Source organism: Paenibacillus sp. HB172176, from assembly GCF_011947265.1.
In the GTDB taxonomy this organism is placed as follows: Bacteria; Bacillota; Bacilli; order Paenibacillales; family Paenibacillaceae; genus Pristimantibacillus.
On record NZ_JAATHD010000001.1, the window covers coordinates 433384 to 548726 of the forward strand.

General features: G+C 52.1%; 76 protein-coding genes and 2 pseudogenes (2 of these 78 only partly in view). 60 read left to right on the top strand and 18 right to left on the bottom strand.

Annotated features, from left to right (window positions below):
- The 5 genes in view from HFP08_RS01680 to HFP08_RS01700 are tightly spaced (at most 41 nt apart) and all read left to right on the top strand, a layout consistent with a single transcriptional unit that may run on beyond the window.
- On the top strand, positions 1–319 hold the end of the coding sequence (locus HFP08_RS01680; RefSeq protein WP_168118767.1) for a class I adenylate-forming enzyme family protein. Its footprint begins 1289 nt before the window's first position; only the last 319 of its 1608 coding nucleotides appear in the window; its start codon lies beyond the left edge, outside the window; its stop codon occupies positions 317–319.
- A complete protein-coding gene (locus HFP08_RS01685) occupies positions 273–536 on the top strand; it encodes an acyl carrier protein (protein WP_168118768.1) in 264 nt (87 codons plus the stop codon). Before HFP08_RS01680 ends, HFP08_RS01685 begins: the two co-directional genes overlap by 47 nt.
- Positions 533–1672 carry a phenylacetate--CoA ligase family protein gene (locus tag HFP08_RS01690; protein ID WP_168118769.1) on the top strand — a complete coding sequence of 380 codons (1140 nt, stop codon included), beginning with the start codon at positions 533–535 and terminating at the stop codon, positions 1670–1672. Before HFP08_RS01685 ends, HFP08_RS01690 begins: the two co-directional genes overlap by 4 nt.
- Before the next feature lie 41 nt (positions 1673–1713).
- Positions 1714–2661 (top strand): hypothetical protein, encoded by a 948-nt coding sequence (locus tag HFP08_RS01695; RefSeq protein WP_168118770.1) that lies wholly within the window; start codon positions 1714–1716, stop codon positions 2659–2661.
- Positions 2658–3524 carry a sugar phosphate isomerase/epimerase family protein gene (locus HFP08_RS01700; protein WP_168118771.1) on the top strand — a complete coding sequence of 289 codons (867 nt, stop codon included), beginning with the start codon at positions 2658–2660 and terminating at the stop codon, positions 3522–3524. Before HFP08_RS01695 ends, HFP08_RS01700 begins: the two co-directional genes overlap by 4 nt.
- A gap of 29 nt (positions 3525–3553) precedes the next feature.
- Here HFP08_RS01700 and HFP08_RS01705 read toward each other — a convergent pair whose 3' ends face one another.
- Complete coding sequence (locus HFP08_RS01705; protein ID WP_168118772.1) at positions 3554–4384, bottom strand: helix-turn-helix domain-containing protein; 831 nt, start codon at positions 4382–4384, stop codon at positions 3554–3556.
- A gap of 87 nt (positions 4385–4471) precedes the next feature.
- Here HFP08_RS01705 and HFP08_RS01710 point away from each other — a divergent pair, with 87 nt between their 5' ends.
- The 10 genes from HFP08_RS01710 to HFP08_RS01750 all read left to right on the top strand — a co-directional run bounded on the left by HFP08_RS01710 (position 4472) and on the right by HFP08_RS01750 (position 25271).
- Positions 4472–4744: an acyl carrier protein gene (locus HFP08_RS01710; RefSeq protein ID WP_168118773.1), complete on the top strand. Its 273-nt coding sequence runs from the start codon at positions 4472–4474 to the stop codon at positions 4742–4744.
- A 45-nt stretch (positions 4745–4789) separates the two neighbouring features.
- Complete coding sequence (locus HFP08_RS01715; RefSeq protein ID WP_168118774.1) at positions 4790–5860, top strand: hypothetical protein; 1071 nt, start codon at positions 4790–4792, stop codon at positions 5858–5860.
- Positions 5835–7007, top strand: a complete 1173-nt coding sequence (locus HFP08_RS01720) for an aminoacyl--tRNA ligase-related protein (protein WP_168118775.1) — start codon at positions 5835–5837, stop codon at positions 7005–7007. The genes HFP08_RS01715 and HFP08_RS01720 overlap by 26 nt, the downstream gene beginning before the upstream one ends.
- 84 nt (positions 7008–7091) lie before the next feature.
- Complete coding sequence (locus HFP08_RS29645; protein WP_481856528.1) at positions 7092–7208, top strand: SH3 domain-containing protein; 117 nt, start codon at positions 7092–7094, stop codon at positions 7206–7208.
- On the top strand, positions 7196–10321 hold the full coding sequence (locus HFP08_RS01725; protein ID WP_168118776.1) for a hybrid sensor histidine kinase/response regulator: 3126 nt from the start codon (positions 7196–7198) through the stop codon (positions 10319–10321). Before HFP08_RS29645 ends, HFP08_RS01725 begins: the two co-directional genes overlap by 13 nt.
- A gap of 7 nt (positions 10322–10328) precedes the next feature.
- On the top strand, positions 10329–11504 hold the full coding sequence (locus HFP08_RS01730; RefSeq protein WP_168118777.1) for a response regulator: 1176 nt from the start codon (positions 10329–10331) through the stop codon (positions 11502–11504).
- 178 nt (positions 11505–11682) lie between these two features.
- Positions 11683–12546 carry a septum site-determining protein MinD gene (gene minD, locus HFP08_RS01735; RefSeq protein WP_168118778.1) on the top strand — a complete coding sequence of 288 codons (864 nt, stop codon included), beginning with the start codon at positions 11683–11685 and terminating at the stop codon, positions 12544–12546.
- A 175-nt stretch (positions 12547–12721) separates the two neighbouring features.
- Entirely contained in the window at positions 12722–16741 is a 4020-nt protein-coding gene (locus HFP08_RS01740; RefSeq protein ID WP_168118779.1) for an S-layer homology domain-containing protein, read from the top strand.
- A gap of 264 nt (positions 16742–17005) precedes the next feature.
- Positions 17006–24139, top strand: a complete 7134-nt coding sequence (locus HFP08_RS01745) for an immunoglobulin-like domain-containing protein (RefSeq protein WP_168118780.1) — start codon at positions 17006–17008, stop codon at positions 24137–24139.
- A 121-nt stretch (positions 24140–24260) separates the two neighbouring features.
- Positions 24261–25271, top strand: coding sequence for a response regulator (locus HFP08_RS01750; protein ID WP_168118781.1), 1011 nt, complete (start codon positions 24261–24263; stop codon positions 25269–25271).
- A gap of 18 nt (positions 25272–25289) precedes the next feature.
- Here HFP08_RS01750 and HFP08_RS01755 read toward each other — a convergent pair whose 3' ends face one another.
- Positions 25290–26237: a helix-turn-helix domain-containing protein gene (locus tag HFP08_RS01755; protein WP_168118782.1), complete on the bottom strand. Its 948-nt coding sequence runs from the start codon at positions 26235–26237 to the stop codon at positions 25290–25292.
- A 179-nt stretch (positions 26238–26416) separates the two neighbouring features.
- Here HFP08_RS01755 and HFP08_RS01760 point away from each other — a divergent pair, with 179 nt between their 5' ends.
- From HFP08_RS01760 to HFP08_RS01770, 3 genes are all read left to right on the top strand, one after another.
- Positions 26417–27145 (top strand): ThuA domain-containing protein, encoded by a 729-nt coding sequence (locus HFP08_RS01760; RefSeq protein WP_168118783.1) that lies wholly within the window; start codon positions 26417–26419, stop codon positions 27143–27145.
- Between the two features lie 5 nt (positions 27146–27150).
- The gene (locus HFP08_RS01765; protein ID WP_168118784.1) at positions 27151–28194 is read left to right on the top strand and encodes a Gfo/Idh/MocA family protein; all 1044 of its coding nucleotides are present in this window, start codon (positions 27151–27153) and stop codon (positions 28192–28194) included.
- A 200-nt stretch (positions 28195–28394) separates the two neighbouring features.
- Positions 28395–29282, top strand: a complete 888-nt coding sequence (locus tag HFP08_RS01770; protein WP_168118785.1) for an Rpn family recombination-promoting nuclease/putative transposase — start codon at positions 28395–28397, stop codon at positions 29280–29282.
- A 134-nt stretch (positions 29283–29416) separates the two neighbouring features.
- Here the strand turns inward: HFP08_RS01770 and HFP08_RS01775 are convergent, their stop codons facing one another.
- Together HFP08_RS01775 and HFP08_RS01780 are read right to left on the bottom strand one after the other, a co-directional pair.
- A complete protein-coding gene (locus tag HFP08_RS01775) occupies positions 29417–31186 on the bottom strand; it encodes a sensor histidine kinase (protein WP_168118786.1) in 1770 nt (589 codons plus the stop codon).
- On the bottom strand, positions 31183–31920 hold the full coding sequence (locus HFP08_RS01780; RefSeq protein ID WP_168118787.1) for a response regulator transcription factor: 738 nt from the start codon (positions 31918–31920) through the stop codon (positions 31183–31185). The genes HFP08_RS01775 and HFP08_RS01780 overlap by 4 nt, the downstream gene beginning before the upstream one ends.
- A gap of 207 nt (positions 31921–32127) precedes the next feature.
- Here HFP08_RS01780 and HFP08_RS01785 point away from each other — a divergent pair, with 207 nt between their 5' ends.
- Genes HFP08_RS01785 through HFP08_RS01800 form a run of 4 tightly spaced genes read left to right on the top strand, consistent with a single transcriptional unit; the run spans position 32128 to position 36872 of the window.
- On the top strand, positions 32128–33477 hold the full coding sequence (locus tag HFP08_RS01785) for an ABC transporter substrate-binding protein (protein WP_168118788.1): 1350 nt from the start codon (positions 32128–32130) through the stop codon (positions 33475–33477).
- A 13-nt stretch (positions 33478–33490) separates the two neighbouring features.
- A complete protein-coding gene (locus tag HFP08_RS01790) occupies positions 33491–34366 on the top strand; it encodes a carbohydrate ABC transporter permease (protein ID WP_168118789.1) in 876 nt (291 codons plus the stop codon).
- Position 34367: 1 nt separating this feature from the next.
- Positions 34368–35210 (top strand): carbohydrate ABC transporter permease, encoded by an 843-nt coding sequence (locus tag HFP08_RS01795; protein ID WP_168118790.1) that lies wholly within the window; start codon positions 34368–34370, stop codon positions 35208–35210.
- Positions 35211–35255: 45 nt separating this feature from the next.
- Positions 35256–36872 (top strand): sulfatase family protein, encoded by a 1617-nt coding sequence (locus HFP08_RS01800; protein ID WP_168118791.1) that lies wholly within the window; start codon positions 35256–35258, stop codon positions 36870–36872.
- A 474-nt stretch (positions 36873–37346) separates the two neighbouring features.
- Here the strand turns inward: HFP08_RS01800 and HFP08_RS01805 are convergent, their stop codons facing one another.
- A complete protein-coding gene (locus tag HFP08_RS01805; RefSeq protein WP_168118792.1) occupies positions 37347–39650 on the bottom strand; it encodes a helix-turn-helix domain-containing protein in 2304 nt (767 codons plus the stop codon).
- Between the two features lie 223 nt (positions 39651–39873).
- On the opposite strand from HFP08_RS01805, the gene HFP08_RS01810 reads away from it, so the two are divergent.
- From HFP08_RS01810 to HFP08_RS01825, 4 genes are read left to right on the top strand one after another with little or no spacing between them, the layout of a single operon-like run.
- Positions 39874–40836: an ABC transporter permease gene (locus tag HFP08_RS01810; RefSeq protein ID WP_240941001.1), complete on the top strand. Its 963-nt coding sequence runs from the start codon at positions 39874–39876 to the stop codon at positions 40834–40836.
- Between the two features lie 25 nt (positions 40837–40861).
- On the top strand, positions 40862–41728 hold the full coding sequence (locus HFP08_RS01815; protein ID WP_168118793.1) for a carbohydrate ABC transporter permease: 867 nt from the start codon (positions 40862–40864) through the stop codon (positions 41726–41728).
- 45 nt (positions 41729–41773) lie between these two features.
- Positions 41774–43312, top strand: coding sequence for an extracellular solute-binding protein (locus tag HFP08_RS01820; protein WP_168118794.1), 1539 nt, complete (start codon positions 41774–41776; stop codon positions 43310–43312).
- A gap of 5 nt (positions 43313–43317) precedes the next feature.
- Positions 43318–45561: an exo-rhamnogalacturonan lyase family protein gene (locus HFP08_RS01825; RefSeq protein ID WP_277345814.1), complete on the top strand. Its 2244-nt coding sequence runs from the start codon at positions 43318–43320 to the stop codon at positions 45559–45561.
- Between the two features lie 26 nt (positions 45562–45587).
- On the opposite strand, the gene HFP08_RS01830 is transcribed toward HFP08_RS01825, so the two are convergent.
- On the bottom strand, positions 45588–47369 hold the full coding sequence (locus HFP08_RS01830) for a sensor histidine kinase (protein ID WP_168118796.1): 1782 nt from the start codon (positions 47367–47369) through the stop codon (positions 45588–45590).
- 6 nt (positions 47370–47375) lie between these two features.
- Complete coding sequence (locus HFP08_RS01835; protein WP_168118797.1) at positions 47376–48995, bottom strand: response regulator transcription factor; 1620 nt, start codon at positions 48993–48995, stop codon at positions 47376–47378.
- A 294-nt stretch (positions 48996–49289) separates the two neighbouring features.
- Between HFP08_RS01835 and HFP08_RS01840 the strand changes: the two genes are divergently transcribed.
- The 6 genes from HFP08_RS01840 to HFP08_RS01865 all read left to right on the top strand — a co-directional run bounded on the left by HFP08_RS01840 (position 49290) and on the right by HFP08_RS01865 (position 58183).
- Positions 49290–50267 (top strand): ABC transporter permease, encoded by a 978-nt coding sequence (locus tag HFP08_RS01840; protein ID WP_240941002.1) that lies wholly within the window; start codon positions 49290–49292, stop codon positions 50265–50267.
- Positions 50267–51142, top strand: coding sequence for a carbohydrate ABC transporter permease (locus HFP08_RS01845; protein WP_168118798.1), 876 nt, complete (start codon positions 50267–50269; stop codon positions 51140–51142). The genes HFP08_RS01840 and HFP08_RS01845 overlap by 1 nt, the downstream gene beginning before the upstream one ends.
- Before the next feature lie 85 nt (positions 51143–51227).
- On the top strand, positions 51228–52829 hold the full coding sequence (locus tag HFP08_RS01850; protein ID WP_168118799.1) for an extracellular solute-binding protein: 1602 nt from the start codon (positions 51228–51230) through the stop codon (positions 52827–52829).
- Between the two features lie 39 nt (positions 52830–52868).
- Complete coding sequence (locus tag HFP08_RS01855; protein WP_168118800.1) at positions 52869–54965, top strand: golvesin C-terminal-like domain-containing protein; 2097 nt, start codon at positions 52869–52871, stop codon at positions 54963–54965.
- A 57-nt stretch (positions 54966–55022) separates the two neighbouring features.
- Positions 55023–55925 carry a dihydrodipicolinate synthase family protein gene (locus HFP08_RS01860; RefSeq protein ID WP_168118801.1) on the top strand — a complete coding sequence of 301 codons (903 nt, stop codon included), beginning with the start codon at positions 55023–55025 and terminating at the stop codon, positions 55923–55925.
- The gene (locus HFP08_RS01865) at positions 55922–58183 is read left to right on the top strand and encodes an FAD-dependent oxidoreductase (RefSeq protein ID WP_168118802.1); all 2262 of its coding nucleotides are present in this window, start codon (positions 55922–55924) and stop codon (positions 58181–58183) included. The genes HFP08_RS01860 and HFP08_RS01865 overlap by 4 nt, the downstream gene beginning before the upstream one ends.
- A gap of 386 nt (positions 58184–58569) precedes the next feature.
- Here HFP08_RS01865 and HFP08_RS01870 read toward each other — a convergent pair whose 3' ends face one another.
- Positions 58570–59622, bottom strand: coding sequence for a hypothetical protein (locus tag HFP08_RS01870; protein WP_168118803.1), 1053 nt, complete (start codon positions 59620–59622; stop codon positions 58570–58572).
- A gap of 526 nt (positions 59623–60148) precedes the next feature.
- Here HFP08_RS01870 and HFP08_RS29650 point away from each other — a divergent pair.
- Both HFP08_RS29650 and HFP08_RS01880 read left to right on the top strand, forming a co-directional pair.
- A complete protein-coding gene (locus HFP08_RS29650) occupies positions 60149–64048 on the top strand; it encodes a pectate lyase family protein (protein ID WP_481856529.1) in 3900 nt (1299 codons plus the stop codon).
- Between the two features lie 229 nt (positions 64049–64277).
- Positions 64278–65159 carry an AraC family transcriptional regulator gene (locus HFP08_RS01880; RefSeq protein WP_168118804.1) on the top strand — a complete coding sequence of 294 codons (882 nt, stop codon included), beginning with the start codon at positions 64278–64280 and terminating at the stop codon, positions 65157–65159.
- A 70-nt stretch (positions 65160–65229) separates the two neighbouring features.
- Here the strand turns inward: HFP08_RS01880 and HFP08_RS01885 are convergent, their stop codons facing one another.
- Complete coding sequence (locus HFP08_RS01885; protein ID WP_168118805.1) at positions 65230–66009, bottom strand: ABC transporter ATP-binding protein; 780 nt, start codon at positions 66007–66009, stop codon at positions 65230–65232.
- Between the two features lies 1 nt (position 66010).
- On the bottom strand, positions 66011–67123 hold the full coding sequence (locus HFP08_RS01890; RefSeq protein WP_168118806.1) for a FecCD family ABC transporter permease: 1113 nt from the start codon (positions 67121–67123) through the stop codon (positions 66011–66013).
- Positions 67124–67304: 181 nt separating this feature from the next.
- Here HFP08_RS01890 and HFP08_RS01895 point away from each other — a divergent pair, with 181 nt between their 5' ends.
- Positions 67305–68396 (top strand): ABC transporter substrate-binding protein, encoded by a 1092-nt coding sequence (locus HFP08_RS01895; RefSeq protein WP_168118807.1) that lies wholly within the window; start codon positions 67305–67307, stop codon positions 68394–68396.
- 70 nt (positions 68397–68466) lie between these two features.
- Here the strand turns inward: HFP08_RS01895 and HFP08_RS01900 are convergent, their stop codons facing one another.
- Positions 68467–69357 carry an AraC family transcriptional regulator gene (locus HFP08_RS01900; RefSeq protein WP_168118808.1) on the bottom strand — a complete coding sequence of 297 codons (891 nt, stop codon included), beginning with the start codon at positions 69355–69357 and terminating at the stop codon, positions 68467–68469.
- A 137-nt stretch (positions 69358–69494) separates the two neighbouring features.
- Here HFP08_RS01900 and HFP08_RS01905 point away from each other — a divergent pair, with 137 nt between their 5' ends.
- Positions 69495–71381, top strand: coding sequence for an ADP-ribosylglycohydrolase family protein (locus HFP08_RS01905; protein WP_168118809.1), 1887 nt, complete (start codon positions 69495–69497; stop codon positions 71379–71381).
- Positions 71382–71535: 154 nt separating this feature from the next.
- On the opposite strand, the gene HFP08_RS01910 is transcribed toward HFP08_RS01905, so the two are convergent.
- Positions 71536–72414, bottom strand: a complete 879-nt coding sequence (locus HFP08_RS01910) for a carbohydrate ABC transporter permease (protein ID WP_168118810.1) — start codon at positions 72412–72414, stop codon at positions 71536–71538.
- A gap of 30 nt (positions 72415–72444) precedes the next feature.
- Complete coding sequence (locus tag HFP08_RS01915) at positions 72445–73392, bottom strand: ABC transporter permease subunit (RefSeq protein ID WP_168118811.1); 948 nt, start codon at positions 73390–73392, stop codon at positions 72445–72447.
- A 173-nt stretch (positions 73393–73565) separates the two neighbouring features.
- On the opposite strand from HFP08_RS01915, the gene HFP08_RS01920 reads away from it, so the two are divergent.
- From HFP08_RS01920 to HFP08_RS01965, 12 genes and pseudogenes are all read left to right on the top strand, one after another.
- Entirely contained in the window at positions 73566–75317 is a 1752-nt protein-coding gene (locus HFP08_RS01920; RefSeq protein WP_168118812.1) for a sensor histidine kinase, read from the top strand.
- Positions 75295–77007: a response regulator transcription factor gene (locus tag HFP08_RS01925; protein WP_168118813.1), complete on the top strand. Its 1713-nt coding sequence runs from the start codon at positions 75295–75297 to the stop codon at positions 77005–77007. The genes HFP08_RS01920 and HFP08_RS01925 overlap by 23 nt, the downstream gene beginning before the upstream one ends.
- A gap of 646 nt (positions 77008–77653) precedes the next feature.
- On the top strand, positions 77654–79393 hold the full coding sequence (locus HFP08_RS01930; RefSeq protein WP_168118814.1) for a type 2 periplasmic-binding domain-containing protein: 1740 nt from the start codon (positions 77654–77656) through the stop codon (positions 79391–79393).
- 60 nt (positions 79394–79453) lie between these two features.
- A complete protein-coding gene (locus HFP08_RS01935; protein WP_168118815.1) occupies positions 79454–80581 on the top strand; it encodes a SurA N-terminal domain-containing protein in 1128 nt (375 codons plus the stop codon).
- A 75-nt stretch (positions 80582–80656) separates the two neighbouring features.
- Entirely contained in the window at positions 80657–85030 is a 4374-nt protein-coding gene (locus HFP08_RS01940) for a beta-xylosidase family glycoside hydrolase (RefSeq protein ID WP_240941027.1), read from the top strand.
- Between the two features lie 161 nt (positions 85031–85191).
- The gene (locus HFP08_RS01945) at positions 85192–85479 is read left to right on the top strand and encodes a hypothetical protein (RefSeq protein ID WP_168118817.1); all 288 of its coding nucleotides are present in this window, start codon (positions 85192–85194) and stop codon (positions 85477–85479) included.
- Positions 85480–86061: 582 nt separating this feature from the next.
- Positions 86062–86592, top strand: a complete 531-nt coding sequence (locus HFP08_RS01950; protein ID WP_168118818.1) for a hypothetical protein — start codon at positions 86062–86064, stop codon at positions 86590–86592.
- Positions 86593–87122: 530 nt separating this feature from the next.
- Positions 87123–89048 (top strand): annotated as a pseudogene (locus tag HFP08_RS29655) (rhamnogalacturonan lyase); the annotation flags it as partial.
- Positions 89049–89096: 48 nt separating this feature from the next.
- Positions 89097–90089 (top strand): annotated as a pseudogene (locus HFP08_RS29660) (rhamnogalacturonan acetylesterase); the annotation flags it as partial.
- A gap of 726 nt (positions 90090–90815) precedes the next feature.
- The gene (locus HFP08_RS29665) at positions 90816–93083 is read left to right on the top strand and encodes a cohesin domain-containing protein (protein ID WP_481856531.1); all 2268 of its coding nucleotides are present in this window, start codon (positions 90816–90818) and stop codon (positions 93081–93083) included.
- Positions 93084–93165: 82 nt separating this feature from the next.
- Entirely contained in the window at positions 93166–94170 is a 1005-nt protein-coding gene (locus HFP08_RS01960) for an S-layer homology domain-containing protein (protein WP_206109156.1), read from the top strand.
- Between the two features lie 125 nt (positions 94171–94295).
- Complete coding sequence (locus HFP08_RS01965) at positions 94296–95654, top strand: FAD-binding oxidoreductase (protein WP_168118821.1); 1359 nt, start codon at positions 94296–94298, stop codon at positions 95652–95654.
- A 112-nt stretch (positions 95655–95766) separates the two neighbouring features.
- Here the strand turns inward: HFP08_RS01965 and HFP08_RS01970 are convergent, their stop codons facing one another.
- Both HFP08_RS01970 and HFP08_RS01975 read right to left on the bottom strand, forming a co-directional pair.
- Entirely contained in the window at positions 95767–96528 is a 762-nt protein-coding gene (locus HFP08_RS01970) for a LamG domain-containing protein (protein WP_168118822.1), read from the bottom strand.
- 75 nt (positions 96529–96603) lie between these two features.
- Positions 96604–97449: a lipoate--protein ligase family protein gene (locus HFP08_RS01975; protein ID WP_346768707.1), complete on the bottom strand. Its 846-nt coding sequence runs from the start codon at positions 97447–97449 to the stop codon at positions 96604–96606.
- Positions 97450–97568: 119 nt separating this feature from the next.
- On the opposite strand from HFP08_RS01975, the gene HFP08_RS01980 reads away from it, so the two are divergent.
- Together HFP08_RS01980 and HFP08_RS01985 are read left to right on the top strand one after the other, a co-directional pair.
- Positions 97569–98471, top strand: a complete 903-nt coding sequence (locus tag HFP08_RS01980) for an aldo/keto reductase (protein WP_168118824.1) — start codon at positions 97569–97571, stop codon at positions 98469–98471.
- A gap of 53 nt (positions 98472–98524) precedes the next feature.
- On the top strand, positions 98525–98884 hold the full coding sequence (locus HFP08_RS01985) for a Lin0512 family protein (RefSeq protein ID WP_168118825.1): 360 nt from the start codon (positions 98525–98527) through the stop codon (positions 98882–98884).
- 30 nt (positions 98885–98914) lie between these two features.
- On the opposite strand, the gene HFP08_RS01990 is transcribed toward HFP08_RS01985, so the two are convergent.
- Positions 98915–99811, bottom strand: a complete 897-nt coding sequence (locus tag HFP08_RS01990; RefSeq protein WP_168118826.1) for an AraC family transcriptional regulator — start codon at positions 99809–99811, stop codon at positions 98915–98917.
- Between the two features lie 173 nt (positions 99812–99984).
- Between HFP08_RS01990 and HFP08_RS01995 the strand changes: the two genes are divergently transcribed.
- Complete coding sequence (locus HFP08_RS01995) at positions 99985–101352, top strand: sulfatase family protein (protein ID WP_168118827.1); 1368 nt, start codon at positions 99985–99987, stop codon at positions 101350–101352.
- A gap of 86 nt (positions 101353–101438) precedes the next feature.
- Positions 101439–102062, top strand: coding sequence for a histidine phosphatase family protein (locus HFP08_RS02000; protein ID WP_168118828.1), 624 nt, complete (start codon positions 101439–101441; stop codon positions 102060–102062).
- Here the strand turns inward: HFP08_RS02000 and HFP08_RS02005 are convergent.
- Positions 102050–104176: a DUF4838 domain-containing protein gene (locus HFP08_RS02005; RefSeq protein WP_168118829.1), complete on the bottom strand. Its 2127-nt coding sequence runs from the start codon at positions 104174–104176 to the stop codon at positions 102050–102052. The genes HFP08_RS02000 and HFP08_RS02005 overlap by 13 nt on opposite strands.
- Positions 104177–104190: 14 nt before the next feature.
- On the bottom strand, positions 104191–106395 hold the full coding sequence (locus HFP08_RS02010) for a helix-turn-helix domain-containing protein (protein WP_168118830.1): 2205 nt from the start codon (positions 106393–106395) through the stop codon (positions 104191–104193).
- 298 nt (positions 106396–106693) lie between these two features.
- On the opposite strand from HFP08_RS02010, the gene HFP08_RS02015 reads away from it, so the two are divergent.
- The 8 genes from HFP08_RS02015 to HFP08_RS02050 all read left to right on the top strand — a co-directional run.
- Positions 106694–107641 (top strand): ABC transporter permease, encoded by a 948-nt coding sequence (locus tag HFP08_RS02015; protein WP_168118831.1) that lies wholly within the window; start codon positions 106694–106696, stop codon positions 107639–107641.
- A gap of 15 nt (positions 107642–107656) precedes the next feature.
- The gene (locus HFP08_RS02020; protein WP_168118832.1) at positions 107657–108526 is read left to right on the top strand and encodes a carbohydrate ABC transporter permease; all 870 of its coding nucleotides are present in this window, start codon (positions 107657–107659) and stop codon (positions 108524–108526) included.
- A gap of 97 nt (positions 108527–108623) precedes the next feature.
- On the top strand, positions 108624–110183 hold the full coding sequence (locus HFP08_RS02025; RefSeq protein WP_168118833.1) for an extracellular solute-binding protein: 1560 nt from the start codon (positions 108624–108626) through the stop codon (positions 110181–110183).
- A gap of 22 nt (positions 110184–110205) precedes the next feature.
- Complete coding sequence (locus HFP08_RS02030) at positions 110206–111210, top strand: Gfo/Idh/MocA family protein (protein ID WP_168118834.1); 1005 nt, start codon at positions 110206–110208, stop codon at positions 111208–111210.
- Between the two features lie 146 nt (positions 111211–111356).
- Entirely contained in the window at positions 111357–112193 is an 837-nt protein-coding gene (locus tag HFP08_RS02035) for a LamG domain-containing protein (protein ID WP_168118835.1), read from the top strand.
- 151 nt (positions 112194–112344) lie between these two features.
- Complete coding sequence (locus HFP08_RS02040; protein ID WP_168118836.1) at positions 112345–113091, top strand: hypothetical protein; 747 nt, start codon at positions 112345–112347, stop codon at positions 113089–113091.
- Positions 113088–114791 (top strand): VWA domain-containing protein, encoded by a 1704-nt coding sequence (locus tag HFP08_RS02045; RefSeq protein ID WP_168118837.1) that lies wholly within the window; start codon positions 113088–113090, stop codon positions 114789–114791. The genes HFP08_RS02040 and HFP08_RS02045 overlap by 4 nt, the downstream gene beginning before the upstream one ends.
- Positions 114792–114805: 14 nt before the next feature.
- Positions 114806–115343 carry the start of a toxic anion resistance protein gene (locus HFP08_RS02050; protein WP_168118838.1) on the top strand. 602 nt of this gene lie beyond the right edge of the window, so only the first 538 of its 1140 coding nucleotides appear in the window; it begins with the start codon at positions 114806–114808; the stop codon falls past the right edge of the window.

A 115343-nucleotide genomic window follows, 5' to 3' on the forward strand; every position in this document is an offset into this window, starting at 1 on the left:
TGTGCTGTTATCGCATCCCGCCATACGGGAAGCGGCGGCGGCAGGCGTGCCGGATGACGCAACGGGTTATCGGCCCATCGCTTTTATCGTGCCGGAGGAGGGAGGTCTTGGAGTTGAAACGACCTTGTTAAGGGAACTGCGCGATTATTGTCATCAGAGGCTCGCGGCGGCGGGGAGGCCGAAAGAAATAACGGTCATTGCGCGGCTGCCCCGGACGAAGACGGGAAAGCTGGATCGAATGGAAATTCAAAGAATGGTAGAGGAGGAATATGATGTTAACCGAACAAGATCAATCCCCATTGGAGAGAACGGTCATTGAGCTATTGGCGAATTTGCTCAAACGGCCGCCCGAAGAGATCGAGCCGGACCATTCGCTGCTAAACGATCTGTATCTGGATTCGCTGCATGTGCTGGAGCTGCTAACGTTGCTGGAGCAACGATTCGGCTTCGAGACCGATGCCGAGGATTTGCAGCCGCATGTGTTCAGAACGGTTAATTCCGTTATCGCATTTGTACGCGAGAGGGCACAGCTTTGATAGCTAATCCGGTGCTGAAGCGTTTGGACGAGGTTGCTGAAGCGGCGGCGCGACGATATCCCTATTATCGGCAGTTGGAAGAAGGCAAATTGACCTTTCAGCATCTTCCCATTATGGACAAAGGCATTATTAACGCCAATCGGGAGCTTTTGGAGTTTCCCTCCGATGGGGAGGTCATTGTTTCTCATACCTCGGGCAGCACGGGGACACCGTTCCGTTGCATGAAGACAAGGGAGGAACAGCTTACGCTGGCGATGGCGATCCAGCGAAGCAGACGGAGGGCGGGAATGCCGCTGAATGGCCGTACGCAGTTGCTTGGCAATTCCTTGTTCGCGGATCCTCGGATGGTGTCTTTCTACGCGAATCAAATTTGTCGTCAGATGCCGCATTTAATCCAGGGACGATGCTCCGGATTATACGAGCTGGCGATATATTTCGAACAGAAAAAACTGCAGGTTCCGGACACGCTTCTTTGCGTGCAAAATTGGGGGGAATATGTACAGCCTGGCCAGCGCAAGGAGATAGAACGCATATTCGGCGTTCCGCTGCTCGACTATTACGGTATGGAAGAGTTGTGGATGATTGCCTATTCCGGTCCGAGCGGGAATCTGCAAATCGACGAGTCGCTCGTCTATGTAGAAGCGCTTGATCCGCATACGCTGCAGCCGGTTCCCGAAGGGGAGATGGGTGAGCTTGTCGTGACTTCCTTTGTGATGATCAGCCTGCCCTTTCTGCGCTATAGAACGGGGGATATGGGGAGGATACTGCGCAATGGAGGGACGGATGGACCGAGTCTGGAGCTGATGCCGTTTCGGCAATCGCAGATCAAGTTGCCAGACAGAGATATCTATGCATCCGTTCTGCGATATCTCGATCGATTCTATCAATGGCTGGCGACATCGTTAGGAGTCAAGCAGTTTCAGCTTGTACAGGAAGCGTATTATACATTCCGACTGGTCATCGCGGGCGGTTCGCAGCGCGAGGAGGAACTGGAGGAAGCAGCAAGCAAGCTGAGGCAATTGCTGAAGAAGATATTGCTCGTTGACGAATTGTCGATTTCAGTGGAGTGGACGGAGCAGATTCAACCACATGCCATTAGCGGGAAATGTCAGCCTTTCGTCAGCCTTGTGCCTTAACGCCATTTTTCGGTTTCACATCTCTTTCGAGGAGGTTGGATATGGTTCGAAGCGCTCTTCGCACGAATAACCCAATTGGGCTTGCCGCGCTTGAATGCACCGCATCATGTATTGTTTCGGCACTTGGCATTCGCGGTTTGGATCCCCGCTATTTTCTGCTGGGTTATTGGCATATCACCTATTATGACGGCATGCTCATGTCTGTCCGCAATATGAAATGGATCGATCTATTATACGAATACGGAATACGATTTCACTTGACCTCAGGGTCTGTCTATGAACTTGGCTCGCTGCTGGATAAAGGGAATATGGCGATTATGCTTTCCCGAGCCTCCAAGCTTCGTTTCTTTCCGAAGTCGATGTTGGGATTCGAGTCGGCGGGCTTCTACCACAGCATTCTGCTGTATGAGCGCAGTATGCGAGACGGATGCTATCAAGCTGTGGATCCTGTGGCTGGTTATGCCGGCGAAATATTGGAAGAGGAGCTGACGGAGGCCAGCGTGCGTCCAGGACAGTTTGTATTCTGCAAGCTGGACTTTGATCCTTCCTTCATCCGTCCCGTCGCGGCACAATCCTTCCGCAGGGAATCAGCCGCTATATTAGCCGCCTATCGGAAGACAGCGGGAAAAGCCTTTGCGCTTTTCTGCGACGATGTCGAAGCTAGTGTCGGTTGGGACGAAATGAAACGCAAAAGGTGGGCGGAACGAAATATGATAGCTTTGTCAGCCCTCGTCCGAATGAGGAGCCTCGTATGGCAAAGTTATCTAGAGCTTGACTTGATGACGGAACAGGAGGCGGAGGAGGGAGCTCGCAATACGGATGAAATCAAACGGGGTTGGCTGAATATTAATCTTCTGCTTGCGAAATATGGGAAACGCGGTCCAACCGCTGAGCTTCGGGACAACTTGCTGCGCAAGCTAGCAAATATGCGGCAAACGGAGCTGCGGCTGCTGGAATTTCTGGCGGAGAGGGGAAAGATTGCGGTATGAACATCCATTTATGCTCGATTTCGTTTCGGCATGAGCTTGTTTCATTTCCAGAGCTGCTGGAATTCGCAGCGCGTAACGGCTTTGCAGGCATCGAGCTCTGGAGCGTGCATGCTGCTGCCATCGCCCGCCGCATGCCGATGCAAGCGGCCAGAGCCGTACTCGGAATGCGGCGCAAGGGGCTGGAAATAACAATGATTAGCGGATATGTGCCTCTGCTAGCTCCAACTGAGGAAGCCTATGCGCTAGCTCAGCAGCATTGGAAGCAACTGATTGCATTGGCTCGAATGTTCGAAAGCGACAAGATACGTATATTTGCAGGACATAAGTCAAGCGGAGATTCGCAGGAAGAGGACTGGAGACTTGCATCCCGCAGATTGCTTGAAATGGTTGGGTTAGCGTCGGAACATGGCATTCGTACCGTCATCGAGATTCATCCGGGAACGCTGGCCGATCATATGGATTCCGCCATGCGAATCATTCGTGAAGTGAATCATCCGTTTATTGGCATTAATATGGATTTTCTGCATGTGTGGGAGTCGGGCAACGTTGTTGCCAATGCGTATCGCAGGCTGTCGCCTTGGACCTTGCATTATCATTGCAAGAATGTCCGCAGCCGCAGCGAGCTTTCCATATTTGCGCCGGACAATGTTTATGCTCCCGGCGGCGAGAGAGAAGGTATGGTAACGCTTAGAGAAGGCGCTCTCGATTATCGGGAGATTTTCACGATGCTTAGAAGCGATCAGCCCGATGCTTCTCTCTCGCTGGAATGGTTCGGGAGCGATCCCTTCCGCTATTTGTCGGAAGAGATCGGATGGATTCGGGCGCTTAGCGGCGATCCCGCACATCATCGGATAGTGCTGTAGCGGATTGCCAGAATTACTCGGCTATGCGTTTACACATTCATGGTCCTTGTTCTATGCCTTCTGCGGTATTCCACAGGAGTCATTCCAAGCTTGCTCTTGACCATTCCGGTGAAATTGCCGGGGTTGCGGATGCCGATGAGCTCACAGATTTGTTTGACGGGATAATCCGTATTCTCCAAATAATCGAGCGCTTTGCTTACCCGAAGCTCATTCAGATGACGGATCGGCGAAATGCCGAAGATATGGCTGAATTCCTGACAAAAGTAATTGGGATGATAGCCAACCGCTCCCGCTATTTCCTGAAGCGACAGATCGGGATTGGCCAGGTGCTTGCGCATATAGCGCACGGCATATACGATAGGCAGGCTGCTTTTTTTCCTCTTAATCGATTTGGCTTGGGAGACAGGCCTCTGCTTTGAAGGGGGAGGATTGAACTCCCGTTGAGCAAAGCATTCCATAAGCAGTGAGAACACCAAGCTGGACAAATGAATGCGCGCCTCGGCTTCATCCGAAGTTGATCTGTAGGCTTGAATGTGCATAAGCAGTTGCTTGCAGAGAGGATTTAAGCTTCCCTTAAGCGACAAGGGCAAAGCGGGCAAGGACAACAGGGAGGGGAAATGGAAGGCGACAATGTGGAGTGTGTTCGGATTTCCTGAAGTGAGCTTAACGAGTTGCAGCGGTTTGACCAGGAGCAACTGCCCGATTGCAACAGCTTGAATGAAATCGCCGATGCTGCATGCAAAGCTTTGCTGCTGCGACCAAATCAATTGAAAGGAAGAGCTTGTCCATGCTTCTTCTGATGTCGGTTGAAACTTTTCGAAGCTAAGCGGGATTAACTGGGAAATTTGCCATTCAATCATGAATCATCCCCCTTTCCAGATAGTACAATTATAGCTTAAAACAAAGGCGTGACCGCGTTAAGAAATATGATACAGGGAGTGTGTCCTATGTCTAACCATGCCGTGAGGAGTGAAACGATTTATTATTTGAAGAAAAAAATTGCCGAGATGACCGATAACCCGTCTTTGGAGCGCGACGCTGACATCTATGCCCAGATTCGCGAGATGGGGATGGATTCGCTCAGAATGGTCCAGCTGCTTGTCCACATCGAGCAGCATTTCGACATTGCATTTGACGATGATGAATTGATCATTGATTTTTTTGCTACTATCGATCAGTTTGCCTCCAGCATCGTCAGGAAGATGGCCCACCCGGTCTGATTATAATGTCTTCGACCGACCCATTCACGTTAGGAGGATAACGCGATGACAACAAAACGGCTGCCCATGCATGACCACGATTACAAGACGTATCCCAATGTCGCTCATCTATTTAGCATCATCGGCAATCGAGAAGAAACATTGCCTTGGATCTACAGCCATTTTATTCAACTGGTTTATTTCGAATCGATGCGAAAAATCGATTATACCAACAAAAAGGATAGTTTCTTTGATCCGCTGTTGTTCGATTGCCCATGGCTCCATTTTCAGTTCACGCACCGGGACACGATTACGAAAGTATGGAAGGGGAGTATTGTTCAATTCGCAGTAGACGCCATTGATATGGGCAATTATGTCTATTTTCTGGCCGATCAGTTTCATATCCGTGAAGCCGACGCTTACGGCAAACATTCGCATAACCATGATATGTTCATTTATGGTTATGATGCGGAAGCGGGAACGCTGAATATTGCCGACAATTTGCGCGGAGGCAAATATACGGAAACGGTATGCAGCTTTGAAGAGATGGAGCTGGCTTATGCCCATGCGGATGCCGAGAGGGATTGGTTCGATCAACGGGTTATGTCGGTTTCCTTTAAGCCCAAAACCTATTTTCAATATGAAAGAAATGTGGTTTTTGACTCGCTTGCCGTAGTGGATGCTTTGGAACGTTATGTTAGCGGATGGAAGCCGACCTCCTATTTATGTGCGGAAAATACGTACGGCATAGAGATTTATGATCGGATGCAGGAATATCTGAACGCGCTCATGCAGGAGCAGGAGATTGTGGATATTCGGCTGCTGCACATTCTCTATGAGCATAAGAAAATAATGAGAAGGAGGCTCCGATACATGCTGGAACATGGCTTTCTGACGAATGCGGCGCTGGAACCGGCTTATGCGGAGGTGGAGAGAGGGCATCAGATTGCTGTCGGTATGCTGCTAAAATATTCGGTGAGCGGGGAGAAGAAATTAATTGATAGAATGGCTGCTACGCTGTTAGAGGGGGCGACTCTGGAGAAGGAGCTGCTTGGCCGCGTGATAGTGGAAACGCGTCATCGTCAAATGACTTTTATTGGAGGTGTTCCCAGTGGGGAAGCTTCGGTTGTCCTGTGAGGGCATCTTGACACTGAACCAAGCACAATCGCTAATGTCCAAGCTGGCATATAGCATTGAGGGTATTCACGAATGCGAATGGGATCAGGAATGTATGGAGATTGTAATCGAGCCGGATGACATAAACAATTGTGATGGCATCTTAGAAACGGTGCAAGCGATGATTGGCGAAGAAAGGGGAATCCGTTCGCTTGGAAGCAGAACAGTCAACCGGATTTCCCGGAGAACGGGGCTTCCGGAGCTCGGACGCAGATCCGACTTTGAGAGGAAATTGCATCATGTCTTCGCTGCGGATGGAAGTGTCAAGCGGGACTTTGCAGTGAGACTGGTGGAAATGCTGGATCATCAGTTTCAAGATATGGCTTTACGAAGAGGGGCTGCACTGCGTAAATACCCTTCGATGATTGCGCTCGATACGCTGGAGAAATGCGGTTATATGAGGTCTTTTCCGCAAAATTTGTTTTTGGTGGGCGAATTCCCGCACCGGTATGATGTATTAAGGCAGATTAAAGCGGCCCCCGATCCGGCAGCGCTTGCCCGGCAAAGCCGTTATGCGCTTGCCCCGGCGGTTTGTTTCCATTGTTATGAGGAAATGTCCGGCACGACGCTGAACGAACCTGTGCTGCTCACCGCTATGGGAAGCTGCTTCCGTCATGAAGCCGAATGGAGAGTGGGCAACCATCGGTTATCCGAATTCGGCATGCGGGAAATTGTATTTATCGGGGATTCGGAATTTGTGGAGGAAGAACGAAGCTGGTGGATGAAGGAAATCTGGTCGTGGTTCAGCGAGCTTGGGCTTGCCGGCAGTATAACTACGGCGAATGATCCCTTCTACTTCTCTGAGGATGCGCTCAAAATCCAGCATCAGAAAATGGCCTCCATGAAATATGAGCTGCTTGTGGAAGTCCCGCAAGGGAGCACATTTTCAATCGCCTCTTTTAATCATATGGGAGACTCGCTTTGCAAGCCGTTTGATGTTAAGGGTCCTTCCGGTTCGCCGTGGTCTTCGGGCTGTGTGGCTTTTGGCATTGACAGGTGGGTCTTTGCGCTATTGTCTGAATATGGCCCTTTCGAGGAGTGGCCGCTTGCGGTCAGGGAGAGGTTGGAAGGAGAACGCATGATTCCTGTGTTGAAGAGATCTGAATGAAAATGAAGTTTGTTGCCGGAGAGCCGGACTAGGTCTACAATGAAGACAGTTTGATAGACCTAATCGCGTTTGGGAGGGAATAGTATGAGGCATCGGCCGCTGTCAGGTAATTATCCGGTGATTGCCAAGAAGTACATGAGATTAATTTCGGAAGGAGATTTAATCGAAATCTTGCAGAAGCAAGTGGAATGGTGGAATTGATGACCCAAGATAAGAAACGCAATATAAGAATAATCGGAATGATTATATTCATTGTCTTGGTGGTATGCAGTGTTGTGCTGCTGCCGGGATTCACTACGAAGCAGCCTGCTCGGGCGGTCCCGCCAATCGTGCATGGCATGTTGGATTTGACACAATGGGACTTTCAAAGAGAAGGGGAAATAAAGCTTGCCGGAGAATGGGCGTTTTATTGGGAACGCCTTCTCGCATTTGATGATTTTAAACGGTTGGACTCGGGGCTGCCTGACGATTATGTTGAAGTGCCAAGCGTTTGGAATAGCTATCAATTGGAAGGAAAGCATTTGCCCGGACAGGGGTATGCGACATACCGACTGCAAGTGAAGACCGATGGCAGGCTTGATTCCCTGTCCCTGAACATTCCGACGATGTCTACCGCCTATAAGGTTATGATTGATGGAAGGACTGTAGCCGAGGGCGGAAAGGTGTCGGAATCAAAGGCTCGGGTCGTCGCCGCCTATTCGCCGCGGATCATTGTGTTTCAGCCTGCATCCGGGGAATTCGATATTGTCGTGCAAGTATCCAATTACCTCTACGCCCGCGGAGGGATATGGAATGTTATGAAGCTGGGTACGGTAGAACAAATCGCCGATTCGGCTCAAGAGGAATTTGCAATTCACATGATCATTCTGGGAAGTACGCTGATTATGGGGTTATATCATATCGTTATTTTCATTCAGCGCAGAACGAATCGATCTTCTCTTTATTTCGGCTTTATTTGTTTGCTTGTCGTGATTCGAATATTGTCCATGAAAGAGATTCTCATTCAACATTTATTTCCGGGTATCGACATACGCGTGCTCATTTTTAATGAATACATTACCTACTACGGAGGCATGACGCTTACCGCGATGTTTCTTCGGGAGCTCTATCCGGATGAATTCTCCAAGAAGATCATAAGACCGATTGTATGGATTGGATGCGGGTTCATACTGACGGTCATCTTCCTTCCTGCTGAACTTTATACGAAATGGACGAACAATTTTCATCTTTTTGTCCTGATATGCTGTCCCTATTACCTATACGGATTTGTTCGGGCTATTCAGAGAAAACGAAGCGGCGCCGTTTTGCAGATTACCGGAGCGGTTATCCTGATGTTGACGATGGTTCACGACATTGTGCTTTTGCAAGGACCGTTGGATTCGTTTAGTTATGACTGGATGGGTACGCAGTTGTTTCCTTTTGGGATGTTTGCTTTGATTTTTATCGAAGCGACAGAACTGGCAAGGCGGTTCTCAAAAGCATTCCGAACGATTGAGTCGATGTCGGACAGACTGCTTTCCCTTGATCGATTGAAGGATGAATTTCTCGCCAATACGTCACACGAGCTGAAAACTCCGGTTCACGGTATCTTGAATCTCTCCCAGTCTGTACTGGAAGGCGCATCTGCCCGGCTCAGCGAAAATGAAAAGGGGAATATGAATGCAATCGTGTCTATCTCCCGGAGATTAGCGAATCTGATCAACGACATTCTCGATTTATCCAAATTGAAAAATGACGAGCTTGTTTTGAGACGGAGCGCGGTGGATGCTCGATCTATCATCCATGTCGTACTGGACATGTTCCGGCATTTGGCGGGAGACAAGCCTGTTGCGTTTGTTAACGGACTGCCCGCCGACTTGCCAAGCGTGGACGCCGATGAAGACAGGCTTGTGCAAGTGATGTACAACCTGGTCGGCAATGCGCTCAAGTTCACAGATGAGGGGGAAATACGCGTCACAGCCCGGGAAAGAGGCAAGTGGCTGGAAATAGCTGTTCATGATACGGGGATCGGTATTCCCCCGAATGCTTTGGAAACGATCTTCGAGTCTTATGAACAGGCGGATCGAACGATTGCGCTAGAATATGGCGGTACGGGATTAGGCCTGAACATCACCAAGCGATTAGTGGAGCTTCATGGCGGGACGATTGCCGTGTCGTCTGAAGTGGGGCAGGGCTCTAACTTTACATTCACTCTCCCTCTGGCACAAGGAGCAAGCAGCCAGGCAGCGGAGCAGGGCATGCTTGCTGGACTGCAGCACGGGATGGCGGAGCTAGCGGCAGGAGCGGACGATTCATTGGAGGAAGCGGCAAGATCGAGCAAGGGGAGTGAAGCTACGATCCTCATTGCGGATGATGATCCTATGAATCGGCAGGTGCTGACGACGCTCTTGTCTGCTGACAACTACTCGGTTATTGTAGTCTCTAACGGCACCAAAGCATTGGAGGAGTTGGAACGTCATCGTTCTATTGACCTGGCTGTGCTCGATCTGATGATGCCCGGACTGTCAGGTTACGAAGTGTGTCGCAGCATCCGTGAGCGGTATTCGCTATCCGAGCTTCCTGTGCTGTTGTTGACCTCGAGAAACCGCTCCCAGGACATCTTAGCGGCTTTTGAAGCCGGGGTTAACGATTTTGTGAGCAAACCGGTTGAAGCGGGAGAACTCAGGGCGCGTATCCGTACGCTGCTGAATATGAAAGCCTCCGTTAGCGAGGTAGTTAACTCCGAGATGGCTTTCCTTCAAGCGCAGATCAAGCCTCATTTTCTGTTTAATGCGATGACAACGATTATCTCGGTCAGCTATACCGACGTCGGCAAGGCGCAGATGCTACTTGAGGATCTGAGCGATTATTTGCGAGGAAGCTTTGACTTTCAGAATCGGGAGCAGTTCGTAACCATCAGGAAAGAATTGGAGCTGGTGAGTGCTTACTTGAAGATCGAGATGGCGCGGTTTGGCGAACGATTGCAAATCAGGCTCGATGTGGATCATCTTATCCAACGTGAAATTCCGCCGCTTATCATTCAACCGATTGTAGAAAATGCGGTAAGGCACGGAGCGATGAGCCAGACGGATGCGGGGAACATCCATATTTCAATTCAGGCAGAAGAAGAGGACGTAGTCATTCGTGTAACGGATGACGGACCCGGAATGCCGGAAGCCGTGCTGACGATGTTGAAAGAGCAAAAGCACAGTGTCAAAGGGGTGGGTCTAATCAATATTGAACGCCGTTTGCAGCATTCGTTCGGTTCGGGATTGGAAATCGAAAGCGCGCAAGGGCAAGGGACGAAGGTAACGATACGAATTCCTGCGAGGTGATGGGGATATGCTGCGAGTGATTTTGGTTGATGACGAAGAGCCGGTGTTGAATTTAATGGAACGGCGGCTCGCGCTTATGGGGAACATTGAGATTGCGGGAAGATTTACTCAGCCCCGGGAGGCAGTCGAGAGCATGAAGCAGGAACAGGTTGACGTCGTGTTTCTCGATATTCAAATGCCGGGGATGAATGGACTTGAGGTTGCCGAATACTTGGTGGAGGTTAATCCGAATGTGGATGTTGTATTTGTTACAGCCTACAATGAATATGCGATAGAGGCATTTGAATTGAACGCCGTCGATTATCTGTTGAAACCCCCAACGGCCAGCAGGCTGAGCAAGACGATCGAACGATTGTTATGGCGACGGGATGCGCGGAATGGAGAGGAGCGGAAGGACGAGAGGCGAGCAGAGAAGGACGACGAGAGGGTTGGTCCCGGATTCCGCTGCTTCGGTCAATTCGAATGGATCGTGGATGCGCAGACCGGAGAATCGGTGAATTGGAAGCGGTATAAAGATCGCGAGCTGATGGCGTACCTGGTGCATAGACGCAATCAGGTGGTGTCAAAGGCTAGCATTCTCGAGCATCTTTGGCCGGATGCAGCCCCGGAGCAAGCAAGCGCTTTTTTGCATACCTGTGTGTATAACATCAGAAAAATGATGAACAGTCTGGGCTGCGAGGAGAAGCTGGTTTACAAGGATAACGGTTATCGGCTGGAGCTGCTGAAGATGTGGTGCGATGCGGACGAATTCGAGCGGATAGCCGTCGGTACGGAGGTGCAGGCGGGCAACATCGCCGCGTGTGAAGCGGCTGCTGCATTATACACGGGCAATTATATGGAGCAAGAGGGGTTCATTTGGTCGTATGAAGCGATGGAAACGTTGAAGGACGCCTATATCTCTCTCATGAATCGGATGGCGGAATACTATCGATCCGTACGAAACGAGGCATCGGCCCTGCGCTGCTTGCTTCATGCCCATACGCGGCATCCCTTTCACGAAGACATCAACGCTTCGATTCTGCTAAGCTATGCGAGACTGGGCGATCGGCCCTCCATAATTCGTCATTATGAGCGATTTACAAGGTTGATGAAAGAAGAATTGGACATCGAACCGATGGAGAGCACGGTTCAATTATACCAACGACTATGCAGCGGCAGCGCCAAGGATATTCCGATGGCGTGAGCCGTTTTTTTTTGAGACGAGAAGGAGTTAGAATTTGGTTAGAATGGTTTGTTAGCATGAATAGTGTCGGAATATCAACTATTTTGTCGAAAAAAAGGTATCGTTTCCTGAATAGCGTTGTAAGGCTTTAATGGTATATAGGTATTTGTTACAACAGAATTTTGAAGGAGGATTATGGATGACCCGAATCATAACGGTCACTTCAGGGAAGGGAGGAGTTGGAAAAACTACGATAACTGCAAATATAGGCAGTGCGTTAGCATTAATGGGTAAAAAGGTTTGTTTAATTGATGCTGACTTTGGATTGAATAATCTGGATATTCCTCTTGGGCTCAGCAACAGGATTGTTTTTGATATTTTGCAGGTTTGCACCGGTTATTGCAGTGTAGAACAGGCTATGGTCAAGGACAAACATTTTTCTTCCCTTTATTTTATACCAGGGAGCAGGAACCGTTTGGAACAAATATGCGACGAGCAAATATTTCAACAAGTCGTATCCCGTATAGCGGCTAATCATAACTTTGATTATATTTTGATCGACTCCCCGGCAGGTATTGAAAGTGGATTTAAAGAGGCGGTTTCAGCGGCAAAGGAAGCTGTGGTGGTTGTCACACCGGATCGCACGTCTGTTCAGGATGCCGATAGAGTTATTGGCTTGATCGAGCGCCAGTTAGAAGTAGAACCGTATATTGTCATCAATCGTTATCGAGAAGCCTGTGAGTCTGAATACAGGGTAGATATCGACTATATATTAAGCATCTTGACTTCTAATTTGTTGGGTATCGTTTTAGAAGATGAAGAAGTCATCAAATCCGTTCAATTCGGTAAAGTGATGGCCATAAACCCTAATTTGGAAAATGGTTTGCGTCTTCGACAGATAACCAGAAATCTACTAAACCATACTTTTGATGATTTTGTTCGAGACAATTCCGCGGTACAACAGTCCAAACTTAACCAGCGTTTGAATCCACTGATGAAGAGTCGTCGCGCCAACAGGAAAATGGACCAAGGTAAAAAAAGAACATCTTTTCTTTTGCGTTGAAGCAGCGCCACGGATATTCCGATGGCGTAAGCTGTTATGAATGGAGAAGGAATTAGAATTTAGTCAGAATGGTTTGTTAGGGTAAGTGGTGTCGGAATATCAACTATTTAGTCGAAATGTTGGCTATCGCTGCCTGAATAGTATTGTAAGGCTTGTATATGAGGAGGAATTATCGATGTATTCAGCTAGAATGAGGAAAAGAGTGACGATTAGCTTACTCGTTGCGTTGTTCGTGATGAGTTCCTTCGCATTGTTCCCTGTTAAGCCGGTTATGGCATCGCCAAGCGGGTTTAGCGGAACCGGATCCGGAACAGAAAGCAATCCATACATCATCATGACCGCTGCGCAACTGGATGAAGTGCGCAATGACTTAGGCGCGCATTATAAATTGGGAGCGAATATTGATTTGGCACCTTATTTAAGCGACGGCGGGGCAGGCTATACGAAGTGGGGCGCAGCAGGCTGGGATCCGATAGGATATGAAGAATTCAGTTGTTTCAATGACTTTGACCCAGAGTCATGTTTTCCTAAATATTACTATTTCACAGGTTCATTTGATGGAAACGGCTATACGATCTCTCATTTAACGATTAATAGAAGCGAGGAATATATAGGCCTATTCGGGGATTCGTCCGGGGCTCAATTCACTAATGTAAAGTTGGAAGATATAGACGTAACAGGATACTCCTTTTCAGGTGGACTTGTCGGGAAGCTGACCGATTCGGACACAATTGATCGCAGTTATGCGAGCGGAAAAGTGCAAGGGATGAATCTCGTAGGCGGGTTGGTTGGCGGTTCTTACGGTAATTCCACGGTTAGCGAAAGCTACACGGCTGTGGATGTGAAAGGAACGGGTGCATACATTGGCGGCTTGATTGGACTAAATTATGCCAATATTAATAATAGCTATGCAACCGGAAGCGTAGAGGGTCATGATCAAGCAGGCGGTTTAGTTGGGCTGTTTGCGATCGGTACGATCAACACTAGCTATGCGATCGGAGCGGTGACAGGGGGCGACCCTTCGGGCGGTTTGGTAGGAAAAGTGATGAGCAACGGCGTCGTTGCAAACAGTTATTATGATGCCAGTACAACCGGGCAATCGGATACGGACAAAGGCACAGGAAGAACGACAGCCGAGATGTGGCAGCAGTCTACGTATTCGGGATGGGATTTTACAAATGTATGGACAATCGAAGAAGGAACGGATTATCCTGCCCTTATACACAATAATCAAACATCTCCCGCCGTGAACAGCGTGAGCGTAACGCCTGAAACGACCAATGTCGTGCAAGGCGGAACGCGGCAGTTAACGGCAAGCGTCGATGCGGTCGGAGGAGCGGCGACGACGGTAACATGGTCAAGCAGCGACACAAACGATAAAGTGACTGTGGACGAAAGCGGACTGGTCACCGTAGCGGCAGATGCCGCAGCTGGCGACTACACGATCACCGCGACGTCAATCTTTGATGGAACGAAGAGCGATGCAGCGACGCTTACGGTGACGCTGGCTCCCGCCGTGAACAGCGTGAGCGTCACGCCTGAAACAGCCAATATCGTGCAAGGCGGAACGCGGCAGTTATCGGCAAGCGTCGATGCGGTCGGAGGCGCGGCAAAGACGGTAACATGGTCAAGCAGCGACGCAAACGATAAAGTGACTGTGGACGAAAGCGGGCTGGTCACCGTAGCGGCAGATGCCGCAGCTGGCGACTACACGATCACCGCGACGTCAACCTTTGATGGAACGAAGAGCGATGCAGCGACGCTTACGGTGACGCTGGCTCCCGCCGTGAACAGCGTGAGCGTCACGCCTGAAACGGCAAATGTGGTGCAAGGCGGAACGCGGCAGTTATCGGCAAGCGTCGATGCGGTCGGAGGCGCGGCGACGACGGTAACATGGTCAAGCAGCGACACAAACGATAAAGTCACTGTGGACGAAAACGGGCTGGTCACCGTAGCGGCGGATGCCGCAGCTGGCGACTACACGATCACCGCGACGTCAACCTTTGATGGAACGAAGCATGATGCAGCGACGCTTACGGTGACGCTGGCTCCCGCCGTGAACAGCGTGAGCGTCACGCCCGAAACGGCCAATGTGGTGCAAGGCGGAACGCGGCAGTTATCGGCAAGCGTCGATGCGGTCGGAGGCGCGGCAACGACGGTAACATGGTCAAGCAGCGATACAAACGATAAAGTGACTGTGGACGAAAGCGGACTGGTCGCCGTAGCGGCGGATGCTGCAGCTGGCGACTATACGATCACCGCGACGTCAACCTTTGATGGAACGAAGAGCGATGCGGCGACGATTACAGTGACGGTATCTCTGCCCGATCCCCCTGCCAATCCGCAGAACCTGTCAGCGACTGCGGGCAATCGTTCGATTGATTTAAGTTGGGATACCGTGACAGGCGCGACCTACTATACGGTGTATATGTCTGAAGTGCCTGATGTGTTTAGCGATACCTTACTTGCGACCGTAACCGAAGCGACTTATCAAGTGCAAAATCTAAGCAATGGGACAAGCTATTACTTTGTGGTGAATGCAGGAAATTCAGGCGGTTTAAGCGCGGCGTCCAATGAAGTCAGCGCAACACCTGCTACCGTGCCTGCGGTACCAACAAATGCAGCAGCTACTGCAGGAAACGGCAGTGCAACGATTACTTTTACCCCTCCAGATGATAATGGCGGAAGCCCGATTACCGGATATGAAGTATTCGATTCTGGGGGGAAACAAGTCGCAACAGCAAGTTCGGATGCAACTTCGGTTGCCATCACTGGACTAACCAATGGGACCAGCTACACGTTCACGGTGAAAGCAAAGAATGCTAAAGGCTACAGTGATTCCTCTGCACCGTCCAACTCCGTCACGCCGAGAGCGCCATCGAACAATAGTGACGACGATGACGATAATCCGCTGTCTCAACCGTCTCCTGAACCTGAAATTACAGGGGCGGATGTGCTTGTGAACGGTAAAGTAGAGAACGCTGGGACAGCAACGACAGATGTTGTTGATGGACAAAAAGTAACCATCATTGCAGTTGATGACGAGAAGTTGCAGCAAAGACTTGAAGCCGAAGGCGATCATGCCGTTATAACGATCCAAGCTTCATTAAACAGTGAAGTTATCGTGGGCGAATTTAACGGCCGCATGGTTAAAAACATGGAAAATCAGCAAGCGGTAGTGGAGATTCGCACCGATAAGGCAGCCTATCTAATACCGGCAGAGGAAATCAATATTGATGCGCTTTCCGAACGTTTGGGCACAAATCTCGCTTTGCAGGACATCAAGGTGAGGGTTGAAATTGCCGAGCCGTTAACCGAAACCGTTCGTGTAGTCAACGATGCAGCTAGTCGCGAGAGACTTACGCTTGTTGTACCTCCGCTTAACTTCAAGGTTAGCGCAGTTTATGGCGACCGTACGGAAGAAGTGACGGAATTTAACGCTTATGTCGAACGTACGATTGCCCTGCCGGATGATGTTGATCCGACCAGGATTACAACAGGAGTTGTTGTTGATCCAGATGGAACGGTACGACATGTGCCGACAAAGGTCATAGCCATTGATGGCAAGTATTACGTCAAAGTTAACAGCTTGACGAACAGTACGTATTCCGTAGTATGGCATCCGCTCGAATTTATGGATGTTGCGAGCCATTGGGCGAAGGATGCGGTCAACGATATGGGCTCGCGGATGGTCATCAGCGGAGTAGACAATGGCAGGTTTAATCCCGATCAAGCGATTACGCGCGCGGAGTTTGCTGCGATTATCGTTCGTGGATTGGGTCTGAAGCCGGAGAACGGAACGAGTGTCTTCACGGATGTGAAGGAGACGGATTGGTATAACGGCGCTATAAACACGGCCTATGCCTATCACTTGATCAATGGGCTTGAGGATGGAACATTCCGCCCGAATGACAAGATTACGCGTGAACAGGCGATGGTCATCATCAACAAGGCGATGGCAATCACAAACTTGAAAGCCGCGCTTCCTGTTCAACCCGTTGACGTCACCCTTCGTCCTTACATCGATACGGCAGAAGCATCCTCATGGGCCTTAGACGGTATTGCCGATTGCGTACAGTCCGGCATTGTTTCGGGACGAAGCGGCATGCAGCTTGCGCCGAAGGAGCACCTGACCAGAGCCGAGGTAGCTGTCATCGTGCAGAGACTTCTGCAAAAGTCCGAACTGATCAAATAAATTTGCATTTGCATAAGCATCCCTGAATGCTAGCGTTCGGGGGTGCTCAAGTGCTCCTCTCCGATCCTCCTACCGCGCTGCAACGCTGATTTTCAGCGCTATAGCGCTTACGCACCTTTCACGAGTTTTCTCCGTATAAATCTTCTACAGGAATGCCTAACGCGTGTCTAATGTCCCACTTTGTCGAAATGAATAGAATTTGCGAGAATTTTGCGAGAATCGCCTGGTATATTAGCCCTATCATTTTGAAGGGGGTACTGGGATTTGAGTACATACAAGCGTACGATTTCTCCATGGAGACGAGGCTTTATTATCGCTTTCATGGCATGGTTTGTCTGCGTTCAACTGTTGAACGCTTCTTCTGTTATGGCCGAAGGAGCCTCGGATGAGCTCGAGGTCGGCGTACAGGTGGACGAGGTTTATGACGCGGATGTCGTCCTGGCTGTAGGCCAATCGGATCAGGACGTTACTGCTTTCGAAGATGATCTCTACGGCGCTTTGGAAGATCGCGGACTGGATCGAAGCCGCGTACGAATCGATTCGGTGGAGGCGCAGGAGGTGAACGTGCTTCAGGGCGATTTCGCGCTTAATCTCTATTGGCCTTACGTCGGATCGGGCAATGATTTGGACGCCCATTTGTACTTCGAGGACTCGTCCGGCAACGATAAGGGGCATGTATACTATGATAATCAGTCGGTAGACGGCGGTTCGTTGGATACGGATGACCTGCATGGCGGACAAGGGGAATGGTTGACACTGAATTTCAATGAGGTAGCTGCCGATGTGACTACAATTAAAGTTGAAATTTATGGTTACAGTGTAAACAGCAGTGTCACGGCAAGCATGAAATTGTACAAATCAACGGAGGCTTGTCCTTCTCCGGCAGCTTCAACTGAGGGATGTTCCTTGTTGATTGATTCCCCGGAGAACGTAGGGAATCATCAGACGGTAGCCTTCGGAGAATTTCAGAGAAACGGCGATTCCTGGGATTTTCATTTCCGTGACGGGCGAGTGTTTTCCGGTACTGAGGTTCAGGTGGTGTCCAGAGATTTCCTGGAAATCATTCGCGAGCCGGACTGGCGAACATCAGCCAATCATTATCTGGTCAATCTGAACGACGAGACGCTGGATGATTTGGATGATTCTACGGCGCTGGGCGAAATTATTCCGAGAATGGAGTCGGAGAAGCTTCATTATATCGGATGGGGCTCAGATACGGACGGCGCAGGCACAGGTGATGCAACGTCAAACCAAGCAGAATCGTTCATTGGCCGGAACGATAATCGCGGGGTTTTCGTCAATCGTGACGGACAGAGCTATGAAGAGCAAATTGGGCAAATAGCGGATTATATTTATTCGAAGATGTCCGCAGGCTCGGATCAGGATTTGCTGACACTAGGCAATTCGTACGAACTGAACGTCTCGCCGGCTTCCGAGAAGATGAACACAAGCGATTCGTCTTGGCCGGAAGGCAAGTGGCGGGTCGTCCATGATCCAACCGCTTATGAGAACGATCAAGGAACAGTTCCGTACAGCGGATTTAACCTGGACGATTTGGAAGTTCAATTTAACAAAGTTGGTAAATATGATATTTATTACAAGAATACGCTGGTGAAGACGCTCTATGTTCATCGCAAGCCGGTTAGTCTGTTCACGGTAGGCGAAGACGTCTCCGGGCAGCCTACTTACGAGGATCAGTCCTACGATTTGGACGCTCAGAGCCAGACGAACGGAATCGCCGAAAGAGAGTGGAGCTGGAAGCGAACGACGGATGAGGAGTGGACGCAAGGACAGCCGGCGGTCTTCGACGCCGATACGGACTATGTCGTTCGACTTCGGGTACGGGATTATCAAGAGGCATGGAGCTCATCCCGCACGCGATTCCAATCGACAAGGGAAACCGCAGTGAAGCCGATTGCCGATTTCCAGTTGTCGGCGACGCAGCTTACATGGCCGGAAAGCGAGATCGAGGTACAGGATCTTAGCTATGATCCCCGGAATAAAGCGATAATGGAGCATGAGTGGAAGGTATTCAAGGATGAAGAAGAGGTCTATTCGGGCATTGAGCCGCTGGAGGATTTCTCAGCTCTTGGAGCAGGCGAGTATAAGCTGTCGCTGCGTGTTCGCAATGATGAGAATCTCTGGTCGGAGCAGTTCTCCAGATTTGTTCGCATCGCCGAGAACAGCGCGCCGACCCTTTCATCTGTTGCCGATCAGTCGGTCTATAGCGGACATCAGAAGCAGGTATCCGTGCAGGTGGATGATGCGGAAAGCACCGCATTCGGGGTGACGGTAACCGCGTCCTCCTCTGATCCTGATTTGATACCGACAAGCGAAATTATCGTAAGCGGAGCGGGCGGGAACCGCATAGTGACGCTGGCTACTGTGCCGGAGACGTCGGGGGAAGCCGTTATAACGCTGACGGCTTCGGATGGCGATCTGACCAGTCAAACTTCGTTCACGGTTGAGGTTAACGATCTGGGCCTCGAGGTTGGAAACGGCTTTGTCGAAGCCGAGGCGAATGACGGTACGATTGCCGGTATTCAGCGTGTGAATTTGATCGGCGAGACACTGGCGGAGACGCTGGACATGAGTCATATTCATGTCAATAATTTGCCGGTCGGCCTTGATTTCGTCGTAACGAGAATTAGCGGCTCCAAGCTGGATCTGCAGCTAACCGGCTCGGCTGTTCATCATAACAAAGAGAATTCGGTTGGGCATCTGTCCGTCACGATAGATAAAGAGAATATGGCGGACGGGGCTGCAGAGGTTACGAGCAATTCGTTTGGGCTGGTTTTCCATGACCCTGCATTCCTTAAAGTGGACAAGGGCGTTGTCACCGAGAGCGTCTATGGGAACGGACAATTCGACGACATCATCGAAGTTTCGCTGAGCGGAGGGACATTCACGGCGGATATTGATGCGGAGAGCGTCTCGGTCGCTCATCTGCCGGAAGGATTGAGCGCGACTGTTATCCGATTGTCGGATACATCGCTGGAGGTAGGCTTCACGGGAACGGCTACGGTAACCCAGGATGTCTACAACGCGTCGATTATCGTATCGTCAGCGGCAATTATCGGCAACTCGGACGATCTTGCTTCGCCTACCTTCAAGATTAACTTCCTGGGCAAGGAGCCAGTTTTAATCGCGAGGACGCAGGTTATCTATGAAACCGATGCGAATGATGGCAGCTTCGAAGAGTCTCTCGTGTTCGATCTTGAAAATGAAGAATTTCCCGAGACGGTGACTGACTATGTCTATGCAACGAATCAGTGGCCGGCCGGTCTTCAGATCGGCAGCTTGACGCGCAATAGTCCGACCCGAGTGACCGTATCCATCACGGGTCATGCAAGCAATCATGCCGAGAGTAACAGCGTAAGCGATGCACAGATTACCATAAATGGAGTGACATCAACGACCTTCTCGTTCTTGTTCCGCTCGCCATCGCCGACAATCACCGCGTCGCCGAATATGCTGACTGATGCGGGCGACGGAACGATTACCGAATCGCTGACCGTAACGTTGGCTAACGGCATCTTCGCGGCGGACTTGACCGGCGGCTTCCAGCTTCATAATCTGCCGGAGGGTCTTGGCTTTACGGTGGAGCGTGTCAGCGATACCGAGGCAAGAATTGTTTTCACGGGACAAGCGGTCAAGAAGAATGAAGCATCCAGTTATGCATCGGTGACTGTTGGAGCACTGTACGTCATTGGCAGCGAAGGCCCGATAACATCCAATCCGTTCGACTTGCAGGCGCCTTCCGATGCAGCACTCGCTCAGATGGATCTGGATCGTCTCACTTGGGATGCCATTCGGGAGTTGAATATCGAACAGACGGCCGTAACGACGGATCTACAATTGATGACGGCAGGCTCTTCAGGCAGCACCATCACTTGGACTTCCACCGACATTTCGGTTGTCAGTGTCGAGGGCGATGTCACAAGGCCAGTCTATGAGGATGGAGACAAGACGGTAACGTTGCACGCTGTTGTCGCGAATGGTTCCGCGACAGCAGAGAAATCATTCGTGCTTGTCGTGAAGAAGCTTGTCGCAACAGATGAGCAGTCTGTCGCGGAAGCGAAGACGGATCTGACGTGGAACATGATTCGCGAAGAGAACGTGACGCAGGACAATGTGCTGAGCGACCTGTCGCTTCCAACGTCGGGCAGCTACGGCAGCGCGATCTCATGGACATCGAGCGACGAGACGGCTGTCGGCACGGACGGCGTCGTAACGCGTCCAAGTTACCTATCGGGCGACAAAGCAGTTACGCTCACGGCAACGATTACCAAAGGCGAGGCGACAGAGACGAAGACATTCGAGTTGACGATCGTGAAGCTGCCAATCTCCGACGAGGAGTCGGCGGCGGAAGCGAAGACGGATCTGACATGGGATACGATTCGCGAGGAGAATGTGACGCAGGACAATGTGCTGAGCGAATTGTCGCTTCCAACGACGGGCATCTACGGCAGCGCGATCTCATGGACATCGAGCGACGAGACGGTTGTCGGGACGGACGGCGTCGTAACGCGTCCCGAGCTTGAAGACGGAGATCGGGAAGTCACGCTCACGGCAACGATCACCAAAGGCGATGTCGTTGTAACCAAGACATTCGTCCTCACCATAAAAGCAAAAGAATTCGATATTCAGAAGCAGCTTGATGAAGCGATCGGCGCTCTAAGCATTGGATATGCTGAGCATGATTCGGCAGAGCATGTGACGCAAAATATTGAATTGATTTCAACCGGCTTCTATGATTCCAGCGTAGAATGGAGCAGCCATAGAGAGGATGTCATCAGCGTAGACGGCATCGTTCAGCGTCCGCAGTCGGATACGGTTGTCCGTTTGACGGCGCGCGTGACAAAGGCGGGATATCATCGCGAGAAAGAATTCTTCTTGACCGTCATTGGAGCGAGCACTGTGAACTTGCCGCAGGATGAGCTTGATGTGGCAATCGGTTATGCGCCGGGAGACTCGGAGACATCGGTTACGAAAAACTTATTTTTAACGAAAAAAGGAAATACGGGTTCTGTTGTCTCTTGGCAATCCCATCTTCCGAGCGTAGTCTCCTCTACGGGAAGGGTCTTCAGACCAGGGCCGGATGAAGCCGATGTGACGGTAACGCTGACGGCCACTCTCACCGATCCGGGCAATCCGGCCGACACGCAGTCGAGAACGTTCACGATTGTCGTGAAGAAGCTCAGCGATCAGGAAGCCGTAGATGAAGCGGCTAGAAGCTTGAAGATCGACGATGCGGCGACATTCGTCGAAGGGGATAATTGGGAAAGCGTGACGGAAGGCTTCTTCCTCCTGTTGACTGGCAAGTATGGCACGGCCATCACTTGGGAGTCGAGTCAGCCAGCCGTTATCGCAATCGAGCAGGACGAGACGCAGACGACGGGAACCGTTACAAGACAAACGGCAGAACAACAAGTGATATTGACCGCTACCTTTACGAGAAACGGCAAGACCGCGACGAAGCAATATCTGGTCATCGTGAAAGCGTTAGGCGTGACCAAGGATGCTGTAATCCGCCAGGCAACGTCCAGACAAGCGAAGGTGGAGACGCGTCAGGATGGCAATGAACAGATTCAGAACGTCACCATTCTGCGTACGGAAATGTCGGACGGCACCAAGATCGATACGATTATTACGGATGAAAACGAGCTTTACGATCTTACGGAAGCCATCGATCCGAATGATCCCGATACAGCGAATCGTGAAGTAACGATTACGCATACAGATGATTCAGCTGATCCCGCGGATGAAATCGCCGTGGAAATTCCGGCATCGGCTATCGCAATTCTTGCGGGACGTAATTTGTCCTTGCATATCGTCAGCGGAGGGGCTTCCGTTAGCCTGGATGAACAAAGCGTGAAGCTGCTTGAAGCGCAAGGCACCGACTTGTATTTCCGAATCGTTCCCGTCCAGAATGAAGAAGAGCAACAATCGATACGCGACAGAGCTGAAAAGCAAGGTCCTGCCTTAATCTCGCTCGCTGGCGGAAAAGGATTCAAGCCGCTTGGTCCATCGCGCATGATCGAGACCAACTTCCACGGCGTGGATACGTTAATTCAATTGCCGGTGGCAGATTTCGCCGATCTGATTCCAACGGAGAGCGCTTCGGCCAGAGACGAGTTTCTTGACAGCTTGCGAATCTATGTGGAGCATAGCGATGGAGAAAAATCGGTTTATACGCCTCAGAGAATCGTTTACAACCCAGGCGGAGAGCCGACAGCTATCGAGTTCACTATTAATAAATTCAGCTCGTTCCAAGTGGTTCGGATACAAGACGTGAAGGGCAATGTTGGCGGTGGAGGAATTATCATAGAGGATGATTCGAAGCTGACGGGCAAGAAGCTGAAGGAGCTGCAACAGCAGCAAGAAGATATTGAAGTAGCAACCGAAGGAGGAACGATTTCACTGCCATCGAAGAACTTGGATCTTGATCGCATTCGATCCCTGTTCGGCGGCGAGGAAATTGATGAGGATCGAATTGTATTCGAGCTTGCGATCGAGCCTGCGGACAAGGCATCGGCGGATGCAATGGCGGATGCCGACAATCTGGGGCGCGGCGAATGGGTTGGGGAGCCTATGAATTTCTCCATTACGGCGTCGTACGACGGTGAAGTCTATGACATTACGGCAGACGGCATGGTGCAATACACAGTTCCCGTACCTGACGGGATGAAGATTACGACAGGCGTTTTGTACAGGGACGGCATGATCTATCATCAGCCTACTTACGTGTATGTCGAGAATGAACGTTACTATGCCCATATCACAAGCTTCGAGACCGGAATGTTCGGGCTCATCTGGAATCCTGAGCAGTTCGCCGATGTGGCGGGACTTTGGAGTATGACAGATGTTAACGATATGGCGTCTCGAATCGTCGTTAATGGCGTAGACGATTTCCATTACGAGCCTGAACGCAATATTACACGAGCGGAGTTCGGCGCAATTATCGTCAGAGCGCTCGGAATCGTCAGTCACGAGGACAAGATCTTAGCTTATCCAGATGTTGTTAGCGGAGCGTGGTATGAAGACGAATTGTCCGTTGCTGTTGAGAATGGGCTTGTGAACGGTTATCCAGACGGCACCTTCAGACCCGGTAACGGCATTACGAGACTTGAATCGATGGTAATCGTAAGTCGGGCAATGGCGATTGTAGGGCTTCAGCCTTCCGTTCAAGCCTCGGAGATCGAGGCGCTGCTTCAAGCGTTCACAGATGGAGCTTCAGTGCCGCAATGGGCGGAATCGCAAGTGAAGTTAAATCTGTCAGCGGGCATTATTCAAGGTCGAGACGGCAGGCTTGACTTGGATGAATGGATTACCCGCGCGGAGACGGCGGCAGTCGTGAGACGACTATTCATTGCAGCCGGATTGATAAATCCATAAGACATTGCTGTGGATCGCAGGCGGCATACGGCTTTCATGAACTAGCCTGCCCAGGCCCGTCCATGTATAATGGAGCGAAATGAATGGCATGATTATGCCGTCCTGCAGAGGAGTGATTTCAATGTTCAACGTGGTGATCGTTGACGACGAGCACCTTGTTCTGAACTTGATGAACATGATTGTCGGCCGAAATGCAGGCTTCTCCATCGTAGGTTCGTTCACCGACCCGCACGAGGCGCTGAAGCGGATTCCGGAGCTGCGGCCTGACATCCTGTTCCTGGATATCGAGATGCCTTTGATGAACGGAATGGAACTCGCTCGATTGGTAAGGGAACGTTTCGATCGCGGCATGATCGTGTTCACGACGGCCCACATGCAATATGCGCTTGAAGCCTTCGACGTGGAAGCGATCGATTATGTGTTGAAGCCTGTCTCAGACGAGGTGCTTGAGCGAATAAGGAAACGGTTGTTGAAGCGCATTGCCGCGCAAGAAGCCGCTCCTGATCGAGGAGAGTCGACGATTCGCTGCTTCGGAGGCTTCGAGGTTCGCGGGGAGGACGGAAAGCTTGTCCGCTTTCCGACTCGCAAGACCGAAGAACTGCTTGCTTATCTGCTTTGCCATCCTGATCAGAACAACGGCAAGTGGCGCTTGGCAGAGCTGCTGTGGCCTGAAATGGATGGCGAACGCGCGATTCATAATCTGCATAGTACGATGCACAGGCTCAAGAAAACGCTGAAAAATTCCGGCATCAAGCTTGAAATCAACAAGTCTACCGAGGGATATGTGCTGGAAACGGGACAAATCTCCTATGATTTGTTGGCTTTTGAGCAAGCGAAGAGCAACATTGTCGAAGCCTCGATTGATTGGGAACGCGGCGATTGGTTATTCACTCAGTATCGAGGACCGCTATATGACGAGAAGCCTTATCTATGGAAGCTTCCGCCGGAAGAGAAATTTCGTCGTATGTTTGAACGCATAGCGGCCGAGCTGGTTCGCAGAGATCTGCTTAACGAAGAGCCTGACAGAGCGGAGAGGCGTTTGCAGGAGTGCAGATCTGTCGAACCGCTCCATATCGAGCTTCATGAACGACTGGCCGACTTAATTGCAGAATTCGGTTATAAGCGCAGTTAAGCGCATTGAAAGCATATACTAATTTTGATGCGCTTCACGAAGGCGCCCCTTGAACTGTTTCGGCGAGCAATCATTGTATCGGCGGAACATGTTATAGAAGTGCCCTAGATTAGAAAAGCCGACGGCTTCGGCGATTTCGGAGATGCTCATGTCCCGGGTCAGCAGAAGCTGCTCGGCTTTCTTTATTCTCTTGTAAGCGATAAATTCGGTGAAGCTCATGCCGATTGTATTCTTGAACGTTTTGATGAAATGGGTATAGCTCATGTTCACGAGAGAACATACGTCGTCAACGGTCAGCTTGGTCGACAGCAGGGATTCGATATGATCGACGGCAGGCTGCAGACGCTCATACATGCGATTGTCATTATAATTAAGAAGCTTCCGGGTATCATGTCTGAGCAGCAGCAGCAGGATGCTCTTGATTCGCGAAGAGACGGCAAGATCATAACCGATCGGAACATTGTTCATATCGTTGAAAATTTCTCGAATCAGATCCGCTGTTTGCTTTTGGACGCCCTCGTTCGATCGATAGACATAATTCATCGAGCTGAGCGGCCGATTGACCTCGGAGAAATGCTGCATGCTGCTTAGCGTGCTGCCGTCCCAGTGCTTGCGCAAATCGATCTGGAAGACGATGTACTTGAGCGTTCCCGGATACGCGTGCAGGGTATAATGAGGCTCTAAGGCTCCGAAGATCGCGACATCGCCTTTCCGAATGTCGAACTGGCTCTCCGGACAATAACAGGTCAGCCCGCCTTCAACAATTAGCAGGAACTCGACCTCTTCATGATAATGCCAATGAGGCTTCAGCTTTGCTGAAGCGATGTATTCTTGAAAGCGTGCATGAGCTTCCGCATTGCTCAGCGAATTTCTTGGCGGTTCGATTTGCCAGATGCGTATGGCCAGATTCGGATTCTGATACAGTACCTGCTCATGGCGCATGTCGGGGTACATATTCGGATACATCCCCGTCCCTCCATTGCTAGTGAGTTCGCGACAGGATCGCGTAAGGATATCTTAGCATATCTGAATGTTATCGGATATGAATAACAGAATACCGTACAAAATTCGCTCTATTCGCAATCGATTGAATACGCTTTCTGATCTACAATGATGGAAATACGAGAAACAAAGGAGACAAGGCAATGAGCAAAGCGATTAATGTAACCGTCTGGAACGAATTCCGTCATGAGAAAAAGAATGAGAAGGTGGCATCCGTCTATCCGGATGGCATGCATGCGGCGATTGCTGCGGGCCTCGACATCGAAGGAACGATTCGCACGGCAACCCTGGACGAGCCTGAGCATGGCTTGACCGAAGAGGTGCTGAACGACACGGATGTTCTCATCTGGTGGGGGCATATGGCGCATGGCGATGTAGAGGACGAGATCGTTGAGCGCGTGCGGCAGCGCGTGCTTCACGGCATGGGCTTGATTGTGCTTCATTCCGGTCATTTCTCGAAAATTTTCAAAAAGCTTATGGGCACGTCATGTGATTTGAAATGGCGCGAAGCCGATGAGAAGGAACGCATTTGGGTCGTGAACCCGGGCCATCCGATCGTGGACGGCATCGGCGAATACATCGAGCTCGAGGCCGAGGAAATGTACGGCGAGCATTTCGATATTCCGCAGCCGGACGAGCTTGTGATGGTAAGCTGGTTCGAAGGCGGAGAAGTATTCCGCAGCGGAGCCTGCTTCACGCGCGGCATGGGCAAGATCTTCTATTTCCGCCCCGGGCATGAGACCTATCCAACCTATTATAACCCGCAAATTCGCAAAGTGATCTCGAATGCGGCGAAATGGGCTGCGCCGGTTGACCGCGACTATCCGAAATACGGCAACGCCAAGCCGCTTGAGACGATAAAGGGGAAATAAATGCAATGACAAAGCTTAGAGTAGGCGTAGCGGGTACGGGAAACATCTTCAAACATGCGCATCTGCCGGGCTGGCTGTCGCTCCGGGAGGAACTCGAGCTCGTCGCGTTCTGCGATGCGCATCGGCCTTCCGCGGAAGCAACTGCGAAGGATTTCCCGAATGCCAAAGTATATGAGAATTATCATGATATGCTGGCGGATGAGTCGATTGACATCATCGGCATCAGCACGCCGAATCTGTTTCATTCCGAAATCGCAATAGCCGCGCTGCAAGCCGGCAAGCATGTATTCTGCGAGAAGCCGGATGCAATCAATCCGATCGAAGCGCAGAAGATGGCGGATGTGGCGAAGGCCAGTGGAAAGCTGCTCATGACGATGCGCAACAATCGGTTCAGCGAGGAAGCGCGTTACGCGAAGAAGATCATCGGTGAGGGAGCCATGGGCGAGCTGTACATGGGGCGCTGCGGCTGGGTTCGTCGCAGAGGCATTCCCGGACGCGGAGGCTGGTTCACGACGAAGGAGCTCTCCGGCGGGGGACCGCTGATCGATCTCGGCGTCCACATGATCGACATGGCAATGTGGCTGGCGGGTAATCCTAAGCCGGTCACGGTATCGGGCTCGACCTATCGCAAGTTCGCCGATCGTCCGCTTGCAGACGGATCGATTCCAAGCGGAACGTTCAATGTAGAGGATCTTGCGGCTGGCTTTATCCGGTTCGACAACGGCGCCTCGCTACAGATCGAATTCAGCTGGGCGTCCAATGTTGAGAAGGAGCAGAAGTTCATCGAATGGAGAGGAACCGAGGGAGGCTTCGGCATTGTAAACGACAAGCTGTCGATCTTCACCGAGGATGCCGGCGTTCTGATTGATCAGAAGCCGCAATTTTCTCCTTCGCAAACGGCGCAGCATACGGCGAATATTCAGCATTTTGTCGCTTGCGTGCAAGGCAAGGAAACGCCGATTATCACGCCGGAGCATGGCGTCGATATGATCAAGATTCTGTGCTCGATCTATGAATCGGCCGAGCGTGGACATGAGATTCTATTGTAGAAGAAAGAATAGGCTGAGCCCCTTCGATTATGGGCTCAGCTTTTCATTGCAGATAAGCGATACATTATGGTATATTGAGCCTAATTGGATGAAGCACATCCTTTCCGTTTAAGCGGGAGGGTGTGCTTTTTTTGTGTTCGCGCGGATGGACGGGGAGGATTCATAGTTGCTTCATGCAAAAAAAGGGGGGTACGTGTATAATGGAAGCAGGAACATTGAAGAGTGCAAATCAAAAACAAAGGATGAAGCCAAAGAATGATTTTATCTTCCAAAAGCTGTTTGGGGAAGAGGAATCGAAAGAAAGCCTGATCAGCCTGCTGAATGCTATTCTGGGTCTGGAAGGCGAGAAGCGTATTCGCAACTTAAAGGTGAAGGGGAATAAACAGTTAGCCAAAAAGATGGTCGACGACAAGACGGGGCGTCTGGATATTTCGGCGGAGTCAGATGATCAAGTTCAATACGATATTGAGATGCAACTGACGGATCAACGCAACATGGCGCGGCGATCCTTATTCTATTTGAGCAAGATGTATATTGGTTCCGTCAAGCCGGGGGATGATTACAGTCAACTGAGGCGAACGGTAACAATCAATTTATTGGACTTTCAGCTATTTAAAGAACGCGAGGCATTTCATACGACATTTCACTTGTATGACGATCGGGATAAGAGTCTATTGCTGACCGATGCATTCGAGGTTCACTTTCTGGAACTTCCCAAGTTTGAGCGTATGATGAAGGACATTAACAATCCATTGCACCGGTGGCTGATGTATTTGGACGAACGGCTTTCGGAGCATCAATTAAAGGAGTTGATCGAGATGGATGCTAACATTAAGAAAACCGAGGAACTGCTGCTTCGGCTTAGCAGTGATGAAGAGACTTACAGATTGTATGAGGCTCGGGAGCATTCTTTGATGGAGCGCAATAGCTTGATTGCTGATGGAGTGGCAAAAGGGATCGAGAAAGGAAAACAAGAAGTCATTAAAAACATGTTGAAGGAAGGGGTAGATGTGGAGCTTATCGCCAAAGTAACCGGTTTATCTATAGAAGAGATTCGGAAGACGAGAGACATGCAAGAGGAGACTTGATGCGAAACCCTTTCATCCGAGTGAGTTTTGTTTAGGCGTCAATGAAAAATAGCAGCATGCATGGGTGCTCATGCGTGCTGCTATTTTTATGGATATAGCTCAATGAATGGCGTAGTAGATGAGCGCATGAGGAATCATTCAAGCGGAATTCGAATCGAGATGACGGTTCCCCAGCCGGGCTTGCTGAGCACGCGCATCAAGTCGGATTGTCCGTACGTGAGCTCAAGCCGCTTGCAGATGTTGCTGAGTCCGATATGCTCCCCGCTTTCCTGCTCTTCTTTTATTTTCTCCCGTACGCTCTTCAGCTTCGCAAAGCTCATGCCGATGCCGTTGTCGATTACGGAGATGCTCATATGATGCTCTTTCTTTAATATTTTAATCTTGATGCAGCAATGTCTGCCGCTTTCCTTGATGCCGTGATAGATGCTGTTTTCGATGAGAGGCTGGAATAGAAATTTCAGCACGCCGTACGCGTGCACCTCTTCGTCATAATCGAAATAGATGTCGAACATTTTCTTATATCGCATTTTCTGAATACGAATATAGTTTTGCGTGACGCTCAGTTCCTTCTCCATCGGCATGACCTCGCTTCCGGGGTCTAGGGAATACTTCAAGATATCCGACAAATCGCCGATCATATGATTAGCTTCGTTCGGCTTCCCCGTGAAGGACAATACTTTCCAGTAGAGCGTCTCCAGCGTATTGAATAGAAAATGGGGGTTGATTTGGTTCTGCAGTGCAATGAGCTCCGCAGTCTTTAATTTATATTGATTGCTGATATTCTCCACGGTCAAATTTTTCTGGGCGATGAAATTGTTCAAGATGCGCTGGATAATAAAGCTGTATTCATCATATCCCTCTTGCTGCGGAACGCTGTGTACGGGCTCGTCCGTTTCGTTGGCTTTGATCAAGGTGATGATGTTCCGGATATGACGGATATTCTTTCTCGTGAGATAGTACGTAAGCATCAGTCCCAGAACGAACGATAAGCTCACAAACCCGATAATGAGCCGCGTCAAGGTAGACGATAACTGAAAGGTCGATGTCTGCGGAATGTAAGAAATGAAATGCAGATTCAATTCGTTCGACGTCCAGTGGAAGGCGAAATAGGAGCGATTTCCCATTTGAACGATTTTGGCTTCCTCTCCCTTTTGCTCGCCGCCGATGGCAAGCGAAGCCTTCAGCACGGAAGGATCCGGAGCGAAAGCTTTGTCGCTGTTGAACATAATCCGGGACTGGTTGTCCAGCACGAGCAAATGCTGGTCGTTATAGTGAAGGTAGGTATTCAGCATTTCCTCGATATAGCTGTTATAGAGATTGAGCACGATTACGCCGTTCTGCTTGCCGTTGAAGGAGTAAATGCCGCTGTACAGGGTTGTCACGTCAATGGGCGCTTCGAAAGTGTAGCGATTGATTTTTCTTGTTTCGATCGCCACTTCCTCTGTCAGTTCGCCGGATTTGTATTTGTCATACCACTGTGTATCGGGAAAGTTGTCGATTCGCGATAGTCCCTCGTAGCTCGAGAAGAAATTGCCCTCCTTGTTGTTCATATACAGATAGACGGACTGAATATACGGCTTGGTCAAAACAGGCGCGTTTATGGTATGCTCGATCATGCTGATCAGCTTGCTGTTCTCGTAGGAGATGCCGTTTGAAGATAGAATTTGGCCTACATTATAAATAATGTCCGGATTCGTGAAGCTGATATTGAGATGATCCAGCTCGTTATAAATAACGGAGATGTCGCGTTCCAATTGATAGAACATCTGCATATGATTACGCGCCATTTCTTCCTTGAGATAAACTCTGGCCACGTAAATCGACAGTGTTCCGAGAATCAGAATGGGAATCATAATCGGAATGAGAAACAATAACAGATTTTTGATGAAGAAGGTTCTTCTCATTCGCTTGGCGCTCCCGATTGCTTGTATTCACGCGGCGTAACGCCGTAAAATTTTTTGAAGGTTCGAGTGAAGTTTTTGGCGTTGCTGTAGCCGACCATTTCGCTGACCTCATAGGTTTTGTACCGGATATCTGCGAGAAGCTCCACGGCCTTGCGCATCTTGGCGCGGAGCACGTAATCGGAGAAGTTCTCGCCGGTTTTTTCCTTGAAATAGCTGCTTAAATAGTAAGGATTGAGATGAACATGATTTGCGGCTTTCTCCAGCGTCACATCTTGATAATGCTGGTTCACGAACAGCTTAACGGCGCGGATAACGGAGCCGTGGTCCGATTCTATCTTACGCTCCGATCCGCCTTTCTTCTCATCAAGCTCCAGCTTCAAGCTGGAGAAAATGGCATACAGCTCTTCATATTTTGTAGGCTTGACGATGTAATTATTCACATTGAAGATGATGGCTTGCTTGGCATATTCGAAGTCCTTGTGTCCCGTCAAGAAGAGAAGGGCGGTCTCGGATTTCTCCCGATGCAAGCGCTCGGCAAGCTCAATGCCGGTCATGATCGGCATGCGGATATCGCAGAGAGCGACATCCACGGGATGCGTTAATAGATAGTCGAGCGCAGCCTTGCCATTGTCGAAGGTGCGCACGACTTCATACCCCAGCTCATGCCAGGGAAAGAAGCGGGACAGGCCGTTGCGGATTTCTTCTTCGTCGTCAATGATAATTAAGGTATGCATGAGTTGATCCCTCCATCGTTAGTATAATCAAAGTGTAAGCGCTTTGGTCTATTTCTTAAGATTTAATCCCTATTTCCCAAGAAATGATACATATTGATGAAAATGTTGAAACCATGAGCCCTATTTCTAAAGCTTACTGCCTATAACGGCGAAGGCATTCATCGTTATAATCGAGGCAAGGCGTTAATCAAAGGAGGCAATAAAGAGATGAAGAGGACAAGCTTCACGAAAAAGGGTCTTATTCCGGTATTTATTCTAATGCTCGTATGGATGACTGCATGCAGCAACGGCGGAGGCAACAACAATGGATCCGCAAACGGCGATAACGACAGCGGCAACAGCGGCGGAGAAAAAGAGGTGTCGCTGCGGTTCTCCTGGTGGGGAGGCGAAGACCGCCATGTCGCGACCTTGAAGGCGATCGATCTCTACATGGAACAGAATCCGAATGTGCATATCGAGGCTGAATATGGCGGCTTCGATGGGTATCAGCAGAAGCTGTCCACGCAATTCGCGGGCGGAACGGCTCCCGATCTGGTGCAGCTGGCGACGAATTTTGCCGCGGATTACAAAAATATGCTGCTTGACTTCGATACGGTCAAGGATCAGATCGACACATCGAAGTTTCAGGATTCCTTCCTGGAGAATTACGCTTCCATTGACGGGATGTGGCTCGGTATGCCGATGGGCGTCAACGGGTCGACGATTATCTATAACAAGGACTTTCTGAAGGAATTCAACATTCCTGAGGATACCGTCTGGAACTGGGATAATCTTGTGACGGTCGGCGAGCAGGTTCAGTCGCAGGATGCCGAATCCTATCTGCTCAATATGGATCTGGATCAAATGTACCGGTTACTTCTGCAGCCTTATGTGAACCAGCGCACGGGCAATCAATGGATCAACGATGATTTCACGACGGGCTTCGACGAGGCAGCCTTGACGGATGCTTTCACGTATATCAAAACCTTGCTGGATAAAGGCATTATTCAGCCGTTCCAGCAATCAAGCTTGTATCAAGGCGAGCCTTGGCTGAATCCGAAATGGCTGCAAGGCGATATGGGCATGCTCTTCGCGCTTGCTTCCAATATCAGCGCGGTCCAGACCGACGATATTGAGCTTGGCGTCGCCCGTTCCCCAATCGCAGAGGATGCCAAAACCTCATCCGTTCTCATTACGGCAACGGCCTTGGTTGGCGTGAACAAGGATTCGGAGCATATTGACGAAGCGGTGAAATTCGCGAATTGGCTTGTTACCGATGAAGAAGCGGCGAAGATTCTCGGTACGGTTCGCAGTGTTCCGCCGGTTCAAGCGAACAGCGATATTCTGACGCAGGAGGGCTCGCTTGACGCGAATGTAGCCAAGGCTGTCGAGCTGGCATTAAGCGATGCCGGCAATCCTGTCAATGTACCGAGCAATGACGTCGAGCTGGGAAGCGTGGCGAAATCCTATCTGGAGCGCGTTGGCTTCGGAGCCGATACGCCTGAGGTGGCGGCGAAAGCGATGATGAAGGAATACGCGGATCTGCTCGATGATCTGAAAGCGGCAGCCGCAAAGTAAAGGAGTGCGACAAATGAGACACAAATACATCGGGTTTGCCTACATTTCTCCGTGGCTCATTGGCTTTTTCGGATTGACGTTGTTTCCGTTTTTCGCTTCTCTCTACTACTCTTTCACCGATTATTCGATGATTGACGCCGCTCGCTTCATTGGGCTGGACAACTACGAGAAGCTGTTCACGGATGACAACAAGTTTGTGCAATCGCTCAAGGTCACCTGGACCTATGTGCTGTTCTCTGTTCCACTGAAGATGATCCTCGCGCTCATGATCGCAATGCTTCTGAACGTCAAGATGCGCGGCATCTACTTCTACCGCACGGTCTACTACCTGCCCTCGATCTTCGGGGGCAGCGTTGCCGTCGCCGTTCTATGGAAGTTTCTGTTCATGCGGAACGGCCTTGTGAACGAAGCGCTCGCGAAATTATCGATTGGGCCGGTGGATTGGCTTGGCAGTCCTCATCTGGCGTTATATACGATCGGCCTGCTGCCTGTTTGGGAATTCGGCTCGGCGATGGTGCTGTTTCTGGCAGCCTTGAAAAATATTCCGAAGGATTTGTACGAATCTGCGAAAGTGGACGGCGCATCGAAGGCGAAAAGCTTTTTCTACGTTACGCTTCCGTTCCTGACGCCCATTATTCTGTTTAACTTAATCATGTCCATTATCAATTCCTTTCAGCAATTTACGCCGGCGCTTGTCATTACGAACGGCGGTCCGCTGCAATCCACTTATTTGTATGGCTTGATGCTGTACGACAACGCATTCCAATTTTTCAAGATGGGCTATGCGTCCGCGCAGTCCTGGGTATTGTTCATTATGATAACGGCCCTTGCGTTCGCGATCTTCCGATCTTCGCGCTATTGGGTTCACTATGAAGACGGAGGCAGATAAGATGAGAGAGCATTCCAGAGCACGCATCGCGTTTACCTATCTCTTTCTGTCCATCGTCGGCGTCGGCTTTATTTATCCGCTGATTTGGCTGTTCTTCTCCTCTTTCAAGCCGAATCAGGAAATATTCGAATCGATTGGTTTAATCCCGTCTACCTTTGTAGGGGATGCTTATTCAAAAGGCTGGAACGGGCTGGGCAAGGTGAATTTCGGCGACTTCTTCCTGAATACCTTCATACTGGTTATCCCGACCGTCTTGATGACGGCGATTTCCAGCATGGCGGTTGGCTATGGCTTTGCGCGCTTTCAGTTTCCGCTGAAATCGTTCTTGTTCAGCATCCTGCTCGCAACGCTCATGCTGCCGGAAGCGGTCGTCATTATTCCTCGCTATATTTTGTTCCGGGAATTAGGCTGGCTCAACACGTATATGCCTTTCTATGTTCCGGCGATACTGGCCGTTAACGCATTCTTTGTCTTCCTGCTCGTTCAATTCATACGCGGGCTGCCGCGCGATCTGGACGAGGCCGCGATTGTCGACGGCTGCAATTCGTTTCAGATTTTAGTGAAAATTATCGTTCCTTTGGCAGTGCCTGCGCTAGTGTCTGTATGTATCTTCCAGTTCATCTGGCGCTGGAACGATTTCTTCGAAGCGTTGATCTTCATCAACAGCGTGACCAAATATCCGATATCGCTTGGCCTTCGAATGACTCTGGATGCGGAGGGGGCCGTGAACTGGAATTCGGTTATGGCAATGACGGTTCTGTCGATCCTGCCTTGCATAGCCGTCTTCTTCGCCGCTCAGCGGTATTTCGTCGAAGGTATTGCGACGACGGGAATAAAGGGCTAGGGAATATGCAAACCCGCTTGGGGGCCAAGGAAAGGAGAGCTGTTTATGAGAGAGAAGCCGAATAACGAAAAGCCGAATATCGTTCTGATGTTCACCGATCAGCAACGCTGGGATACATTGCGAGTATACGGCAATGCGCTCATTCATACGCCTAATCTCGATCGCCTGGCGCTTGAAGGCGCTATATTCGACAATGCGACTACTCCATGTCCATTATGCGCTCCTGCGAGGGCTTGCACAATGACCGGATTGGCCGCCGGCAGGACGGGCGTGTTCGACAACGAGTCTGCACCCGCCGTTGACGAGGGCGATTCGCTGGCTATGCGTTTGCGCGAGCAAGGCTACTATACGCAGGCAATCGGCAAGATGCACTTTACACCGCAGGGGCAAACCTACGGAATGGACGGGTTGACGTTATCCGAGGAGATGCGCGGCGTGAGGACAGCGGGAACGGCGGAAGAGGTTGAGTTCGATGATTATGACCGCTTCCTGATGAAGCGGGGCGTGTGGGGCTGGGAGAAGCCGCCGGAAATCGGCTACAACGAGCTCAAGCCGCTCGTGAACGGCTTGCCGAAGGAATGCCATATTACGCAGTGGTGCGGCGATCGAACGGTCGAATGGTTGGAGAACGAGCGTCCGAAGGATCAGCCGTTCTTTCTCTGGACGTCGTTCGTCAAGCCGCATGCGCCCTTCGACTGCCCGCAACACTTGATCGACCTCTATGATCCTGCGAAGATGCCGAAGCCTTGGCGTACGGGGGAGGAAGGTCAAGAGGATAATCCCCTCCTCCAGGAATACCGGGACGCAATGGAAGAGGAGTTATACTCCGAAGCGGCGATCGCGAAGAACAAGGCGTATTATTATGCCAATATTACCTTCATAGACGAGCAGGTCGGCCGTATTATGCGAGCGTTGAAGGAACAGGGGCTGGAGAAGAACACGCTGGTCGTCTTCACCTCCGATCATGGCGAATTGCTCGGCGATCACCGTCTGTGGTACAAGAAGCTTGGCTACGAGGGCAGCGTGCATATCCCGCTGCTTGCGAAATGGCCGGGGCGCATCGAGCCGGGAACAAGATGCGGCGAAGTCGCTTCGCTGCTCGATTTGTTCCCCACCTTCGTGAACGCAGCAGATGGGAGCATGCCTGAGCGAGCCATGCCGGGCGTCGATCTGATGGATCTGCTGTCGGGCAAGAAGACACGTGAAGCGGTCTGTTCTGAATTCTATGTCGCGCCGAATTATCTGCTTCATGTGAGGAGCCGGGAATGGAAGTATCTGTTCTATCAGAACGGCGGGTTTGAATCGCTGTTTCATCTGGGCGAGGATCCGCATGAGCTGAACGATTTGGCTGGAGATCCGCACTATGCGGAGGTGAAGGAAGCGCTGAAGTCGGCCGCCGAACAGTGGATTCGCGAGCATAGCGACCCGGAGCTGGCTCTCGGAGGGGATGGGAAGCTGAAGTCGCTGCCGTATCAAGGTAAGGCTGCGAGCTCGAATCCGTCTGGCAATCCCCGTCCCTTCTCCAGAATGCCATGGGACTCCAGGGTACCTCCATCAACATTGCCGATGGAGAAGCGTTCCTGGTTCTGGAGGGCCGTCGACGGAGACTGGAGCACGGTCTTGAATAGAATTGGCGGAACGAATGAGACGCAAAAGGAATAGAAGATCAAGAAATTGCAGAAGTAGTAGAAGGAATTGCAGAAGAAGGAATAGCAGATACAGAATAAGCGGGAATTCCGCAATTGGAATTCCGGCTTATTCTGTATGTGATTTAAGCAAAAAAATAGTAGCAAAACCCCTAACCGTCGCCGGCGCTCTAACGAATACTGATAACGTTAAATCTCCTCTATCGCATGAACTAAAAATCTAACGAAGATCTATATCCTTATTTATCATTTTTGGGCGATAGAGACGCCTTTTCTCATACAATAGAGTTATCAATATTCGTTAGATTCAGGAAATGGCATATTTCGAGAAAATAGCGGTGTGAGTCTTCGTAAGAATAATCCATCGACAGCAATCAGCAGCAAAAACGAACTTTACAGCGGTTAGCGTTGTCTATATTAATGATCCCGTTCCCTTAATAGAGCACAGTACCGTTAGATTTGATTGGGCCAGTGATGCAGTTGCTATTGTTCACCGCTGATGCAGCTCGCGGTACTGACCCGGGGTCACGCCCTCGGTTTTCTTGAAATAGCGGTTGAAGCTCCTTACGTTCTGATAGCCGACATTAACGGCGATGTCGGAGCATTGGCGGTCGGATTCGACCAGCCACGTCTTGGCCACATGCAGACGATGCTTCGCGAGATAATCGCTGAAGGTATGGCCCGTTTCCTTGCGGAATACCCGGCTTACATAGCCCGGATGATAATGGAGCTTCTCCGCGCAGGTCTCCAGCTTCAGATCGGTGGCGAATTCCTCGTGAATCATCTCCAGAATCGCATTGGAGATGCTGCGGTACAACGATTCCCGGTGGGCCTCAATATGGGCGACGAGCGGCTCGATAATTGTATGCTTGAACCAGCCCGCAATATCGGGTATGCTGCTCTGTTCTTGAAGCTGATCAATTAACGTACGCTTGCCGGATACGTATCCCGAAATATCCGCATTCGAATCCATAGCAAGCTTGATCAGCTCCGACAGCAGCCTCATGAGATGAATCTGATATTCCTGATGACTCATTGGAGCTTTGTAGATATGCTGGAGCAGTTCTCCAAGCTTCTCATCGATTTGCTTCATGTCCCCCAGCTTGATCGCGTCGAGCAATTCTGCCTCCAGACGGTTCGGGAAGTCGATTCTCTGGCTCTGATGCGGCCTGACCTCTTCATAATACAAGATGGCTTGATCCTCGAACCGTACCCGATAATTAAGAGCTTCCCTGCCCTCCGCGTAAGCCTCCGGCGCTTGAATAAGCTTGTCGAAGACGGAGCTGATGCCAATGCTGATTTTCAGTTTCAAATAGGTAAGAGCGGCCTTCTGCAGCTCTTCCGCATAGTGATAGGCAAGCCGCCCGAATTCCTCCTCATGCCCATTCGCCGCGCCCAGTAAGGTCACTTGATTCACATTCATGACAAGCGGAGCCATGCGGCCGCTCTTCGGAATAATTTCTTCGGCTATATTATTAATCGCGAACAACAATAAGTCCCGATCATGCTCGGCATAATGCGTGTTCTCCAGCGTTTCAATCTGCACGACCAATACGCAGAAGAAATGCCAATTCCCTGCTTGGCTGCTATACGCGATATGATGCGATATTTCGTTCTCTGTCAGTTCTCCCAGAAACAGCTTCATTTGATAGAATTCGCTTAATTGTCGATCCTGCGTCTCGATCCGGGAAGACATGCGATTCTGCGATTGAATCAGATGCCGGAATCGTTCATGGATGGTCTGGAATTCATCCCGGCGGGCGCGATGGCCTCCCATATTGCCGGAGATCGTGTCGAACAACAGGCGAATGGGCGAATACATCTTCCTTGAAGCCTGCAGGGCGAAGAGACCCATGACCAGGATGATCAACGCGCATAGAACGATGGTGTAGTAGCCGATTAATCGGGAATCCTTCGTAATCGCTTCAATAGATACGATGGATAGATAAGTCCAGCCGGTGTATTCCGAAGTCCGATAAGTAAGGCTGACGTTCCATCCGTTCTTGTCTACGGTGAAGCCGCCTTCCGGCTGTGTCAGCCGCCCCTTCGCTGTCTCGAGAATTTCCTCCATTTTGCTTTCGCTATAGGTGACATCCGTATGCGACATCACTTGCTTTTTTTCGTCCAGAATGATTACATCCCCGGTTTTGGTGGATGCGTCCAGGATGTTGCCAAGTTCGGCAGTCGATATGGACAGGAGCATTAAACCAGCCGGCTCCATAGTGAACACGGGCAGCTTCTTGACGAGCGTAATGGTATTTCGATTCAGTAGAGTCGCGGGTCGCTGCAATTGCTCCCAAGCACTGGTCATCGAGTTCTCCTGATAAGACCAATAGGAAGCTCGCGGATCGCTCGTGAATCCCGCGAACAGGGATTGAGTATCGACTTGGTAGGAGGTGGGAAAGCTGTAGCTGTCCGACAGCAGCCATCTGTTCGCCAGACTGACAATGGACCAGCCCTGAACGCCAAGGTCGAAGGACTGCAAATAGTTCATTCGATCATTAAGCTGATCCACCTTCTCATAATCATCCGTGGAGAGAGCGCCCTTCATCATCTCGTTGATCAAGGGCGATTGAATTTGATTGAGCGCAAGATGATCGATCATCTTCAGCGTATTTTCGACGCGCATCTGCGTCTGGTACAAATTTTGACGATTACCTATCGTCACCTTCTCTTGAAGAGCATGCGAGGCGGTCAAGTAAGCGGCGAATCCGAGAATGATGACCGGCAGCGTCACAAGCAGGATATGAACCCCCATTAATTGGGTGAAATAAGAAGCTTTTGCTTTGCGCATGCCGTTCCTCCGATCCTGTTTTCTCTAGTAATGATTTATTATAGTTCACTTCCCGAGGGACAGTCGATTCACTATAGGCAACATTATGAATCGTTACACAGTGAAATTGCTGAAAATCTCGAAAGTAGCTTGCGGTGAATCGACATGCACAGCTGCTCTGGACTAGAATCTGAACCGTGGTCGAATCACAAATGAAAATGGCTTTAACATGCCGGAGGGGAGGATGACGCAAGTGGATGCGAAGAGCGAGATCCATCCGCGATTAAAAGGGGAGGGGCGGCTCAGACGCGGCATTGCGCTGATGCGAAGAGACAAATATTTGTATGTGCTCATTTTGCCGGGTCTGCTTTATTTTTTGATGTTCAAATATATCCCGATCGCCGGCGTCGCGATCGCTTTCCAGAATTACTCGCCCTATCTCGGATTTTTGCACAGCGAATGGGTGGGCTGGGATCATTTTCATCGTTTTTTCACCAATGACGATTTTCTGCTGCTGTTCCGCAATACGATGATGATCAATCTGCTTAATCTAGTTTTTTTCTTTCCTTTGCCGATTGTCATGTCATTGATGCTTAACGAGGTTCGCGCCGAAGGCTACAAGAAAACCATTCAGTCTATTATTTATCTGCCCCATTTCTTATCTTGGGTCATTATTGTCAGCCTTACCTTCTTCCTGTTCTCGGTTGGCATTGGCCTCGTTAATCAACTGCTCGATTATTTCGGGTTTGCCAAAATTGATTTTCTGACCGACCCGAGGTATTTCTGGGGACTGCTCACTGCACAATCAATATGGAAGGACATGGGCTGGGGGACGATTATTTTCCTGGCAGCGATTGCCGGCGTGGACACTCAGCTTTACGAAGCGGCCAAGATGGACGGAGCAGGACGGTTGCGCCAAATCTGGCATGTCACGCTCCCCGCGATTCGCAACATTATCGTCATTCTGTTCATTCTGCGGTTAGGTCATATGATGGATGTCGGTTTTGAACAAGTCTATCTCATGATGAACGGCGCCGTGTCCGAGGTTGCGGATGTATTCGATACCTATGTATTCCGATTGGGCATTCAGCAAGGACAATTCAGCTTCAGCACGGCTGTCGGCTTGTTTAAATCTATTGTCGGACTGATTCTAGTGGCGGCAGGTAACTATTTGGCGAAAAAATTCGGCGAGGAAGGCATCTATTAAAGGTAGAATAGGAGGAGCGCTGGCAATGAAGGAAAGCGGATTGGAGAGGCTGTTTAATCTTATTCATTATATCCTGCTGGGAATAATCGCATTGATTTGCTTGTTTCCGCTTTATTATGTTTTTGTCGTATCGTTCACGGAGCCAGCGGAATATGCGAAAAAATCATTCGTCCTGTTTCCCCGGCATTGGAGCTTCGACGCTTATCATTATTTGCTGGGAAATCCCGCATTCATGAGAGCCATGGGCACAAGCACCTTCCTTGCGGTTGCCGGCACGATCTGCAGTCTGCTGGTCACCTCGACTGTTGCATACGGTTTATCGAGAAGGAGACTGCTTGGGCGCAGAGCTCTGATGGTTGCCATTCTGATCACAACTTTGTTCAATCCGGGCATTATTCCGCCCTATCTGGTTGTTCGGGAATTAGGCATGATTAACAGCCTGTGGTCGCTGATCATTCCCGTTCTGACGAGCGGCTGGTATGTGCTGCTCATGAAGGGGTTCTATGACAGCATTCCGGAGGATTTGGTCGAAGCGGCGGCGATCGACGGAAGCCATGATCTCTTGACATGGTTCAAGATCATACTGCCGCTGTCGCTTCCGGCGCTGGCCGCCTTCGGACTTTTCTACGGCGTTGCCTATTGGAACACGTATTTTACTGCGATTCTGTATCTTACCGATTTTGAGAAATGGCCGCTCCAGGTGCTGCTGCGAAATATGCTGATCGATCTGACCAATACGGGGCTGGAGGATATGGACCCGACTCGGACGAGGCCGACGGAGACGTTGAAGATGGCTGCGGTTGTCGTGGCCACGGTTCCGATACTCCTCGTGTATCCATTCTTGCAGAAGCATTTCGCCAAAGGCGCGATGGTTGGTTCGATTAAAGGTTGAAACTATGAATTTAGAAACCATGAATGAATATAGGGAGGAATTGCAATGAAGATCAGGAAGAAACAGCGCATGCTCGGGGGATTATTGACGCTTGTTCTGCTGTCGGCTCTCATAGCGGGCTGCAGCGGGAACAAGGAGGAGAATCAAGGGGAGGCAAGAGGAGGGAAAGCGGGTGACGGAGCGCCGACCGAAATTTCCATCATGCTGCCGTCGGCAGCCGTTACGCCTCCGAAGGAAGGCAATGAAGTGCAGCGGGAAATAGAGAAGCAAACCAACACGAAGCTGCATATCCAGTGGGTGTCGGGCGCGTATGAGGACAAAGCGAACGTCACGCTGGCCTCCGGTGAATTGCCCGATCTTATGACGATCAAGTCGCCGGACATATTCGGCAACGTCTTCCGCACGATGACGCAGCAAGGCGCATTCTGGGATATCGCGCCTTATATTAAGGATTATCCAAACATCAGCAAGCTTCCGCAGGCGATTTGGGACAAAGTAACAATGGACGGTAAAATTTACGGCGTTCCTCGTCCAAGAGCGCTGGAGGGCGCGACCTTCTACGTCATTCGTCAAGATTGGCTGGATAATCTTGGTCTCGCTATGCCGACAAATCAAGAGGAGTTGTTCAAGGTTTGGGAAGCGTTCACGTTCGACGATCCGGATCAGAACGGCAAGGACGACACGATCGGTTTCGCCGGATCGCTTGGTCATGTCGAGGTTATGTCCAATCTGTTCACGAAAGCGTCGGGCATCTACGGCTCGGTCACGGCGCAGTGGAAGCTGCAGGACGACGGCAAGCTGATCAACACGGCTCTGCTCCCAAGCCTCAGAGATTCTCTCGTCATGATGAGGAAGGCGATCGAAGAGAAGCTTGTGCCGGAGGATGCGGTTACGATCAAGAGCGAGCAGATCAACAATCTCTTCATCAGCGGCAAAGCGGGCACCAAGCTCGACAAGTCTTTTTCCAATTACAAGAATGAGCTGGAGCTCAGGAAGGTCGATCCGAACGCGGTTATTGTGCCGATTCCGGTGTTGAACGGTTATGCGCCGCAGGATCTGGGCTTCCTGAATATGATTGCCATATCCAAGAAGGTTCCCGAAGCGAAGATGAAGAAGCTGCTCGCCTTTCTGGATTACGGATTGTCGGATGAAGCTTATGATCTGGCGCAATGGGGCATTAAGGATATTCATTATACGGAGGAGAACGGAGAGCGAACGAAGACGGACCGGTATACCTCCGACTCAATCAGCGATTATTTGAATCTGATCTATCAATATGATCGTTACGGCAATACGACCAGGCCGAATATGCCCGATGATATGAAGGCGATGCTGGAGAAAACGGTCGAGGAGAAAGAGAAGGTCAGTGTTCCCGATTATTCCTTCGGACTTGTGTCCGAGACAAATCTGACGGCAGGCGTTGAGCTGAGCAAGAAAATCGATGATATGAAAACGAAGGTACTGCTGGGCAAGGAATCGATGGAAGCCTGGGATACGTTCGTCGAGGACTTGAAGGTTAATCCGGATCTGATCAAGATTACCGATGAACTGAATGCGGCGCTGCAAGAGCTCAAGGGCAAGTAAGGGCTATGCACATTCCTCTCTATTTCGAGAAATTATCCAAGTTCGAGAGAAAGGCGGAGCCGTGCTCGATCTCAATTCCGTTCAGGCAAGGGGCCGTGATGCCGAGTTCAGAGATTACCATTATGGACGGGAGCGAGGCAGTCGCCACCCAGGGAAGAGTCACGGCGCAGTGGCCGGACGGCTCCGTCAAGTGGATGCTCCTGCATTTCATGGCGGATCTGCCCGCGGGCGAGAGCAAGAGCTTCACTTGCAAGCCGCATGTGCGAACGACGTTTCCCGCAAGGCCTGTTAATGTGGTGATGGGCGAGCCCGATGGAGAATGCTTCATAAATACCGGCGAGCTGCAAGTGAATTTGCGGGGGGCGAGGGGCAAAGGCCTGTTTCATTCTCTGCATCGGCGGAACGGGATTCGCATGGAGGAGAGCATAGGGCCGGAAATACAAGATCGTAACGGATGCCGTTATGTACCGGAGATTAACGCGAGAGGATGGACAGTTCTGGAAGCGGGGCCGGTTCGCGCGGTCGTCCAATCTCAAGGCGTGCATGTCGGCGCGGATGGACGGCAATGGTTTGATTTCGAGGCGCGTGTCTATGCTTATGCGGGCAAACCGTGGCTACGAGTCGAATATCAAATTATCAACAAGCAGCCCGAGCGGGAGCAGTTGATTCGTTCGCTCGAGATGGCGTGGCGGAGTCACAGGAAAACGATCGCTGACGGCAATATTGAGATGGGTCTCGGCAGATCCAATTATGCGACAACCATTTATCGCGGCGAGACGGGCAGCCGATTATCCCATTGCATAACGGCTGAATCCCTGCTAAGCGAGGCGAACGAGCATAATCCGGAGGTTTTCTACGGCACCTTCTGGGGCGCTTGGGCAGAGAGGGGAGTGGGAGGCTTCGCCGTCACGGTGCATCAAGCGCAGCAGAACTTTCCCAAGCAATTGGATATTGCCGATACCGGAGTGAGAGTGGGACTGATTCCGGAAGGATCGAATGTGATCATGCGACAAGGGATGGCGAAGACGCATCGCTTCTTCCTGCATCTCTTCGAGCCCGGCGAGACGATGGAGCAGGTCAATGTCCGCAGTCTGCAATTTCAGATGCCCGATCAGCCTGTGCTGGACAGCATGGTCTATGAAGAGGCCGGCGTGATGGAGCAGTTGTCCGTCCTGAGGATGAATGACGAGGCGGAGCGCGCCTTATCTATGCTGGCGGATAGTCGGATGAGAGCGTACGGCATGCTGCACTGGGGCGACGGACCGGATCCGGATTATTCGGCACAGGGAGACGGAAACATAGTCTGGTCGAATAACGAATATGATCTGCCGCATTCCGCCATGCACCTCTATGCGAGGAAGGGCGATCGAAAGGATTTGTCCGCTCTGCTTGTTGCGGCTGAGCATTGGATGGATGTGGATATTTGTCATTTCAGCAAGGATCCGCTGCGGCATCTGGGCCAGCTCATTCCTTCGGCCGACCATGCGTCGGGAGAGCCGGCTGTATGGCATGAATGGGTAGAGGGCCTGCTGGATTATTATCATATGACGGGAGAATGGCGTGCATTGCGGGCGGCGATCGGGATCGGGAATAACATCATTCGCCTGCTTGCGACTCCGCAATTCCAGACAGAGGGAGAGCTTCAAGTTCGAGAGTACGGCTGGGCGCTAAGAAGCATAGTCGCATTGTTCAAGGAAACGGAGGATAACAAGTGGTTGAGAGCCGCAGAGCATATCGTAGAGCAATTCGCGGCATGGAAGGACAAGCACGGCGCATGGCTCTCTCCTTATTCCGATCACGCTATGGTCCGTGTGCCATCCCTAATTGGCATAGCTGTCAATAGTCTCATGCGTTATTACCGACTGAAGCCTCAGGAGAGAATTAAGGAAATGATCGTGGACGCCGTTCGAGACATGATCAAGCATACCTATCGCAAGAATGAGAAGGTATTTGTCTACAAAGAACTGCCAAGTCTGTTTCGTTTCGACACTCCGGATCCTACAGTGCTGGAGTCGCTGGCTTATGCCTACGAGCTTACCGGCGACACCTCCTTCCTGGAAGCGGGCAGAGCAACCTTCCGGACTTCCTTGAACCGCATCGAGCGAGAATGCAGAAGCGGCATTGTCAAGGCGATCGTGGGCGACGCGCTTATCGTGGGACAGGGAGCGGGTCCTAAGATGTTCGCGCAGCAGTATTATCCGCTTTTCTATTATTATCGAACGGCTGCGGGCGCTGGGTTTTCATTGTAGGCAGCATGGCAGGGGGGCTAATAACGTTACAGATAGGGGAACCGAATGATGACGACGGTTCCCCATCCATGCTTGCTTTTGACCGTCAGACCGAATTCCTCTCCGTATTTCAATTGAAGGCGCTGATGAATATTGCGCAGGCCCAATCCCGAAGAGCGCTGAGATTCCTTATGATTCAATTCGTTGCGAAGCTTGGTCAAGGCCTCCTTCGGCATCCCGCCCCCGTTGTCGACGATTGTTGCGAGAATGACGGAATCGTTCGCCTGAACGGCGACCCGCAGCTTATGCCGCGACTCGCGATTGCGAAAGCCATGCTTGATGCTGTTCTCGACAAGCGGCTGGAAGAGCAGCTTGAGCGTTGAAGCCGAAAGCGCGCGATCGTCCGCATTCAACTCGAAAGTGAAGCCGTCGTCCCTCATAATTTGCTGCATGTATACGTACTTGCGCAGGTTGTCCAAATCCTCGCTGATAGTCACGACGGGACGGCTGTGGTCCGTCACATATCTCAGGTTGGAGGAGAGATGAAGCAGAAGCGTGGATACGACGTTGTTCTTGCCCATTCTGTCGATCGCTTCCCAATTGATGGCTTCGAGCATGTTGTACAGGAAATGGGGATTGATTTGCGATTGCAGGGCGAACAGCTCCGTCTCTCTTTGAAGCAGTCTGTTCTGGGTCAACGACTCCTTCATCTCGTTTTTCTCTATAAAATTCCGAACAAGATGCAAGGTGATATAGCCGAATTCGTCATTCTTGTTGGGGTGGAACTTGGAAATATCTTTGCCTTCGTTATAGTGGCGAATCATATCGATCAGCGTTCGAACAGGCTTGTAGTTTTTGGCTGTGTATCTATAGGCCAGCGCAATGCCAAGTAAGATCGTCGCGACAACGATGATGACGTTCACTCTCTTGATAAAATCCAGGCGCTGCGTCAGCTTTTCCGTCGGCAGTATGGATATATAGGTCCAATCGTAATGATTGGATTCCACATAGGACACCAGATAGGAGCCTTGATCGGCGTTTTTCACCATATGCCCGCTCACGCTTAGCTGATCGAGATCCTCCTGATTCAGGAAATGGGATAATTGGGCATCCGAGGTTTTGTAGAGCACGCTTCCCATTCCGTCCATAATGAAGATCGTTTTGTTCTTCGCATCCGGAATATCGGAGATGAGAGAGTCGAAATATTTCGTTTCCAGATTCATGACAATTACGCCAGTGCCTTGTCCGGGCTGCGTGACAAAGATGGGCACCTTGCGGTAGAGCGACAGCGTCTCGATGCGGCCTTCGGGAGAATTGGAAATTTCGGCGGAACGGACCTCTGCCCAATAATTCTTCTTATCCTTGTTCCTGCTATAGGATTCAAGCCAGCTCTTGTCCTCGAGCTGAGCCAGCTTGCGGATGCCGTCCGTCGTGAAGATAAACTCGTCATTCTGCTCGTGATAGAAGTAGGCGGATCGAATATACGGCTTGGCGAGAAAGATGCGGAACGTATTCTCCATAACCGAATTCAGGTAGATGTATCTGGACGGGGACAAATTTCCTCCTGGCTCCATTAATCCTTCTACGGCATTGTTGAATTCATTGTCAAATTCGAGGAGGGAGATGAGCTGCGTAATATCGTTCAGAATCGTGTCCAGCGTCTGGCCCATCAGCGACAGAAATTTGGCATCCTTCTCGATTTCCTGGTTTTTCATATCGCTGCTCCAGTACGTAATGTAATACACGTTAAGCAGCAGAATGGGGATGAAGATGCATAGAATCAGCCAACTGAAGTTTTTGACCATCAACTGCTTCCGAATATTCAGCATGCGTCCCTAACCGTCCTCTCCGATGCGAATTCGATCTCTGTATTCAGAAGGCGTTAACCCCGATACGGCTTTGAACACCTGGCTGAAATGCTTGGTGCTTCGATAGCCGACGCGATCCCCGATTTCGTAAATTTTCATATGAATATTCCGCAATAGAGACTGCGCTTCGCGTACCCGTACTTGAGTGACATATTCCACAAAGCTGCTTCCCGTTACTTTTTTGAATAATTTGCTAACGTAGGTCGGACTGAGATGAACGGCGTTCGAGGCGGATTGAAGCGTTATGTCGTCCATATAGTTTTTCTCGATATAGCTTTTGATTTGCGCGACGAATTTATGGCTCATTGAGCTCTTGCTTTGATTGAGCCGCAAGGCGCATGCGAGGACCGCTGCTTTGAGCTGCCGCTCCATCTCGGATGGGTCGTGCGCATCATCCAATTGCAGGAATGATCGGGATAGATCATCGCAGCTTCCCAGTGGCTTGCTTTGAAAGTTCTCCACAGAGGCTTGTACGGCCAGCATTGCGTTTCTCATGCCCTGACGGAGGATTTCGATTGAGGCATGGTGGGCCTTCAGATAAGCGAACAGTGCCGCAACCGCTTGCTCCGTCTCGTCAGCTTTCCCCGCCAGCATGCAGCGGATAATTTCTTGATCCAGACTTCGCGGATGAGTGGGAGCGGAGAAGCGCTCGAATGCCGGTGTCTGAGCTTGAGGCGGGAAGGCTGCCTGAGCTTCTGTCTCAGCCTGAGCCGCCGTTCCGGCCCGTTTGCGCTCGAGTGCTTGACGACTGCCTTGTTGGAGATCGGAGAGCGACAGGAAGGCATCGCTTAAGAAAACAGGGGGATGCGGATCGGCGGGGGACAGCGTCTGCAGGAGATGCCGAACAGCTTCATCCCGTTGCCCCCCCTCATTATAGTTCAACAAGAGATGGATATCCTCTTCTTGCTTGAGAGTGAAGGGGAACACGGCTATGGAAAACCGCTGCAGGCTGCCGCGCAAATTGCGGATGCCGCGAAATGCGGTCAGCTTGTCGTTGGCCGGAAGCGAATGCGGCATGGAGGCGAGCGTCATGACGCAATAGCGGCTGTAAGGCAGCTCGATGCGATGCTCGAACAAAAACTCCTGAACGGCTTCCGGGCTGCAGCCGTTGCCGAAAATTAGCTCCTCCAGAAATTGCTCGAACAGCAGATCGACGGCGTCCATGTATTTTTCCTCGAATGTTTTCATCTGCGTCTGCTGAAGAAGCCGACTATCGCGCTCTGACGCAACTTCCATCAATGCTTTGTTGAGCTGCCCAAGATCGGTCGGCTTGGTCAAGTAATGCTTGACGCCGAATGCCATCGCTTGCTTCGCATAATCGAAATCGCGAAAGCCGCTTAATAGAATAATAGAGATCTCCGGCCTCATGCGAGTGATTTGCTCGATGAGCTGCAAGCCGTCCATCATCGGCATTCTGATATCGGTAATCAGAACGTCGACGGAATGGGTTTTCATCAATTCAAGAGCTTCCAGTCCCTCGGAGGCCTGGAGGGGAGCTTGAAAGTGCAGGGCATTCCATTCGACATGGCGCATGAGACCTTCTCTGATCTTCTTTTCGTCGTCTACGATAAGAACGGAGTATCGCATGATGCTCTCCCTCGCCTTCTGCTGATTATCTTCAATTATAACGTCGATTTTTGACAGTGAACAACCATCTGGCAGGAATAATGCCCAATTGACCAAATATTCGGACAAGCTTGCAAGATTTCGAACCTTGGAGGCGATTTTACAGTAGCGAGCATCGAAAGGCTCGCGCCATCTGGCTATATTTGCGAACGATATCGCAAGTTCATGTCGTTTTCAGCCCCGGGCCGGGCGGCTTATACTTAAGTCACAAACAACGAATCAGGCATGTTGAGTCTTCGGAAACGGGTGATGGAAATGGCTTTGACGGAAAAAGCGGGAATGAAGAAAGCGGCCTTCGCATGGAATCGGCGGCGGACGGAAGGCAGGCAGGGAGGGACCTTGGCCCATATGCGCGCCAACAAATCGCTCTATCTCCTATTGGCGCCGGGAATTCTCTACTATATTCTGTTTCATTATTTGCCGATGTACGGCATTATGATCGCTTTTCAGGATTACAGCATTTTCGGCGGCTTGACAGGGAGCGAATGGATTGGACTGCAGCATTTCAGAGATTTATTCGCGAATGAGGATTTCTATCAAGTATTTCGGAATTCCTTGTTAATCAGCTTCTATAAGATTGTGTTCAACTTTCCTGTACCGATTCTGCTGGCGATTCTGTTGAACGAGGTTCGCAAGATGGCCTTTAAGGGAACGATTCAGACCGTTATCTATCTTCCCTACTTTCTCTCCTGGGTCGTTATCTCGGGTCTGGTCATCAATTTCCTCTCGCCTTCCTCGGGCGTGGTGAACATGGTGATTGAATCGTTCGGAGGAGATCCGATTAATTTCCTGGCAGAGAAATCCTACTTCCGCTCGATTATCGTTCTGTCGGATTTATGGCATGGCATGGGCTGGAATACAATTATATTCCTGGCCGCTTTGACCGGCGTCGATCCGCAGCTCTACGAGGCGGCGCGAATGGACGGGGCCAACCGGATTCATCAAATGCTGCATGTGACGCTGCCGGGGCTGAAGAGCACGATTATTGTGCTGCTGCTGATCAAGATCGGCCATGTGATGGACAATGGCTTCGAGCAAATTTTTCTGCTCAGCAATCCGCTTGTCTACGAGGTCGGGGATGTCTTCGAAACCTATGTTTATCGCACGGGCTTGATCGAGGCCCAATATGATTTCTCGACCGCGGTGGGCTTGTTCAAGTCGGCAATCGGCCTTTCGCTGCTGCTAATCGCGAACGCCGTGGCGCGCAGATTCGGGGAAAGGGGGATATTCTAATGCGCATTCGCAGCTCAATCGGCGACCGTTTCTTTGATGTCTGCAATTATTGTTTTCTGATTCTGTTAGGCGTGATTACGCTGTATCCGGTGCTTAACGTGGCGGCAATCTCCTTAAGCAGCTATTCGGGTTATGTCAGCAATCCGCTCATGATTTTCCCGATTGATTTCGATCTGAGCGCTTACGGCCAGATTATTACGAATCCGCTGCTCCTATCGAGCTACGGCAATACGATATTCATTACGCTAGTCGGTACGCTGCTTAATGTCGCCGTTACCGTGCTGACGGCGTATCCGCTGGCAAAATCGAAGATTCGCGGCTCAAGGCTGGTCATGTTCTTCATCATATTCACGATGCTGTTCAGCGGAGGCATGATTCCGACCTTTCTCGTAGTGAAGGGGATGCATCTGTACAACTCTCTGTGGGCGGTTATTGTGCCGCTGCTGATCAGTACCTACAACTTCATTATCGTCAAAACCTTCTTCGAGACGATTCCGGATGCGCTGGAGGAATCCGCCAAGATCGACGGCGCGGGCCATATGTACATTTTGTTCAAAATCATCATCCCCCTCTCGTTGCCGTTAATGGCTACGGTCAGCCTGTTCTACGGGGTGGCGAACTGGAACCGGTTTTTCGAGGCGGTGCTCTATCTGAACGATCGCTCGAACTGGACGATGACAATCTTGCTTCGGGAAATCATTACGGAGAATTCGGATTTGTTCGCAAGCTCGGATCCGATGGCGACGGAGAAGATGTATCCGAAGACGATGCAGAGCGCTACGATTATTGTCGCCATTCTGCCGATTCTGTTCTCGTATCCGTTCATGCAGAAATATTTCATCAAGGGCATTATGCTGGGAGCCGTCAAGCAATAGCTTCGATATCTCTCCGGCGATGTTCGGCATGCAGAGGACAGAGCCGGGTTGATATATAAATCGATAAGTAGAGGAGAGTCCGCGCATGAGAAGAAAAGGGTCCATCTGGATTGGCATGGCTTTAACGATCGTCATGATGAGCACGACCGTTCTTGGCTGCTCGCAAAGCGGCGCATCGGACAACAATGGGGGCAACGCGAATGCAAGCGGCAAGGAGGAGGGCGGCAACGGCTCGGCCAAGCCGGTAAAATTTGAAATTTTGCTTAGGGCCGGCTCCGAATTCACGCCGGAGAATAATCCATGGGTAGATGAAATCAACGAGAAGGCGAATGCGGATATTACCTGGAATGCCGTGCCTATTGCCAACGTATGGGAGAAGCGCAACGTGCTGATGGCTTCCGGCGATTATCCGGAGGTGATCATTATGAATCCTCCAGCGGACAATATGTATGAGGAGATGGTGAAGAACGGCGTACTCCTGCCGCTGAACGATTATCTGGAGGATGCGCCGAATCTGATGAAATACACCAACCCCGCTTCGCTGGAATCCGTCCGCGAGGAGGATGGCAGCATCTATATGATTCCCCGCTCCACGATTGTGCGAGAGGACTTCATGGGCATTCGCAAGGACTGGCTGGATAAGCTGAACCTGGAAACGCCGGAGACGATCGACGACTGGAGGGAGTTCTTCAAAGCAGTCGCGACCGGAGATCCGGACGGCAACGGCAAGGCGGACACCTACGGCATTACGGAATCGAACGAGATGATGTCCATGAACGGCACGATTAATCTCGAATATTTCGCTCGCGCCTGGCATGCCGACAAGCAGTGGTACGACGACGGCAAAGGCGGCGTGTTCTACGGCGTATTCGCCAAGGACGGACGCTTCAAGAATGCGCTCGAATTTTACCGGGAGCTGGTCGAGGATAAGTCCATGGATCCTGATATGATCACGAACAAGGGCATCGCTGCCAAGGAGGATAAATTCAATCGGGGCGTGACGTCGGCTATGCGCATGTTCGCCGGCAAGCTGGACAGCTATCTGAATGTTATTCGGAATATTCAGCCGGAAGCGGAAATCGAGCTGGTGGATTTCCCGACAGCTCCGGATTCGGAGGCCTACAAGGACGAGAAGCTGATTCTGACGAATTCCGGCGTATACAACGCATGGGCGTTGACGAACAAGGCCAAGGGCAAGGAGAAGGAGATTATCCGCGTATTCGACTGGATGCTTGGCGACGAAGGCTGGAATGTGCTTAAGAATGGCGTGGAAGGGGTGCAATACAAGCAGGAGAATGGTGAAATGGTGAAGCTGGAGCCCGAATACGGCAATTTCTCCAAGTGGATCGGCCACCTGATGATGTTCCGCCGTCCGAATGACGAGGATCTGTGGTTGAAGAAGCTCGTGCCAGAGGTTTATCCGTATCAGAAGGAATGGCTGGACAAAAGCGTAAGCTACGTGAACGACAATTATCAGCAGGACGGCTTGCTTGGCCTCGTATCGGACAAGCAGACCGAATTTTACAAGAAGGATATTTATACGAAGGAATTCGTGGAGGTTGTCGCCCAGATTATATTCGGCGAGCTTCCGCTGTCGGCCTGGGACGAGTTCCTCGACAAGGTGTACGCCAGCGGCTGGGAAGAAGTCACGCAGGAGTATAACGAATACTATCAATCGCATCGGTAGTGTTGGCATGCAAATTCGAATGAAGGAGACTTGCCTGATATGAACTTGACTAGTATGAGAAAGGGGTATGGACTTGCGGCCGCGGGAGCGTTGCTCTTCGCTCTCTTGCTGCTGCTTCCGTCCCATGTATGGGCGGCTGGCTCGGTTATCGACAATCGGGACGCGGGGTATTCGGAGACGGGAGCATGGACGACAAGCGGTCTAACGGGACAATACGGCTCGGATTCCCGCTATGCAAGCAGCGGCTCGGGAAGCTCGAAGGCCAGGTGGACGCCGGATCTGTCCGAGGCCGGGCAATATGATGTGTATATCTGGTATCCCGCCTATTCCAATCGAGCGACAGATGCTCCGCTTTCAATTGCGTATGATGGCGGAACCTCTTCGATGACGATGGATCAAACCGCCAACGGCTCGCAATGGAATCTGCTCGGCACCTTCGATTTCGCAGTGGGAACTGCGGGTTATGTGGAGCTGACCAACGACGCCGACGGCTACGTTGGAGCGGATGCGATAGCATTCGTCCCGGAAGGAGATTTGCCGCCGCTCTCGAAGCTCCGGACCTTGCCGGCAAGCTTCGAGCCCGGCGACATTCAATTGCAAACCTTGTTCGATGCGGATCCCTTGGGAGTGGACGCTTACCTTGCTTTCCCCACGATCGAGCGAATCAGCGATGAGTCGGTGATCGTGTCCTACAAACGCGGCGATGCCCATTATATGGAGTCGGAGGCTTCCCTGGAGACAATGATCTATAATCCTTCGACAGGCAGCGTGAGCCGAACGGTTACGGATCATTCCCCAGGTGTTATAAATCAGAATCCGGAGCTTATTCCGATGCCGAACGGGGATTTGTACAATTTCGTGGATCAGCAGGACGGGGGAACGAAGAATCGATTGGGCGTCGAGATGTTCAAATCGACCGACGACGGAGTCACCTTCAGCGACGAGGGGAAATTTCCTCAAGTCGGCGCCTACGAATACGGTTATTTCTTCGACGGCTATAACGATGGCGGCACGATGTACGTGCTGGCGATGTCTTTCCCGGAGCTGACCGGCGGCAGCCGCGCCGTTCATGTTCTCAAGACGGAGGACAGCGGCGCAACCTGGAGCTACGTAAAAAATTTGAACATGGAATTCGGCTTTGCGTTCAATGAAAGCTCACTTGAGAAATACGGCAGCGGCTATTTGATTATGACCAGAGGAGACGATCACACGACGAAATTGTTCCGAACGGACGCGGCGTTCAACCTTGTGTCCGAATTGAATTTGTCGGCCGCGTACGAGGAGATCGATTATATCGGCCGACCGAAGCTATTCGTGAAGGATGGCGATTATTATCTGCTATGCCGCAACATCGAAGGCTCCGTCACGCATCTGAAATTGTATAAGCTCAATCCCGATACGCTTGCCTTGGAGACGAGCGTGGAGATCGACAGCAATACGTTCTCTGCATCCGACTCGTATTACGCGGAATCGTATTTCATCGAGAAAAGCGGCGTCATGTATCTGGATATCATTACGTATCAAAAAGGAAGCTCGTCGGATAAACCGAATATCGTGCGGTACGAAATCGCCTGGAAGGATATGCTCTGGCGCTTGCAGGAGGACTTCGACGGGACGGCGGCGGGCGCTGTGCCGTCGGGCTGGACAGAGGGCACGGCCGGAGGCGATGTCGGAACGATCATGCTGACGGGCGCGCCGGACAAGAGCTTGAAGCTCGAGGATACGAGCTCATCTCAGCTGGTAGAGGTGGTCTCGGATTTCGAGGCGAAGGACGGCACGACCACCTTGGCGCTGAATGCGCTCGCCGGGCAAACGACAGGCGTATTCGGAATCAGCCTGCGGAGCGGAAGCGGGGTTAACGGCGTAACGGTCGCCTTCGACGGGAATGGGGATATCTATACGTATGACGGCGGAATCAAGACCGTCATCTATTCCTCTTATAACGCCAATGCTTGGTACGGGCTCAAGCTTGTCGCGGATATGGCGGCCCAGACCTTCGACATCTATATCGACAATGTCAAGGTCGGCGATCAACTGGCGTTCCGTCATGCTGTGACCGAGCTGTCGAATATTCGCTTGAATAGCACGGGAGCGGGGCAAGGGATCGCTCTTATGGATGATATTGTCATTTATTAGGTGAATCCGATGTATGAGGAAGAGCCAGCGACATCGAGGGAGAGGACAGTGAGGGAAATGAACGCTAAGAAGATGGAAGGCGTCATCGTCGCGATGAACTCTTGCTATGACGATCGGGGGCGCGTCGCTCCCGAGACGGCGGCAGGACTGGCGCGATGGCTCGTAGACAAAGGTGTAAACGGACTATATGTGGGAGGCGGAACGGGCGAGGGTCTGCTGCAATCCGTGGAAGAACGCCAGGCGGTTCTGGAAGCTGTCATCGGCGAATGCGGCGGTGAGATTCCGATTATCGCCCATGTCGGAGCGATGACGACGGATGCGGGCGCGGCGCTTGCCGGGCATGCGGAGAAGGCGGGGGCGGACGCGGTCTCCGCCGTGCCGCCCTTCTACTACGGGTACACGGAGGCGGCGGTGAGAAGCCACTGGCAAGCGATTATGGACAGCTGCGCCTTGCCCTTTATTATTTATAATGTGCCGGCCTCGACGGGTTTTGCGGTAAGTCCCGAATTTCTGTCGTCGTTATGCGCGGACAAGCGGCTGATCGGGATTAAGACAACCAGCTTCAGCACTTATGAATTAGAGCAATTCAAGGCCGTCGGCGGGGAGGCGTTCGCGGTATATAACGGACCGGATCAGCAATATCTCGCGGGCCGGGTCATGGGAGCGAGCGGCGGCATCGGCGGAACCTATGGCGCTATGCCCGAATTGTTCCTGGCCATTGAACGGGCGTATCGCAATGGGAATATTGAAGAAGCGCGTCATTGGCAGATTATTGTCAACCGCGTCATTACGGAAATTCGGGCGCTCGGGTTGTTCGGCACGGTGAAGGAGCTTGTGCGCATGAGAGGCATCGATTGCGGCGCGCCGCGACTGCCGCTCCCTCCTCTGTCTCCGGATGCCCTTCCGCGGGTGCATAAGCTGCATGAGCAAATTATGAACGAAATCGAGCGGGCAATATGAGAGAAGAGCGAATCAAGAAGGATATTACAGTCGCGGGCGGCGGATTGTCCGGCATATGCGCGGCGATTGCCGCAGCCCGACTGGGCCGCAGCGTCGCGCTTGTCCAGAACCGGCCCGTGCTTGGCGGCAATTCCAGCAGCGAGATCAGAGTATGGGTCAGCGGGGCGTCCGCGACGGGTGTGAACCGCTATGCGCGGGAGACGGGCATCATGGGCGAGTTGTATCTGGAGAATCAATACCGAAATCCGCAAGGGAATCCCTATATATGGGATTTGATCTTGCTTGAGGCGGTGAAAGCCGAGCCGGGGATCAGCTTGTTCCTGAATACGGAAATTATGGATATAACGGCTTTTCCACTGGAGAATGGACGAAGAAGAATAACGCTCGCATCGGGCTGGATGTCCGGGTCGGAGCGCAAGCTGAGCTTTGAAAGCGAGGTATACATCGATTGCACGGGAGATGGCTTGGCAGGCTGTTTGGCCGGAGCGGAATATCGCATCGGGCGGGAGGCCGCAAGCGAATTTAACGAAAATCTGGCCCCGGAGATTGCCGACGACTTGACGCTGGGAAGCACGATTTTTTTCTATACCAAGGATACCGGAGAGCCGGTCACATTCGTGCGGCCCAGCTTTGCGAAGCGTATCGAGGAAACCTCCATTCCGATCAAGAGAGTCATTCGCAGCGGCGACTCCGGCTGCCATTATTGGTGGATCGAATGGGGAGGAGAATGGGATACTGTTCACGACAATGAATCCATTCGCGATGAGCTGTGGTCGGCAATCTACGGCATCTGGGATTATATTAAGAACTCGGGTCAATTCGAGGCGGCCAACCTTACGCTGGAATGGGTGGGCGCTGTGCCCGGCAAGCGAGAATATCGCAGATTCGTCGGAGATTATATGCTGAATCAGAACGATGTGATCGAACAAACCGATTTCCCCGACGCGATTGCGTTCGGAGGATGGTCCATTGATCTTCATCCTCCCCAGGGCATGTACGCGTCTACCGGCGGCTCCAGACATTTTCACCCGGACGGGATCTATTCGATTCCGTTCCGAAGTCTATATTCCGTCAACGTGGATAATCTTCTGTTCGCGGGTCGCAACATAAGCGCTACGCATATCGCGTTCGGAACGACGAGGGTTATGGCGACTTGCGCGATTATGGGGGAGGCGGCCGGCACGGCTGCGGCCTTGTGCGTCGAGAAGCAAGCAAGGCCGCGTCAGCTGTACGAGCAGCATATACGGGAGCTTCAACAAACGCTGCTGAAACAGGACGCTTCGCTGATCGGCATAGCCAATCGGGATGAGGAAGATCTGGCGGCCTCGGCCCGAGTGAGCGCATCCTCTTATTGCGCGCGCATGGAGGTGGCTGGGGAAGGCGAAGCCTTTCGCTTGTGCGTCGACGTCGCCATGTTGTTTCCTGTTAACCCGCTCGTTACGCATATCGATATACGGTTGGATGCGGATGAAGCGACTGTGCTGGAAGCCGAATTATGGAATACGGGCAGAGGAGAGAATTATGTTCCGCATACGATGATTTTGTCAGCCTCCGTCGAGGTCGAGCGTGGAGAAGAGCAGTGGGCGAGGCTGATTCTCCCATGGAGCCCGGACATGCCGCAGAATGCCTTCCTGATCATCAAGGCGAATGCGAAGCTGAGCTTGCGGCTGTCCTGCGAGCCGCATGCAGGCATGCTGGCCTTCGTGCGTCAAGCCTCTGGGGCTGGAGCCGGGCGGGATTTGCTGGAGGAGAAGGAGGAGACGCAAGGGGTGCTGCAATGGAGCATGAAGCCGGTAAGTCGCCGATTGTTTCATTGCAGGATATACCCGGAGACGCAAGCCTTTGCTCCGAGGCAAATCATTAATGGATACCGAAGGCCGTTCGCCGGTCCCAATCAATGGTTATCCGGGCGGATGGAAGAGGGCAAGGCGGAATGGCTGAGGCTGGATTGGGACAGCCCGGTCAGCATTCGCGAGGTGCATGTCATTCTGAACGACGACGTGAACGAGTATTTGAATAATTTGCATTTTCTGAGAACGCCGTTCGAGATTATTCCGGAGCTGCTTAAGGATTATGAGGTTGAAATTCGGGAAGCGGATGGCAGTTGGCGGGTTGCGGCAACGATTACAAACAACCGCAAACGAAAAAATATCATTCAGCTTGCTGAGCAAGTGGAGACAGACGCGTTGCGTTTGCAATTTGGAGCGGTTAATGGCTCTCCTTATGCAGGAGTAGTCGAGGTAAGAGTCTATCGTTAAGAAAAGTTGAGAAAAACGCCTGACGGCGTCCTTGGAAAACAGCCACCTGCTCTAACGGACATTCGGTCGCCTTAAACTGCTTTTTTCGCTGCCTATTTACTCTAACGGACATTTGGTCACCTTAGCGATCAATTCGAACGCATAGTCAACCCTATTCATCCGCTAAGCGGATCAAATGTCCGTTAAAATTCTGAGCAGGCTCATACGAGCTTCTAAAGGTCGAAAATGTCCGTTACAGTTGCAAGCGTTCATTCCTTCCATAAGAAAGGGGACCGATGTTTGGACAGTGGTCCCCTGCTTGCGTTTTGAGCCGAACTATGCGGATTCGCAGGGGAAATCCCAGCGTATTCGCGGGAAACCCCTTGGTGGGCCCGGGCTTCCCCTCACTATTCAATAAATAAGGGAATGCGCGTCTTCATTGAACTTGGAATCGTAAATGTATTTTCTTCATTGGAATTGCTCCCCGAATAACCCTCTGCTGACCCGGGCAATACGATCTCTGCCTGGTATTCGCCCGGCGGAACCAAGGCGCCGTTGTCATCCTTCTGATCCCAGATAAGAGTTGTCATAGCGGCGCCTTGCTTCCATGGGATCGCCCCGCTAAAGGAGCTTGATTTCAATGTTCGAACAGGCTGATAGACGCCCTCGATATTTTGAGTAATGGCGATTTCGAATACAACAGGTTTTGATACGGTCACCTCTTCATCGCTCACGTTTAATAAATAGATTTCGAGTGGAAATGGCTTGCCCTTCTTCCCCCAGACATCTGTAAAAAGAGCCATTGCGAGAGGATAACCGTTAATTCCTCCTGCTCCGTTCAAGTTGCCATTTACCTGAGAATAGTTCCATTCGGTCTTGTCTACGAGCTGAATCTGAAGCTGGTAAGACGGGATGGCCTCCATATAGGGGAAGTAAGCTTCGAAGGAAGCTATATTTCCCGCAGGTGATTGGGAAACCTTCTGGCGAAGCAGCCGGATTGGCTCGGTTACGGCAGCCTGCTCGCCGTTCTGATTGAGAATGGCGATGACGATTTGTTTATTCGAAGGGATAGCCTTGTTGAATTTAATGATGCCCGTTACAGCAGACGGATCCCCTAGTTCTGCGAATTTAGTCTCGACATACCCCATACGCACGTAATCATCTTTATCTTGCAAACTCAGGTCATGCTGGTCTGCGAGATAGACATCCACGGCATTCTGATCTTGTTGGTAGTGAATCGCTCCGCCGACTTCGTCCGTGAACTGTCGCAACGGAATATAAATCCGTCCCTTGTAATTCAAGGCTTGATCCCCGGAGGAATCGAGCGAATGCATTTCCCCGTTCACATGAAAATAAACGGTTGTCGAACTGATCAATGCTTTGATCTCATCCGATGTTGAAGCAGCTGTTGCGACTAATACGGCCATTCCGCACAGAAATCCGAGCAGGAATTTCTTCATTGTTTTCACGCTCCTTTATCGTATCCACATACATCCAATGCATTTATCATGTAGACGTTATGGACAGGGCGGAAGTTGCGGCAGGCTGCAAAGCGGTTTTTGTCTTGCTGCCTGGCTGGAGTAAGTGGCGCTATGTCTTGCTGCTGCTGAGTTGGTAGAACTGACGTTTTTGTCTTGCCGCTGCCAAGTCGGAGCAAGTATTTCTCCCCCGGTGTCATTCCTTGGCCCAATAATCATTAGCTCAGATACGCTGCCGGGATCTGGAAATATGAGTAAATGATTGTTTCGGAAACGCTTACATTTCTGGTAAGCTGATAACGTTAGAGACCCCTCCTGGGCTTCATACCTCACGAGCAAAAGCGCGCAACGATGGACAGGGCGAAGTTTTTGAACAGGAGGTGAGAGAGGCTGCTACGTTTTTGTACTCCGAAATGAAACGCATCCCCGCCGCATAAGGACGGCGTAACCGTTTCATCTGGACCAATGCAATGAAGTTTGCTTCAAATCGAACTCAGGAGGGATTGAAGTGGGAAAAAGGGCAACAAAGGCAGCCAGTATTGTCGTATTGTTTTCTCTTGCGTTTTCTTTGATTGTCAGCAGCTTGGCTAATCCGACCGCGCATGCCGCCGATCTGTCGATTACGAACAGCGGAGGCTGGTTCGAAACGGCGTATGTGGAGTGGTCGCCAGTAAGCAGCTCGGAGGGATATAATGTATATGTGAAGCCGGCAAGCGCTTCGGACTCTCAGTATCAGCAGCTCGACAGCGAGCTTATTCGGCAATATCCTTCTTATTGGAGGGCCGATGCTGTGGGACTTGCGGCAGGAAGCTATGTCATGAAGGTTGAAGCGATGCTGTCAGACGGTTCAACAGCCAGCGCGGTGACGGGTTCTATATCCGTATCGGCCTATGACAGATCCGGATTCGCCTTTTCGGAGGATTCGCAATACGGCACCGGTTCGGGCGCCTACAATGATAATGGAACGCTCAAGGCAGGCGCTCAGGTTTTGTACATCACATCCGAAACGGCGCAGACGGTTACGCTTGATGTGAAGGTCAACAGCTCGGGCAGTCTGCAAACGGCAGTCGGGCTGGGGGATATTATGGCCTTGAGACAGAAGGGTTACGACACAACGCCTCTGGCGATTCGTTTCATAGGGCAAGTGACCGATGATGATATGAGCGGTCAACTCAACAGCAGCGGCTATCTTCAAGTGAAAGGCAAGAACAATTATTCCGAAATGAACATGACGCTTGAAGGCATCGGAGACGATGCTTATGCCTATGGCTGGGGACTGCTGCTGCGCTACACCGGCAATGTTGAGGTAAGAAATCTGGGATTGATGCTGTTCCCGGACGATGGCGTATCGATGGATACGGGCAATGTGAATGTCTGGGTGCATAATAATGACATCTTCTACGGAACGGCTGGGGGAGATTCCGACCAAGCCAAGGGCGACGGCTCTACAGACTTGAAGAAGGGCTCGACCTACATTACGATATCGTATAATCACTATTGGGATTCAGGGAAATCTTCATTGGTCGGTCTCAGCGAATCTTCAGAGTTTTTTGTCACCTTCCATCACAACTGGTTCGATCATTCGGACTCCCGTCATCCCCGCATCAGAGTAGCCTCTGTCCATGTGTACAATAACTTCTATGATGGCATTTCAAAATACGGCGTGGGCGTCACGACAGGAGCATCCGCCTTTGTAGAATCCAATTACTTCCGGCATACGAAAAATCCGATGATGAGTTCCTTGCAAGGCACTGACGCCTTGGGAGACGGCACCTTCTCGGGCGAAGACGGAGGCATGATCAAGGCCTACAACAATATTGTTGTTGATGCCGCAAGCTTGATTTACGCCAACTCCAATGACGGAACGACTTCGGCTAACGCCACTTCCTTCGATGCTTACCTGGCATCATCACGAAATGAAACCGTTCCAAGCTCCTATAAAGCATTAGAAGGCGGAACCGCCTATAACAACTTTGACACCAGTGTCGATACAGGAGTAGATGCTGCTGATGTTGACAGCGTAAGCAACGTGGAGCAAGTTGTTACGGCGAATGCCGGACGTCTGGAGGGCGGCGACTTCGCATGGACATTCAATGATTTAGTGGACGACACTTCATATGCGCTGAATGCGGCGCTCATGTCGCAAATTCAGAATTATACAACCTCGCTTGTCTCCGTTGGGGGGAACTCGGAGCAGACTGATCCGGTCGACCCGTCGGAAACGCCGGCTCCGACCACAACGCCGACTCAGACGCCTGACCCAACGGCAACATCAACTCCTTCGCCAACGGAATCCTCATCCCCGACGGCCGGAGAATATATTCAGAACTTTACCACGGATGGCAAATCAAGCGACTTCTTCACGATTTCAGGCAACCTGTCCACCTCTAAAGGTACGGTGCAATACAATGGCTTGACGCTTACGCAATGCTTGAAGATTGAGAGCTCCACAAGTATTGCGTTCACGACTGACGCGGCTTCAACGCTAACCTTGGTATTCAATTCGGATAACGGCAAAGAAATTAAGGTTGACGGCACAAGCTACGCGATGACGAACGGCATTGTGAGCGTCTCGCTGGAATCCGGCGCGCATACCATTACCAAGGACGACAGCATCAATCTCTACTATATGAAGGTAGCAGTTGAAGGAGGAGCGACATCAGCGCCAACGACTACGCCGACGGCAACTCCGGCCCCGACCGCAACGCCGGCACCAACGCCAACGGCAGCACCGACCGCAACGCCGACATCAGCGCCAACTGCAACTCCGGCTCCGGTGTCCGGAACGCTCTATGTCGCTCCGAACGGATCGGACAGCAATGACGGAACTTCGATTGGCAGCCCGATCACGCTAAGAGCAGCCATAACCCGCGTAGCCGATGGCGGCACGATCTATATGCGCGGCGGCACCTATACGTTCGATTCCACCGTCATTATCAACTATGACAACAACGGCAGCTCGACCAGCAATCGCAAGAGCCTGGTTGCCTACGGCGACGAGAACCCGGTTCTGGACTTTTTCGCCGAGCCCTTCGACAGCACGGCCAGAGGACTGCAAATTTGGGGCAGCTATTGGCTGATCAAGGGACTGGAGGTCAAGGGAGCGGGGGATAACGGTGTCTTTATCGGAGGCAATTATAATCGCATCGAGGATGTGGAAACCCATCATAATCGCGATACAGGGCTGCAGATCAGCCGTTATGCCTCATCGCTAGACGATATTAGCGAGTGGCCGAGCTACAACGAAATTATTAATTCTTACTCGCATGACAATTATGACCCTGATAACGGCGAAGATGCGGACGGCTTTGCAGCCAAGCTGACGATCGGCCCCGGCAACGTATTCGACGGCTGCATCTCGGCTTATAACACCGATGACGGCTGGGATCTATACACGAAATCCGAAACCGGTCCTATCGGCGAAGTGACCATCATGAACAGCGTGGCGCATCATAACGGCCAAACATCGGAGGGCAGCACAACGACGGACAGCGATGGCAACGGCTTCAAGCTTGGGGGCGATAAAATAGCGGTGAACCACACTGTCATTAACTCGGTGGCGTACGCTAATAAGAAGCATGGCTTCACCTACAACAGCAATCCGGGTTCCATCACGCTGATCAATAATACTTCCTATGATAATGGCCAGGATCAAGGCAGCAACTTTGCCTTCGACAGCGGCTCGCATCAGTTCACGAACAATCTCTCTTATATCGCATCTTCGAGCGATAAGACCAGCGGCACGGATGTGGGGAACTCAAACGTCTGGTGGAAAAATGGCGAAAGCACGAACACGGACGGACTCGAAGCCAGCTCAGCGGATTTCGTCAGCCTGACGCCGACGATAACCCGCAACGCGGACGGCTCGCCGAATCTGGGCAACTTCTTGAAGCTGGCATCGGGCAGCGATTTGTTGGGCGCCGGCGTGGGCGGCGAGAATCTTGGCGCAGACCTGTCGGGCTCGGCTTCAAACCCGGACCCGACGCCAACACCGACGCCGACTACAACACCAACACCGACCGCAACACCGACCGCAACGCCTACTGCAACACCGACGCCAACCTCCAGTCCGACTGGCGTGGTTGTGCAGAACTTTACTGCAGATGGAAAGGACAGCGATTTCTTCGATATTCAGGGGAATCTCTCTACCTCGAAGGGAACCGTGGTATATGAAGGATTGACGTTAACGCAATGTCTGAAAATCGAAAGCACGACCAGTATTGCCTTTACGACTACGGAAGCTGCGGCTTTAACCCTGGTCTTCAATACGGCTGACGGTACGGAAATCAAGATCGACGGAACAAGCTACGCCATGACGGACGGCATCGTCACCGCTTCGCTTGCGGCAGGTTCGCATACGATTACCAAGGATGATGTGACGAATTTGTATTATATTCGGCTGGAATAAGTCACATGAACGCGTAATAAAGTTTAACGAGAGCTGTCTTCGCATGCTGCAAAGCATGCGGAAGGCGGCTTTTTATACGCTTGTTCAATCATTTTCGCAGCTTGGGATATAATTAGGAAACGAAGCAGCTTGGATGGATAAGCAAACCGTCACCCTGCGCATTCGTGCATGGAAAGTCGGATGCGCTTCAAAGATTCCTGTTAATGTAATGGCAAGGAGGTCGGGGACAATGGCAATGCTGAAGGCTATGAATGAGGCGATGCATTATATTGAAGAAAGTCTCGCAGGCGAGATCGATATGAAGGAGGCAGCACGCAGGGCGCACTGCTCGGAGTATCATTTTACGAGGATGTTCTCGTTTCTCGCGGGCGTTACGCTATCCGAATATATCCGCCGGAGACGGCTCACTCAAGCGGCTTTCGAGCTGCGAGGCAGCGAGACGAAGGTCATCGATATTGCGGTCAAATACGGCTATAGCTCGCCGGATGCGTTCACGCGGGCTTTCCAACAGCTGCATGGCGTTACGCCGTCTGAAGCCAGATCAAGCAAGCATGCTTTGAAAGCCTACCCCATGATGACCTTCCAATTAACCATTCAAGGAGGAAGCGAAATGAATTATCGGATCGTAGAGAAGGAAGCCTTTCATATCGTCGGCTTGATGAAGAGGGTTCCCATCGTATTTGAAGGCGTGAATCCGGAGATTGCCGCGATGTGGGGAAGCTTGAGGGAGGATCGAATTGCGAAACTGAAAGGCATGTCGAATGTGGAGCCAAAGGGCATCATTAGCGCTTCCGCCAATTTCTCGGAAGGCAGAATGGAAGAGAAGGGCGAGCTTGATCATTATATCGGGGTTGCCACAACGGAGGAAGGCTCGGAAGAGTTTGCGAAGCTGGAGGCAGCGGCATCGACATGGGCGGTGTTCGAAGCAGTCGGACCGTTCCCGGCAACACTTCAAAATATTTGGGGACGCATCTACTCCGAATGGTTCCCATCCTCGAATTATGAAATTGCCGAAGGTCCGGAGATATTGTGGAACGAGGGGAAGGATACGTCGTCTCCGAACTATAGAAGTGAGATTTGGGTGCCGATAAAAGCAGCCGGACAGCCGTGATGCGGGTATTAATTATACTTGTTCAGCCTGTATAAGCTATCCCTTTAGCTCAGGCGCGATGAACATGCAGTTAGGTTAGGGACGAGGCCTCGGTCAAATAAGCAATGGCGAGCTCACCGTTGACGGGATTGGTATATACCTCGCAATCGACTTCAAATACATCCGCGACGATTTTCTTGGTAATGACGTCGCGCGGAACGCCATCCGCTACGATGCAGCCTCCTTTGACGATATACAGATAGTCGCAATATTTCGCAGCCAGCGAGAGGTCATGCAGCGCCGCCAGAACGCCGATGTCGAGGGCTCTGACTATATTCAGAATTTGCAGCTGATATTTGATATCGAGATGATTGGTCGGTTCGTCCAGCACGAGAAACTTCGGCTGCTGGGCAAGCGTGCGGGCAAGAATGACGCGCTGCTTCTCTCCGCCTGACAGGGAGAGAAAGCTTCGCTCGGCATAGGTATCCATCCCGACTTGTCGAAGCGCTCGCTCGACAAGTTCGTGGTCAGCGGCATTGTCGGCATCCAGCATGCGTTTATGCGGCGTTCTTCCCATCAGGACCATGTCCCGGACGGTAAAGTCGAAGCTAAGCTCATTGAATTGCCCGACCACCCCCATCAATTGCGCGACCGCCTTGGGAGATGCGCGGAACAAATTCATATCCGCGAGCTTCGCTTCGCCGCTATCCGGCTTCAGGACCTTATAGATGCTCTTGAGCAGCGTGGACTTGCCGCAGCCATTCGGGCCGATGAGGCCGACGAATTGCTTGCTTCCCACCTGAAGAGACAGGTCTCTGACGATATGCGCTCGGCCAATCGAGATCGATAAGTCCTTTACTGACAGTTCCATATTATTTCCCTCCGAATTCATAGCCTTTTCTGATCAGCATGTACATGAACAGGGGCGCGCCGATTAGCGCTGTAAGGATGCCGATGGGCAGTTCCGACTTGGGCACGATCGTGCGGGCGGCTACATCCGTCCAGACGAGGAAGATGCCGCCAATCAAGATGGAGGTTGGCATTAACCGGCGATGATCGGAACCGACAAGTCCCCGGACGATATGGGGAATGATCAGTCCCACGAAGCCGATCGTGCCGCAACTGGCGACCAGGACGCCGGTAACGCCGGCAGTAAGAATCAAATAAATTCTGCGATAGGCGAATAGATTAACGCCTAGCGTGACGGCCGCTTCTTCGCCGAGCAGCATCGTATTGAGAATTCGGAATTGCAGCAGAAATAATAGAACGGCCAGGCCGGTAACAACGGCGACAAGCGGAAGCCGGTCCCATTGCGCGGCGGCCAGGCTTCCCATCGACCAGAAGGTAACGGAGCGGATGCCCTCGGCATTGTTCGCAATATATATAATAAAGTCGGTAAAGGCGGTACAGAGCGCATTGATGACCATCCCCGATAACACAAGCTTGACCGACGACATCTTGCCGCCGAGACCCGCCAGCATCAGAACCAGCAAGGATGCGCCGAATGCGCCGGCGAATGCCCAGAAGGCAAGGCCGAGTTGACCGAGTATGCCTGCTGTGCCGAAGCCGATCAGGATGGAGAAGGTTGCGCCAAGCGATGCGCCCGATGATACGCCAAGAATATACGGATCCGCCAGCGGATTCTGGACGGAGGCTTGCATAATCGTGCCGCACATGCTGAGACCCGCTCCGACAAGCAAAGCGAGCAAGACGCGCGGGAAGCGTATATTCCATATAATGCTGGCGCTTGGCCCCGATACCAGGCTCTGGGGATCGCCAATCTGAATGCCAGTTAGTTGATAAATCAGAATACGGTAAGAATCGGAAATGGGAATATCGACCTGACCGAGCGCGACGGCAATGCCGACTGAAGCGATCGCGACAGCGATAAGAGCAAGTTGGAAGAGCAGGAAGCCGGTACGGCTTGCGATAAGCGATTCCTTGCGAATGGCTGGCTGATTCGCAGCCGGTTGAACAGTTGACATGGAGCAGCAGATCCTTTCGAATAGCAAGAGAAATCAAGACTCATTCAGCATAATCGATAATGAGAATCGTTGTCAATTATTTTGTAAACCTATTGACAGAGGGAGGTGGTTCGGTGATAATGATAAACATTATCAATAACAAACAATCCAACAGGATAAGAGAAAGGGAGTTTTATTGGCTATGCGTTACAGAAATCGGCTTCATCAATCATTCGTCATGATTGCGCTTCTCGTGATCTGTCTGGCGGCATCGGCATGTTCGTCCAACAGTAACGGCAATACGAATACGGAGAATACGACTTCGCCGACGGCTGCGGAAGGAACAACTGCCGCTCCAGAATCAACAGAGTCTGCAACGGGCGGAAAGACGGTTTATCCGCTTGTTATCTCGAACTATACGTTGAATAGCGACGCCGAAGAGCCGAAGGCGAAAAATCAAACCTTCGAGAAAGCGCCGGAGCGGGTTGTAGCGAATACGCAGCCGGTTGCGGAGCTGCTTATCAAGCTGGGACTGACCGATAAGCTGGTTGGCGTAGCTGCCTTGAACGGAGCGGGAGATCCTGAGGTTTCCCCGGAGGAATTCGCCAAGATTCCGGTGCTGTCGGAAGGATATGTCAGCAAAGAACCGGTCGTTGGCGCCGATCCCGATCTCGTTATCGGGCGCGGCGGACTGTTCGGAGACGCGGATTGGGGCGTGGGCTCGGTAGATGCTCTGAACGACCTGGGAATCGCGACCTTCGTGAACAGCACCAGCTTGCAAGGCGCGACGCTTGACAGCTTATACAAGGATATCGAGGAGATTGGGCAAATCTTCGATGTGCAGGACAATGCGGCGGCGCTGATCGACAAGCTGAAAACGCGTACGGCGGAGCTGAAGGATACATACAGCGATGGCGAAGCGTTGAAGTTCGCAATCATTAACGACAATGGAAACGGCGGTATCAGTGTGGACAGCGGGTCGCATGATTCGTTTCAGCATGACGTGCTCGGACTTATTAATCTGAACAATGCGTTCAGCGATGTGGAGGGCTACGAGGTGAGCATTGAGCAATTGGTTGCCGACAAGCCGGATGTGCTGCTCCTCTCCTATTATACAGGTGCGCCGGATACTGCGAAAACGATTGAAAATGTATATGCCAACCCGGCGCTGCAGGATGTGCCGGCAGTCAAGAATAAGAAGATCTTTGTCATCGACTTCAACGCGTTCTGGGGCTTTGGCGATCAGATCGTCGGAGCAGTGGAGAAGCTTGCGAAGGAGCTTTACGGAAAATAATTTTTGGAGATCTTCAATCGGGAAAAGGGCTGCGCCATTTGGCGCAGCCCTTTCTCTGCATGCAGTTGGCTCATTCCGGCTGTTGACGGTTACGAAAGTGCTGCGGCGACACGCCTTCGAGGCTCTTAAAGACGCGACTGAAGTAGAAGGGGTCCTGAAAGCCGATGGCCTCGGCTATTTCTCCGACGCTCTTATGCGAATGAAGCAGCAGATACTTCGCTCTTTGAATACGCAATTGATGAACGTATTGGACGATGGTGGTGTCGGCGTATTTCTTGAACACCTGGCACAGATATTCATATTTCCGATCAATGGCGGACTCCAGCTTGCTCTTCGATACGTCTTGCTCATAGAAGTTGTTCAGATAATTCACGAGCTTTCGATAGGTGATGAACGAAGTCGTGAAGGAGGTTTCATGATGGCTCTGCTCCAGGAAATCTGTTGCGATCAAACGCAGAATCTCGCCAAGCAGCAACGTCTGGTGGTAGCGGAAATAGCCCTTGGGCGTATTGGATTCCGTCACCAACTGCTCGAACAGTTGAAGCAGCTCGAAGCGTCGGCGCGACAAATGCTGCTTCGGAATCACGATCAAATCATCATGACTGGCCAATTGTGTGCGCAATTCCGTCTTCTCCGCATGGACGGAATTAAGTCCGGGCGGATGAGCGGACTGAAAGGGCATAATGTCGGGTGAGCAGGAAAACTGCGTCCAGAAAAACTGTCCCTGCTGCTGGCCGTGGTTCCAGCCGGTATGCGGCTCCCAGGGCAGCAGCAGCAAGGATTCCCCTGTATGAAGCTCATATCGCTTCTCGCTTGCGGCAATACGTACCGTCCCCTCCATCGCCACGATTAATTGATAGAAGGGATTATAATGCTGCCAGCGGAATGAGGGATCGTTGGCGTTATAGAGATCGGCCCATCTGACATCGAGCGCTGATAAGCGGGATAAGGAATAGTGCATGTCGGCCTCCATGATCCGTTGGTTCGGATATCTTAAGATTGTTCATGGCTTCCGGAGCGGCAGCAGTTCTATAATGAGCTTGCAAACCGGAGGCTGTTCAGCACTTATTATATCAAAAACGACGGAGGAATGAATTGATGAAGACATGTATATTGAATGAGCGCGATTATTATCGAAGAGTGTATGGAGGCTGGCTTGGCAAAAATATTGGCGGAACGCTTGGAGCGCCGGTCGAGGGCAAGAAGGAGCTGCTGTCGCTGGACTTCTATCCGGTGCTGCAGGACGGACCGCTTGAGAATGACGATCTGGATCTGCAGCTTGTCTGGCTTCATGCGCTGGAGCAATACGGCCCGAAGCTGACGAGCAAGGAGCTGGGGCAGGAGTGGCTGGAGCATGTTTTCTTCCCGTTCGATGAGTACGGTTACGCGCTGACGAATCTGCGTAGAGGCATTACGCCGCCGCTCGCCGGTCAATTTAATAATCCGTTCACGAATTGCATGGGTTCGCCAATCCGCTCCGAAATCTGGGGCATGGCTTCGCCAGGCGCGCCGCATGTGGCCGCTCATTATGCTTATCAGGATGCGGTGGTCGATCATGCGGGGGGCGAGGGCGTATACGGCGAGATGTTCTTCGCCGCCATTGAAAGCGCCGTCTTCATCGTGCAGGATCGCGATCGCCTGATTGAGATTGGCATGTCGTATATTCCGGCGGAGAGCCGGACGACGAAGGCGCTGCGCGACCTGCTCCACTGGCACAAGGAGGGCAAGAGCTGGCTTGAGGCGCGCGAGCTGATCTTGAAGCATCATGGGGACGATAACTTTACGGATGCGCCGCAAAATATCGCGTTCACCATACTTGGCTGGCTGTACGGGGAAGATTTCGAGGATGCGATTCTGAAAGCAGTGAACTGCGGCTATGATACGGATTGCACAGCGGCGACGCTTGGCGCGATTCTGGGGATGATCTCAGGCCCTGAGGGCTTGCCGGAGCGATGGGTCAAGCCGGTTGGCGACCGCATCGTCGTCAGCGCGCCGATCAAGGGCTTCCCGGCGCCCGCCAATCTTGATGAGCTGACGAAGCGGACGATTCGCATGGGCAAGCATGTGCTTGCCGCGTGGGATACCGATATTATTGTGCATGACCAGCTCGCTACAGATCTGACCGGCATTATAGCGGAGACCAGTGACGCTGTGCGAGAATTATGGGAACGGAACGCATCGGTCGATCGCAGGCTTCTTCCCGCGAATTCGATCGAGCCGCTCGGACTCGAGCTGCGAATTGACTATGGAAGCGGAGGGCCGGCTATCTCGCGCGGTCAGCGGAAGCGCGTCAGTGTTGAAGTCATTAATCATTCCCTGACATGCTGGAGAGGAACGGTTGCGCTTGAATGTCCAAGAGAGTGGGAGGAAACGACCGCTCAAGACATGTTGCTGGAAGCGGGAGAATCGTCGGTATTCGAATGGGAAGTCGTTATGAATGGCGGAGCGGCTCCTTCATACGAGCTGACGCTAATCGTGAACAGAGAGCATGACGGCGCATTGTGGGCGTCTTGCAAGGAGCGGCTCGCTTTAACGGCGGCATCGGAATGGACCGTGTGGGGACCGGGAGCCGAGGCTGACTCTGGCGGGACGAAGGCTGTCTTCGGCGGCAATCGCATCGAGTGGGAGAACGTCTTGCCGAACGAGGGAGACGGCGTTTATCGGGCGCAGACGCGGCTATGCAATCCGGTCGAGCGCAGGCTGCGGCTAATAACGGCTTCGAGCGGCCTCGTCTCTGCATCGCTGAACGGCCAGACAATCATTGATTGCGCTGAGAAGGAGGAATTCATGCCTGCTTATCATCGCGCGCCGAAGAGTCAGTCTGCAGAATTGACGCTTCCGGCAGGTCAGCACGAGCTGGAGATTTCCGCGCAGCGGGACGGCGAGCCGCTTATGGTCTATGTATTGCCTGTCGCGGTGCAGAAGACGAAGCAGCCGGGTCCGTTCTACTATTATACAGACATGTTATTCCTGAATGAGGAGTAGTCGAGCGCTTAGGGATCGCATGCAGCTGCAGCTTGTCAATTTCAGCTTGTCACAGTTACAGGAATGATTGAATTCAGCAATGCTCCTGTTGATTCGCTTTAAGAAGACCGCCTTCCTTCATCAGGAAGAGCGGTCTTCTCGTCTTTTCTCATTGTTACTCCTTCACCGACCCCATCACAATCCCCTTCACGAAGAAGCGCTGCAGGAACGGGTAGACCGCCAGAATAGGCAGCATCGCGATGAAGATTTGCGCCGCCTTGACGCTGCGATTGGAGAGCTGCTCCAGATCCTCGAAATCGATGCCGGTCTTGCTGAGATCGAGCGCGACGACGATGGTCTGCAGCAAAGTGGCCAGCGGCCACTGCTCCGGGGAGCGCATATACAGCATGCCGTCGAACCAGTTGTTCCAGTGCCCTACCATGGTGAACAAGGAGAGCGTGGCTATCGCTGGCATTGAGATAGGCAGATAGACGGAAGCGAGAATGCGGAAGGACGTGGCGCCGTCCATTGTTGCGGCCTCGTCAAGCTCCTTCGGAAGCGCACGGAAGAAGTTCATCATGAGAATAATATTCCATACATTCAGCAGATGCGGAATAACATAGACCCAGAACGAGCCGACGAGCCCGATCTTCTGAACGAGCAGATAATGCGGAATGAGGCCTGCGTCGAAAACCATGATGATTAGAAAAAACCATACATAAAAATTGCGAGGCTTGAAGTCGATGCTGCTTCGAGACAACGGAAAGGCCGCCAGGACAGTAACGGCCATCGCCATCACGGTTCCGATCAAGGTACGCAGAGCGGAAATTTCAATGGCGTGCATGAAGTTGTCGTTTCCGAAGGTCTTCTCATAGCTTTCCAGATTGAAGTCTATCGGGAAGAAGGTGACGAGATTCGCTTCGGCTGCAGCCTTGCCGCTAAGCGAGACGGCAAATATATGCAGCATGGGCAGCACGCAGAGCAGCGATACGACAATCAGAATGAAGACATTGCTGTAGTAAAAGGCTTTGTAAGTCGGATTTTTATAGTACATGGATGGTTGACCTCCAGCAGATTATTCGAGCTAAAACACACGGTAATTCGTCCACTTGTAAGCGCAATAGTAGCCTCCGCCGATAAGAATGAAGCCGATCAGAGATTTGAACAGCCCGACGGCCGCCGCTAGACTGTATTGGCCGCCTTGAAAATTGCGGAAGACGAAGGTATCGACGATATCGCCCTTCTCCAGCACCAGCGAATTGATCAGGTTATAGATCTGATCGAAATTCGCGTTCAGCATGTTGCCGAGCGACAAGGTGAAGACGACAACCATGATCGGCAGCAAGGAAGGCAAGGTAATGTGGACCGTCTGCTTCCATCTTCCGGCGCCGTCGATTTCGGAGGCCTCATACAGATCCGGATTAATGCCGGAAAGCGCGGCCAGGAAGACGATGGCGGAGAAGCCGAATTCCTTCCACAGATCGCTGACGATGACGGTCGTACGGAACCAGCCAGCGTCCCCAAGGAACATGATTGGATCAATATGCAGCGCGGTAAGCAGCCGGTTCACAATGCCCTCGAGGGAGAGCACGTCTAACAGTATGCCTCCCAATATGACCCAGGACATGAAATGGGGCAGATAGACAAAGGTCTGGACGGAGCGCTTCAGTCCCATATTACGGATTTCGTTGAGCATAAGCGCGAAGGTGACCGGTATGGCGAGTCCGAACAAAATCTTCAGCACGGAGATGATAAGCGTATTCCAGATGACCTGCACGGAGCCGTGCATCGTGAAGATCAGCTTGAAGTTATCCCAGCCGACCCAGGCGGAGTCGGCCAGTCCGATCCATGGCTTGAAGTCCTGAAACGCCATAATAATGCCGGGCATCGGAGCGTATTTGAACAGGAGCGCCGACAGGAAGGCGGGCAGCAGCATCACATGCAGCCTCCAATTTTTGCGGAAAGGCATCGTCTTTTTCTTTTTGACTCTTGCCGGCGATTTGGCAGATGATATAATGGCCGTATTCTTCATTTTTTTCCTCCTCTGGACTTTCATGCCATAGATGCCGTTATGTCAGCGTCTTGCATTTGGGTCTTCCATACAGCCGCGTGCTGTACTATCATTCATTCTAAGCTCGGGAGTCATTCTTTGTGTAGAATACATATTCAAGATCGCTGTCATTATCTTAAGGGGGGCTATAATCGGTGAAGCGGAACAGACCCATTTTCCTCAGAATCAATCTTGTCATCCTCATTTTGTTGATTCCCGCCGTCATTCTGTACACCTATTTCAGCAGGACAAGCCTGCAGGTCATTGACAGGCAAATGTCGGATTACAACGAGAGTCGGCTCCTGTTCCTCAAGAGCCAGATCGAATCGAATGCCGATCGTTTGTCATTCTCGTCGAGCGTGCTCGCGCGCGATTCGTCCATTCTGGATTTGCAGCTCAGCATTCTGACCAAGGACTATTACGCGATGATCGATTACCAGACGCAGGTGAAGGAGAAGCTGTATCTTCAGAGCCTGTCGAGCACCTGGGCGAACACGCTGTCCGTCTATTTGCCGGACATCGAGACGCGAATTTCGACCAATCCGAGCGACGGCTTCAGCACGAGCGACCTGGTCGCGGCGGATAACGGGAGATGGATCTTTCATCCCGGAGACAATGAGGCCAGCTCCTATTACCAGCTTTTCATCTGGGATCCATATTTCTCGAAGAACAGCGGTCAGTCGGTTAATGCCGTCTACGAAGTACGGTTCGGGCTCGACAATATTCGCAAGATGCTGCAGCATTATCAGCTCGAAGGCTCAGGAAATTGCTTTCTTCTGACGAGCTCCGGCGATGTCATTTCCAATAGCGAGTCGGGAGATGCTGGATACGGAGAGGCGAAGACAGCGCTGCTCGGCGAGAATCTGGGAAATCTCGGACATTTGAATATCGAGCTTGACGGTCAGAAGAGCTATGCAAGCTATGTGTGGCTGCCGGGGCTGGACGCCTGGCTCATCGATTACGCTCCGCTCAGCGTATTTCACGCGCCGATTATCGACAGCCGGAATTTATTTTATATCTCCATGCTTGTTCTTATTATTCTGGGCTTTGCCGCCTCGTGGCTGCTCTATCTGCAGGTGCAGAAGCCGATATCGTACATTATCAGGGGGTTGAAGCATTTCGAGATGGGAGATTACGGCTATCGAATCGGCAAGCGCTTTCACAATGAATTCGACTATATGCTGCAGCGATTCAATGATATGGGGAAGGAGATTCAGCATCTGGTCCAAAATGTATACGAAGAACAGAACCGCTCCAGGCTGGCTACGCTGAAGCAGCTGCAATCCCAGATCAACCCGCATTTTCTGTATAATTGCCTCTCGTTTATAGCAGGCTGCGCCAAGGTTGGACATACGGATACGATCAAGGAGATGGCTTATCATCTCGGCGGCTATTACCGCTATACGACAAGAGTCGAGAATCAGATGCCGCTGCTGAAGGAGGAGGTGGAGCTGGTGCGTCATTATCTGCAAATCTACTCCTATCGACTGGAGCGGATCGACTTCGAAATCGCTATTGGGGACGATATGCTGGATGAGCCGATCATGCGGCTTATTTTGCAGCCGGTTGTGGAGAATGCGGTGATGCACGGCGTCGAGCCCACGCCGGGGAAGGGATTCATTCTGGTCACGGGAATGCGGGAAGACGGCTGGATGCTCCTTCGAGTCGAGGACAGCGGCGGCGGAATGACCGCGTCCGAAATCGAGGCTTATAAGCGGCGATTGGAACAAGGGCTGGACGAGAATGTGGGCTGCGGGCTATGGAACGTCAATCAGCGGTTAAAGCAGAGATTCGGAGAAGGATCGGGGATCGAGATCGGGCCGTCGAAGCGTCTGTCCGGTTTATGCGTAACGCTGAGATGGAAATCAGAGAGGAGCAATGAGGATGCTGCAGCTATTGCTGGTTGACGATGAACCGATGATTTTGCAAAGCATGGTCGCGAACGATTGGAGCTCGATTGGTGTGGAGAATGTCTATCAAGCCGCTTCAGGATTGGAGGCCGCGGAGCTGCTGGAGAAGACGCCGATCGATATTGTCGTGACGGATATCCGCATGCCCGGCATGAACGGCTTGCAGCTGTGCAAGCATATTCATGAGAAATATCCGCGCACCAAATGCATCCTGTTGTCGGGCTATGGCGAATTCGAATACGCGCAGCAAGCGATCAAGTACGGCACGGTGAACTATCTGCTGAAGCCGATCAAAGACGAGGAGCTTATGGGGGAGGTGTCGCGAGTCCGGTCGCTCATCCAGAAGGAATGGGAGCAGGTCGGTTCCATCGAGAAGGCGAGGCAGACGCTTCATGAGCATCTGCCTCTGCTGAGATCGAACATGCTTCATGAACTGCTCTCAGGCGTATCTCTGTCCAGGCTGGAGCTTGGCGAGAGGCTGGAAGAATATGAATTCCCCTTCGTTATCGGGAAGAATTGCGCATTGATGCTGCTCCGGCTGGAGGAAGGCTTCGGCGGTTCCTCGGAGGCTTCGACGCTCTATGAGTTCGCCGTTCACAATATCGCTTGCGAAATTTTGGAGGCGGACTATAACGTATGGACCTGCAAGGATTCTTTCGGATATATGTGCATTCTGCTTCAGGAGAAGGAAGGAGAAGCAGATAGAGGCGGTGGTCAGGATGCTGATAGACATGCTGATACAGAAGACGATAGAGAACGAGAGGAAATAGGGATGTCCGAGAGAGTGGCGTTGGATACAAAGCCAAACGATTCTTTCCATAAAACGCTGGACAAAGCGGTTCACGAGCTGCAGCTCAAAATAACGGCGCTGCTGAAGGGCGGCCTGTCCGCGCTGATTAGCGGTCGCGGCCCATTTCCCGATCAGCTTGCGGAGCTGTACCGCAAATCGTTGAATGAATTCCGCAAGGTGCCTCGGAGCGATCGAGGCGTTATTATCCGCTCCATGGAGCCGCGCGCGCAATCGAAATCGCTGGACGCTCTATACAGTCCGCCGGGCTTCCAACAGCTCCTCGAAGCCGGCAGATGGACGGATGCCAGGGCGAAGATCGAGGCCGTGTTCGAAGAGATGGGAGAGAAGAAGCTGGACAGCGAGGAGCATATGAACGAAGTGGTCTATACGCTGATGAACGCCTTTTATTATATCGCGCACATGCAGGGCAAGACGCTGCTGGAGCTGTCGGGATGGGAGGCGCATATGGCCGCGGATCCCCGTGTGTTCACCCTGCCCGAGCAGGTGATGGAATGGGCGGACAGGGCTCTCCAGAGCATGGAAGCGGGAAGCATCCGCGAGAGCAGGGACGGCAAGAATCAGCTCATCTCGACCATTCACCGTTATATCGAGGAGCGCATCGCCGATGACGTGTCGCTGCAGACGATCGCCGATTTCGTCGGCCTGCATCCGGTTTATCTGTCTTCGCTTTACAAACAGGAGACGAAGGAGAATATTAGCGATTTCATCATGAGATACCGAATGGAGAAGGCGGGGCTGCTGCTGCGCACGACAGATATTAAGATTTATGAGCTTTCGACTCAACTGGGGTTCCAAAACCCTCCTTATTTCAGCAAATTATTCAAGCGATATTACCAGATGACGCCGCAGATGTACCGGGAACGGCATTTGGGCTGAACTCCAGGAACGCCATTTCGTCATCCCTTCTCTATATTGTGGACAAGCCAGGAGCCCAGTTTTTGGCGGATGCACACGAGCGGCAGTCGCAACGGACCGTAGGTACGCTAATTCAGCAAAATAAGCAATTTTGATGATTTCGCGGACACAGATGACGTTATATGCGAGAAAGCAGCAGTTTCAGGGTGCCTTTTGAGGAAATAGCGTCACCTGTGTCCGCCAAAGTGAATAAATCCCGTATTTTTCAGAAATAGCGTCCTCTGTGTCCGCTTGTTTATTTCTCGTCTGATATGGAGGATCTATCTTTGCTCCTACTTATCGCTGTCGTCCAGAGATACGTTGCCGTTGGCGTTCTTTGATAAGGATCCCGTCAAACTGCGGTCGGCAGCAAGTGTAAAAACATCCATGGCCTTATGACGGCACTCGGAAGGGGGCGCGCGGTCATCCGCAAGTGTTGTCCCTTATCAGTGCTTGGAATTCACCGGAATGAAACGCGCCCAGTCAGAGGATGGCTGAGCCGCTTCATCTTAAACCTTAACAAATTGCTACATCATCTTAAAACTTTATCTCTTACGGGGGCTATTAACGCTGTAATAAGATTAGGAGGCAGCAATAACAGTCCAAAAAGGGAGGATCTGAAATCAATATGAGCAAAAAGATGATGATGCTGGCGCTTGCGGTCATTATGTTATTCTCGATCGCAACCGCTTGCTCGAACAACACGAACAATGGAAATGGTGCGAACGCTCCGGGCAATGGAGAGGCTTCCGCATCCGACAAGCCCGCCGAGCAAACGCAGGCGCCGGATCCGAAGGAAGAGGACAATGCCGAAGCGATTCGCAGCGGCACGTTCAAGTTCGACCCGCCAGTCACCATTACGACGGTGAAGGCGACGGACTCGACCATGAAATTCAAGAATGGCGAGACGATGGAGAACAACGTTCATACGCAGTGGGCGCATGATGAGCTCGGCATCGACATCAAGACGCTGTGGCAGGTGCCCGGCGAGCAGTTTAACACGAAGATCAGGCTGATGCTGACGGCGAAGGAATCGTTGCCGGATGTTATTACCACTCAAGATATGACCTTGCTCGACGAGCTGATTCAATCCGGTCAATATCGCGACATTACAGCCGATTTCGAGAAATACGCTTCGGATAAGGTGAAAGGCATCTACAACTCGAATGAGCTGAACTGGAGCCAGGTTACCTATAACGGCAAGAAGATGGCGCTTCCGAATTTCGCGAATGCGGGAAATGATAACGCTGTCATGTGGATCAGGCAGGATTGGCTCGACGAGCTTGGCCTGGAGGCGCCGAAGACGTTCGAGGACCTCGAGAACGTTATGCAGGCATTCCTCGATAAGAAGCCGGGCGGGACGGATAATATTATCCCTCTGGGAGCGAGCCTCGGCTCCGGCGGCTCCTCGCCGAATCCGTTCACCTCGTGGCTTGGAGAAACCTCATGGGTATTCGGAGCCTACGGCACAATTCCTTATCAGTGGCTGGAGAAGGACGGCCAACTCGTGCACGGCTCGGTTCAGCCGGAGATGAAGGACGGTCTCGCGAAGCTGAAGGAATGGTATGACAAAGGCTATTTGTCGCAGGAAGCGGGATTGCATGATGAGAACAAATTGGCCGAATTGATCATGCAAGGACGCGTAGGTATCGTAGTAGCGCCTTACTGGATGGGCGGTTGGCCGACCTCTGATCTGAAGAAGAACGTGGAAGGCGCTTCGATGCAGCCATATCCGCTGCCTACGTTGAACGGCAAGGCCGCGGCCCGCGACACGACGTACCTGCGCGGCGGCATGCTGGTGAAGAAGGATTTCGATCATGTGGACGCCTTGTTCCTCTATCTGAACCGCATCTTCACGATTGTCAACGCTGAGGTGGGAAGCGAGTTCGAGAACGGCTGGTACAAGGATTATGATTACACGATCCTGCCGGATGGCACCCGATCGACGGACGAGAAGGATATTCCAGGGGGCAAGGTCGGACCGGCCAAGTATGTGTTGATCGAGCCGAAGGATCCATTCTCCGGGCTAGGCATGCTCGCCGAGATCAGTCGAGGCAAGACGCCGAGCACTCCGGCCGAGGAGAGAGCGGCCACAGGCATTCCGGAAAATTTGAAAGCGGCGGAAATCGTGGATGACGGCTGGAAAGAGGGCATTTATGTGCCGCAGGCCTACACCGGCGCCAATACACCGACGATGCAGTCGAAGGGCGGCATTCTGGTCAAGCTGGAGGGCGACACCTTCATCGGCATGATCTACGGCAAGAAGCCGCTCGACGATTTTGACAAATTCGTGGAGGAATGGAAGAGCCTCGGCGGCAATGACGAGATCAAAGAAGTGAACGAGTGGTATCAGAAAACGAAGAAATAGAATAGCTGGAGTCGGCCCGCTAATTGCAGCGGGCCGATTAAACAAAAGGAGGAGAAGCGGATGAGGCTAAGATGGAGATGGGTGCTTGGACCCTCTGTTGCAGCACTCCTTCTGGCAGGAGCGGCCGGTTATCCTGCAATAACCGGCTATGCTTCGGAGCCGGCTGTTGTCGCCGAGGTGAACGGCAGTTCGATTGCCTCTGCGGAATTCGAGAAGGAGCTTCGAAGGCAGCGTGCTTCGGTGATCGACTATTTCCGCCAGACATACGGACTGGAGTACGATAAGACTTTCTGGGAAACGAGCGTGAACGGCGAGAATCCGCTGGAGCTTGTGAAGCAGCGGGCTCTGGATCAGCTTGTGGCGAGAAAGGTTGAGCTGGCGTTAGCCGAACGTGAAGGGTTGATTGAGGGGAGCTCTTATTCAGATTTGCTCCGCGAGCTGAAGGAAGAGAACAAACGTCGACAATTGGCGGTAGAGGAGAATCAGGCGATTTACGGTCCTGTGCGTTTGGATGAAGACGCTTTCACCCCTTATTATATGAGCAATTTGAGGAATGCGCTGAAGGAGAAGCTGTCTGATGCAGAACTGCAGTTGTCGGAGGAGGAGTTGGAGCAAAGGGTTGAGCAGGCTGAAGCTGTAATGTCTGGAGCATTGGATGAGATCGCCTTCCAGAAGCTAAGTGTTTCATACAGGGACGGGCAGGAGGGTAATGAAGGCGCGAAACAGTCGAAGCAGGATGCGGAAAAGCAGCTCAAGGCGATGAAGCGGCTGGCCGAGGAACGGCTTTTTGCGATTAAGCAGTTGCTGGAGGACGGCATGGAGCCTGCGGAAGCGATCAAGCAAGAGGGAATCGAAGGAGATGAACTCGAAATTCGCTACACGGAAGAGAAATTCGGCGAGGGAACGGCGGGCATGTACTTCAAATCGCAGCCTGCTCTGTTTGCCATGCTCGAAGGAGATTTGGAAGAAGGAGAGCTCAGTCCTGTATTCGAGGAAGCCGCAACCGGCGAGTTTGTCCTCGTTAAGATAATCGGGAGGAAAGAAGGCGAGGCGGAAAGCTCCGGGGAGCTGGAGCAAGCGACGAGGAACAGCTACAGGGATGAGGCTTATTTGGCTTATCTGAAGAGATTAATCGATAACGCGCATGTGGAGATCGTTGAAGACTCCTGGAAGAGCATCAAGCTTTAACGAGGCGGTGCCATTTTTAGAAGCTCTTATTGAAAACGTTTACTTAAAATGAAGGAGGCTATTCATGTGAGTACGATGAAGAGGTTTAGACTGGTGAGCATGCTTCTCGCTATTGTTCTGCTCGCGGCGAGCGTCGCGGGAGGAGCCGGATCGGCGACCGTTCATGCGGCGGCAGGCACGGTGTATTATGTGGATTCGCTGGGGGGAGACGACAGCTCCGCAGGAACATCGCCTGGAGCGGCCTGGCAGACGCTGGACAAGGTGAACGGCACCGTATTCCAGCCGGGCGACCAAATTCTGTTCAAGGCGGACGGCGTATGGACAGGCACGCTATCCCCGCAGGGCTCGGGAGTCGAAGGCAGCCCCATTCTGATCGATATGTACGATGACGGCGAGAAGCCGCTAATTGCGGGCGCTGGCGCGGATGCGGCTGTCTATTTCTATAATCAGGAGCAGTGGGAGGTTCGCAATCTGGAAATTACGAACGACGCGGCGTCCCCGGCGGTGCGCAGAGGCATTCATGTCGACGGAAGCAGCGGGACATGGACCAATCCGAAGGTATACAAGCATTTCGTGTTCGAGAATCTGGAAATTCACAATGTGAAGGGGAATGTATCTTCCGACTATGCCCACAACGGCGGGATTATCGTCTGGGGGACGAACTGGGATTATCATGTCGCGGATGTTGCGGTGCGGAACAACGACATCTACGCAGTGGACAGCGTCGGCGTCTACATCTACGGCGCGCAGAAGCAATATTCCTACGGCTTCGAGGTGACGGACAACGTCATCCATGACATCGCCGCCGACGGCGCGTTCATTCTGGACACGACGGAAGGGCTGATCGAGAATAATGTCGTGTACGACACCCATGTCAGAGCGAGCGGCTACCATGTGCCGCTATGGGTATTCTCGAGCAAGGATTCCGTCATTCAATTCAATGAGGTGTACAACACGGGGCCGGGCGGAGACGCGATGGCGTACGATGCCGACTACAAGAGCGACGGTACGATCATTCAATACAATTACAGCCATAACAATGCGGGCGGAGCCTTCCTCGTGGTGAATGACGGAACGGTCGCCAGCAACGCCAACACGAATACGACGATTCGGTACAACATCAGCCAGAATGACAGCGGCGCCGTTTTCAACTTCAGCGGCACGCCGGATACGACGCATATTTATAACAATACCGTCTATCTGCCCAGCTATTCGAACGCCAAGGTCGTCGATTATTTGAACTGGGGCGGCTATGCCAAGAATACGTATTTCACCAACAACATTATCTACAATTTGGGCTCCGGGGGATATAACTTCGCCGGCAGCACCAACAACGTGTTCGAGAACAATGTGTTCTACGGCAATCATCCTTCAAGTGAACCGGCAGATCCTTATAAAATAACCTCGGATCCGCTCCTCGCCTCCCCTGGCTCGGGCGGCATCGGCAAGGACACGGTCATCGGCTATCAACTGCTGAACACCTCGCCGGCAATTGGCGCGGGTCAGGTTATCGCGGACAATGGAGGACGCGATTATTTCGGCAATGCGGTAGCGGCGAGTACAGCTCCGAATATTGGCGCATACGAAGGAGCGGGACTGGATCCGAACAACCTGCCGCCGCTGCCCGAGCCGCCGCAAGCGGATAATCTGCTGCAGAACGCGGGATTTGAAACCGGCGATTTCACCAACTGGCCGATTCACTACAACAGCGCGACGGTCGAGAGCGGCAACGCCAACTCCGGCAGCTACGCCGCCAAGCTGACGGGCGCGACGGCGGGCGCGGAGCAGACCGTCTCCGGTCTGTATCCGAATACGATCTACAAATTGTACGCATACGGCAAGAGCGTAAGCGGCGGCGACGCGGTATTCGGCGTGAAAAACTACGGCGGCTCCTCCAAGGATGTGCATATTTCGGGTACGTCGTATTCCCGCAAGGAGATTACGTTCACAACCGGCTCCGACAGCACAAGCGCGGTCATCTATCTCTACAAAGGCGGCGGCAGCGGCGATGTCTTCTTCGACGACTTGGAGTTGATCCAATTCAGCGCCGCGCCGGGCGGACCGACCGGACCCGTGTTCACGGAAGGCTCGGATGACGAATTCGACGCGGCGGCGCTTGATCCGCAATGGAATTGGATTAGAGAGAATGAGACGAATTGGTCGTTGAGCGCGAATCCCGGCTCCATGCGCATTATAAGCGAAGCGGGAGATATCGTGGACGGCGGGGCAACCGCACGCAATATATTGCTTACCGGGGCGCCGGACGGGGATTTCGTAATCGAGACGAAGATGGACGGCAAGCCTTCCTCTCAGTGGTCGCAAGGCGGATTGATCGTGTACGTGGATGATACGACTTATTTCCGCATGACCAGACTGTACGGCTCCGGCAACCAGATTCAATTCACGAAGCAGATTAACTCGGTCAGGGAGCATGTTGAAATCGCAGATCCGGTTGCATCGACGGAGCTGTACATGCGCATCGTAAAATATGGCGATACGTACAGCGGCTATTATTCGGCGGACGGCGTGGATTACACGCAGGTATGGACGACGCAGACGGCCTCACTTTCCGACATCAAGATTGGACTTGTCGTATGCGCGGGCACGGGACTGACGGCCGATTTTGATTATTTCCATATTAATCAAGACAACATCGATCCGCCGCCAACACCGACGCCGACGCCGACACCGACCGCAACACCGATACCGACGGCAACACCGACCGCGACGCCGACACCGACAGCAACACCGACACCGACGGCAACACCGACGCCGACCGCGACGCCAACGCCGACACCAACAGCGACGCCGACGGCAACGCCAACGCCGACACCAACCGCGACACCGGCGCCGGGCAGCAATCTTTTGGGAAATCCGGGCTTTGAGACGGGTGACTTCACAAGCTGGACCTCGCATTTCAATCAAGCTTCGATTTCGAGCTCGAATGCGAGAACGGGCAGTTATGCGGCGAAATTGTCCACGCAATACGGAGGCATCGAGCAATGGCTGCATGGACTCACGCCGAATACGACCTACACGCTGTCGGCATGGGTCAAGGCCGTAGACGGCGGCTCCGGCGAATTCGGGGTGCGCAATTTCGGCAGCTACGAGCGCAATGTATACGTACATGACACCGATGTGGATTATGTTAAGAAGGAATATACCTTCACGACAGGAAGCACGAACACCGCCGCGACGATATTCATGTACAAACGCTCGGCCGACGGCGAGGTCTATTATGACGATTTCGAACTGATACAGGTAAGTCCTGCGCCAACATCATCGACAATGCCGACACCGACGCCAACCGCGACACCAACACCGACCTCGACGGCAACACCAACCGCGACGCCGACTCCGAGCGCCACCTCGAGTCCTTTGGCCTGGGATATTATCGATGATGGAATGGAGGCTTACGGAGACGGCTGGAGCACAACCGGTTCCGGCGGTTCAGTCACACAGCAAGCTGATTCTGTAAAGGTCGTGGACGGCACAACGAGCCATTTCTTCATGATCAAGGATGATTTCACGCCGCCGACCGGCGCCTTTACCTTCGAGATTAGAGCCAAGGCGGGCGCGGCCGGCACCAAGAACGAGATTACCGCAAGAAGCGGCCTGTACAATATATCCCTATTCCTGCCTTACGGCGTCTCTGGAGCGGCGCAAGACAGAGAGAGCAGTCCAACGAAGACGTTCTCGCTCGATACGACGATTTATCATACGTATAGAGTCATCGTGCATACGGATTATACCTATGATTTGTACGTCGACGGGGGCTTGGCATGGAGCGGAGCCGCGAGCAGCGGGAACGGAACCGATATTCTGAAAATCGGGGGAAGCGCGAACAATGGAATTACGGCAAATCTGGTAGTGGATACCTTCAAGATGGGCAATGGCGAGATGCTGCCGACTGTCCTGAATGCGGCGCCCGTATTTATGCCAATCGAAGATCAGACGGTGAAGGAAGGGAAGAAGCTGGAGCTTGCCATCCAAGCGGTGGATGGGAATGAAGACGCGATTGCCTACAACGCGCTTCAACTTCCTGAAGGCGCCGACTTCAATCCTGCGACAGCGATGTTTACCTGGAAGCCGGGCTTCACGCAAGCCGGCGTCTACACTGTCACTTTTGTCGCTAATGACGGCGAGCTGGAGACAACCGAAGAAGTGACGATTACCGTCCAGAATGTTACGATTTTGGATCTAATCAAGGAATTAATCGGCTTTATTCAAGAGCATCTTGATTCCACTGCGCAAAGCGCCTTTACATTCAAGCTGCTGAATATATCGGACAAAATAATGAAAGGAAACAGCAATGCGGCGCTTAATCAATTGCAAGCTTTCGAGAATAGCGTGGAGACGCAACGAGGCAAAAAGTTAAACGACGAACAAACGGATCTGCTGCTTCAGCTCGCAACCGAACTTGAGGCTGTCATAAAGCAAACGGAATAAAGTCACATGAATCCGCTCCGGCAGTCAGATTCAACCATTTTGAATCCGCGCCAGGCTCTAGGGCCTTCCAATGTCTAGGATTTACCAATATCTAGGCGTTACCAAGGTACAACCTCGAGACCACCCGCATATACTGGTAGCGAGCTAGGAGGTGATGCAAAGTGGTTGGATCGCTGACTCATTGGATGGAAGTCGCATTATGGGTTGTGCTGGGCTCAATGGCTGTGGATTTCTTGATGAGCATGTTCAAAATGATGACAGGTGGCAAGCTGTCTCATGAATTCGTGCTTGGCTACCTGAAGGAGATCGTCTACTATGTGGTTCCTTTACTGGTGCTGGCGGGAGTATCTGTCATGGACAACACGGGATGGATCGTAATGGCGGGCTATTATGTAGGAGCAGTCGCAGTAGTCGTGAAGTATTTGATGGAGATTAAAGCCAAGATGTAAGCGGATACAGATGCCTAGTCATTCTATTATTTTTCTATTTAGAAAATGGTCGCGCTTCTCTTATGAGAGGCTGCGGCCTTTTTTTGACCACGCCAGAATTTATAAAATTTCGTGAGGCTTGGATGGAGCCAGGCGGAACGCTAACGAAGATTGATAACGTTAATGTCCTAAAAAGGCATCCTATTGAAATCTAACGAAGATCTATCGTCTTATTTCATGGTTTCAGGCAGCAAACAACTCGTTTTGATGAAATAACGATACCAATCTTCGTTAGCTTTATGCTGGTCTTAGATTCAGGCATTTAACGTTATGAGTCTTCGTTAGAATCTGATGGCTTTGAGAGAATTAAATGCCATCAATGAAGCTAAAAGAACGGCAGGCTTTTCGGCTTGCGACTCCGCCACGTCTGATTTGCATCAGAAGAATTGCAAGCACAGGCAGCGCAGCTTTACTGCGATCCAAGGACGCCGTTAGGCGTTTTTCTTACTACATAGGCGTATAAAATTTCGATGGGAAATGAATGCATGCGATGGTAACGGACATTTTCGAGGCCGTCGATTAACTGTGGACTAGGTTGCAAGGTTGATTACCAGCGCTGCAGCCACGGGTGACGCACCGGCTTGCGCTCAAGCGCTGCTTACCAGCGCTGCAGCCTCGGATGACGCTCGGGCATGCGCTCTAGCGCCGCTTACCAGCGCTGCAGCCTCGGATGACGCTCGGGCATGCGCTCTAGCGCCGCTTACCAGCGCTGCAGCCACGGGTGACGCACCGGCTTGCGCTCTAGCACTGCTTACCAGCGCTGCAGCCTCGGATGACGCTCCGGCATGCGCTCTAGCGCCGCTTACCAGCGCTGCAGCCTCGGATGACGCTCCGGCATGCGCTCTAGCGCTGCTTACCAGCGTTGCAGCCTCGGATGACGCTCCGGCATGCGCTCTAGCGCTGCTTACCAGCGTTGCAGCCTCGGATGACGCTCCGGCATGCGCTCTAGCGCCGCTTACCAGCGCTGCAGCCTCGGATGACGCTCCGGCATGCGCTCAAGCGCTGCTTACCAGCGCTGCAGCTTCAAAAGCGGAACCGGCTGAGGTGTTCTACAAGTTGGTAATTCACAGTTAATCGACAGCCTCTTTTTCGCCCCTTATAAACTCATTTTAGCCAGCCCAAATGTTTAACGGACATTTGATCGTCATAGCGGGTTAATCCCGTTGTTTTTTTGCTCGTTTGGTTGGCTAAGAGGAATCCTGCATTTGACATCTGTAAATATGCTTGCTTTAGGCGAAATGGAAAGAGTATACGGAACAGAGAGGTGTTGCCTCTTTTATCTTCCTTCACTTTTGCTCTTGATGTTCAGAATTGATACTAAACTCTCCGTAACTCCGCTAAAAAATAGCTGGAAGTCAAAAATGACATGAATGATCAATATTGGTGGTTTACCATTCTCTGGATAACGGAGTACGATGAGCACAGCCTCGACGACACCCGGAGCAGACATTATTCTCTGAGGAGCTTTATCGTAAGGAGGTGTTCAATTATATGATTTGAAAGCGCTTCACCTAAAGGGTGAAACCGCGAGAAGGAGGTATGTATCGACATCAGGTCCAGTCATGAGAAGGTATGGATTGGAATTTTGATCGAGGAGTGAGTTCATGAGTAGAAAAGCTGTGTCCCGAAGTAAAACGATTTGCGCATTGCTTTTGTCGTTTCTAATGATTTTTTCGTTAATTCTATTGCCGTCACCGGGACATGCAGATGCGTCATCCGGCATGCCTGCCCGGCAAGGAGACTATCTGAATCGAGGCCTGACAGCGGTTCTGGTCGATAACGGGGTCTTCCTAAGCTGGCGCTATCTGCATACGGATCCGGATGAAATTGCATTCAATGTCTATAAAAATGGATATAAAGTGAACGCGGCGCCGATCGGCGAGGTGACAAACTATGTGGATACGACCGGGGCCGACAGCTCCGAGTATCAGATATCAACGATTATTGCGGGCACGGAAGTTATGCAGCCGGAGGCTGTTTCGGTGTGGCATAACGATTATTTGCCTATACCGCTGGATAAGCCAGCCGACGGAAGAACGAAGGACGGCGGCACATACTCTTACATCGCAAGCGATGCTTCCGTGGCGGACCTGGACGGCGACGGGGATTACGAAATCGTCTTTCTGTGGAATCCCAGCAACGCGAAGGACAACTCCCAATCCGGTTATACGGGCAATGTTCTCATCGATGCGATTGAGCTGGATGGAACGAAGCTGTGGCGAATCGATCTGGGCGTCAATATCCGTGCCGGAGCGCATTATACGCAGCTTATGGTATACGATATGGACGGCGACGGCAAAGCCGAGGTTATGGTCAAAACCGCCGATGGAACGAAGGACGGGAAGGGCAATGTGATTGGCGATGGTTCCAAGGACTACCGCAACGAAGGCGGTTATATTCTGTCGGGACCCGAATATTTCACGCTGTTCGACGGCTTGACAGGCGAAGCCTTATCCACTGTGGATTACGAGGTCGCCAGAGGCGACGTGAACGCTTGGGGCGATGGTTACGGCAATCGCGTGGATCGTTTCCTGGGCGCCATCGCTTATTTGGGCGGCGCAAAGCCAAGCGTTGTCATGACCCGCGGCTATTATACGCGAACCGTGCTGGCCGCTTACGACTACATTGGCGGGGAGCTCGTGAAGCGCTGGATATTCGATACGGATATAGTCGGGGAGCAGTATGAGGGACAAGGCAATCACGGACTCAGCGTACTGGATGTAGACGGGGACGGCAAAGACGAGATTATGTTCGGCGCTTTGGCGATTAACGATGACGGAACCCTCATGTACAGCACCGGACTCGGTCACGGCGATGCCATGCATGCCGGCAAGCTTGATCCGAACCGGGAAGGTTATCAGGTGATGAGCGTGCATGAGCATACGGACGCCGAATACGGCATCGAGATGCATGACGCCGCAACAGGAGAAATTCTGTGGGGTGAATATACGGGCATCGATACCGGACGCGGCATGTCGGCGGATATTGATCCGAATTATCCGGGATACGAATCTTGGGCCTCCACCATTGTCGATGGACAGATGGAGCCGGTAACCCGCGTATATTCGGCTGCAGGCGATGTCATCTATGAAGGCGACGAAGCGCCGGGAAGCGCCGACTTCGCGATTTGGTGGGACGGGGACCTTCAGCGCGAGCTGTTCGACCATGAATGGGACAACAGCGCGGCAACGGGCATTCCGGTTATTTACAAGTGGGATTACGAGAACAAGAGGCTGGACGAAATATTCAGGGCCGAAGGCGCCTTGACCAATAATCACACCAAGGGCAATCCGGCTATTCAGGCGGATATATTGGGAGACTGGCGCGAGGAGTTATTGCTGCGCAGCGAAGACAGCACGGAGTATAGATTGTACACGACGACCATTCCTACGAACTACCGGATTCCAGCCCTGATGCAGGATCCTGTATACCGTCTGGGCGTGGCGTGGCAGAATGTCGGCTACAATCAGCCGCCGCATACGAGCTTCTATATCGGCGAGGGAGCGACTGATTTCCCCAAGGCGAATCTTGCTCTTGCAGGCGGAGCCGAGGCTCCCCAGCCCGTTTATCATTTTGATTTTGGTACGGAAAACGAAGCGGGCGCGACCGGGGTGCAGGATGCAGTCTATTCGGCGGAGACTGGCTATGGCTTCGAGACAGCAAACGGAATTACCGTTGGCACTGGAAATGTAACCTTGCCGGATAACGCCAAATTCGCCGTTGATCTGCCCAATGCGAATTACAAGGTGACGGTGAACCTTGGCGACGACAACGCGGACACGAACGCGGGCGTTAAATCGGAGTTCGTTCAGAAGCTGGCTGCGACCCATGTCGCAAGAGGTGAGTCGCTGATCTATTCCTACGACATCGCGCTGGTGGACGGACAATTGGAATTTATTTTCTCCGGCACGGCCATCCACTTGCAGGAGCTGATCATTGAGAAATATCCGGCGAAGACGGCTGGCGCTTCTACGACGATCTATATGGCCGGCGATTCAACCATGCAGTCCTATAGCGAAATGCAGGCTCCGCAGCAAGGCTGGGGTCAGGCATTCGGCAGCTACTTCTCGAACGGCGTAGTCGTAGAGAACCATTCCATTGGCGGCAGAAGCAGCAAGTCCTTTATGGTCGACGGTCGTCTGGATACAGTGCTGCGCGAAATCAAGCCCGGAGATTTCTTCTTCATCTCCTTCGGCCACAACGATGCCAGCGCGGGAATTCCGGAGCGGTATGCCTCTCCGGAGGATTACAAAACCTATCTGGCGCGTTACGTGAACGGGGCAAGGCAGCGAGGGGCGACGCCGGTTCTGCTTACGCCGGTTGGCCGCAGAGATTTTAATCTGATTACGCAGGAATTCAATGTCAGCTTCCCGGAATATGTAGAGGCTGCCAAGGAAGTGGCAGAAGAGCTTGATGTAGAGCTGATTGATTTGAGCGCGCTTAGCATCGCGTATTACAACCAGATCGGCATGGCGGCTACGGAAGATATTTTCCTGTATGCCTACCCGGGCGAATATCCGAAATATCCGAGAGGCGTGAGCGATAATACGCATTTCAACGGCTACGGCGCGCAGGTCATTGCCGGATTGGTCGCGGAAGCGGTTCAAGAGATGGGACTCAGCATCTCCCCGTTCGTTATTGATCCTTATGAGGCTGAACCAGAGCCGGAACCGGAGAACCCCGTCTATGTGGAGGACTTCGAAGGAGATCCGAATGCCGCACAATACGCAATGGTGAACGCGACCGGAATCGCCGGGCAGATGTCTGGCACGGTTGTGGACGATAATGGCAACAAGGTGTTGTCTGTTACCGGATCGGGGTCCGGCAATCGTTCGAAGGTGTTCCGAATCTTCGATGCGGTAGGCGGCGACATCGTTCATGTGAATTTCGACTGGCATTCGGGCAACGTTGGCGGATACCCGACTGAAGGCCATCTTTCCTTGCAAGACGCGAACGAAAATCTGATTCTTACTCTCTATACTACTAGCGGCACGAACACGCCAATCGGTTATTTCGCAGGCTATTATGCGCCGGACTACGGCTCGAACAACACGACGATTCCGGAAGGCGGGCAAACGACGAGCATCGCCAAAAACCAATGGGTGAACGTCGACGCGACGATCAACTTTGCCGAGAAGACAATCGATCTTACCTTGACTAGTCTGGCGGACAGCAGCGTGACGCAGACAATCGAGAACATCCCGATGAGCGCAGGAACGGCTTATGGGGATAACGTAAGAGCCATGCGCTTCCTTGGGACGAGGAAGGGCGGAGGCGCCATTCTGAATTGGACCACCATGATTGACAATGTGCAGATCGAAGGAGAGGAGCTTCCGCCTGCGACAGGGGATCAGACGGCGCTGTCCGCGCTGTATGAGGAAGTCAAAGGGCTTGATCTGTCGGGTTATACGGAAGCGTCTAAAGCTGTACTGAACCGCGCGCTAGCGGCTGCCGAAGCAATCATCGGCACGGAAGCGACGCAGGAGCAAGTCGACCATGCGTTCAACATGCTGACCGTCGCAAGGGATTCGCTGACAAGCGAGCCTGCGCAGGAGATCAGCGAATATCGCTTTGACTTTGGCTCAGGCGAAGCCGCTGAAGGATATGTCCAGGTCGGCGCGAAACACGCATATGTGGAAGGCAACGGCTACGGATTTGCCGACACGGCTCTCGTAGTGGATGCCAACCGCGAAACCGGGAATGCGCTGACGGAAGACTTCACACGCGTGAACGGGACGTCCTTCCTGGTGGAAATGGAGCCGGCCAATTATCGAGTCACGATGACGATTGGCGATTCGGCAGAATCGACCAATGCCGGGGTGAAGGTCGAGCAGATGGACAAGGTGCCGACATCGACGGTTCCAATGGGTGAGTTTAGCGAAATCAGCTATGATATTGCGTTAATAGACGGCATATTTAATTTTGAATTTTCGGGCAACACGCCTAAGATCAATGCTCTGAGGATCGAACGTTTGCCAGAGAACCCGGCCGGTGATAAACCGGTAATCTACTTGGCGAGCGATTCCACGGTTGCCCATTACGATGAAGGCTACCGTCCGCAGGCGGGATGGGGCGAGACGCTGGGCAGCTACTTCGATCAGGAACAGGTTAGCGTCGATAACCGCGCTGTAGGCGGCCTCAGCAGCAAAACCTTCCTGGTTGGCGGTTATCTGAACGATCTCTTGCTCGACATCCATGAAGGCGACTATCTGTTTATGCAGTGGTCCCACAATGATTCCACACCGTCGCGTCCGGAACGTTATCTCACGCCGGAGCAATTCAAGGTGTACTTGGAAACGTATATTGCCGGTGCGGAACAAAGAGGAGCTTTGCCTGTTCTGGTTACACCGGTGAACAGACGCGATTTCGACGGCGACATTTTGAACAAGAGCTTCCCTGACTATGTGCAGGCCATGAAGGAAACGGCGCAGGAAACGGGTACTCTGCTGGTTGATCTGAATCAGGTCAGCTGGGAATATTTCCAGGAGCTTGGTCCGGAAGGGACCAAAGACATCTTCATGTGGGTTGACGGAAAGGAAGACAATACGCACTTGCAAATGAATGGCGCCATCAAGGTTTCCGAGATGGTGGCAAGGCTCGTGAAGGAGCTGGCTATTCCGCTTTCCTCGGCTGTCGTAGTAGAGGATACGGAAGAGCCGTCTGGAGACGCATGGGCAACGGCGACCGTCACAGGCCCCGCAACCGCGTATCCTGGCCAGGCGGTGGAACTGGGCATTGGCGTATCGCAAGTATATGAAGGCTTCGCCGCTATGGACGTTATCGTGAAGTACGATCCGGCGAAGGTTGAGTTCGAAACGGTCGAGGGGGAGAACGGCTTGGCGCAGCTCGCGGAGAACGCGATTGCGTCGGGCAATGACCATCTGCATGTCATCGCAACGGCTGTACGTCCGGCCGACGGTGAAATCCGGATTATCGCCATCAGCGCGGGAGAGGAGAACGAGGTGACAAGCCCCTCCGAATTGTTCGTTCTGCGCGGTAGAGTGAAGAGCGCCGCGCCGTTAGGCAACGCGTCCGCTTCGTTAGTGAAGTTCGAGGTATCACGCGACGGCACAGCGGGCCTCGTGAACATTGCAGAGGCCTATCATTCGATGACGATCGGCCAGACGCCTCCGATCGAGTCGGATAAGTCCGTATTGGAGCAAGCCATCGTTTCTGCTGAGGCTCAGCTTGCCCAAGCAGTGGAAGGCGATAAAATCGGCAAATACGAGATCGGCTCGAAGGCCGAGCTGCAGGCTGCCATTGACGCGGCGAACAGCGTTCGCGGCAACAGCTATGCAACGCAGGCGCAAGTCGATGCGGCAACAAGCGCTCTGAACGCAGCCGTCCAGCAATTCCTTGCCAGGTTCATCAGCTTGGTTGGCGGTCAGACGCAGATAACGATCCGGGATCTGTCCATCATCGCCAAGTACTTCGGAGCAACCTCCGAGGATGCGAATTGGAGCGAAATCGCGAAAGCGGATCTATTCGACGAAGGCGAAATCAATATTCGCGTGCTTGCCGCAATCGCGCAAATGATCTTGACGGATTGGAGCAACGAAGAGTAGTTATCTCGACATGAATAGAAGGGACGAAGGAAGGAGCTCAGGAGCTCCTTCCTCTTCCTCCATGAAAGGGAGAGACGTAGATATGGCCTATTTGAGGGGAAAAAGGATGCTCTTCTTGACGGTACTGCTGCTATTATCGCTATGGTCTCCCGGTACGCTGCTGGCAGCCGACGAGCCGGTGTTAAGTCTGAAAGCGACAAGTGAGCAATCCAAAGTAATTATTGAAGTAAAAGGCCAACAATTGAACGACGTATACGCCTACCAGTTCAACCTCGCATACGATTCGAAGCGCATGAAGTTTATTGAAGCGGACAGTCCTGTCGCCGGCTTCACGGTAGATCCGAAGGTCACAGAAGGCGAGATTCTGTTCGCGCATTCGAAGGTAGGCAATGTGAAAGGCATACAAGGCGATGCCGAGCTTGCAACGTTTACCTTTGAGAGAATGACGGGAAGTGAAGCTAAATTCACCTTGCACGACATCAAATTAGTAAATTCCGAGCTGGAGATGGCAGAGTCTGATGCCAAGATTCAGGTTTCGTCCGGCTATATGTTCAAGGATATCGCCGGTCACTGGGCAGAGGCGTCCATATTGAAAGCGAGCGGCTTCGGCTGGGTCACAGGCTATAGCGACGGTACCTTCCGTCCTCAGCAGCAAGTGACGCGCGCGGAATTTGTTGCCATGCTCGTGCGCTCGCTAGAGCTTGCGATTCCGGAGGAGCCGCAATTAAACTTCGCGGATCAGGATATGATCCCGTCATGGGCAAGGGGATACATAGCGGCGGCCGTTGACGCGAACTTGATTGAAGGGTATGCGGACGGGACCTTCCGGCAGGACAGGCTGATCTCGCGCTCTGAAATGGCAGTTCTTATCGTCAGATCCCAAGGCATAGAGCCCATTGCGGGAGATAGACCAAGCTTTGCCGATGCAGAGGATATTCCGTCGTGGGCCCAGCCATACATCGCAGCCGCGGTTGACCGGGGCTGGATCAACGGTATTGGGAACAACTTGTTCGCCCCGCTGAAGAACGCGACCCGTGCGGAGGCTGTTTATCTAATCATTGGACTGAACGCGCAAGAGGAAGAATAAGCTTCACGGACTTTAGAGAAGCACAATTTCATTTGCATTCTTGGAATCGGGAACATTATGTCCAATCTCTCAACCTTCCTTCTTCATAAACTATGAAATAGCTTACTATGAAGGAGTTGACTAGTTTGAGAAATGGAGTGCGTCTAACAGGCCGGATTATCTACCAGGGAGATCCCGGATATGAAGCGGCGCGGAAAAACTGGGATCCCCATACCGACCGCTGTCCGAAGGTATTCGTCTTTGCTCAGAACGCGAAGGATGTGTCGAATGCGGTGATATGGGCCAAGGCGAATGATGTGCCCATACGCGCAAGAAGCGGACGGCATTCACTGGAGGTGGATCTCTCACAGGTGGATGGCGGCATTGTGATCGATGTAAGCGATATGAACAGCATCACGCTCAATAAGAAAGAAGGAACCGTTATAGCCGGTACAGGCAATACAATCGGCAGAGTCGTTCATACGCTTGCTCCGCTCGGCTATATGTTCCCGTTCGGCGACAGCCCGACGGTTGGCGTCGGAGGCATCACGCTTGGCGGCGGGATCGGGCCTCTCCAGCGCACGGTGGGCCTAGTGAGCGACAACCTGATCGGGGTCGAGTTGGTCGACGCGAATGGAAGGGTTATTATCGCGAACGCGCGCCAGAACTCCGATCTGCTATGGGCGTCCAAGGGCGGAGGGGGAGGAAACTTCGGCATTTATACGAGATACAAGTATAAGATTCGCCGCGCGCCCTCCAGAGCAACGGTATTTACGATTGAGTGGCCTTGGAATCAATTCGAGGAAGTGCTCAAGGCATGGCAGAGATGGGCGCCGTTTACGTCAACGAGGCTTGGCACTTATTTGGAGATTGGCCCAAGAGATGGGGGGAATGTTACGGTGCAAGGCTTGTATCTTGGCTGCCAGAGGAAGGCGGAAGAGCTGTTGCAGCCTGTAACAAGCGTGGGAACGCCTACTTCCGCGTTTATTCGGTCATTGCCTTACAGCGAAGCGGTCACCTATTTGCTTCCGCCTGATCCTGTTCTGACGCATAGATTCAGCAATCAATTCTCCAGCGCCTACGGCAATCAGCCATTCCCGGACAAGGCTATCCAGATTACTCGCAAATTTTTGGAGAAGGCGGAGGCGGGGGAATCCGGTTTCTTCTTCCTGAGCTGGGGCGGTGCCATCGAAAATGTAAAACCGACAGACTCGGCATTTTTCTGGAGAGATGCCCAGTATTATGTGGAATGGAACGCTTCTTGGCTTGACCATCGCGATGCAGAGCGCAGTATTGAACTTGTTCGCCATACCCGCAAGAAGCTTCAGCCCTATATCTACGGATCCTATATTAACGTGCCGGATCAAGGGATCAAGAACTATGGCGAGGAATATTACGGCGCGAACTATCCGAGATTGCGGCAGATCAAGGCGGAGGTCGATCCGCAGAATGTATTCAACTTCCCGCAGAGCATTAAGCCGGCTCGCCGCAGAGAAGATTGTTGAGGAAACAAGGGGAAGAGAGCTTGCGCTAAAAAGATGAGAACGAACAAACGCTTCGCCCAATGGTCGGGGAAGCGTTTGTTTCTGTATTTTCGCCGTTGGACGTTCGGCAATTCTAATCGGCAAGGAAGGTCATCCGCGCGATTTCTTCCTCCGTCAACGCTGTATTGAATACGGCAAGCCCGCCTAGCAAGCCGGTATAGAAGTTGCCCATGCTGCCGGAATGGCTGACTGCGCCGACGGTGAATTCCGCTCCGTCGCTTCCTCCGTCATAAAGGCCTTGATCATAGAGATATGGATTGAAGCCGTCCCGCTTGTCAAGCTGACCGTCGAGATAAACTCGCGCGTACTCCCCGTCGTAAGTGAAGGCAACGGCATGCCATTCTTCTTTGGAGACGGGAGTAGCTCCTATAGCGGAGGTCATGCAGTATTTGCGCCCCGGCGTAGGGCCGCCGACAGAGGATACATGCCCGCAGACCTGATCCTCGCTTTCCCAAATTCGCAAATTTAGGAACAGGCAGTACTGCCTTTTTCGCTCCGTTTCATTCCACATGCCCGCAATGGCCTGACAGCCGTGATTTTCAATATTTTCACGCTTTATCCAAGCGATAATGGTTAATCGGGCATCCTTGCCGTGAAAATCCAATTCGGGACATTCCGCGCGCGGGAGCCTCCACCATTGACCCTGCTTGACTTTCGCCGCGTATTTGCCGAAAAGTCCGTCTTCGACGCGTGCGATCGGTCCCGCTTGCTCGGTCAGCTTGCAGGCATGCGCTCCCTTGGCTATCGAGTCCGTCCCAGCTTGCTCCTGAAAGTCCCAGAAGGCAAGCAGAGAAGGTTGGTTCAATATGACTGCTGTTTTTTGTTGCTCCGGCATCTTCTCTCACTCCGCTCTATGCATTGGTATACTTTCAATGATAGTACAGAGTCGGGAGGATATCGATTGACAAAACTATGATCTTTTGGACGATTCAACGATGGAATAGCGATTCTGCAAGATAGCCGTCATAGCGTCGAGCTCCTCTTGCCCCGGCATGCGCAGCTTGGAAGCGGCCTCCGCGAGCCCGGACGGCGTCTGACTGGTTCGAATGATATGCTTCATGCGCGATGCGAAGGCTTCGGCGGCACGAGGTCCGAGATTCGCAAGCTCTTCGAGGCTGGCCGTGCTGTCAGCGATCACGATCGGATAGTCCAGCGCCGTATCGCCTCCCGATGCCGCGTCATAGAAGGAACGGACAAGCTCCGCCCTCTCCCGGCCCGAGCCGGCGGCGACGATGAAGGCTTGTACAATGATGGCATTCCTTTGCCGTCGCTGGGCGATGCCGCAGAACTTGAAGCCGTCTATGCTTAGATCGAAGTCGCCCGGACAATACGCTCCGGCAATTTCTCCTTTCTCAACAGGCAGTTCCGTTTCCTGAAGCGCGTCCCGAATCAAGCGATACATGAGCTCGAATTCATTGTGAAAATGCACGCCTTCCCCGCCGGCCTTCGGGAGAATGAGCGATATATTCACGACTCCCTTATCAAGCGGAACGGCGGCGCCTCCGGAGTTGCGGACGACCGTCGCCCAGCCCCGCTCGTTCAATTGCTCCGCGGCCTTCATCGCATGCGGAAGTCTGCTGTCCCTCGGTCCGAGGATAAAGGCGCCGGTATGGCGCCATATATGGCATACGGCAGGCCCGCCCGATCCGGCATTGCGGCCTAATAGCTCATCAAGAGCAAACGCCCGAAGCGGGTTGGCAGAGGCAAGCTCGTTCATCCGATCCAGAATAAGTATATTTCCATCAGCGTAATCCATGCGCATTTATTCCTTCCGTTATGTTCGTTATAATTGATCATAACCTATTTTTATTGACTTGGCATCAAGCAGGTGGAGAAGCGTGCGTGCATTCAGCGCGGGAAGGAGAGGGCGAATAGATGAAGATGAATAGATTAGGAACATCCGGGCTGCTCGTCAGCGAAATTGGATTAGGCTGCATGTCGATCGGCATAGAGGAGGAGACGGCGACAGCGATTATTCACGAAGCGTTGGAGGGAGGCGTTACTCTTCTTGATACCTCGGATCTGTACGACGGCGGCCGCAATGAGGAGCTGGTGGGCAAAGCGATCAAAGGTCGGCGGAAAGAGGTCGTTCTCGCCACTAAAGTGGGAAATCGACGTATACCGGGACAGGAAGGCTGGACATGGGATCCTTCGAAGGGCTATATTCTGTCCGCGGTGAAGGATAGCCTGAAGCGACTGGGCACGGATTATATCGATCTCTACCAGTTGCATGGCGGCACGCTGGATGACCCGATTGACGAGACGATCGAGGCGTTCGAGCAGTTGAAGCGTGAGGGGGTTATACGTGAATATGGCATTTCGTCCATCCGCCCCAATGTCATTCGGGAATATGCGGCCCGTTCGTCGATCGTCAGCGTCATGAACGCATACAGCATTCTCGATCGGCGCGCGGAGGAGACGGTGCTTCCCTTGCTGGAGGAGAAGCGGATTAGCGTCATAGCCCGGGGTCCGTTGGCAAGCGGAGCGCTTGCTGCGAACAGGCAGCCAGTCAAGGCGCTGACGGATTACGAGCTGGCGGAAATTGTGGAGCTTCGCGAACAGCTGAAGGCATTGACGGCTTCCGGGAGAAGCTTGACGCAGCTGGCCATTCGGTATTCCCTCAGCCATCCCGCCGTCGCAACGGCCATTCCCGGCGCGAGCTCGGTATCGCAAGTACGGTCCAATCTGAAGGCCGCCGATTGCGACGCGCTTACGGGGGAGGAAATCGCGCTCGTTAGACGAGTGAGCAAAGCCAACCTGTACAAGCTTCATCGTTAAGCAGGACCGGGTGCGGCATTTTAAAGGTATGAATGAGGAAGGGAGGTGTTCAGATGGATAAAATCATGTTCATCGAAATCGGGACGGGCATCGATCTGCATGGTCAGAACGTGACCAAGGCTGCGGTTCGCGCGGTTCAAAACGCTATTCACCATAATTCGATGCCTGGCATCCGTTCGGTGCTGCCGGAAGGGGACTTGAATCAGATGAAGGTGAATGTCAGGCTGGCGGTTCCCGCAGACAAGGAGCTTCTGGATTTGGAGCAAGTAAGGGAGGAGCTGCCGTATGGTCAGGTTACATTCGAAATCATCGACGGAGGCATGCTCACCTCCAGCGGCATACTGCTCCAGGACAAGGAAGATCGCAACGATCTGGCTTATGTGGTCATCGCTTCGGTCGAAGTCGGATACTAGGCTTTCAGGCTGCTCCCGGCGGCAAAGCGATCAGAAGCCTTCCGCCATCGAGGAAGACTTCCGGTAGCGGCCGGGCGTCATTCCCGTTCTTTCGCGGAACAGCTTCGCGAAATGACTATGATCTTCAAAGCCGATGCTTGAAGCAATTTGCGAGATGGAGAGGGTAGTTGTCAAAAGAAGCTCCTTCGCCTTCTCCATGCGCTGCAAGAGAACATATTGATAAGGGGAGCAGCCGACGGATGCCCGGAACAGCTCCCTCATATGTCCTTCGCTTAAATTCATTTCTTCCGCCAGCTCCTGCATGGAAACTGCCCCCATGCATTTTCCTCGCAAATAATCGCACATTCGGCTCACTCTCGCATCGATTACCGGGTTCGGATTGATCATATAAGGACGAAGCAATCTGGACAGGGAGGCAAACAACAGCTTATACTGCCCTTCGAAGGCCAGCAATAGCTCGGAAAGCTCGGCGGACCGATGAGGATCGCTTCGCTTGTGGAGCATGTTCATGACCCCATCGCTCGCTTGCAATACCTGTCTCCACTCGCGAAGCAAGTCAAGTCTGCTATCGCCCTCCAACTGGAGGGGAATGTGCATCGGAACGTCGTAGAGTGCTGTCCATTCCAGACCGTACATGCGGATGTCGAGTCCGAGAGCCAAATAATGAATGGGCTCAGGCGCATTCTTCAAGAAACGGGTGGTGACAATAGCGCCTGCGGGCAGCGTGATTAGATCGCCCGGCTTCAAATCGTAATATTGTCCCTGGAGGATCAGCTGACGCTCCCCGCTGATGATATACCAGAAGGCAGTCGAAGGGATCAGATGCGAATCGAAGTTCCAATCCGCTGTCCGATGCCATTCGAAGCCGAATCGGTACAAGACTTGTTGTTCTTCCACGGTTATCCGGTGCAGCTCCTGCTCATTCACGACAATTCCTCCTGGTCCATGCGCACTTCGTTATCACTCTGCCGATCTTCGTTTTCTTGCATTTTATCGTGCTTTTATCCATTATATATCCCTTCGAATTCTTATACAATTAGTACTAGGAATAAATCGAGCTGTGGAATATCCTATACGAATTGAAATTGGAGGAAACGAGTATGCAAAATGAGCAAAAAGATGATTCTACTCCGAACGTCATTGTATTCTTCACGGATCAGCAGCGCTGGGATACAACAGGAGCGCATGGCAACCCGCTTGGCTTGACGCCGAATTTCGACCGAATGGCGTCCGAGGGCACGCATTTCTATCATACCTTCACGCCGCAGCCGGTATGCGGACCCGCGCGCTCCTGTCTGCAAACGGGCTTGTACGCGACGAAGTCGGGCTGCTATCGCAACGGGATTCCGCTGCCCGGCGAGACCCGTACGTTAGCCCATTATTTCAAGGATGCCGGCTATCGCACAGGCTATATCGGCAAGTGGCATCTGGCGTCAAGCGAGCCGGTCGTGCAGGAAGAACGGGGCGGCTATGAGCATTGGCTGGCCTCCAACGTACTGGAATTCTCCTCCGACGCTTATGATACAGTGCTGTACGACGAGGCTTGCAAGCCGGTCAAGCTTCCCGGCTATCGCGTTGACGCCCAGACGGACGCGGCCATTCGGTATATCGACGCCAATCAGAAGAAGCCGTTCTTCCTGTTTCTGTCCTTTCTGGAGCCGCATCATCAGAACCACAGGGATAATTACCCCGCGCCTAACGGCTACGAGGCTCCCTATGCCGATCGATGGACGCCGCCCGATCTGAAGGCGCTCGGAGGCACGTCCCCTCAGCATTTGGGCGGCTATTACGGCATGGTGAAGAAGCTGGACGAAGCGCTCGGACGGCTGAGGGATGCGCTTCAAAGTCTCGATCTGACGAAGAAAACGATTATTCTGTTCACCTCCGATCATGGCTGTCATTTCAAAACCCGCAACGGCGAGTACAAGAGAAGCTGTCACGACAGCTCCATTCGAATTCCTTGCGCGGCTTATGGTCCGGGCTTCATGCAAGGCGGCCAGATTCGCGAAATGATCAGTCTGCTCGATATGCCGCCGACATTGCTTGACGCGGCGGGGATTGAGGTTCCACACGTTATGCAAGGGCGTTCCGCGATGCCGCTAGTGAACAGAACGATTGCCGATTGGCCCGAAGAAGCCTATGTTCAGATCAGTGAATCGCAGACGGGACGCGCCATTCGCACGGCCAGGTGGAAATATTCGGTTCATGCGCCGGAAAGCGACGGCATTTCGCAAGCTTTCTCGAATCGTTATACAGAGGAATTTCTGTATGATCTGGAGTCCGACCCTTATGAATTGACTAATCTTGCAGGAATGGACGCCTATCGGGATGCGGCCGATCAATTGAAGGAGCGCCTGCTCGCCAGAATGAGTGAGGCGGGAGAAGCGGCAGCCGAGATTATTCAGGCGGAGCCGAGAGCATCCGGTCAAAGAAGAGTTTCGGTCGATGAATTGAGAGTGAAGCTGTAGCTTGCGCAGCGTTGTTTTTCTGGCAAACTCATTCCAAGTATATTATGCTGAAAGCAATGAATTTGCAGAAGCTGAGGTGAGCTTGGGTGAAGGAGAAAACAACGATCTATCTGGTCAGACACGGGCAAACGGAATGGAATGTCGAGCATCGCTTTCAAGGCCATCAGGATTCTCCCTTGACGGAGAACGGGATCATTCAGGCGAAGTGGCTGGGTGAAGCTCTGGCGAATGAACGGCTCCATGTCATCTGCGCCAGCTCCAGTCCAAGAGCCGTCATGACGGCGGAGCTGATAGGAGAAGGAAGAGGCTTGACGGTTCAAGCCTGCGATGCGTTTATGGAATTAGGACTGGGCGAATGGGAAGGCATGAATCAAGAGGAGGCGAAGGAGCTGTACCCACAGCCCTTCGATCAATTCTGGAATGATCCGGAGAGCTTTGGCGTGCAGGGCGGCGAGAGCTTTGCCGAGGCGTTCGACCGCGCGAGGAACGCTTTGCTGCAGCTTGCAGAGGAACATGCCGGAAAGACCGTTCTCATTGTCACGCATACCGTCATCGTGAAGCTGCTCATGGCTTATTTTGAAAATCGTCCACTCCGCGATCTATGGAAGCCGCCTTACATCCATCCGACCTGTCTGAGCAAGATCGAGCTGTACGAAGATGGACATGCCATCCTTCTGCATGGCGACATAAGCCATTATCAGGAGAAGTAGAGAGCCTTATAACGCAAATAGGCCTTCTCGCACCAGCTGGCTTTCAGTCCATTATCGTACAGGTCGAAGCGGGTGCTTGGACGCACAGCCTCCGTATTCTGTTCCAGCGCAAGCGCATATCGCTGGACATGAAGAAAGGCGTTTCTCGCCTGCTCATGCAAAGCCTGCTTGTGAAATTGATGCGTTCTAACCAAGCCGTAGATAAAGCGAACCATGTCCTCCAAATAGGAAAACCGCCGTTCGTCCTCTAGTAATCTGGCGACGACAACAGCTTCGCGCGCGCCGTCAAGCGCTCTATCGATGAATCGTCGACAGACGGCAAGCAAATCGACGGTTTCCGTCAAACTGATACCGGCATTGCTGCCTTCGGCCCTAAGATCGTATTGCATATGTTCAAGCGGGAAGAGCTCTTCCGCATTCTCGCGCAGCCTGCCTGTTAGAGACTGCCGAATGCCCTTCGAATATTGATAATGCTTCAAAAATTTGCTATTGCGCATCGCTTTCTCTAATGATTCGTAGAAGCTCCGGGCATCGGCGGCGGAGTCCCCGTAGCAGAGCGAATAATAGTCGTCGACAATCCGGTCGGCATCCTCCAGAATATTCCACAGCATGCGATATAGCTGATAATTGGTAAGCGTAAGCGTGCCCCAACTGCGGTCGGTCAGATGCATATAATGAAAGTGGCGTATGCCCGATCGGTAATAGAAGGGCAGATCATGCTTCATAATTGCCGTCAACGGAATCGGACAGGCAGCGAACGAACCCACGTTATAGTATTCGCCGACAAACGCATTCCCTTTATAGTGCCGATCCTCGGCTGTTGTCCATGGAACGAAGGTCGTCATAAGCTCCTGATTCGACTCGGTGCAGCACTCATCATCCAGCGTATGCAGGAAGCAGCGTTCGATCGGGAAGTAGGTGGGAAAGCAGCTCCCATAATCGAAATCCTCGGGCAAGGCGCGGTCGGGAGCGGGCAGCGTTTCATGATAGATAGGGAAAATAATGTGAACATGCCGTCCCAACCTTCCTTCGCGTTCCGCAGCATCCAGATGTCCTCGCAAGGCATGAACCAGCAAAATCATGCGATAGGCGTAATTGCCTGTCGATTGGCATCTGTCGCATTCGCACCAGTTGCCGTTATCCAGCATCCAGAAGTTAAGCACATCGGCATGCCGCCATTGTCCGTCGATCAAATCATTCGCAAGTCCGTAGCACAGTTCAGCTACCGCATGGGGATTGGTGGTGCAGAAGTTGTCTCCGAAGCCCTCGCGATCTCCTTCGCCTACGTTGAAGCTGCGCTCTCCGTTTACAAGTCCGAACCAATCGGGATGCGCTTCCGCATAATCGCGAGGATTCAGGAAGCGGTACAGAATGTTATGACCGCCCATGCAGATACGGATGCCTCTCTTCTTGAAGGCATGCGGATGATGAATCGCGTTCAGCGAAGCAAAGTTGATGCGGTTTCTGCCAAGCCAGTCCAGAAGCTCAGCACTGTCATCGTCGATATGCTCGCTGTATACGCCCCGCGTCTCGAAGCTCGGCGAATCGATGATGGACAGGCTGAGCGGCGGCGAAAGCGCGGAGCCGTCAGGCACATGCCTGCCTTGCTCCCCAAGCCCGATCCAGCGGAAGCCAAGCGCTTCCAGCAACGCATAAGCGCCGTAAAGGCTGCCGCTGCGATCCTTCGCTGCTATGACCCAATGCACGCGTCCTTCAAGGGGAAAGGTTGCGACAGCATAGCCCTCCGGCGGCAGGGTCTCCCATTCGTCCTTATGCGCATGAAGCCATTCCTGCCAGGCAGCGTCAATTGAGGAGCCCTCCGGCGGCTTCTCGAGCCAGATGGCAATGCCGGTTTCAGGCTTGTCAGAAATCGGGGCTTCCCTTGCAGTCTCTAGCGGCACTAGCTCCACGGTACCCTGCGAAATGAGCGATAGATGCTCCGCCAACTCGGTTGCGGCATAGCAAACCGTGCAAGTTCTCGCATTCTTCTCCGCGTTGTTCCACCAGTTGATCCCAAGCTCGGCAGAGGCGGCGGCTTTAATCGAGGAGAAGGCCCCCTTGTCTGCAATGATGCGAATGCTGCGCGTATTCCATGTTATCCCTGTCTGGGTCATCCTGCTGCTCTCCTTTATTGCTTCGGTAATTTTCGGAAATCTCCAGGAGTCATTCCTGTATGCTTCTTGAACACCCGTATGAAGGTGCTGACATTCATGTAGCCGACCTTCTCCGAGGCTTCCTGTATTTTCATATTCGACTGCTGCAGCAGCTCTTTGGCTTTGTTCATCCGATAAGTCATCACATAATCGACGAAATTGACGCCGCTTTTCTCCTTGAAGTACGTGGAGAGATAGCCGCGCGTTATATTCAATTGATCGGCTATCAAATCCAGCGAAATATCCTCGCAATAATGCTCCTCGACATAGGCGATGACGAAGCTTGTTATGTCGTCCTTTGCCGCTTTCTTCTCTTGAACAAGCAAGCATACTCTGCGGATCATCGTTTCGAGGCACAGCTCGTACTGTTCATACGTATGGCAATTGTTGACCGCCTCGTAAGGAGAGGCCATGTCGGCCAGCCTGCCGGAGTCAATCTGATTGGTGAACTGCAGCTTTACGACCTGAGACACAATCGATCTGGCGAATTCCGCAAAATGGACGGCATAGCCGTTCTTGCGACTCAGCCGGGCAAGCGCGCGCTTCATAAGCGGAATGGCGATAGCGTGATTGCCTTGCAGCATATTAAGCTGAAATTCTTGCTCCTCAATCGGATGGAACGCGATCCCTTCGGGAATTTCTCGCGGCTCCGCAATGAATTGAGGGTCTAAACCAAGCTTCCGCTGTTTCACAAGTCTGGACACATATTCGTAGGACTTGTTGAAGTCTTCCTCGGAACGATAGACGGGGCTTACCGCAATGGTGAGCAGGGCAGGCTGCGTCTCGCTGTTGAATTGATTCACGATATCCCCAAGAACAAGCTCCCATTCGGGCACCTCTCCTTCGTCGAAGTGGAGCACCGTCACTATTTCATTCTGCTCCAATTGCAGCGTCACTGAATCGTGGAATGCTTCCGAGAATCGACCGGAGACCCATTCGCGCAGAGCCGAAGCGGCCTGTGCGAAGCTTCTTTGATGCTCCGACGATGTTTCGTTAACAGGCGTAAGATGGAATAACATGACCATGAACGCCTTGTCCATCGGTTGAAAATGCTCGGACAACTGGTCGATGCTCTTGATTTGATTCGCATAGGCATACAGATTGAGAAGTGAATTTTTGATCGTCATATCCTTCTTGATATCGTTGATTCTCTCCTGAATGAAACGGAATTCTCTGATCTTGCTCGTGAAGGAGCCGGGCTCTCCGCTATTGAAGGACTCGAGCAAGTGACGGACGGGCGCGTGAAGCTTGCGGCTGATCCATGCCGATACGGCTACGCTGATGATAAAGGCGAGAATAATGAGCACGATGAGCAAGAGCGTCAAATTCTGAAGCTGCTCCTTCACGTGGGCGTAGGGAATAACGCTGACATAAGTGAAGCCGGTATGGGCGCCCTTCTGATAGAACGTATACTGGTTGTCGCGAAGAGCATTTCCGCTTGCATCTACTCCCAAATCCGGCAGCTCGGGAATCGTCATGTTCCTGGAATGAAACAAGGGCCGGCCTTCTTTGTCGATAATGGCGAACGGTTGATCATACTTGGACAAGAAGAAATCGTCGAAGGCGCGAGAGGCGTCCATTAGAGCGAAAATCGCCGTATCCTCCTCGTTGACCTTCTTGATCATGATGGGAATGAATGTGCCGAGCAGCTTCTCGGTGCCAACGGAATTCTCCCAATACTCCGAAGCCGGGTAGATGGCGAAGCTAATCTTCTTCTCCATCTCTTCCTCCCAGAAGGAGAGCGGATAATCTTTGCTGTGCAGCAGCTTGTCGAACATCAGCTCAGCGGGCGCCGTGCTGTCTTTTTCGATGACATAATGATTGCGCTTCATATAGATGAGCAGGTTGTCCAGATACATATAAGAATTTCCCACGTTCGATCGAAGCTGATCCTTCACGCTTACGGCCGAATCCATATTGAGCGAGGCGCTTCGCGAAAGAAGCGAAATTTGCGAATCGAATTCCAGCGTCAATCCAAGATTTCGAATATGTTCGAAATATTCCTCGTAATTGTGAACGGCAGCGTCGAGATTCAAGCTGCTGTTCTTCGTGATTTCATTGCGAATCGTATCGAGGAAGAAGGAGGAGGCGACGATGATGAACAAGACCAACAGGAGAATGACGATCAGGAAGCTGCCGAATAGGCGATAGAACATGGAACCCGTCATGAAGCGTTTCATCGTGCACCTCCACGTTAGTCTGCAATGTAATTATAGATGACATAAGATGTTTCTTCAGATGGGAAGCTGGCCCGAAAACTATGCATTTATTGTAGCGCAAGAAGCGAAGCTGACCAATATACGGTTTTTACACAAATTGATTTTTTTTCGGATTATGCCCGGAAACCTTAATTTATAAGGATATTTCACAATTGTTGCTATATTCGCGCGCTGGGATCCGGATTATAGTGGGGGAGTGGAAATGATAGATTACTTAACATGTATATCGGACAAATTACGCAAAGAGAAAGGTGATTCCATGGCTCATATTCAAGCGGAAACGGAAATTCGGCCTTCATCGATAGGCAAGCTGGGCAAACGCTTGGTGAAGAGCAAGCTGCTCATTCTTATGTTTCTACCCTGTCTTCTCTATTATATCTTGTTTAAGTATTATCCCATGATCGGAATTGTCGTGTCATTCAAGAACTATAACCTGTACAAAGGCATATGGGCAAGCGACTGGGTCGGCTTCAAATATTATATCACCTTCTTCCATAATCCCGATTTTTGGCTCTTGTTCCGCAATACGTTTCTTCTTGGTCTCTATAAGCTGCTATTCGGATTTCCGGCTCCCGTTATTCTCGCTTTGCTGCTCAACGAAGCGAAAAACATATTGTTCAAACGGTTCGTACAGACGGCGACCTATCTGCCGCATTTCATCTCCAACGTGATCGTGGCGAGTATGGTAACGATGTTCTTGTCGCCGACGGGAGGCTTGATTAATCGGGTAATGAACGCCTTCGGCGTCGATACGATCAACTTCCTGACCGAGCCGGGCTGGTTCAGATCCATCTATGTGCTGTCGGAGATTTGGCAGCATCTTGGCTGGGAGACGATCATTTATCTGGCAGCGCTGTCCTCCATCGATTCCTCCCTATACGAGGCCGCGGATATCGACGGAGCGGGCAGGCTTCGCAAAATTTGGAGCGTGACGCTGCCGGGCATCGCCTCCGCAATCGTCATCTTATTATTGCTTAATGTCGGCAAAATATTGGAAATCGGCTTCGAGAAGGTATATCTCTTAGCCAATCCGGTCACCTATGAAACGGCGGACATCTTCAGCACCTATGTCTACCGGGTCGGGATGACCAACGGCAATTTCAGCTACGCTTCGGCGATCGATATGTTCACGGGAGTCGTCAGCGTCGTCTTCATCGTATCCGCGAATTACATTAGCCGCAAGCTCAGCGACAACAGCTTGTGGTAGAGGGGGAACGGCATCATGCTAATGCGCAAATGGTCACTATCATCTATTTTCATCGCTTTTCTGCTTATTCTCGTTACGGTCTCCATGCTGTATCCGTTTCTCTACATGATCTCGGTTTCGCTCAGCAAGAGCATCTATGTCATGCGCGGCGATATCTTCCTGCTTCCGAAGGGAATCGATTTCAGTGTATACAGGCTGGTACTGGAGGATCCCCGAATAGGCCAGGGCTATCTGAATACGATCATCTATGTCGGTTTGGGTACGTTCATCTCGCTTATCGTGACGTCGCTCGGGGCGTATTCGCTTTCCCGCAGAGACATGATGTTCAACAAAACCTTCACGCTTCTCATCATATTCACCATGTTTTTCCAGGGCGGCATGATTCCTACGTTTCTGGCGGTCAAATCGCTCGGCGTCATGGATAATATCTGGGCGATGGTGCTGCCCGGGGCGGTCAGCACATGGAACTTGCTTGTCATGCGAACCTTTTTCGTGAATTTTCCGAAGGAGCTCGAGGAAGCGGGCAAAGTGGACGGCTTGAATGATTTCAGCATCTTCGTGCGCATCGTCGTTCCTCTGTCCAAAGCGGTGTTCGCCACAATCGGCTTGTTCTACGCCGTGGCCATGTGGAATAATTTCACGCTTCCGCTCCTGTATTTGCGGGATCAGGCGTTGTTCCCGCTGCAGGTGGTGCTGCGCAATATCGTGCTTGCCGGAAGCAATGCGAACGGCGACGCAATGGGAGTCGGAGGAGATTCGCTGATCGTCGATGAATCGTTGAAGTACGCGACGATCATGGTGTCCACGATTCCTATTCTGTTGCTCTACCCGATGCTGCAGAAGTATTTCGTGAAGGGTGTCATGATCGGAGCCGTGAAGGGGTAGCGATGTCAAACTTGCAAAGCAGGCGCGCGTGATGATGATTCGCGGCTTAGGCCGCTTTCATATAGAATAGGACTACAAACAGAAGGGATGAGAAAAAATGAAGAAATGGTCTGTGTCTGTGTTGCTGTTATGCTGCGTGGTCATCGCGGTCATTGCCGGAGGATGCAGCTCCGGCAACAACAATAACGCGAATCCGCCCGCGAACACGGAAGGGCAGGAGGGGACGGAGGTTCAACCCACGTCGACGCTTCAAGGCAAAACCTTCTCGATGCTGGTGGAGACAAATCCGAGCTGGCCCTACGATGCAAACTGGCCGGTATGGACCTGGCTGAAGGAAGCGACGGGCGTCACGCTTGATGTTTCCGTTCCGGCAGGCAAGCTGGCGGAGACTGTTCAACTGAATGTGGCTTCGGGGTCCATGCCCGACATTTCGATGATTCTGAGCATATCCGATGCCAATAAATTCGGTCAGCAGGGCGCTTTCGCGAATATTCTCGATTATATGGAGCTCATGCCTCATTTCAAGAAATGGAAGGAGCAATATCCGGAAGCCTTCCGCTCGAATCTCGCTCCGGACGGCAAGATGTACATGTTCCCGAATCAAGGCTTCGGGGAAACCAACCGGATGAGCTGGTTGTACCGCGAGGATGTATTCAAGGAGAACGGGCTGCAAACCCCGAAAACCTACGACGAGCTTTATGATGTGCTGAAGCAATTGAAGGCGAAATATCCTGACAGTTATCCGCTCAGCTTCCGCATGGGCAAGACGCTCAATTCGAATATGACGAAGATTCTGGCGCCGAATTTCGGAAGTAGCGATACCTACTACTATAATGCGGATACGCAAGAGGTAGGCTACGGTCCAACGGAGGACGGCTATAAGTCGATGGTGGAATATTTGAACAAATTCACGGCGGAAGGCTTGATTCCTCCGAACTGGCTGACCGTGGATACGAAGCAGTGGCAGGATATGATGTCGACGAACAAGGCATTCATCACCTTCGATTATTTGGCCCGCATCGACTTCTTCAACGCGCCGATGCGCGAGGAAAACCCGGACTATACCTTGGCTTTCATGGCTCCTCCGGCGGGACCGAACGGAGCGCAGGTGAATCCGTTCACCTCCTTCCTGCAATCGGGAATGGCGGTATCGTCCAAAGCGAAGGATGTTGAATCGATCATGCAATATATCGATTTCTTCTATTCGGAGGAAGGCCAGACCTTGGCAAGCTGGGGCAAGGAAGGCGAGACTTATACGACTGTGGACGGACAGAAGAGGCTGAATGACGATTTTGCCGACATTACCGATTTCCGTAAGAAAACGGGCTTGTCTACTCATGGCACGTATACGTGGATCGATTACGACGCGCATCTGTCGCTGGCGTCGGACGAACTGAAGGCGGCCTATGAAGAAGCCGTTCCGTATGACAAGGCTTATCAGCCTATTCCTTCCTTCACGGATGAAGAGCAGGATGTGCTGTCGACGGTTGGAGAAGCTGTGGACAAGCATAGAGAAGAGAATATCGCGAAGTTCATCATGGGCACGCGTCCGTTGTCCGAATGGGAGCAATACAAGTCCGAAGCGGACAAGCTCGGCTTGGAGCAAGTGAAGGAAATCTATAAGAACGCCTATGAGAGAGCGGCGGCAGCGAACTAAATCGGGAGAGGATGTCTGCGATATGATGCGTGTAGCTGTTATTGGCGGAGGCGCGATCGGACTGCGTCATCTGGAGGCGCTCGAGGAGCTGGAAGAGCTCGAAGCCTGCGCGGTCGTCGAGCTTGACGAGACGATCAGGCTGCAGCTCGCCCGGCGCTTCGGAGTGAAGGCTTACGCGGGCATGGAGGACATGCTTGCCGCGGAACAGCCTCAAATCGCGGTGATCGCGCTGCCGCATCATCTTCATGAAGAGGCAGCTCTTCTCTGCATCTCAAGCGGATGCCATCTTATGCTCGAGAAGCCGATGGCGAATTCAACCGCTTCCTGCGACCGCATCATAGCGGCCGCGAAACGGCAGGGCGTAACCTTGATGGTCGGCCATACGCAGCATTATCTGCCGGAGAACAGAGCGGCGAAGGCAGTTATTGACGAAGGCTCGCTCGGACGATTTCTCATGGCGCAGGATACCAGACATGTCGACTACTTCCGCCGAAATCGCCCCCCGTGGTTCTTCGACCGCGAGTCTGCAGGAGGCGGCATAATGATGAATCTTGGCGCACATTCGATCGACAAGCTGCAATGGCTGACCGATTCCCGGGTACGCAAGGTGAAGGCTTCCTTGACCTATCTGGGTGATCGCGGGAATGTGGAAGGCTCCGGCATGCTCATGCTGGAGCTGGACGGCGGAGCGACGGGGACATCGACGGCAACCATTGTGCAGTCCGGCTATAAGGGAGCAAGCCGCAGCGAGACAGAGCTGATATTCACCAATGGCATGCTGCGAATCGTCGCGGGGGAAGGCGTCTATGTCAGCAAGGGAGACTCATACGAAAAGCTGGCGTTGCCCGAAGAGCCTCTGATTCCGCTGGCCCTGCAGTTCCTGGATTTGCTGGCAAGTTTGCGCAGCGGCAGCGAACCGGAATGCTCGGGAAGCTATTCCCGCTCGGTCATCGAGGCGTTAGAAGCCGTCTATCTCTCGCATGAGAGCGGCCTCGAGATCGAGCTTGGAAAGCGCGAATCGGGTTGAAGCCGTTGTATGCCGCGACGGGTAGCTGGAAACAATCGAAATAATATCATTTCTCGAAACGGCCAACGAGAGCAGAGCATCAGGAATAACCGTTTCATTATAAGTGATTTCCTTGTTAATCATAGAATTGATAGGAGGAAGCGACAATGATGAAGGTTGGGAAAGGCAAAAAAAGTTTGATGTCTTTGACTCTGGGTATGTTGCTCGGCTGCAGTATTCTGTTAGGATCGGCATGCGCGGTGCCGATAACCTGGACTTATTCCTCGTATGATTCCGCAGTGCTCGCCGATGATCCGGTCGGTTATTGGCCCTTGTCGCCAAGCGAGGACGAGGATCAAACATCAAGCGGGCTGGACGGAACGTTCACAGGGAGTCCGGCAGCAACGACACTGCCAAACGGCGATGATGCCGTCGTATTCAACGGCGTTGATCAATATTTCACAATTCCGGATCATGATCTGCTTGAAGTGACAACGACCGGCATTCTGACGATTGAGGCGTGGATGAGGCCGGATACGCTTCAATTCACGGATAGCGAAGGCAGCGGATACGTGCATTGGATGGGGAAGGGAACCTCGGGGCAGCATTCATGGGTTGCCCGAATCTATAACTATACCAATGCCGAGAACAGGCCGAATCGAATCAGCGGTTATTCGTTCAATCTGACGGGCGGCCTTGGCGCAGGCTCGTACTTCCAGGATGCGATTGCCGCAGGCGAGTGGATTCACTACACGCTTGTCATCAACACGGTCGATACGAGCGCGACCTATCCGACAGGCTACACGAAGCTTTACAAGAATGGCGTTCTTCGGGATACGGACAGCTTGACCGGATACAGCATCGTACCGGGCAACGGCACGGCGCCGATGCGGATCGGCACAAGAGATTTCAATTCCTTTTTCGAAGGCGCCGTCGGAAAAGTCGCGGTGTATGATTATGAATTGACTGCCGCTCAGCTAGCGGCTCACTACGCCGCCATGTAATACGGGGCTTGCTGCACGATAGTTTTTGAAGAAGCTCTTATGAGACGTTTGTTGGTCTCTTAAGAGCTTTTTCGTTGTGCTTTTGGGGGGTGCTCGGCATACCGTTCGCAGATTCGAATAAGTTAAATAGTAGCGGAGGAGGTGTCTGTCATTGCGACTGGCAAACGGATTGAAGCTGACTGGCTTGATTGTCGGAGTAGCGATCACGGATATCGCCGTTCTGTCTCCGGGACTGCTGGGTATAGAGATTGGCGGCGGTAACGCGATGGAAACGGCCTCTGGAACGACTCTTCTTATTATGAGTGTGCTTGTGCTCTGCTACGGCGCTTTTCGATTTCTCTACGAGGCTGCAATCATGCCTTCTGCGACAACGTTCAAGACGCATGACGATTACATAGCGGCTTTGCAAGCTTACCGTGGCATGAAGGGTTTAAAGCGAGACATCGTTTGCTCCATCGACCAATTAAACCGGCTTCAGAGGAAGAAGCGGGCTTTAATCGGGCTTCTTGAACAACACTTCGATCGCACGGAGCTGAGCTTCCGCAAATTCGCGGCGGTCATTGCTGCGGTAGAGAAGCTATTCTACAACTTTATTAGGGGTATTCTGCATAAGGCCCATGTGTTTGACGCTTCTTCGCTTTCCGGCATGGAGAAGAAGAGCGGGAGGACGGCGTTGTTTTCCGAGAGGCTGATAAGTGAGAAGCGGCGGCTGTATGATGACTATCTTGGGGCGGTGAAAGGATATTTAAGCGCTAATGAGGAGATTTTGTTGAAGCTGGATCAATTATTGCTGGAAATTTCGAGGCTTGGCTACGCGAAAGATCGCAACGTTGAGGAATTGCCCTGTATGCAGGAAATCGACACCTTAATCAAGCAGACATCATTCTATCAGTCATGAGGGAAGGTGAGGCAGTGGGGAAGGGGAAAGCGTTTTTTGTCTTTGTATGCATGACGATTGCAGTGTTCGGCTTGATCTACTATGGCATTTCATTAACCTCGAATTGGAGTAAGACGGCATCGCAGATCGATGTGGAGAATGCGGCGAAGAAGCTGGAGGACATATACAGCGATGTTGATGTGACGATGGCTGAGCCTGTTAAAGGCCAGATTGATCTTGATTCTTCGGAAGTCGGCGATTCGCTGCCGGATATATCGAAGTTCCCTGTATCGGTCGAGAATACGACGAAGGATTATATAGAGATCTTCTCATCAACCGAGAAGTCCGGATCGGGCAATGACGGATGGTTGAATGAAGTGGCGGAAGCGTTTAATGATGCGGGTATTGAGAGGGACGGAAGAGAGGTGTCCGTAAAAATAAGAAGCATTGCCTCGGGCACGGCGACGGATTACATAAGGTCGGGCAAATATGTGCCGGACGCCTTCTCGCCGTCCAATGAGCTGTGGGGGCAGATGGTTGCGGCCGACGGCATACCCATACAGGAGGTTGCGAAACGGCTGGCCGGCAATGTCGCGGGGATCGTTACCAATAAGGCCAAGTATGATGAGCTGGTGGGGAAGTACGGCTCTCTTAATGTCAGGACCATAACGGACGCGATAGCGGCGAATGAGCTGTCCATGGGGTATACGGATCCTTTTGCCAGCTCGACGGGGTTGAATTTCCTGGTGACAACGCTGCAAACCTTCGACAGCTCGGATCTGCTCGGGGAGAAGGCGGTGCAAGGCTTTGAAACCTTTCAAACCAACGTGCCCTTCCTTGCGTCAACTACGCTTCAGATGCGGGATGCGGCGAAGACGGGGATGCTTGACGCCTTCGTGCTGGAATATCAATCCTATGTGAATGCTCCTGATTTGAAGAGCGGATATGTGTTCACGCCGTTTGGTGTCAGGCATGACAGTCCTCTCTATGCGCTGGGGAATTTGTCTGCGGAGAAGCTGGATATTATTGAAGCCTTTGCCCAATTTGCTCTGCAGGATCATTATCAGCAATTAGCTGCCGAGAAGGGCTTCAACGGAATGGAGGATTATCGCTCCGAGCTTGGGAAGGTGGATGGCAGTCTGCTATCCTCGGCTCAGAAGCTGTGGAAGGAGAAGAAGAACGGAAGCAAGCCGATTGCGGCCGTGTTCGTCGCGGATGTGTCAGGCAGCATGGACGGGGAGCCGCTTAATCGGCTGAAGGAGTCGCTATTGCAAGGTCAGAAATTTCTCGGAAGAAGCAATAGTATCGGGATTGTCTCCTATTCAAGTAAGGTCACGATTCAGTTGCCGATCGGCGTCTATGATACGAATCAGCAATCGATGTTCGTCGGAGCGGTGAATAGTCTGCAGGCCGGCGGCGGGACGGCGACCTTCGACGGCATTGCGGTTGCGATGAAGATGCTGGAGGAAGAGATGAAGCTTCATCCCGAAGTGAAGCCTCTTATCTTCGTGCTCAGCGATGGGGAAACGAATGAAGGGCATTCTTTGAAGGATATCAGAGGGCTTATCGAGTCTATGGAAATCCCGATCTATACGATTGGCTATAATGCGAACATCGAAGCGCTGCAAAGCATCTCCAGCATTAATGAAGCGGCAAGCATTAATGCGGATACCGATGATGTGGCTTACAAGATCGGCAATCTGCTGAATGTTCAAATGTGAATGGGGGCGAACCTATGTCATTTACAATGGAAGTGGCGAGTACGGAGAAGATCAAGTCGGCGCTGGAAGAAGAGGTGAAGCCGGTGCCGGAGGAAGTGAAGCAATTGCAAGAGCTGGCTTTGAATAATGTAACAGCCATCCTCGAGATGGACATTGAATCGATGGAGAAGCGCAAGGAGGTGCTGCAGTCGATTGAGCAATTCGGATTGGGGACAATGCGCTCCTCCGCGGATAAGAACGCGCTGCTGCAGGTCTCTGTTCGGCATTTGTCCAAGACAGGCGATGAGGGAGGACAGGTTGCGAAGGGGCTGACCGAGCTGCAGCTGCAGCTTAAGGATCTTGATCCGAGCGCTGTGGATTTTGCGAAGAGCGGGTTTCTGGGCTTGTTCTACAATCCCTTGCGCAGTTACTTCGCGAAATATCAGAAGGCCGATAGCGTGATCTCGGATATCATTGTATCGTTGGATAAGGGGAAGTCGGTGCTGCGCAACGATAACACCACCTTGGAGTTGGAGCAGCAGACGCTGCGCGAGCTGACGAAGAAGCTGCAGA

Excerpts from the sequence above, each read along its gene's own strand:
- HFP08_RS01925 (WP_168118813.1), top strand. The coding sequence starts at position 75,295 with ATGCTGCAGCTATTGCTGGTTGACGATGAACCGATGATTTTGCAAAGC.
- HFP08_RS01805 (WP_168118792.1), bottom strand. The coding sequence starts at position 39,650 with ATGCGCAAAGCAAAAGCTTCTTATTTCACCCAATTAATGGGGGTTCAT.
- HFP08_RS01800 (WP_168118791.1), top strand. The coding sequence starts at position 35,256 with ATGAGAGAGAAGCCGAATAACGAAAAGCCGAATATCGTTCTGATGTTC.
- HFP08_RS01960 (WP_206109156.1), top strand. The coding sequence starts at position 93,166 with ATGGCCTATTTGAGGGGAAAAAGGATGCTCTTCTTGACGGTACTGCTG.
- HFP08_RS02005 (WP_168118829.1), bottom strand. The coding sequence starts at position 104,176 with ATGACCCAGACAGGGATAACATGGAATACGCGCAGCATTCGCATCATT.
- HFP08_RS01865 (WP_168118802.1), top strand. The coding sequence starts at position 55,922 with ATGAGAGAAGAGCGAATCAAGAAGGATATTACAGTCGCGGGCGGCGGA.
- minD (WP_168118778.1), top strand. The coding sequence starts at position 11,683 with ATGACCCGAATCATAACGGTCACTTCAGGGAAGGGAGGAGTTGGAAAA.
- HFP08_RS01845 (WP_168118798.1), top strand. The coding sequence starts at position 50,267 with ATGCGCATTCGCAGCTCAATCGGCGACCGTTTCTTTGATGTCTGCAAT.
- HFP08_RS01870 (WP_168118803.1), bottom strand. The coding sequence starts at position 59,622 with ATGAAGAAATTCCTGCTCGGATTTCTGTGCGGAATGGCCGTATTAGTC.
- HFP08_RS29645 (WP_481856528.1), top strand. The coding sequence starts at position 7,092 with ATGAGGCATCGGCCGCTGTCAGGTAATTATCCGGTGATTGCCAAGAAG.
- HFP08_RS01855 (WP_168118800.1), top strand. The coding sequence starts at position 52,869 with ATGAACTTGACTAGTATGAGAAAGGGGTATGGACTTGCGGCCGCGGGA.
- HFP08_RS02035 (WP_168118835.1), top strand. The coding sequence starts at position 111,357 with ATGATGAAGGTTGGGAAAGGCAAAAAAAGTTTGATGTCTTTGACTCTG.
- HFP08_RS01850 (WP_168118799.1), top strand. The coding sequence starts at position 51,228 with ATGAGAAGAAAAGGGTCCATCTGGATTGGCATGGCTTTAACGATCGTC.
- HFP08_RS01760 (WP_168118783.1), top strand. The coding sequence starts at position 26,417 with ATGAGCAAAGCGATTAATGTAACCGTCTGGAACGAATTCCGTCATGAG.
- HFP08_RS01825 (WP_277345814.1), top strand. The coding sequence starts at position 43,318 with ATGCACATTCCTCTCTATTTCGAGAAATTATCCAAGTTCGAGAGAAAG.
- HFP08_RS01755 (WP_168118782.1), bottom strand. The coding sequence starts at position 26,237 with ATGTATCCGAATATGTACCCCGACATGCGCCATGAGCAGGTACTGTAT.
- HFP08_RS01730 (WP_168118777.1), top strand. The coding sequence starts at position 10,329 with ATGCTGCGAGTGATTTTGGTTGATGACGAAGAGCCGGTGTTGAATTTA.
- HFP08_RS02020 (WP_168118832.1), top strand. The coding sequence starts at position 107,657 with ATGCTAATGCGCAAATGGTCACTATCATCTATTTTCATCGCTTTTCTG.
- HFP08_RS01715 (WP_168118774.1), top strand. The coding sequence starts at position 4,790 with ATGACAACAAAACGGCTGCCCATGCATGACCACGATTACAAGACGTAT.
- HFP08_RS01970 (WP_168118822.1), bottom strand. The coding sequence starts at position 96,528 with ATGCCGGAGCAACAAAAAACAGCAGTCATATTGAACCAACCTTCTCTG.
- HFP08_RS01685 (WP_168118768.1), top strand. The coding sequence starts at position 273 with ATGTTAACCGAACAAGATCAATCCCCATTGGAGAGAACGGTCATTGAG.
- HFP08_RS01940 (WP_240941027.1), top strand. The coding sequence starts at position 80,657 with ATGAAGAGGTTTAGACTGGTGAGCATGCTTCTCGCTATTGTTCTGCTC.
- HFP08_RS01915 (WP_168118811.1), bottom strand. The coding sequence starts at position 73,392 with ATGAAGAATACGGCCATTATATCATCTGCCAAATCGCCGGCAAGAGTC.
- HFP08_RS01840 (WP_240941002.1), top strand. The coding sequence starts at position 49,290 with ATGGCTTTGACGGAAAAAGCGGGAATGAAGAAAGCGGCCTTCGCATGG.
- HFP08_RS01935 (WP_168118815.1), top strand. The coding sequence starts at position 79,454 with ATGAGGCTAAGATGGAGATGGGTGCTTGGACCCTCTGTTGCAGCACTC.
- HFP08_RS01880 (WP_168118804.1), top strand. The coding sequence starts at position 64,278 with ATGGCAATGCTGAAGGCTATGAATGAGGCGATGCATTATATTGAAGAA.
- HFP08_RS01710 (WP_168118773.1), top strand. The coding sequence starts at position 4,472 with ATGTCTAACCATGCCGTGAGGAGTGAAACGATTTATTATTTGAAGAAA.
- HFP08_RS02025 (WP_168118833.1), top strand. The coding sequence starts at position 108,624 with ATGAAGAAATGGTCTGTGTCTGTGTTGCTGTTATGCTGCGTGGTCATC.
- HFP08_RS01895 (WP_168118807.1), top strand. The coding sequence starts at position 67,305 with ATGCGTTACAGAAATCGGCTTCATCAATCATTCGTCATGATTGCGCTT.
- HFP08_RS02045 (WP_168118837.1), top strand. The coding sequence starts at position 113,088 with ATGAGGGAAGGTGAGGCAGTGGGGAAGGGGAAAGCGTTTTTTGTCTTT.
- HFP08_RS01775 (WP_168118786.1), bottom strand. The coding sequence starts at position 31,186 with ATGAGAAGAACCTTCTTCATCAAAAATCTGTTATTGTTTCTCATTCCG.
- HFP08_RS01785 (WP_168118788.1), top strand. The coding sequence starts at position 32,128 with ATGAAGAGGACAAGCTTCACGAAAAAGGGTCTTATTCCGGTATTTATT.
- HFP08_RS01695 (WP_168118770.1), top strand. The coding sequence starts at position 1,714 with ATGGTTCGAAGCGCTCTTCGCACGAATAACCCAATTGGGCTTGCCGCG.
- HFP08_RS29665 (WP_481856531.1), top strand. The coding sequence starts at position 90,816 with ATGATTGACAATGTGCAGATCGAAGGAGAGGAGCTTCCGCCTGCGACA.
- HFP08_RS01860 (WP_168118801.1), top strand. The coding sequence starts at position 55,023 with ATGAACGCTAAGAAGATGGAAGGCGTCATCGTCGCGATGAACTCTTGC.
- HFP08_RS01890 (WP_168118806.1), bottom strand. The coding sequence starts at position 67,123 with ATGTCAACTGTTCAACCGGCTGCGAATCAGCCAGCCATTCGCAAGGAA.
- HFP08_RS01820 (WP_168118794.1), top strand. The coding sequence starts at position 41,774 with ATGAAGATCAGGAAGAAACAGCGCATGCTCGGGGGATTATTGACGCTT.
- HFP08_RS01885 (WP_168118805.1), bottom strand. The coding sequence starts at position 66,009 with ATGGAACTGTCAGTAAAGGACTTATCGATCTCGATTGGCCGAGCGCAT.
- HFP08_RS01780 (WP_168118787.1), bottom strand. The coding sequence starts at position 31,920 with ATGCATACCTTAATTATCATTGACGACGAAGAAGAAATCCGCAACGGC.
- HFP08_RS01930 (WP_168118814.1), top strand. The coding sequence starts at position 77,654 with ATGAGCAAAAAGATGATGATGCTGGCGCTTGCGGTCATTATGTTATTC.
- HFP08_RS02015 (WP_168118831.1), top strand. The coding sequence starts at position 106,694 with ATGGCTCATATTCAAGCGGAAACGGAAATTCGGCCTTCATCGATAGGC.
- HFP08_RS02030 (WP_168118834.1), top strand. The coding sequence starts at position 110,206 with ATGATGCGTGTAGCTGTTATTGGCGGAGGCGCGATCGGACTGCGTCAT.
- HFP08_RS01795 (WP_168118790.1), top strand. The coding sequence starts at position 34,368 with ATGAGAGAGCATTCCAGAGCACGCATCGCGTTTACCTATCTCTTTCTG.
- HFP08_RS01790 (WP_168118789.1), top strand. The coding sequence starts at position 33,491 with ATGAGACACAAATACATCGGGTTTGCCTACATTTCTCCGTGGCTCATT.
- HFP08_RS01910 (WP_168118810.1), bottom strand. The coding sequence starts at position 72,414 with ATGTACTATAAAAATCCGACTTACAAAGCCTTTTACTACAGCAATGTC.
- HFP08_RS01900 (WP_168118808.1), bottom strand. The coding sequence starts at position 69,357 with ATGCACTATTCCTTATCCCGCTTATCAGCGCTCGATGTCAGATGGGCC.
- HFP08_RS02010 (WP_168118830.1), bottom strand. The coding sequence starts at position 106,395 with ATGAAACGCTTCATGACGGGTTCCATGTTCTATCGCCTATTCGGCAGC.
- HFP08_RS01740 (WP_168118779.1), top strand. The coding sequence starts at position 12,722 with ATGTATTCAGCTAGAATGAGGAAAAGAGTGACGATTAGCTTACTCGTT.
- HFP08_RS01985 (WP_168118825.1), top strand. The coding sequence starts at position 98,525 with ATGGATAAAATCATGTTCATCGAAATCGGGACGGGCATCGATCTGCAT.
- HFP08_RS01770 (WP_168118785.1), top strand. The coding sequence starts at position 28,395 with ATGGAAGCAGGAACATTGAAGAGTGCAAATCAAAAACAAAGGATGAAG.
- HFP08_RS01835 (WP_168118797.1), bottom strand. The coding sequence starts at position 48,995 with ATGCGATACTCCGTTCTTATCGTAGACGACGAAAAGAAGATCAGAGAA.
- HFP08_RS01750 (WP_168118781.1), top strand. The coding sequence starts at position 24,261 with ATGTTCAACGTGGTGATCGTTGACGACGAGCACCTTGTTCTGAACTTG.
- HFP08_RS01725 (WP_168118776.1), top strand. The coding sequence starts at position 7,196 with ATGGTGGAATTGATGACCCAAGATAAGAAACGCAATATAAGAATAATC.
- HFP08_RS01975 (WP_346768707.1), bottom strand. The coding sequence starts at position 97,449 with ATGGATTACGCTGATGGAAATATACTTATTCTGGATCGGATGAACGAG.
- HFP08_RS01830 (WP_168118796.1), bottom strand. The coding sequence starts at position 47,369 with ATGCTGAATATTCGGAAGCAGTTGATGGTCAAAAACTTCAGTTGGCTG.
- HFP08_RS01700 (WP_168118771.1), top strand. The coding sequence starts at position 2,658 with ATGAACATCCATTTATGCTCGATTTCGTTTCGGCATGAGCTTGTTTCA.
- HFP08_RS01810 (WP_240941001.1), top strand. The coding sequence starts at position 39,874 with ATGACGCAAGTGGATGCGAAGAGCGAGATCCATCCGCGATTAAAAGGG.
- HFP08_RS01815 (WP_168118793.1), top strand. The coding sequence starts at position 40,862 with ATGAAGGAAAGCGGATTGGAGAGGCTGTTTAATCTTATTCATTATATC.
- HFP08_RS01905 (WP_168118809.1), top strand. The coding sequence starts at position 69,495 with ATGAAGACATGTATATTGAATGAGCGCGATTATTATCGAAGAGTGTAT.
- HFP08_RS01995 (WP_168118827.1), top strand. The coding sequence starts at position 99,985 with ATGCAAAATGAGCAAAAAGATGATTCTACTCCGAACGTCATTGTATTC.
- HFP08_RS01980 (WP_168118824.1), top strand. The coding sequence starts at position 97,569 with ATGAAGATGAATAGATTAGGAACATCCGGGCTGCTCGTCAGCGAAATT.
- HFP08_RS01705 (WP_168118772.1), bottom strand. The coding sequence starts at position 4,384 with ATGATTGAATGGCAAATTTCCCAGTTAATCCCGCTTAGCTTCGAAAAG.
- HFP08_RS01765 (WP_168118784.1), top strand. The coding sequence starts at position 27,151 with ATGACAAAGCTTAGAGTAGGCGTAGCGGGTACGGGAAACATCTTCAAA.